108 protein-coding genes and 3 tRNA genes (2 of these 111 running past the window's edge) are annotated in these 112,518 nt (G+C 60.0%); 41 read left to right on the top strand and 70 right to left on the bottom strand.

What is annotated here, in order from left to right; translation table 11 throughout:
- From ACQZ5N_RS01685 to ACQZ5N_RS01675, 3 genes are all read left to right on the top strand, one after another.
- A protein-coding gene (locus ACQZ5N_RS01685; protein WP_448731888.1) for a YcjX family protein crosses the window boundary here: on the top strand, positions 1–980 show its 3' portion. Its footprint begins 499 nt before the window's first position; only the last 980 of its 1,479 coding nucleotides appear in the window; its start codon lies beyond the left edge, outside the window; its stop codon occupies positions 978–980.
- A complete protein-coding gene (locus ACQZ5N_RS01680) occupies positions 977–2,056 on the top strand; it encodes a TIGR01620 family protein (protein WP_448731887.1) in 1,080 nt (359 codons plus the stop codon). Before ACQZ5N_RS01685 ends, ACQZ5N_RS01680 begins: the two co-directional genes overlap by 4 nt.
- Positions 2,057–2,185: 129 nt before the next feature.
- A complete protein-coding gene (locus ACQZ5N_RS01675; RefSeq protein ID WP_003521427.1) occupies positions 2,186–2,746 on the top strand; it encodes a hypothetical protein in 561 nt (186 codons plus the stop codon).
- 14 nt (positions 2,747–2,760) lie between these two features.
- Here ACQZ5N_RS01675 and folK read toward each other — a convergent pair whose 3' ends face one another.
- The 3 genes from folK to folP form a co-directional block, all read right to left on the bottom strand.
- Entirely contained in the window at positions 2,761–3,276 is a 516-nt protein-coding gene (gene folK, locus ACQZ5N_RS01670) for a 2-amino-4-hydroxy-6-hydroxymethyldihydropteridine diphosphokinase (protein WP_448732098.1), read from the bottom strand.
- Between the two features lie 4 nt (positions 3,277–3,280).
- Positions 3,281–3,646, bottom strand: coding sequence for a dihydroneopterin aldolase (gene folB, locus ACQZ5N_RS01665; RefSeq protein ID WP_003502532.1), 366 nt, complete (start codon positions 3,644–3,646; stop codon positions 3,281–3,283).
- A gap of 78 nt (positions 3,647–3,724) precedes the next feature.
- On the bottom strand, positions 3,725–4,510 hold the full coding sequence (gene folP / locus ACQZ5N_RS01660) for a dihydropteroate synthase (protein ID WP_448731886.1): 786 nt from the start codon (positions 4,508–4,510) through the stop codon (positions 3,725–3,727).
- Positions 4,511–4,689: 179 nt separating this feature from the next.
- Here folP and ACQZ5N_RS01655 point away from each other — a divergent pair, with 179 nt between their 5' ends.
- Positions 4,690–5,316 (top strand): DUF922 domain-containing Zn-dependent protease, encoded by a 627-nt coding sequence (locus ACQZ5N_RS01655; protein WP_448731885.1) that lies wholly within the window; start codon positions 4,690–4,692, stop codon positions 5,314–5,316.
- A 310-nt stretch (positions 5,317–5,626) separates the two neighbouring features.
- Here ACQZ5N_RS01655 and ACQZ5N_RS01650 read toward each other — a convergent pair whose 3' ends face one another.
- A complete protein-coding gene (locus tag ACQZ5N_RS01650) occupies positions 5,627–5,947 on the bottom strand; it encodes a 2Fe-2S iron-sulfur cluster-binding protein (RefSeq protein ID WP_059752764.1) in 321 nt (106 codons plus the stop codon).
- Positions 5,948–6,077: 130 nt separating this feature from the next.
- Positions 6,078–6,446: an Hpt domain-containing protein gene (locus tag ACQZ5N_RS01645; RefSeq protein ID WP_448731884.1), complete on the bottom strand. Its 369-nt coding sequence runs from the start codon at positions 6,444–6,446 to the stop codon at positions 6,078–6,080.
- Between the two features lie 479 nt (positions 6,447–6,925).
- On the opposite strand from ACQZ5N_RS01645, the gene ACQZ5N_RS01640 reads away from it, so the two are divergent.
- The gene (locus ACQZ5N_RS01640; protein WP_448731883.1) at positions 6,926–13,276 is read left to right on the top strand and encodes an apolipoprotein A-IV repeat region-like domain-containing protein; all 6,351 of its coding nucleotides are present in this window, start codon (positions 6,926–6,928) and stop codon (positions 13,274–13,276) included.
- 113 nt (positions 13,277–13,389) lie between these two features.
- On the opposite strand, the gene ACQZ5N_RS01635 is transcribed toward ACQZ5N_RS01640, so the two are convergent.
- A complete protein-coding gene (locus tag ACQZ5N_RS01635) occupies positions 13,390–14,307 on the bottom strand; it encodes a PhzF family phenazine biosynthesis protein (RefSeq protein WP_448731882.1) in 918 nt (305 codons plus the stop codon).
- 303 nt (positions 14,308–14,610) lie between these two features.
- Here ACQZ5N_RS01635 and ACQZ5N_RS01630 point away from each other — a divergent pair, with 303 nt between their 5' ends.
- Positions 14,611–15,384 carry an NAD kinase gene (locus ACQZ5N_RS01630; RefSeq protein WP_020810264.1) on the top strand — a complete coding sequence of 258 codons (774 nt, stop codon included), beginning with the start codon at positions 14,611–14,613 and terminating at the stop codon, positions 15,382–15,384.
- Positions 15,385–15,405: 21 nt separating this feature from the next.
- Complete coding sequence (locus tag ACQZ5N_RS01625; RefSeq protein WP_448731881.1) at positions 15,406–15,906, top strand: hypothetical protein; 501 nt, start codon at positions 15,406–15,408, stop codon at positions 15,904–15,906.
- 27 nt (positions 15,907–15,933) lie between these two features.
- Here the strand turns inward: ACQZ5N_RS01625 and ACQZ5N_RS01620 are convergent, their stop codons facing one another.
- From ACQZ5N_RS01620 to ACQZ5N_RS01605, 4 genes are all read right to left on the bottom strand, one after another.
- Positions 15,934–16,404 (bottom strand): cysteine hydrolase family protein, encoded by a 471-nt coding sequence (locus tag ACQZ5N_RS01620; protein WP_448731880.1) that lies wholly within the window; start codon positions 16,402–16,404, stop codon positions 15,934–15,936.
- A 75-nt stretch (positions 16,405–16,479) separates the two neighbouring features.
- Positions 16,480–17,611, bottom strand: a protein-coding gene (gene prfB / locus ACQZ5N_RS01615) for a peptide chain release factor 2 (protein WP_174056705.1) whose coding sequence is annotated in 2 segments (ribosomal slippage) — positions 16,480–17,541 and positions 17,543–17,611 — 1,131 coding nt in all. Because the reading frame shifts where the segments join, the coding sequence is not laid out codon by codon here.
- Positions 17,612–17,709: 98 nt separating this feature from the next.
- Positions 17,710–20,157: a penicillin-binding protein 1A gene (locus tag ACQZ5N_RS01610; protein ID WP_080852171.1), complete on the bottom strand. Its 2,448-nt coding sequence runs from the start codon at positions 20,155–20,157 to the stop codon at positions 17,710–17,712.
- A 328-nt stretch (positions 20,158–20,485) separates the two neighbouring features.
- Positions 20,486–21,745 (bottom strand): N-acetylmuramoyl-L-alanine amidase, encoded by a 1,260-nt coding sequence (locus ACQZ5N_RS01605; RefSeq protein WP_080817139.1) that lies wholly within the window; start codon positions 21,743–21,745, stop codon positions 20,486–20,488.
- 645 nt (positions 21,746–22,390) lie between these two features.
- On the opposite strand from ACQZ5N_RS01605, the gene ACQZ5N_RS01600 reads away from it, so the two are divergent.
- Positions 22,391–25,285: an Rne/Rng family ribonuclease gene (locus tag ACQZ5N_RS01600; RefSeq protein ID WP_448731879.1), complete on the top strand. Its 2,895-nt coding sequence runs from the start codon at positions 22,391–22,393 to the stop codon at positions 25,283–25,285.
- A 149-nt stretch (positions 25,286–25,434) separates the two neighbouring features.
- Here ACQZ5N_RS01600 and ACQZ5N_RS01595 read toward each other — a convergent pair whose 3' ends face one another.
- The 3 genes from ACQZ5N_RS01595 to ACQZ5N_RS01585 all read right to left on the bottom strand — a co-directional run bounded on the left by ACQZ5N_RS01595 (position 25,435) and on the right by ACQZ5N_RS01585 (position 26,954).
- Positions 25,435–26,139, bottom strand: a complete 705-nt coding sequence (locus ACQZ5N_RS01595; protein WP_448731878.1) for an SDR family oxidoreductase — start codon at positions 26,137–26,139, stop codon at positions 25,435–25,437.
- Positions 26,140–26,265: 126 nt separating this feature from the next.
- Positions 26,266–26,631, bottom strand: coding sequence for an antibiotic biosynthesis monooxygenase family protein (locus ACQZ5N_RS01590; protein ID WP_448731877.1), 366 nt, complete (start codon positions 26,629–26,631; stop codon positions 26,266–26,268).
- Positions 26,628–26,954 (bottom strand): NIPSNAP family protein, encoded by a 327-nt coding sequence (locus ACQZ5N_RS01585; RefSeq protein WP_448731876.1) that lies wholly within the window; start codon positions 26,952–26,954, stop codon positions 26,628–26,630. The genes ACQZ5N_RS01590 and ACQZ5N_RS01585 overlap by 4 nt, the downstream gene beginning before the upstream one ends.
- A 74-nt stretch (positions 26,955–27,028) precedes the next feature.
- On the opposite strand from ACQZ5N_RS01585, the gene ACQZ5N_RS01580 reads away from it, so the two are divergent.
- Positions 27,029–27,712 carry an ArsR/SmtB family transcription factor gene (locus ACQZ5N_RS01580; RefSeq protein ID WP_448731875.1) on the top strand — a complete coding sequence of 228 codons (684 nt, stop codon included), beginning with the start codon at positions 27,029–27,031 and terminating at the stop codon, positions 27,710–27,712.
- Between the two features lie 24 nt (positions 27,713–27,736).
- Here the strand turns inward: ACQZ5N_RS01580 and ACQZ5N_RS01575 are convergent, their stop codons facing one another.
- Positions 27,737–28,894, bottom strand: coding sequence for a pyridoxal phosphate-dependent aminotransferase (locus ACQZ5N_RS01575; RefSeq protein ID WP_448732097.1), 1,158 nt, complete (start codon positions 28,892–28,894; stop codon positions 27,737–27,739).
- A gap of 173 nt (positions 28,895–29,067) precedes the next feature.
- Between ACQZ5N_RS01575 and ACQZ5N_RS01570 the strand changes: the two genes are divergently transcribed.
- From ACQZ5N_RS01570 to ACQZ5N_RS01545, 6 genes are all read left to right on the top strand, one after another.
- A complete protein-coding gene (locus ACQZ5N_RS01570; RefSeq protein ID WP_003521455.1) occupies positions 29,068–29,835 on the top strand; it encodes a DsbA family protein in 768 nt (255 codons plus the stop codon).
- A gap of 125 nt (positions 29,836–29,960) precedes the next feature.
- Positions 29,961–30,398 carry a type II 3-dehydroquinate dehydratase gene (gene aroQ / locus ACQZ5N_RS01565; protein ID WP_065653953.1) on the top strand — a complete coding sequence of 146 codons (438 nt, stop codon included), beginning with the start codon at positions 29,961–29,963 and terminating at the stop codon, positions 30,396–30,398.
- Positions 30,399–30,423: 25 nt separating this feature from the next.
- Positions 30,424–30,915, top strand: coding sequence for an acetyl-CoA carboxylase biotin carboxyl carrier protein (gene accB / locus ACQZ5N_RS01560; protein ID WP_059752742.1), 492 nt, complete (start codon positions 30,424–30,426; stop codon positions 30,913–30,915).
- Positions 30,916–30,927: 12 nt separating this feature from the next.
- Positions 30,928–32,274 (top strand): acetyl-CoA carboxylase biotin carboxylase subunit, encoded by a 1,347-nt coding sequence (gene accC, locus ACQZ5N_RS01555; protein ID WP_059752741.1) that lies wholly within the window; start codon positions 30,928–30,930, stop codon positions 32,272–32,274.
- A gap of 6 nt (positions 32,275–32,280) precedes the next feature.
- Positions 32,281–32,925: a leucyl/phenylalanyl-tRNA--protein transferase gene (gene aat / locus ACQZ5N_RS01550; protein ID WP_269827795.1), complete on the top strand. Its 645-nt coding sequence runs from the start codon at positions 32,281–32,283 to the stop codon at positions 32,923–32,925.
- Between the two features lie 79 nt (positions 32,926–33,004).
- On the top strand, positions 33,005–33,448 hold the full coding sequence (locus ACQZ5N_RS01545; RefSeq protein ID WP_223215620.1) for a hypothetical protein: 444 nt from the start codon (positions 33,005–33,007) through the stop codon (positions 33,446–33,448).
- A 17-nt stretch (positions 33,449–33,465) separates the two neighbouring features.
- Here ACQZ5N_RS01545 and ACQZ5N_RS01540 read toward each other — a convergent pair whose 3' ends face one another.
- From ACQZ5N_RS01540 to gatB, 5 genes are all read right to left on the bottom strand, one after another.
- Entirely contained in the window at positions 33,466–33,903 is a 438-nt protein-coding gene (locus tag ACQZ5N_RS01540; RefSeq protein WP_065653957.1) for a DUF2155 domain-containing protein, read from the bottom strand.
- Between the two features lie 132 nt (positions 33,904–34,035).
- Positions 34,036–34,434 (bottom strand): NADH:ubiquinone oxidoreductase subunit NDUFA12, encoded by a 399-nt coding sequence (locus ACQZ5N_RS01535; RefSeq protein WP_003521463.1) that lies wholly within the window; start codon positions 34,432–34,434, stop codon positions 34,036–34,038.
- A 109-nt stretch (positions 34,435–34,543) separates the two neighbouring features.
- Positions 34,544–35,017: an N-acetyltransferase family protein gene (locus ACQZ5N_RS01530; protein WP_448731874.1), complete on the bottom strand. Its 474-nt coding sequence runs from the start codon at positions 35,015–35,017 to the stop codon at positions 34,544–34,546.
- The gene (locus tag ACQZ5N_RS01525) at positions 35,014–35,511 is read right to left on the bottom strand and encodes a GNAT family N-acetyltransferase (RefSeq protein ID WP_003521465.1); all 498 of its coding nucleotides are present in this window, start codon (positions 35,509–35,511) and stop codon (positions 35,014–35,016) included. The genes ACQZ5N_RS01530 and ACQZ5N_RS01525 overlap by 4 nt, the downstream gene beginning before the upstream one ends.
- Positions 35,512–35,717: 206 nt before the next feature.
- Positions 35,718–37,223, bottom strand: a complete 1,506-nt coding sequence (gene gatB / locus ACQZ5N_RS01520; protein ID WP_080853179.1) for an Asp-tRNA(Asn)/Glu-tRNA(Gln) amidotransferase subunit GatB — start codon at positions 37,221–37,223, stop codon at positions 35,718–35,720.
- Between the two features lie 151 nt (positions 37,224–37,374).
- Between gatB and ACQZ5N_RS01515 the strand changes: the two genes are divergently transcribed.
- On the top strand, positions 37,375–37,707 hold the full coding sequence (locus tag ACQZ5N_RS01515) for a DUF1294 domain-containing protein (protein ID WP_448731873.1): 333 nt from the start codon (positions 37,375–37,377) through the stop codon (positions 37,705–37,707).
- Here ACQZ5N_RS01515 and ACQZ5N_RS01510 read toward each other — a convergent pair.
- Positions 37,689–38,198: an N-acetyltransferase family protein gene (locus tag ACQZ5N_RS01510; RefSeq protein ID WP_448731872.1), complete on the bottom strand. Its 510-nt coding sequence runs from the start codon at positions 38,196–38,198 to the stop codon at positions 37,689–37,691. The genes ACQZ5N_RS01515 and ACQZ5N_RS01510 overlap by 19 nt on opposite strands.
- Positions 38,199–38,473: 275 nt before the next feature.
- Here ACQZ5N_RS01510 and ACQZ5N_RS01505 point away from each other — a divergent pair, with 275 nt between their 5' ends.
- The gene (locus tag ACQZ5N_RS01505) at positions 38,474–38,731 is read left to right on the top strand and encodes a YjhX family toxin (RefSeq protein ID WP_003521470.1); all 258 of its coding nucleotides are present in this window, start codon (positions 38,474–38,476) and stop codon (positions 38,729–38,731) included.
- A gap of 58 nt (positions 38,732–38,789) precedes the next feature.
- Here ACQZ5N_RS01505 and gatA read toward each other — a convergent pair whose 3' ends face one another.
- The 3 genes from gatA to ACQZ5N_RS01490 form a co-directional block, all read right to left on the bottom strand.
- Entirely contained in the window at positions 38,790–40,271 is a 1,482-nt protein-coding gene (gene gatA / locus ACQZ5N_RS01500) for an Asp-tRNA(Asn)/Glu-tRNA(Gln) amidotransferase subunit GatA (protein WP_448731871.1), read from the bottom strand.
- A 54-nt stretch (positions 40,272–40,325) separates the two neighbouring features.
- Entirely contained in the window at positions 40,326–40,613 is a 288-nt protein-coding gene (gene gatC, locus ACQZ5N_RS01495) for an Asp-tRNA(Asn)/Glu-tRNA(Gln) amidotransferase subunit GatC (protein ID WP_003521472.1), read from the bottom strand.
- 125 nt (positions 40,614–40,738) lie between these two features.
- The gene (locus tag ACQZ5N_RS01490) at positions 40,739–41,443 is read right to left on the bottom strand and encodes a metal-dependent hydrolase (RefSeq protein WP_080852189.1); all 705 of its coding nucleotides are present in this window, start codon (positions 41,441–41,443) and stop codon (positions 40,739–40,741) included.
- 84 nt (positions 41,444–41,527) lie between these two features.
- Between ACQZ5N_RS01490 and ACQZ5N_RS01485 the strand changes: the two genes are divergently transcribed.
- Positions 41,528–41,830: an alkylphosphonate utilization protein gene (locus tag ACQZ5N_RS01485; protein WP_003521474.1), complete on the top strand. Its 303-nt coding sequence runs from the start codon at positions 41,528–41,530 to the stop codon at positions 41,828–41,830.
- Between the two features lie 14 nt (positions 41,831–41,844).
- Positions 41,845–42,324, top strand: coding sequence for a Holliday junction resolvase RuvX (ruvX, locus tag ACQZ5N_RS01480; RefSeq protein WP_003521476.1), 480 nt, complete (start codon positions 41,845–41,847; stop codon positions 42,322–42,324).
- Here the strand turns inward: ruvX and ACQZ5N_RS01475 are convergent.
- The 7 genes from ACQZ5N_RS01475 to ACQZ5N_RS01445 form a co-directional block, all read right to left on the bottom strand.
- Entirely contained in the window at positions 42,276–42,593 is a 318-nt protein-coding gene (locus ACQZ5N_RS01475) for a DUF6105 family protein (protein ID WP_020808937.1), read from the bottom strand. The two genes, ruvX and ACQZ5N_RS01475, sit on opposite strands and share 49 nt — an antisense overlap.
- Positions 42,590–42,721: a hypothetical protein gene (locus ACQZ5N_RS01470; protein WP_448732106.1), complete on the bottom strand. Its 132-nt coding sequence runs from the start codon at positions 42,719–42,721 to the stop codon at positions 42,590–42,592. Before ACQZ5N_RS01470 ends, ACQZ5N_RS01475 begins: the two co-directional genes overlap by 4 nt.
- Positions 42,722–42,999: 278 nt before the next feature.
- Positions 43,000–43,644, bottom strand: a complete 645-nt coding sequence (locus tag ACQZ5N_RS01465; RefSeq protein ID WP_003521480.1) for a TetR/AcrR family transcriptional regulator — start codon at positions 43,642–43,644, stop codon at positions 43,000–43,002.
- A 120-nt stretch (positions 43,645–43,764) separates the two neighbouring features.
- Entirely contained in the window at positions 43,765–44,139 is a 375-nt protein-coding gene (locus tag ACQZ5N_RS01460; protein WP_448731870.1) for a type II toxin-antitoxin system RelE/ParE family toxin, read from the bottom strand.
- A complete protein-coding gene (locus ACQZ5N_RS01455; protein ID WP_448731869.1) occupies positions 44,136–44,432 on the bottom strand; it encodes a type II toxin-antitoxin system ParD family antitoxin in 297 nt (98 codons plus the stop codon). The genes ACQZ5N_RS01460 and ACQZ5N_RS01455 overlap by 4 nt, the downstream gene beginning before the upstream one ends.
- A gap of 165 nt (positions 44,433–44,597) precedes the next feature.
- Positions 44,598–45,209, bottom strand: coding sequence for a GNAT family N-acetyltransferase (locus tag ACQZ5N_RS01450; protein ID WP_142844893.1), 612 nt, complete (start codon positions 45,207–45,209; stop codon positions 44,598–44,600).
- 137 nt (positions 45,210–45,346) lie between these two features.
- The gene (locus ACQZ5N_RS01445) at positions 45,347–46,999 is read right to left on the bottom strand and encodes an acyl-CoA dehydrogenase family protein (protein WP_020808932.1); all 1,653 of its coding nucleotides are present in this window, start codon (positions 46,997–46,999) and stop codon (positions 45,347–45,349) included.
- Between the two features lie 324 nt (positions 47,000–47,323).
- Here ACQZ5N_RS01445 and ACQZ5N_RS01440 point away from each other — a divergent pair, with 324 nt between their 5' ends.
- From ACQZ5N_RS01440 to dprA, 5 genes are all read left to right on the top strand, one after another.
- Positions 47,324–47,755 carry a nuclear transport factor 2 family protein gene (locus ACQZ5N_RS01440; RefSeq protein ID WP_269830839.1) on the top strand — a complete coding sequence of 144 codons (432 nt, stop codon included), beginning with the start codon at positions 47,324–47,326 and terminating at the stop codon, positions 47,753–47,755.
- A gap of 238 nt (positions 47,756–47,993) precedes the next feature.
- Positions 47,994–48,935 carry an aspartate carbamoyltransferase catalytic subunit gene (locus ACQZ5N_RS01435; RefSeq protein WP_003521487.1) on the top strand — a complete coding sequence of 314 codons (942 nt, stop codon included), beginning with the start codon at positions 47,994–47,996 and terminating at the stop codon, positions 48,933–48,935.
- On the top strand, positions 48,932–50,224 hold the full coding sequence (locus ACQZ5N_RS01430) for a dihydroorotase (protein ID WP_448731868.1): 1,293 nt from the start codon (positions 48,932–48,934) through the stop codon (positions 50,222–50,224). Before ACQZ5N_RS01435 ends, ACQZ5N_RS01430 begins: the two co-directional genes overlap by 4 nt.
- Before the next feature lie 48 nt (positions 50,225–50,272).
- Positions 50,273–50,890, top strand: coding sequence for a glycerol-3-phosphate 1-O-acyltransferase PlsY (gene plsY / locus ACQZ5N_RS01425; RefSeq protein ID WP_020808929.1), 618 nt, complete (start codon positions 50,273–50,275; stop codon positions 50,888–50,890).
- A gap of 20 nt (positions 50,891–50,910) precedes the next feature.
- A complete protein-coding gene (gene dprA / locus ACQZ5N_RS01420) occupies positions 50,911–52,053 on the top strand; it encodes a DNA-processing protein DprA (RefSeq protein ID WP_448731867.1) in 1,143 nt (380 codons plus the stop codon).
- On the opposite strand, the gene ACQZ5N_RS01415 is transcribed toward dprA, so the two are convergent.
- The gene (locus ACQZ5N_RS01415) at positions 52,006–52,239 is read right to left on the bottom strand and encodes a hypothetical protein (protein ID WP_003521491.1); all 234 of its coding nucleotides are present in this window, start codon (positions 52,237–52,239) and stop codon (positions 52,006–52,008) included. The two genes, dprA and ACQZ5N_RS01415, sit on opposite strands and share 48 nt — an antisense overlap.
- A gap of 258 nt (positions 52,240–52,497) precedes the next feature.
- Between ACQZ5N_RS01415 and topA the strand changes: the two genes are divergently transcribed.
- The 6 genes from topA (at position 52,498) to rpmG (ending at position 60,151) form a co-directional block, all read left to right on the top strand.
- Positions 52,498–55,182, top strand: a complete 2,685-nt coding sequence (gene topA, locus ACQZ5N_RS01410) for a type I DNA topoisomerase (protein ID WP_448731866.1) — start codon at positions 52,498–52,500, stop codon at positions 55,180–55,182.
- Positions 55,179–57,533 carry a ribonuclease R gene (gene rnr / locus ACQZ5N_RS01405; RefSeq protein ID WP_448731865.1) on the top strand — a complete coding sequence of 785 codons (2,355 nt, stop codon included), beginning with the start codon at positions 55,179–55,181 and terminating at the stop codon, positions 57,531–57,533. Before topA ends, rnr begins: the two co-directional genes overlap by 4 nt.
- Positions 57,534–57,577: 44 nt before the next feature.
- Positions 57,578–58,021: a DUF983 domain-containing protein gene (locus ACQZ5N_RS01400; RefSeq protein ID WP_020808926.1), complete on the top strand. Its 444-nt coding sequence runs from the start codon at positions 57,578–57,580 to the stop codon at positions 58,019–58,021.
- A gap of 62 nt (positions 58,022–58,083) precedes the next feature.
- Entirely contained in the window at positions 58,084–58,710 is a 627-nt protein-coding gene (locus ACQZ5N_RS01395; RefSeq protein WP_003521495.1) for an NUDIX hydrolase, read from the top strand.
- Between the two features lie 17 nt (positions 58,711–58,727).
- Positions 58,728–59,894, top strand: a complete 1,167-nt coding sequence (locus ACQZ5N_RS01390; RefSeq protein ID WP_162144073.1) for an MFS transporter — start codon at positions 58,728–58,730, stop codon at positions 59,892–59,894.
- An 89-nt stretch (positions 59,895–59,983) separates the two neighbouring features.
- Positions 59,984–60,151 (top strand): 50S ribosomal protein L33, encoded by a 168-nt coding sequence (rpmG, locus tag ACQZ5N_RS01385; RefSeq protein ID WP_003496403.1) that lies wholly within the window; start codon positions 59,984–59,986, stop codon positions 60,149–60,151.
- An 893-nt stretch (positions 60,152–61,044) separates the two neighbouring features.
- Here the strand turns inward: rpmG and ACQZ5N_RS01380 are convergent.
- Both ACQZ5N_RS01380 and ACQZ5N_RS01375 read right to left on the bottom strand, forming a co-directional pair.
- The gene (locus ACQZ5N_RS01380) at positions 61,045–62,415 is read right to left on the bottom strand and encodes a PleD family two-component system response regulator (RefSeq protein ID WP_020810655.1); all 1,371 of its coding nucleotides are present in this window, start codon (positions 62,413–62,415) and stop codon (positions 61,045–61,047) included.
- 18 nt (positions 62,416–62,433) lie between these two features.
- A complete protein-coding gene (locus ACQZ5N_RS01375; RefSeq protein WP_003521498.1) occupies positions 62,434–62,805 on the bottom strand; it encodes a response regulator in 372 nt (123 codons plus the stop codon).
- Between the two features lie 131 nt (positions 62,806–62,936).
- Between ACQZ5N_RS01375 and ACQZ5N_RS01370 the strand changes: the two genes are divergently transcribed.
- Positions 62,937–63,245, top strand: a complete 309-nt coding sequence (locus ACQZ5N_RS01370; RefSeq protein ID WP_003521499.1) for a DUF3572 domain-containing protein — start codon at positions 62,937–62,939, stop codon at positions 63,243–63,245.
- Positions 63,246–63,266: 21 nt separating this feature from the next.
- Here the strand turns inward: ACQZ5N_RS01370 and ACQZ5N_RS01365 are convergent, their stop codons facing one another.
- Both ACQZ5N_RS01365 and ACQZ5N_RS01360 read right to left on the bottom strand, forming a co-directional pair.
- The gene (locus ACQZ5N_RS01365; RefSeq protein WP_448731864.1) at positions 63,267–63,527 is read right to left on the bottom strand and encodes a BrnA antitoxin family protein; all 261 of its coding nucleotides are present in this window, start codon (positions 63,525–63,527) and stop codon (positions 63,267–63,269) included.
- Complete coding sequence (locus ACQZ5N_RS01360) at positions 63,493–63,780, bottom strand: BrnT family toxin (protein ID WP_448731863.1); 288 nt, start codon at positions 63,778–63,780, stop codon at positions 63,493–63,495. The genes ACQZ5N_RS01365 and ACQZ5N_RS01360 overlap by 35 nt, the downstream gene beginning before the upstream one ends.
- Positions 63,781–63,959: 179 nt before the next feature.
- Here ACQZ5N_RS01360 and ACQZ5N_RS01355 point away from each other — a divergent pair, with 179 nt between their 5' ends.
- Together ACQZ5N_RS01355 and ACQZ5N_RS01350 are read left to right on the top strand one after the other, a co-directional pair.
- Positions 63,960–65,243 (top strand): DNA polymerase IV, encoded by a 1,284-nt coding sequence (locus ACQZ5N_RS01355; protein ID WP_448731862.1) that lies wholly within the window; start codon positions 63,960–63,962, stop codon positions 65,241–65,243.
- A 169-nt stretch (positions 65,244–65,412) separates the two neighbouring features.
- Entirely contained in the window at positions 65,413–66,651 is a 1,239-nt protein-coding gene (locus ACQZ5N_RS01350; protein ID WP_448731861.1) for a L,D-transpeptidase family protein, read from the top strand.
- Between the two features lie 22 nt (positions 66,652–66,673).
- On the opposite strand, the gene dnaE is transcribed toward ACQZ5N_RS01350, so the two are convergent.
- From dnaE to ACQZ5N_RS01225, 25 genes are all read right to left on the bottom strand, one after another.
- Positions 66,674–70,174, bottom strand: coding sequence for a DNA polymerase III subunit alpha (gene dnaE, locus ACQZ5N_RS01345; protein ID WP_035262828.1), 3,501 nt, complete (start codon positions 70,172–70,174; stop codon positions 66,674–66,676).
- A 538-nt stretch (positions 70,175–70,712) separates the two neighbouring features.
- Positions 70,713–71,396, bottom strand: coding sequence for an ABC transporter ATP-binding protein (locus tag ACQZ5N_RS01340; protein ID WP_003521506.1), 684 nt, complete (start codon positions 71,394–71,396; stop codon positions 70,713–70,715).
- Between the two features lie 15 nt (positions 71,397–71,411).
- Complete coding sequence (locus ACQZ5N_RS01335) at positions 71,412–72,719, bottom strand: lipoprotein-releasing ABC transporter permease subunit (protein WP_003521507.1); 1,308 nt, start codon at positions 72,717–72,719, stop codon at positions 71,412–71,414.
- 124 nt (positions 72,720–72,843) lie between these two features.
- Positions 72,844–74,166 (bottom strand): proline--tRNA ligase, encoded by a 1,323-nt coding sequence (gene proS / locus ACQZ5N_RS01330; protein ID WP_448731860.1) that lies wholly within the window; start codon positions 74,164–74,166, stop codon positions 72,844–72,846.
- A gap of 655 nt (positions 74,167–74,821) precedes the next feature.
- On the bottom strand, positions 74,822–75,127 hold the full coding sequence (locus ACQZ5N_RS01325) for a DUF1467 family protein (RefSeq protein WP_448731859.1): 306 nt from the start codon (positions 75,125–75,127) through the stop codon (positions 74,822–74,824).
- A gap of 133 nt (positions 75,128–75,260) precedes the next feature.
- The gene (locus tag ACQZ5N_RS01320) at positions 75,261–76,928 is read right to left on the bottom strand and encodes a ribonuclease J (protein WP_448731858.1); all 1,668 of its coding nucleotides are present in this window, start codon (positions 76,926–76,928) and stop codon (positions 75,261–75,263) included.
- Between the two features lie 203 nt (positions 76,929–77,131).
- Positions 77,132–77,872 carry a biotin--[acetyl-CoA-carboxylase] ligase gene (locus ACQZ5N_RS01315; protein WP_035262833.1) on the bottom strand — a complete coding sequence of 247 codons (741 nt, stop codon included), beginning with the start codon at positions 77,870–77,872 and terminating at the stop codon, positions 77,132–77,134.
- 26 nt (positions 77,873–77,898) lie between these two features.
- Complete coding sequence (nuoN, locus tag ACQZ5N_RS01310; protein WP_003521512.1) at positions 77,899–79,341, bottom strand: NADH-quinone oxidoreductase subunit NuoN; 1,443 nt, start codon at positions 79,339–79,341, stop codon at positions 77,899–77,901.
- An 18-nt stretch (positions 79,342–79,359) separates the two neighbouring features.
- Positions 79,360–80,871, bottom strand: coding sequence for an NADH-quinone oxidoreductase subunit M (locus ACQZ5N_RS01305; RefSeq protein ID WP_059762564.1), 1,512 nt, complete (start codon positions 80,869–80,871; stop codon positions 79,360–79,362).
- Positions 80,871–82,868 (bottom strand): NADH-quinone oxidoreductase subunit L, encoded by a 1,998-nt coding sequence (gene nuoL / locus ACQZ5N_RS01300; RefSeq protein WP_035261474.1) that lies wholly within the window; start codon positions 82,866–82,868, stop codon positions 80,871–80,873. The genes ACQZ5N_RS01305 and nuoL overlap by 1 nt, the downstream gene beginning before the upstream one ends.
- A gap of 7 nt (positions 82,869–82,875) precedes the next feature.
- Positions 82,876–83,184, bottom strand: coding sequence for an NADH-quinone oxidoreductase subunit NuoK (gene nuoK, locus ACQZ5N_RS01295; RefSeq protein WP_448731857.1), 309 nt, complete (start codon positions 83,182–83,184; stop codon positions 82,876–82,878).
- A 28-nt stretch (positions 83,185–83,212) separates the two neighbouring features.
- On the bottom strand, positions 83,213–83,827 hold the full coding sequence (locus ACQZ5N_RS01290; protein ID WP_003521517.1) for an NADH-quinone oxidoreductase subunit J: 615 nt from the start codon (positions 83,825–83,827) through the stop codon (positions 83,213–83,215).
- Positions 83,828–83,963: 136 nt separating this feature from the next.
- Positions 83,964–84,455 carry an NADH-quinone oxidoreductase subunit NuoI gene (nuoI, locus tag ACQZ5N_RS01285; protein WP_003496449.1) on the bottom strand — a complete coding sequence of 164 codons (492 nt, stop codon included), beginning with the start codon at positions 84,453–84,455 and terminating at the stop codon, positions 83,964–83,966.
- Positions 84,456–84,491: 36 nt separating this feature from the next.
- Positions 84,492–85,538, bottom strand: a complete 1,047-nt coding sequence (nuoH, locus tag ACQZ5N_RS01280) for an NADH-quinone oxidoreductase subunit NuoH (protein WP_003521518.1) — start codon at positions 85,536–85,538, stop codon at positions 84,492–84,494.
- A 13-nt stretch (positions 85,539–85,551) separates the two neighbouring features.
- Positions 85,552–87,633, bottom strand: a complete 2,082-nt coding sequence (gene nuoG, locus ACQZ5N_RS01275) for an NADH-quinone oxidoreductase subunit NuoG (protein WP_448731856.1) — start codon at positions 87,631–87,633, stop codon at positions 85,552–85,554.
- 149 nt (positions 87,634–87,782) lie between these two features.
- The gene (gene nuoF / locus ACQZ5N_RS01270) at positions 87,783–89,087 is read right to left on the bottom strand and encodes an NADH-quinone oxidoreductase subunit NuoF (RefSeq protein WP_020012329.1); all 1,305 of its coding nucleotides are present in this window, start codon (positions 89,085–89,087) and stop codon (positions 87,783–87,785) included.
- A 10-nt stretch (positions 89,088–89,097) separates the two neighbouring features.
- Entirely contained in the window at positions 89,098–90,195 is a 1,098-nt protein-coding gene (locus ACQZ5N_RS01265; RefSeq protein ID WP_448731855.1) for an NADH-quinone oxidoreductase subunit E, read from the bottom strand.
- Positions 90,196–90,211: 16 nt separating this feature from the next.
- Positions 90,212–90,472: a hypothetical protein gene (locus ACQZ5N_RS01260; RefSeq protein ID WP_003521522.1), complete on the bottom strand. Its 261-nt coding sequence runs from the start codon at positions 90,470–90,472 to the stop codon at positions 90,212–90,214.
- Positions 90,472–91,662, bottom strand: coding sequence for an NADH-quinone oxidoreductase subunit D (locus ACQZ5N_RS01255; protein ID WP_003496461.1), 1,191 nt, complete (start codon positions 91,660–91,662; stop codon positions 90,472–90,474). The genes ACQZ5N_RS01260 and ACQZ5N_RS01255 overlap by 1 nt, the downstream gene beginning before the upstream one ends.
- Position 91,663: 1 nt before the next feature.
- Complete coding sequence (locus ACQZ5N_RS01250) at positions 91,664–92,092, bottom strand: GFA family protein (RefSeq protein WP_059752670.1); 429 nt, start codon at positions 92,090–92,092, stop codon at positions 91,664–91,666.
- Positions 92,089–92,691, bottom strand: coding sequence for an NADH-quinone oxidoreductase subunit C (locus tag ACQZ5N_RS01245; RefSeq protein ID WP_020810740.1), 603 nt, complete (start codon positions 92,689–92,691; stop codon positions 92,089–92,091). The genes ACQZ5N_RS01250 and ACQZ5N_RS01245 overlap by 4 nt, the downstream gene beginning before the upstream one ends.
- Before the next feature lie 20 nt (positions 92,692–92,711).
- Complete coding sequence (locus tag ACQZ5N_RS01240) at positions 92,712–93,296, bottom strand: NuoB/complex I 20 kDa subunit family protein (RefSeq protein WP_003521524.1); 585 nt, start codon at positions 93,294–93,296, stop codon at positions 92,712–92,714.
- A complete protein-coding gene (locus ACQZ5N_RS01235) occupies positions 93,287–93,652 on the bottom strand; it encodes an NADH-quinone oxidoreductase subunit A (protein WP_035259670.1) in 366 nt (121 codons plus the stop codon). Before ACQZ5N_RS01235 ends, ACQZ5N_RS01240 begins: the two co-directional genes overlap by 10 nt.
- Positions 93,653–94,088: 436 nt before the next feature.
- A tRNA-Asp gene (locus ACQZ5N_RS01230) sits at positions 94,089–94,165 on the bottom strand.
- A 39-nt stretch (positions 94,166–94,204) separates the two neighbouring features.
- A tRNA-Asp gene (locus tag ACQZ5N_RS01225) sits at positions 94,205–94,281 on the bottom strand.
- 445 nt (positions 94,282–94,726) lie between these two features.
- Here ACQZ5N_RS01225 and ACQZ5N_RS01220 point away from each other — a divergent pair.
- Positions 94,727–94,802: transfer RNA gene (locus ACQZ5N_RS01220), tRNA-Val, on the top strand.
- 319 nt (positions 94,803–95,121) lie between these two features.
- A complete protein-coding gene (locus tag ACQZ5N_RS01215; protein ID WP_003521525.1) occupies positions 95,122–95,259 on the top strand; it encodes a hypothetical protein in 138 nt (45 codons plus the stop codon).
- 206 nt (positions 95,260–95,465) lie between these two features.
- On the opposite strand, the gene ACQZ5N_RS01210 is transcribed toward ACQZ5N_RS01215, so the two are convergent.
- From ACQZ5N_RS01210 to clpP, 5 genes are all read right to left on the bottom strand, one after another.
- Positions 95,466–97,664 carry an esterase-like activity of phytase family protein gene (locus ACQZ5N_RS01210; protein ID WP_196377714.1) on the bottom strand — a complete coding sequence of 733 codons (2,199 nt, stop codon included), beginning with the start codon at positions 97,662–97,664 and terminating at the stop codon, positions 95,466–95,468.
- A gap of 353 nt (positions 97,665–98,017) precedes the next feature.
- Positions 98,018–98,293, bottom strand: a complete 276-nt coding sequence (gene hupB / locus ACQZ5N_RS01205; protein WP_006312721.1) for a DNA-binding protein HupB — start codon at positions 98,291–98,293, stop codon at positions 98,018–98,020.
- 288 nt (positions 98,294–98,581) lie between these two features.
- Complete coding sequence (gene lon / locus ACQZ5N_RS01200) at positions 98,582–100,999, bottom strand: endopeptidase La (protein WP_059752644.1); 2,418 nt, start codon at positions 100,997–100,999, stop codon at positions 98,582–98,584.
- Positions 101,000–101,414: 415 nt separating this feature from the next.
- Positions 101,415–102,692 carry an ATP-dependent Clp protease ATP-binding subunit ClpX gene (clpX, locus tag ACQZ5N_RS01195; RefSeq protein WP_059752638.1) on the bottom strand — a complete coding sequence of 426 codons (1,278 nt, stop codon included), beginning with the start codon at positions 102,690–102,692 and terminating at the stop codon, positions 101,415–101,417.
- Between the two features lie 293 nt (positions 102,693–102,985).
- On the bottom strand, positions 102,986–103,618 hold the full coding sequence (gene clpP, locus ACQZ5N_RS01190) for an ATP-dependent Clp endopeptidase proteolytic subunit ClpP (RefSeq protein WP_003521529.1): 633 nt from the start codon (positions 103,616–103,618) through the stop codon (positions 102,986–102,988).
- A 452-nt stretch (positions 103,619–104,070) separates the two neighbouring features.
- On the opposite strand from clpP, the gene ACQZ5N_RS01185 reads away from it, so the two are divergent.
- From ACQZ5N_RS01185 to ACQZ5N_RS01170, 4 genes are all read left to right on the top strand, one after another.
- Positions 104,071–105,318: a diguanylate cyclase gene (locus ACQZ5N_RS01185; RefSeq protein WP_448731854.1), complete on the top strand. Its 1,248-nt coding sequence runs from the start codon at positions 104,071–104,073 to the stop codon at positions 105,316–105,318.
- A gap of 82 nt (positions 105,319–105,400) precedes the next feature.
- On the top strand, positions 105,401–106,654 hold the full coding sequence (locus ACQZ5N_RS01180) for a cytochrome P450 (RefSeq protein ID WP_448731853.1): 1,254 nt from the start codon (positions 105,401–105,403) through the stop codon (positions 106,652–106,654).
- Positions 106,655–106,719: 65 nt separating this feature from the next.
- A complete protein-coding gene (locus tag ACQZ5N_RS01175; protein ID WP_142779070.1) occupies positions 106,720–106,971 on the top strand; it encodes a hypothetical protein in 252 nt (83 codons plus the stop codon).
- The gene (locus ACQZ5N_RS01170) at positions 106,968–107,354 is read left to right on the top strand and encodes a type II toxin-antitoxin system VapC family toxin (RefSeq protein WP_059752628.1); all 387 of its coding nucleotides are present in this window, start codon (positions 106,968–106,970) and stop codon (positions 107,352–107,354) included. Before ACQZ5N_RS01175 ends, ACQZ5N_RS01170 begins: the two co-directional genes overlap by 4 nt.
- A gap of 7 nt (positions 107,355–107,361) precedes the next feature.
- Here the strand turns inward: ACQZ5N_RS01170 and ACQZ5N_RS01165 are convergent, their stop codons facing one another.
- The 3 genes from ACQZ5N_RS01165 to ACQZ5N_RS01155 form a co-directional block, all read right to left on the bottom strand.
- Entirely contained in the window at positions 107,362–107,703 is a 342-nt protein-coding gene (locus ACQZ5N_RS01165; protein ID WP_448731852.1) for a cupin domain-containing protein, read from the bottom strand.
- Between the two features lie 114 nt (positions 107,704–107,817).
- Positions 107,818–108,318: a hypothetical protein gene (locus ACQZ5N_RS01160; RefSeq protein WP_448731851.1), complete on the bottom strand. Its 501-nt coding sequence runs from the start codon at positions 108,316–108,318 to the stop codon at positions 107,818–107,820.
- A gap of 153 nt (positions 108,319–108,471) precedes the next feature.
- Complete coding sequence (locus ACQZ5N_RS01155) at positions 108,472–108,936, bottom strand: hypothetical protein (RefSeq protein ID WP_448731850.1); 465 nt, start codon at positions 108,934–108,936, stop codon at positions 108,472–108,474.
- A 169-nt stretch (positions 108,937–109,105) separates the two neighbouring features.
- Between ACQZ5N_RS01155 and ACQZ5N_RS01150 the strand changes: the two genes are divergently transcribed.
- Positions 109,106–109,561: a MarR family winged helix-turn-helix transcriptional regulator gene (locus ACQZ5N_RS01150; RefSeq protein WP_448731849.1), complete on the top strand. Its 456-nt coding sequence runs from the start codon at positions 109,106–109,108 to the stop codon at positions 109,559–109,561.
- Positions 109,562–109,713: 152 nt separating this feature from the next.
- On the opposite strand, the gene ACQZ5N_RS01145 is transcribed toward ACQZ5N_RS01150, so the two are convergent.
- Together ACQZ5N_RS01145 and ACQZ5N_RS01140 are read right to left on the bottom strand one after the other, a co-directional pair.
- A complete protein-coding gene (locus ACQZ5N_RS01145) occupies positions 109,714–110,997 on the bottom strand; it encodes an O-acetylhomoserine aminocarboxypropyltransferase (RefSeq protein ID WP_448731848.1) in 1,284 nt (427 codons plus the stop codon).
- Positions 110,998–111,071: 74 nt separating this feature from the next.
- Positions 111,072–111,506, bottom strand: coding sequence for a CoA-binding protein (locus ACQZ5N_RS01140; protein WP_262535139.1), 435 nt, complete (start codon positions 111,504–111,506; stop codon positions 111,072–111,074).
- Between the two features lie 906 nt (positions 111,507–112,412).
- On the opposite strand from ACQZ5N_RS01140, the gene ACQZ5N_RS01135 reads away from it, so the two are divergent.
- On the top strand, positions 112,413–112,518 hold the 5' end (the start) of the coding sequence (locus ACQZ5N_RS01135; protein WP_080856254.1) for an EamA family transporter. Its footprint extends 731 nt past the window's final position; only the first 106 of its 837 coding nucleotides appear in the window; it begins with the start codon at positions 112,413–112,415; its stop codon lies off the right edge, out of view.

Below are 112,518 nucleotides of genomic sequence, written 5' to 3'. Positions count from 1 at the left end.
GAAGCGGCATCCGCGCCGAACTGGCGCAGGAATGGCTGGCGATCGCCTCTTCGCTCGACATCAACGCACCGGCCGACGAGATGACGGCCCGACGTTTGGCCGAAAGTTTCGCAGCCTATCTGAAGGCCTGCAAATCCGATGAAAGATCGCTTTCCACCCTGCCGCCCGGCCGTTTCCTGATGCCCGGCGATCTGGAAGGATCGCCCGCGCTGACCTTCGCGCCGCTTCCCGGCCTGACGGATGAGAAAGCGCCGAAAGGCTCGCTGCGCGCCATGATGGAACGGCGCTATGACGCCTACAAGTCGATTGTGGTCAAACCCTTCTTCCGCGAGCATTTCGCCCGTCTCGACCGGCAGATCGTTCTGATCGACACGCTGCAGGCGGTCAATCGCGGCCCTGAAGCCGTGCAGGATCTGGAGCGGGCGCTGGGCGATGTGCTTGCCTGTTTCCGCCCCGGCACCAACAGTCTGCTGTCGTCACTGATCGGCCGGCGTATCGACAAGGTGCTGATCGCCGCCACCAAGGCCGATCATCTGCATCACGAAAGCCACGACCGGCTGGAGCGCCTGACCCGCCGTCTGGTGGACCGCGCCATCACCACCATCGGCATGAATGGCGCCGGCATCGAGGTCATGGCGCTCGCTTCCGTGCGCGCTACCAGAGAGGCAAGCGTGCGACAGGACGGCCAGGAGCTGCCCGTTATCGTCGGCACGCCCATGGCCGGTGAAACCATCAATGGCGAGACCTTCGACGGCAATCGCAAGACCGCGATCTTTCCCGGCGATCTGCCTGAAGATCCCGAGCCGCTTTTCCGCAGTATCGACAGGGATGGTGACAAGGCGTCGCTGCCGGACGTTAATGTCGTGCGCTTCCGCCCGCCGAACATAGACGAGCCGGGCAGCGGCGGAATCAGGCTTTCCGTTCCCCATATCAGGCTCGACCGCGCCATGCAGTTCCTGTTCGGAGACAAGCTCGCATGAAGCTTCCCACACAAAACAATCCGCAGGCGCGCCGCCCGGCCGCTTTCACGCTCGAAACAGAAGAGACGGCACGACCGTCCGCCGCACAGAAACGCGCGCCGCGCAGCTTCGACACCGAGATTTCGCTGACGCCCGACGAGGACGATCCGTTTCTGGCGCCTGAGGAGATCGATGCCGCCGCCTTGCCGGTGGCGTCTCCGAAGAAAAGCCGCTTCTCCTTCGGCAAGCTTGCGCTCGGCGCGCTTGGCGTCTTGTTCTCGCTCGCCTTCGGGCTCTGGGCGGATCAGCTCATCCGCAACCTGTTCTCCCGTTCCGACTGGCTGGGTTACACGGCCACTACCGCTCTTATTGTAGCGCTTTTCTCCGTTCTCGTTCTCGTCGGCCGGGAAGTCTTCGGCATCATGCGGCTTAACGCCGTGCAATCCTTGAAGGCCGATGCCGAGACGGCGAGCCTCGACAAGAGCCCGAAACCCGCACGCGCCATCGTCACCCGCCTGAATGCCGTTCTCTCCCACCGGGCCGAAACGGCCAAGGGGCGTGCGGCGCTGAAGGAAACGGAAAACGATGTGATCGACGGCCCGCATCTGATCGAGCTTGCCGAACGTGAGTTGCTCGTTCCGCTCGACCGGCAGGCCCGCGCCCTCATTCTCAATTCTTCCAAACGCGTCTCCGTCGTCACCGCCGTCAGCCCGCGCGCGGTGGTCGATCTCGCTTATGTGCTGTTTGAAGTGACGCGGCTGGTGCGCGCCATGGCGGAGCTTTATGGCGGCCGTCCCGGCACACTCGGTATGCTGAAGCTCCTGCGCGATGTCGTCGCCCATCTTGCCGTCACAGGCTCGATCGCCGTTGGCGACGGGCTCGCCCAGCAGGTTCTCGGCCACGGTCTTGCCTCGAAACTCTCGGCGCGACTCGGCGAAGGTGTCATCAACGGCCTGATGACGGCGCGAATCGGCATTGCCGCGATGGATCTGTGCCGTCCGCTGCCGTTCAGGGCGGTGAAGCGGCCAGGGATCGGCGATTTCATGTCCGACCTCACACCCGATTTAAGCGGTGGAAAAACCGGTGAAAAAGCCTGATTGCTCGGGCCTGGGCGGTTCAAAAGGTTACGAACGACGCCGCAAATGAGAGCGAAATAAACCAAGCATTAACCATTCCGCCGGTAGATTGCAGCCTATCGAACAGGCATCTTCGCCGGGGAAAGTATCATGTATTCGCGCTTCTTTTCGCTTGTGGGCGGGCTTGCCGCCATATTGTCCGTCAGCGGCGGTTTCGGCATGTCTGACGTCCATGCCGCATCGCGCGATCGCGACGACGTGTTCTTCCGCTCCGTGGCCGGTGTCTGGAAAGGCCCGGGCGAAATCGTCGCCGGCAAATACAAGGGCACGAAGTTCACCTGCGATCTGACGGGCGAGCCGCTCGACGACAAGCAGACCGGCATCAAGCTTGGCGGCACCTGCCGCGTCGGCGTCTTCAGCCAGCCCATGTCTGCCGTCATCAGCCAGAAGGGCAACTCTTACGAGGGCAAATTCCTCGACGGCGCCGAAGGCAAGGGACTGGACATCACCTCCGGACAGGTCAGCGGCGACAAGGTCGTCGTCGGCATCAACCGCGCTAAGCTCAACGGTGCGATGGTCGCCCGCGTCTCGAACGACAATTCGATGAACATCACCATTTCGGTCAAGGTCGCCGACCAGATGATCCCGGTCATCGGCGTGACGCTGGCGCGCGATATCGACCAGCTCGCCGTCGGTTCGATCAAGCCGTAAAAGCCATACTCTTCTCAGCCATCGCCAAGCGGGAGTGTCCACCACTCCCGTTTTTCGTTTGCGCTGACAATGCCGGTCTTGTCCGCCTGCTGAAGCCATTCCCGCACGGGCTTGCCCTTTACCTCAAGGTCGGGCGCGATATCGGCAAGCGGCATCATCACGAAAGCGCGCTCCGTCATGCGGGGATGCGGCACCTCGATGCTTTCCGTGACGATAGCTTCATTCCCATAGGTCAGCACATCGATATCGATGGTGCGCGGACCCCAGCGCTCCGCGCGCACCCGCTTCATGCCCTTTTCGATGTCGAGGCATAATTGCAGCAGCGCGGGCGCTGAAAGCGAGGTTTCGACCAAGGCGCAGCAATTGAAGAAATCCGCCTGATCCGTCTTGCCCCAGGGCGGCGTGCGGTAAAGGCCGGAAACGGCCAGCAGGCGGCAATCGTGACGCGCATCGAGTTCGCGCAGCGCCCTTGCCATGGCGGCGGCAGGATCGCCGATATTGCCGCCGAGCCCCAAAGCGGCGACGGTCATCTTTTCAGGCACGATGTTCAACGCTCACCTGCGCATAATCGAGAATGCCGGGAACCGGCGCCGAAGGTTTGCGTACCGTGATCCTGAGCCAGACGATCTGCGGATAACGGGCGCGAAGCGCCTTGGCGATGTCGTTCGCCAGCGCCTCGATGAGATAACGGCGCTGGCCGACGACGATTTTTTCGATGACGGCGAAAGCCACGCCATAATCGACGGTGTTTTCGATATCGTCGGTCTCCAGCGCATCACCCGCCTCGACTTCCATCTCGGCATCGACGAAAAAGCGCTGGCCCAGCACCTCCTCCTGCTCGAGAAGGCCATGACGGGCGAAAAAAGAACAGTTTTTCAGGATAATGGTATAGCGGCTCATCGCATCGCCTCCATGGCAGGACTGTTTCGCCAGAAAGCCGCGCCACCTTCGGGACACGGCATTCGGGCACTCGTTGATCTACGCATCGGCCTTTGCCGACGTTTTGGCAAGAACCGCATCGGCAATTGCCAGCGCATCGCGGGTTGCGGCGACATTGTGCACGCGAAAAATCGAAGCGCCGGCAAGCCTCAGGATCGCGGTGGTCACAGCCGTTCCGATATCGCGTTCATGGGCCGCATCCCGGCCCGTCAGCGACCCGATGAAACGCTTGCGCGACGTACCGGCCAGAACCGGCAGGCCAAAAGCGGCAAGTTCGCCGAAACGCGCCATCAGCGCGACATTTTCGCTCTCGTCCTTGGCGAAACCGAAACCGGGATCGAGCACGATGGCGTCGCGGGCAATACCCGCATCCTCGGCGATCTCCAGCGAGCGATTGAGGAATTCGAACTGGTCGGCGATGACATCGCCAAGCTTCTGCCGGTCGCGGCCGGTATGCATGATGCACACGCCGGCGCGGGTGGCGGCGACCACACCGGCCATCTCCGGGTCTTTCTGCAGGCCGAAGACGTCATTGACGATATGTGCGCCCGCCCCGACCGCCAGCCGCGCTGTCGAGGCGCGATAGGTATCGACGGAAATCAGCACATCCGTCTCGCGGCGCAATTTTTCGATGACGGGAAGCACCCGGTCCTGTTCCTCGGCTTCCGTTACTGCGGCCGCACCCGGCCGGGTGGATTCGCCACCGATATCGATGATGTCAGCACCCTCCTCCACACAGGTCAGCGCATGGGAAAAAGCCGCATCGACGGCAAGATAACGGCCGCCATCGGAAAAGGAATCGGGCGTTGCATTGACAATGGCCATAATACGGCCACGCCCATCAAGTTTCAGGGAGCGGCCATGGGCCGCTTGCCACGCGTTGCTGCCGGCTGTTATCACGTAACACGCGCCTTTCGGGAATAACGGAGTGTTATGCCAATTCTTATAAGTTCCGCTCCGCCTATGCAGCAAACCTTTTTCAAGTTCAACCGGAAGGCCGGGTCATGACCAAATCATCACGTGCTCTTTGCACCGCTCTTGCGGGTGCATTGGCCCTTTCCGTGCCCGGATCGGCTTTTTCCGAAACCATCGTCCGCAAGACCTATTCCTATTTTTCGATCAGCGGCAAGACCGCCGCCGACCTCGACCAGCAGCTTTCCAGGCACGGCCCGCTGACGCGCAATACCGGCGCGCGCCATCCCGGCGCCACCGAAATCAAATTCGGCGGCGAGCTCACCTATGTCGAAAAAAACGGCCTTTGCAGCGTCGGAACGGCCAAAGTGGTGCTGAATACCCGCATTCTCCTGCCGCAATGGAAAAACCGCCGCCGCACCACGGCGGAACTGGCCTTCATCTGGGATACGCTGCTTGCCGATATCAAGCGCCACGAGGAGCGCCACGCGGAAATCGCCCGCACCCATGCCCGCTCGCTTGAAAGACAGCTGACGTCGCTTCGCCCGCAGAAAAGCTGCGAGACGCTGCAGGAAAAGGTCGGCAAGATCACCCAGACGGTGATGGACGAACACGACCGCGATCAGTTGCGCTTCGATGTGGTGGAATCGAAAAATTTCGATGCCCGCATGACACGGCTTTTGAAGAACCGGCTCGAGCAGGGCCAGAACCGCCGCTGACGGTCGCTGGACGTACCTCCCCCAAATCCAAACGAACAACACGGGACATGACGTAACGTCATGTCCGATATCACCCGTGAATTCTCGTCATGGTGCGGCCGGCAAGACTCATTGTAGCTTGTTCATACGGTTTGAAATGGTTGCGGCCCACGGCGGGTCCGGCGGTTGCAACCGTCTCCGGTTCTCCCGGTGCGCACTTGAGGGCTCGCAGGTGTTTCCTCCCTCGCCTGCATGCTGCGTACCCGCCTCGCCCCGCTCCCCGCTACCAGGTGAGCGGGGCTTTTTCTGCGTTTAGCAATGACGAAAGATTTCAGCCCTGACGTTCGGGAACATGAACGACGAGACCATCGAGCTCGTCGTTCATCTTGATCTGACAGGAAAGACGCGAGGTGGGGCGCACGTCAAAAGCAAAATCCAGCATGTCCTCTTCCATCGGTTCCGGTCCGCCGACGCGCTCCGACCAGGCGTCGTCGACATAGACATGACAGGTCGCACAGGCACAGGCGCCGCCGCATTCCGCATCGATGCCGGGAATGGAGTTGCGCACCGCATTCTCCATGACGGTGGAGCCATTGCTCACGTCGAGTTCATGGGGCGTGCCGTCAAAGGCAACGATGGTCAGTTTTGTCATGCCGGAAATCCAAAATGTGATCTAAGAACTGTTCTAAACACATAGAAAGGCCGGTCCGCCTTGGCAACCCGCTTCAAGGGCGCGCAGGCGCAACCGGCCTTGCAAAATGACAAATTTGATGTGTTAAGCCTCAGCGGCAGAGCTTGAGGATGAAATTTTCGGCCTCGACGATGGTTGCCGCGAGTTTTGCGATCGCCGCGCTGTCATTGCCCTTGTCTTCCACCACGGCTGCGGCCGCAGAAACGGCCGAGGCGCCGACGGCCTGCGCAGCCCCCTTCAAACGATGGGCCGTCGCCATGACGGCCTTGTCGTCAGCGCCTGCCATTTCATGTAGGGCGGCGCGGGCGTTGCGGCTGAAGAGTTGCAGCACCTCGATCTCCAGATCCTTGTCGCCCATCGTCTGCCGGGCGAGATGATCGAAATCGATCGGTTTTTTACCGGCGGCGGGGGCACCGCCGCAATTGTCGGGAGCTTCGAAAGCAATACTGACCGCTGCCATGGCTGAAATTCCTGTCTCGCCGTTTCCTGTTTCGTGTCACATCTGTGTCGTATTCACGCATCCGGGCCGCTGCTATCGGCTTAAATTACGGCGTGACGCGGGCGAAAATCTTCTGCTATGGTTAATTTATGTTAAACTTATGCGAAACAAGGCGTTCAGCGTGAAACTCAGGTTTAAAAACTGTTAAAAAGCCGACACTTCGCCACCGCCGCAAATCCGCATTAATTGTTTCGAACACCTAAATGTGTCACTACGGTACTGCCGTTCCCAGGAGGCTTAAGCTCAAGCTTTGTTATTGCGGCACAGTGATGTAATTTCGCCCGAAAGCTGGACCACCAGCAATTCGGGATTTGGTAAATGGCGGAATTGTTCTCTCTTCAAGGGATAATGTTCCGCTGGCATGATGGCGGCAGTCCGCTTGCGGAACGCAAGTGGTCAACGGCATGAAGCCGGGCGTATGTGTAACGAGGCGTAACCGCATGGCGAATAACAAGATCAGCGACTCTGTCGACGAGACTGCATTTCAGGCGTTGGAAGACGCCCTGCAGCTTGGTGCTTTCGAAGAAAAGCCGGAGACGCGGAAAACTGCAGCGCCGAAGCAGCCGGAGGCCAGATTGAAGGAAGCAAGCAGACAGACCCCTGCTCCCGAGGCCGCCCGCGCGCCCGCCGAACAGACGCCCAGATCACCCAATCTCGAAGCGGCCAATGACGGCTCCAAGCGCAGCCCGGCCATGATCCTGAAATCGCTGGAAGGCGGCTCCATCGGCGGCGCGCTGCGCAACGCCACGATCATGTCGGCCATCTGGGCGCTCGGCGGTCTTGGCATCGCACATCTTCTTTATGGCAACGCGCTGTGGAACATCGCCTCGCTGGCCGATCTCACCGCGATCCCCGGCCTGATGGCGATCGTCGTCGGCATCCTCGTTCCCATCATGCTGTTCTTCGCCTTTGCGATCATGATGGCGCGCGCTCGCGATCTGCGCAACGCCGCCCGCTCCATGGCCGAAGTCGCCCTTCGCCTTGCCGAGCCGGAAACGGTCGCGTCCGACCGCATCATGTCCGTCGGCCAGGCGGTTCGCCGTGAAGTCTCGGCCATGAATGACGGTATCGAGCGCACAATCGCCCGCGCGACGGAACTCGAGACCCTCGTGCATTCCGAGGTCAACGCGCTTGAGCGCAGCTATGCCGACAACGAACTGCGCGTGCGCAGCCTCGTGCAGGAACTGACCGCCGAGCGTGACGCCATCGTCAATCATGCCGAGCGTATCCGCTCCTCCATCGTCGGCGCGCAGGAACAGATCAAGGAAGAGCTTTCCATCGTCGGTGAAGAGCTTTCGATGCGGATCGCCACGACCGGCGAGGCTTTCGCCTCGATGATCGACACCCGCTCGGCCGCGCTTTTGGAAAAATCGCGCGCCTCGACCGAAGCGATGGGCAGCCTGATCGCCGCCAAGACCGAAAACCTGCTTCAGGCGCTGAATTCCTCCGGCGCGACGCTGTCCAACGAATTCGACATGCGCCTGCACAACCTCACCTCGACGCTGGATGAGCGCGGTGAAGTCCTGCTCGAGCGTTTCGCGATCCATGCATCGACGCTGGATAGCGGTGCGGAAAGCCTCAACAGCGCGCTTGAAGAGCGCACCCGCCAGCTCAACGAAACGCTGTCCACGCGCACGCTCGAACTCAACCGCAATATCGACCGCGGCCAGCAGATCATCGGCGGTTCGCTGGATACCGTTCTCGACAAGCTGTCCACGACGCTTGAGGAAAAGGGTTTCTCCTTCCGCCAGAGCCTGCAGAGCACGGCGGACGATGCGATCATGGATCTCGATCTTCGCTCCGGCCTCTACGAAGAGCGGATGCAGGCGACGGTCGGCCAGGTCAACTCTGCCTTCGACGAGCATGTCGCGCAGTTCGCCAGCGCCTTCGACCAGCGCGCCGGCAGCCTCGACAGCAAGCTGATGGAAAGCCTCGCCCGGATCAACGAGACCGTTGCCGGCGGCTCCGAAGCGCTCGACACCATGCTGAGCGCCGGTCTGGAGCGCATCGGCACCACCATGACCGATCAATCGCTGGCGCTCGCAACCGCGCTCGGCACGGGTCAGGAAATGCTGGAAAGCGCCCTTGAAAGCCGGACGCAGGCCTTCAGCGACGCAATTGGCCAGCGTACCGCCGAAATCACCGATGCCTTCACCAGTTCGCACGAGAAGATCGACGCCGTGCTGGCGGAACGCAGCAATGCCCTGTTCGGCGCACTTTCGGCCAGCCAGAACCGTTTCGACGAAGCGCTCGCCAGCCGTTCGATGGCGATTACCGGCTCCGTCTCCGGCACGGCCGAACGTCTCGCCGCCATGCTCGACGAACGCGCAGCCGCGATCAACAACGTCGTCGCCGATGTCGAGCGCCGTCTTGCCGAAACGCTCGAAACCCGGGCGGCGGCCATCACCGGCGCGGTTTCCGGCATCGAGGACCGCATTTCCGACACGCTGGAAAGCCGCACGGCTGCCCTGCATGACGTCGTCTCCGGTGCGGAGAGCCGTATCGCCGATACGCTTGACGGCCGCACGGCCGCGCTTTCCAGCGCCATTTCCGGCGTCGAGGAACGTATTGCCGACACGATGGACAGCCGCACGCTGTCGCTCGACATGACCTTTGCCAATGTCGAGGAAAGACTTTCCGAGACGCTCGACAACCGCACCTCTGCCCTCACCGGCATCGTCGCAAGTGCTGAGGAAAAGATTGCCGGCGCGCTCGACAGCCGCACGGCCACCTTCGGAGACGTGGTCGCTGGTGCTGAAACCCGTATCGCGGAAACGCTGGATGGCCGCACCGCAGCCCTCAACGCCGTTGTCTCCGGTGCGGAAGAACGCATTGCCGATGCGCTCGACAGCCGTACCATGGCGCTCGACATGGCATTCTCCGGCGCCGAAGAAAAAATCGCCGAAGCGCTCGACACCCGCACCGCAGCCCTTGGCGAACTGGTGGCCGGCGCCGAGACCCGTATTGCCGGGGCGCTCGACAGCCGAACCGAGTCGCTGAAGACCGTCGTTTCCGGCGCGGAAGAGCGGATCACCGATGTGCTCGACAGCCGCACCATGGCGCTCGATATGAGCTTCTCTGGTGTCGAGGAAAAGATCGCCGATATTCTCGACGGTCGCACCACAGCGCTGCAGAATGCCGTTTCCGGCGTCGAAGATCGCATTGCCGGCGCGCTCGACAGCCGTACTGCGGCACTCTCGGGCATCGTCTCCGGTGCGGAGGAGCGCATCGCAGACGCGCTCGACAGCCGCACCATGGCGCTCGACATGGCGATTTCCGGCGTCGAGGACCGTATTGCCGAGGCCATGGATGCCAGAGCATCGTCGCTTTCGCTTGCCGCAGCCGGCGTCGGCCAGCGCCTCGAAGCCACCGCATTCACGCTTGAAAACGCGCTTGCCAGCGGCCATGAGCGGCTCGAAACCATGCTCGGTTCGCAGGCTGAACGCATTGCCGGATCGCTGGAGCGCAATAGCGGCCTGATCGAGCAGAGCGTCTCGGGTGCGGCCAACCGCATCGAAAGCGTCGTTGAAGACGGCAGCACCCGTTTTGCCCAGACGGTGGAAGAAGGCGTGTCCCGCCTCGAAAGCAATCTGTCGCAATCGCATGAGGATATTCGCACCGCGCTCGATCAGCGCCAGGCGGATCTTGCCGCGACGCTCAGCTCCGCCACGACCCAGATGGGCGACATGCTCTCCGAACAGGCGATGATGATCGGCACAACCGTTGCGTCCAGCGCCAGCATGCTCGAACTGTCTCTCGAAACCCAGCAGGAAACGCTGCAGAAGGCAATCGACGGCAGCGCGCAGACGCTGGAAGAGCGCCTGCGCAATAGCGCCGGCGACATCGCCGTCAAGATCGGCGAGGCTGCCCGCGAAATCGGCGGTGCGACGGATGCCCTGTCTTCGAAAATCGAGACCTCCATCGGCAATGTCACCACCCGTCTCGACGAGACCGGCGCCCGTATCGAGACCTCGCTCGATACGCTGCAGGCACGCGTCGGCGGCGATCTGGCCAATGTAAACACCTCTATCGAAGATGCCGGCCGCCGCTTCGCCGAAGCGCTGGAAGACAAGACGGCCGTGTTCGCCCGAGCCAGCGACGAGGCGGCCGAGCGTATCACGGGCATTCTGGACGAACAGACCACGCGTGTCGCGGACACGTTCGAAAACCGTACCAGCCGTCTGGCGGAGACCTTCGATAACGGCACGGCCCGCATCGATGAACGCCTCGGCACCATGGACCGGGCGTTGACCATCGGTCTTGAAAACGTCAACCGCACCATTGAAGGCAAGGCGAGCGATCTCGCCGTCAGCCTGCGCGGCGCGGTCACCTCCGCTACCCAGAGCATCGGCGAAGAAGCCGTGCGCTCCACCTCCCTTCTCGCCAAGTCGGGTTCGGAATTCGCCGAACAGGTGCAGGCGCAAAACGAGGCCTTCACCAAGGCCATCGAGGAACGCTCCGGCGAGATTGTCAACCGCATTTCGGATGCGCAGACCCGTCTCTCCGGTCAGGCCGCCGCCGTGGCCCAGACCTTCTCCGAGGCGGGCAACATCATCGTCAACAAGGTTGCCGAGGCTGAAGCCGTCGTCCGCTCTCAGGTCGGCGTTATCTCCGAGACGCTCACAGGTGTCGAATCCGCCCTCGACGCGCGCGGCGAATCCATTCGCTCGGCGCTGGACAACCGCACGCGGGAACTCAACTCGATGCTGGCCAGCCGCTCCGCCGAGCTTTCGCGCCTGATCGAAGAGAAAGCCAAGCCTGTCGTCGACGAATATGCCACCATCGGCCGCGAAGCTGCCGAAAAGATCGTTTCTGCAGCCCAGCAGAGCGCAGACCTTCTGTCGCAGAGCAACAGCGGCATGGTCGGCATGGTGGAACAGGCGATCAACGACTACGCCGCTGCCGGAACGGATGCGGCAAGCAAGCTCGTCGCGGCCACCCGCCAGAGCACCGACATGCTGTCGGAGACGCATACGGCCATGGCGGACGCCGTCGAACAGGGCATCGACAAATATGCCCGCGCCGGCAGCGATGCGGCCAACAAGCTGGTCGCCGCCACCCGCCAGAGCACGGATATGCTGTCGCAGACCCATAACAGCATGGCGGAAATCGTCGAACAGTCGGCAACCAACTTCAACTCCGCTGTCGAGCGCGCCGCACAGGGCTTCGGCGCGGCAGACGAGGCATTGAACGCCTCGGCGACCCGCTTCTCCGAATCCGCCTCGCAGGCCGCCGACATGGTGTCCAGCTCCAGCCGTCTGCTCGAAGGAAAGATCGACCGCCTGTCGAATATTTCCGGCCAGACGCTGGCGCAGGTTGCCGGCATCGTCGGCCGTTTCGAGGAACATTCGAAGGTGCTGAGCCAAGCTTCCGAGCTCCTCAATGCCGCACAGTCGAGCCTCGTCGGCACGCTGGAGGAGCGCCAGGACGCGCTGCGCAGCCTGTCCGTCGGCCTCGTCAAGCGTTCCGAGGAAATCGAAAGCGCCATGCGCAACGTCATCGGCGTGGTGGAAACCACGCTCAACGAGGCTGAGGAGCGTTCGCAGAACGTCGCCGGCAATCTGCGCGACAATCTGCAGGCCTCCTTCTCCGATATCGGCCGTTCGCTCGATGAGACCGAACAGCGCGCCCGCTCGGCGGCACAGACCATGCGGGGCGCCCTGCTGTCGGCCGGTCAGGATGCCAGCCGCTCGATTGAAAGCACGCTGTCCGACGCGCAGAAATATTCCGACGAGCTGGTCAACCGCCTGCGTGGCGGTGTCGAATCCTCGCTTTCGGAAGTCGACAATCTTCTCGGCAGCGCCTCGGAAAAATCGAACGCCGCCGCAGCCAGCCTCAAGGAGACGCTGCGTCAGGCCGTGGAAGAAGCCGTCAGCCGCTTCGCCGGCGCGACGGACGAAATCCGCCGCTCGAGCCACGATATCCGCCGCGAACTGGATGCGACCCGTGCGGAACTGAAGCGCGGCGCCTTCGACCTGCCGGAAGAAGCCAAGGAAAGCGCTGCCGCCATGCGTCGCGCCGTTTCCGAACAGATCAAGGCCCTGCAGGATATTTCCCAGCTCGTTGGTCGTTCGACCCACCAGATGGAAGTCTCCGAACCGGTTGCCCGCGCCATCGCCGCAACCCAGCCGGCAGCCGAGCGCCGTGTCGAGACGCGTCCGCAGCCGGCAGCTCCGGCTCCGGTTCAGCAGCGCCCGGCCCAGCCGCAGCCTGCTCCCGCACCGGCGGCATTGCGCGGCACCCTGCCGCTTGAGAACCGTCAGGTCGAGAACCGTCAGGCGCCTGCCCCGGCCCAGCCGGGTGCTCCGGCCGGACGCCGCGAAGAAGGCGGCGGCTGGATCAGCGATTTGCTGCGCGGTGCATCGCAGGAAACGCCAGCGGCGTCCGCACCACGCGCCGGCGCGGAACAGCAGCCGACCCGTGCGGCCGACACCCGCAATCCGCGTCACATGGTGGAATCGCTGAACTCGCTCTCGGTCGACATCGCCCGCGCCATCGATCACGACGCCTCCGTGGAGCTGTGGCGGCGCTACCAGCGCGGCGAGCGCGACGTCTTCACCCGTCGCCTCTACACGCTGAAGGGTCAGACGACCTTCGACGAAATCAAGCGCAAATATGAGCGGGAAGCGGAATTCCGCACCGCCGTGGACCGCTACATCACCGATTTCGAGAAGCTGCTTGCCGACGTGGCCCGCACCGACCGCGACCGGACCGTGACACAGTCCTACCTCACCTCCGATACCGGCAAGGTCTATACGATGCTTGCCCATGCGGCGGGCCGGTTCAATTGAGCCGATTGACGCTGAAATGACAAAACCCCGGTCAAGACCGGGGTTTTTCTTTTGGCTCTGCTCGCAATTTCATCGCTCTTCGACGACATCGAACCGAGCGGGTGACGCTGAAATCAAATCTCGAACGTGCCCGAGGCAACGCGCACAGCGTGGCCGCCGATGCGGGCGCGGGCGATTTCGCCGTCCTTGATGTCCATACGCAAATGGATATGGGACGGTCGCTCCATCTCCACGCCCTGCTCGATGAGCAGCGGATAATGGCCGTCAGTCAGGCCGTCGAAATGGTGGATGGCGCCGGAAAGGGCGGCGGCGGCGGAACCGGTGGCCGGGTCTTCTGAAATGCCCATATCCGGAGAGAACATGCGGGCGTGGAACTTCGCCGCGTGATTGATGCCGCCGCGACAGTAGATATAGGCCGCCGCCAGACGTCCTTCGACCAGCGGCGCGGTGCGCAGCCACAGATTGGCGTCGAAATCCATGTCCCTGATGGCGGCGATATTGTGCAGCGGTACGATGAGGAACGGTACCCCGGCCGTCCAGATCGACGGTACATGGTTTTCAAAGCCGAGATGCGCCTCGCTGACGCCCAATGCATCGGCAAGCGCGGTGTGATCGAGCGGCAGCTCGACGCGGGACGATTTGCGCGGCAGGTCGAATTCCGCGAAGCTGACCGCGCCGGCACGCATCTTCACCGCGCAACGCACCGGACCCACCTGCTCTTCCAGCACGCAGACCATATCGATATCGTCATCGCCCTCACCGCGATTTCGCTCGGCGATGGCCACCGCCGCGCCGACTGTCGGATGGCCTGCGAAGGGCAATTCACCCGATGGTGTGAAGATGCGCAGCGAAGCCGCATGGGCCGGATTGCTGGACCGGTTGACGAAAACCGTCTCGGAGAGGTTCATTTCCCGCGCGATCGCCTGCATCGTGGCCTGGGGAAGATCATCGGCGTCATACATGACCGCCAGCGGGTTTCCCGCCATTTTCGTCTCGGTAAAGACATCGTAGATATCGTAGTTCAGCGCCACATCCGTCTCCTGCCACTCGTCATTCCGACTGCCTTGGCAAACTGCATCAGGCCGTCCCGCATCGCAACCCTTGTCGGCGGGCGCAAATCAAGAAGCTGTGGACCGGAGCGGTGCGGTCCGCCGCCAGGGAACGCCTGCGTCTTCGAAAGGCCTTGTCGCCAGCGGCCGTCTTCATGTACCAAGGGTGCGTCTGGCGGCTTGTTATCGACCTCCCTGTCGAGGTTTAAAGATTTCGAGCCGCTTCAACGGGTTACAGCGCCTTGCGTGGACGGTTTCCGGTCTGCGCGTTGTCGAGGGAAGCGGATGTCGCATTCTACCTATTCACTGTCCTTCGTCGCCTCGGCAACCGAGGAGGCGCAGACGGCGCTGAAAGAGCTGAAAGGCATTTACGGCGATACGCCGTTCGAAGAGGCGGAAGTGATCGTCGCGCTCGGCGGCGACGGCTTCATGCTGCAGATTCTCAACGAAACGATGAATTCCGGCAAGCGGGTCTATGGCATGAACCGGGGGTCCGTCGGCTTCCTGATGAATGACTACCGGGTGGACGGCCTGCTGGAGCGCATCGCGGTGGCGAGCGGCAATGATTTCCATCCCCTGCGCATGACGACGACGGATTCCGACGGCGACGAATTTACGGCACTTGCCATGAACGAGGTCAGCCTGTTTCGCCAGTCGCATCAGGCCGCCAAGCTTCGTGTGGAGGTGGACGGCAAGGTACGGCTGGAAGAATTGATCTGCGACGGCATGATGGTGGCAACCCCGGCAGGGTCGACAGCCTACAATTTCTCCGCCCATGGACCCATCCTGCCGCTGGAATCGCCGCTGCTTGCGCTCACCCCGGTCAGCGCTTTCCGGCCGCGACGCTGGCGCGGCGCGCTTTTGCCGAATAAGGTAACGGTCGATATTCATGTTCTCGAACGCGACAAGCGCCCTGTGAATGCGGTGGCCGACCACACCGAAGTGAAATCCGTTCGTCACGTTCGGATTGCACAATCGCAGGACAGGACGGCCAGAATTCTCTCGGATCCGGATCGTTCATGGTCGGACCGGGTTCTCGCCGAACAGTTCAACAATTGACGCCCACAATCGACAATGGCCATGCAACTGACAAGACCTATCCTCGCTGCCTTTCTTTTCGCCGTCGCCGCGCTTCCCGCGCGGGCGCAGACGGAAGCGATTGACGCGCTGCCGGTTTCGGCGATCTTCGTCGTCAGCAGCGGCATGTGGGAAGATCGCAATCTTGAGCCGGTGAAAGGCCCCGACGGGCAGTTGCGGCCGCCGCCTGCCTCGCCCACGCGCGGCTATTACAAGGTCATCGCCATCCGCCAGGGCGACGGCACGGCGAAAATCTACCTGCAACGCATCGTCTTTACCGCCGACGGACCGAATCTCCTGGAAAATATAGAGCTGGAAGAATTCAGCCAGATGAAATCCTATGTCACGGATATTCGTCCCGAAAGCTCGAATGGCGCACCCGCCTCGCCCGGCCTGTTCGTGACCGTCTACCTGAAGACGGACCCGATAGCCAAGGAAGCGGAAAGCTGGACGATCCTGATCGACGAGCTGGGCGAGATGAAGATCGAGAAAGCGTCCAACTGATCGGCCCGATGCGCGGGTCAGGCAAGGTTACGCTTGCAGTGCCTCCGGTCCGGCAAGAACCGCACCGAAATGATGTTTCCACAATCTCGCCCCGAGTTCACCACTGCGGTCGAGACTGGAGCCCACCGTAAGCCACGGCAACAGCGTAGGATGCAACCCCGCATCGAAGAGGGCAAAACCGGCGGCCAGCACGCAGGTATCGGCCTGAATGCCGCAGACCAGCACCCTGTCGAGTTTCAGCGACAGAAGATGGTCGATGACCTCCCGGGGTGGCGCATAACCGTGTTTGATGAATATGCGATCTGCCGCAACAAGCGACTCGTCGTCCCTGCCCGGTTTCCAGCCGAGTTGCCGCTCAAAGGGCGTCACGCTTTCGTCATGGCGCTCGACGGTGGCGATGCTGTGCATTGTCAGGGCGAGAGCGGATATTTCCGCCACCAGCGCAGCCGGCGGATTGAAGCTTGGCTGGACGTCGACGATATAAAGCGCCTGATTCATGCTTGTCCTCCAACGAAAAACCCCTCGCAATGGGTTTGCGAGGGGTAATCTTTTTCAATCGACGCACTTGGCGCGTCAGTCGATATCCGCAACTTCCACATCCGCGCCGCCGCTTATGCGATGCGCGAGGGCCGCTTCCATGAACTCGTTCAGATCGCCGTCCAGCACGTTGCCGGGTGCGGTGCTTTCCACGCCGGTGCGCAGATCCTTGACCAGCTGGTAAGGCTGCAGAACGTAGGAACGGATCTGGTGACCCCAGCCGATATCGGTCTTGGATGCGGCCTGGGCGTTTGCCGCCTCTTCCCGCTTCTGCAGCTCCACCTCGTAGAGGCGGGCGCGCAGCATGTCCCACGCCTTGGCGCGGTTCTTGTGCTGGGAACGCTCCTGCTGGCAGGCAACGGCAATACCGGTCGGAATATGCGTGATACGCACGGCCGAGTCGGTGGTGTTGACGTGCTGGCCGCCTGCGCCGGACGAACGATAGGTATCGATGCGGCAATCGCTCTCGTTGATGTCGATCTGGATCGAATCGTCGACCACCGGGTAAACCCAGACGGAAGAGAACGATGTGTGGCGACGCGCATTGCTGTCATAGGGCGAAATACGAACGAGGCGATGCACGCCCGATTCCGTCTTCAGCCAGCCGAAGGCATTATGGCCCTTGACGAGGATCGTCGCGGACTTGATGCCGGCTTCTTCGCCGTCGTGAACTTCGAGCACCTCGACCTTGAAACCTTCGCGGTCGGCCCAGCGGGTATACATGCGCAGAAGCATGTTCGCCCAGTCCTGGCTTTCGGTGCCGCCGGCGCCGGAATGCACTTCGAGATAGGTATCGTTGGTATCGGCTTCGCCTGACAGCATGGCTTCCACCTGACGGCGGTTCGCCTCGCTCTTCAGCGCCTTCAATGCGTCTTCGGCGTCCTTGACGATCTCGTCATCGCCTTCCATCTCGCCGAGTTCGATCAGCTCGATATTGTCCTTGAGCTGCTGCTCGAGCGCCTTGACGCCATTGATGCTGTCATCCAGCTGCTGGCGTTCGCGCATCAGCTTCTGGGCTTCAGCGGCATCGTTCCAGAGGGTCGGGTCCTCTGCCTTGTTATTCAACCAGTCCAGTCGTCTTATCGCCTGGTCCCAGTCAAAGATGCCTCCTCAGCAGGCTTATGGCCTGCTTGATTTCGTCGACTACGTTCACGATTTCATTGCGCATTTCGCTGGTTCTTCACCTTCATTGAAACTCGTTGCTCAAATAAATGCGGGGGGCGCGGATGTAAAGACCCGCGCCCCCGCCAAACGTCAGGACTGATATCAATAAAGACCGCCGCCACCGCCAGTGATGGCCTGCTGCGCCTGCGGCGAGGTCTTCAGAATGTCTTCCTGCGACATATATCCGTCATCGCCGATGACAGAGAAGGTGGAAGCAGGACCCGTGCCGGGCTTGAAGGCTTCCATGATGGTGTCGGGCTCGCCCTCGACCGCCGCCATGCCGGTCTTGCGGTTGACGGCGACGAAGTTCATGCCGCTCGGTACAATGAACTTGCTCGGCTCCATGTGCTTGGCCGCATCGGAGATGAACTCGCCGAAGATCGGCGCCGACAGCGAGCCACCGGTGCCGCCACGGCCGAGCGGTGCAGGCGAATCGAAGCCGATATAGAGGCCGGCGACCATGTCCGGCGTGTAACCGACGAACCAGGCATCCTTTTCATCGTTGGTCGTGCCCGTCTTGCCGGCAACCGGCAGATCGACCTTGATTTTGCCCGCCGCCGTGCCGCGCTGCACGACGCCTTCCAGCATCGAGGTCGTCTGATAGGCGGTCATCGGGTCGAGAACCTGTTCGCGATTGTCGACGATGACAGGCTCATCCTGGTTCTGCCAGCTCGTCGCGTTGCAGCCCTCGCAGGCGCGCTCCTCATGCCGGAAGATCGTCTTGCCGTAGCGGTCCTGAATACGGTCGATCAGTGTCGGCTTGATCTGCTTGCCGCCATTGGCGATGACCGAATAGGCCGAGACCATGCGCATCACGGTGGTTTCACCCGAACCGAGCGACATGGACAGAAGCGGCGGCATCTTATCGTAGATGCCGAAGCGTTCGGCATATTCCGCGACCAGATTCATGCCCATGTCCTGCGCCAGACGCACCGTCATGAGGTTACGGGATTTCTCGATACCGAGACGCAGGGTCGACGGGCCGGCGGAACCGCCGCCGTAATTCTGCGGCTTCCAGACCTGATTGCCGGAAACGACCTCAATCGGCGCATCGAGAATGACCGACGCCGGCGTGTAGCCGTTATCGAGCGCCGCCGCGTAGATGAACGGCTTGAAGGAAGAGCCCGGCTGGCGCATCGCCTGCGTCGAGCGGTTGAATTCCGACTGCGCATAGGAGAAACCGCCGACCATGGCCAGAACACGGCCGGTATGCGGGTCCATCACCACCATACCGCCCTGCACTTTCGGCGGCTGGCGCAGGCGGTATTCATTGCCGGAATTGGAAAGCGGCTGTGCATAGATCACATCGCCTGCCGCCACGACACCGACCGGCGACTTGGCGGTCGCCTTCTTGCCGGTCGCATCGCGGAAAGCCCAGCGCATGTTTTCAGCGGAGATATGGCCGCGCGTGCGCTTGTCGCCATCTTCCGTTTCCGTGTCCGGCTGCACGCCGATATCGACGCCATCGGCAGCGACGGCGAGGACCACAGCGACCTTCCATTCCGGAACGTCGCGCAGGCCCTTGACCTTGGCGAGCGCCGCCGTCCAGTCACCCGCCGTCTCGATCTTTTCGACGGGTCCGCGGAAACCGCGACGCTCATCATATTGCACCAGACCGTCCTGAAGCGCCTTGCGTGCTTCCATCTGGATCTGCGGATCGAAAGAGGTGCGGACCGAGAGCCCGCCTTCGAGAAGCGCTTCTTCGCCGTATTTCTCGACGATCTGGCGGCGGACTTCTTCGGCGAAATAATCGGACGCGAAGATATGCGCGCCACCGCGACGCAGATTGACGCCAAGCGGCTGCTTTTTGGCGTCCGTGGCGTCGGCGACCGTGATGTAGCCGTTTTCGGCCATGCGGTCGATCACCCAGTCACGACGCTCAAGAGCCGCCTTTTCGCGACGGATGGGATGGTAATTGGCCGGACCCTTCGGCAGCGATGCGAGATAGGCGGTTTCCGCGATCGTCAGTTCCGTCACCGATTTGTTGAAATAGGTGAGCGCCGCGCCGGCAATGCCGTAGGAATTCAGGCCGAAGAAAATCTCGTTGAGATAGAGCTCGAGAATCTTGTCCTTGGAATAGGTCTGCTCGATGCGGAAGGAGAGAATGGCTTCCTTGAGCTTGCGGTCGATGGTCTGGTCGTTGGTCAGAAGGAAGTTCTTCGCCACCTGCTGGGTGATGGTGGAGGCGCCGACCGGACGGCGGCCGGAGCCGAGATTCTGGATATTGACGAGAATGGCGCGGCCAAGGCCGAAGACATCCACACCCGGATGGTTGTAGAAATTCTTGTCTTCCGCCGAAAGGAAAGCAGCCTTCACGCGGTCGGGAATAGCCTGGATCGGCAGGAACAGGCGTTTTTCATGCGCATATTCCGCCATCAGCGCACCGTTGCCGGCATGGACGCGGGTCGTCACCGGCGGCTCATAGGTGCTCAAAACTGCGTAATCCGGCAGGTCCTTCGTCACGCCGTGCAAATAAATCGCACCGGCGGCGGCGGCGCACAGGAAGAGCACGCTGGCCAAGCCGAAAAAATATCCAATCAGTCTGATCATACCAAGCTACCGATAATTCGAATCGTAACCATCAACGCCCGACGATTTACGGGCGCATCCTTGCATATCGCGTGCCGTTTTGCACACCATACCTTCGATGACAAGCCGGATACGGCAGCATTCGCTGATATGTTACCGGGCGGCAGGCCCGCAATCGCGCTGCGGACGCTTTGCGGATCGCCACCGAATCCGCTTTCCGAGTAACGCGGCGAATGTGAGTAAAATAGGGCTTCGCCTTCGTAATCGTCCGCAAGACCCAAGAATTGAACAGCTTTTCGGCGGTCAATGGCAGCGCGGCAACAGCATTGCCGCTCCGCCGGCTGCCCTCTCAGCCGCCATTTGCCATGGCCTTGGCGCGGTATCGCCCAACGGCGGTTGCCAGCGTATCGGCCACCTTCTTGCGCCATTCCCCATCGAGAAGCAGCTTTTCGTCTTCCGGATTGGAGAGGAAACCGAGTTCCAGCAGCACCGACGGCACATCATGGGCGCGCAGCACCATGAAACCGGCGTAACGGTGCGGATTGTTGATGAGCCCCACCTGCCCCTCAAATGAGGAGACGATGTTTTCAGCCAGCGTCACCGAAAAGGCCTGCGTTTCACGGCGGGTGAAATCGAGAAGAATATCGGCCACTTCCGGCGGCTCGCTGGAGGCGGCGACGCCCGCGATCTGATCGGACTTGTTTTCGCGCTCCGCCAGTTCCTGCGCCTGCCGGTCCGATGCCCGGTCCGACAATGTATAGACGGTCGCGCCGCGGATGCCCTTTTGCTTCAACGTATCCGCATGAAGAGAGATAAAGAGGTTGGCATTATTCTGGCGGGCGATGGTCACCCGTTCCGACAAGGCGAGAAAGGTATCGGAATCGCGCGTCAGGAAAGCCTTGATACCGGGTTCGCGGTTCAGCCGCTCGGCAAGTTCCTTGGCGAAAGTCAGCGTGATGACCTTTTCCTCGGTGCCGGTAGTGCCGCCGGTGGCGCCGGCATCAATGCCGCCATGGCCGGCATCGACCGCGATGACGAATTCCGCTGGCCGCGACGTCTTGTCATCCGGCGTGATCGCGGCAGTCGTCACCGGAGCCGGCGCCTGCCACTGCTGATCCTTCACCAGTTCCGCGAACTTGCCCTTGGTGGTGATTTCCGTATCGAGCACGAAATGGAAAGATTGGCCGTTATCGGTCTTTTTGGTTTCGGCAACCGCCACCTGAACCGGCTTTTTCGCCGTCAGCACGATGCGGGCGCTGTTCTGCCCCATACTGCCGAAACGGATATCCGAAAAAAGACCGGTCGGCTTCAGGTCGGATGCGGGAAAGCTGAAATTCACCGCCGGAAAGTCCACAACTATGCGGGCGGGCGAATCGAGATAGTGCACGTCGAATTCCGGCTCTTCGGCGAAGTCGAGAACGATGCGCGTGCGCGCCTCATCGCCGATGATCCGCGCCTGATGGACGACGAGCGGCTCCACCGCATGGGCTGCCGGCGCGGCGGAAACAGAGGCGGCGACGGAAAATGCCAGAGCCGCCGCAAGCCGCGCGATTCGCGCGCCAAGCCGCCCTCTCCCACCGAATATCGCTGCGTTGCGCGTGAAATTCATGGTCTTCAAGAAATTCCGTATTTCAGTCATTTTCGATAAACGGCGAGGAAAAACGCCGGCAACAGTGCCGTTTCGACCACGCCGTACGATAGTTTGCGCGTTTGCGCCCCACAATCGCAGGCCTTGGTGAACCAATTGTTAACCCGGAAATTCCACCAATAATATGGCATATTTAGCCAGCCTATTGCTATTATGACAGAGAAAACATACAACACGGATGAGGGTTAAAAGTGTTGACGGGATAGATGCCCGCCGGCTGCCAATCGAAAAAGACGCTGGCGCTGCAAATCGGGCAATCATCTGCCGTCGTTACATTTATCCTGAAACTCGATCAATTCCGGCCGTGGCCGGAGACCTACCCGGTGGCGCTGCCACCGCCGCTCTGAGGAGAGCAAATTCATCGGACCTCAAGGGGTCTATATATTATTGTCGTTCCGCCTGGCCAATGATGTCGCAGCAGTTTTCACATGAACCGGATACCAGGAGCAGGCCAAGCGCCTCGCCGTCGGTCCGGATGCTGCCAGTTTACAGACGCCCGGCAGGAGACTTCATTTCCGGCACATCCTTGCACTCATATGAAAGGCTCGTCCGTGTGGCGGGCCTGTTCTCGTATAAAACAAGGCTGCGCCGAGGAGCACAGCTTACATGGCAGACAAAATGCTTATCGACGCCTCCCACGAAGAGGAGACACGCGTAGTCGTTGTCCGTGGGAACCGGATCGAAGAATTCGATTTCGAATCGGAGCACAAAAAACAGATCCGCGGCAATATCTACCTTGCCAAGGTCACGCGGGTTGAACCCTCGCTTCAGGCGGCCTTCGTCGATTACGGTGGAAACCGCCACGGCTTTCTCGCTTTTGCGGAAATCCATCCGGACTACTACCAGATTCCGCTCGCCGACCGTCAGGCCCTCCTGAAAGCGGAAGCCGAGGATCATCGCCGCAGCGACGATTTCGAATCCGCTGATGCACCCGAGCCCGGCGCCCCCATGATTGACCTTTCGCAGGTGGATCAGCCGGATGTCGGCATTGTTTCCGCCAGCGAAACCACTGAAACGGTCGTCGTGGAAGAAACCGCGACCGTCGCGGAAGAGGTTTCCGGGGAAGCGGCCGTCGAGGCCGTAGCCGAAGAAGCGCCCGCCGAGGAAGAAAAGCCGAAGAAGCGCACCCGTCGCCCCCGCGCCAAGAAGAAGACGGCGGAAGAAGAAGCCGCAGCGGCCGAGGCCGCCGAAGCGTCTTCCGAAGACGACGGCAGCGCCGGCGGCGAAATGGCCGCCATGGTCGATACCGACACGATTTCCGAGGAAGTCGAGGGTCTTCGCCGCGGCAATGACGATGATGACGACGACGATGACGATCACCACGAAAAGGAAGTGATCGAATCCGTCGGCGCCGAAGACGCCATGGAAGAGGTTCCGGACCGCGTCGCCCGCAAGCCGCGCAAGCAGTACCGCATTCAGGAAGTCATCAAGCGCCGCCAGATCCTTCTGGTGCAGGTGGCCAAGGAAGAGCGCGGCAACAAGGGCGCTGCGCTGACCACTTACCTGTCGCTCGCTGGCCGTTATTCCGTTCTGATGCCGAATACGGCGCGTGGCGGCGGTATTTCCCGCAAGATCACCCAGCCAGCCGACCGCAAGCGCCTGAAGGAAATCGCGCGCGATCTGGAAGTGCCGCAGGGCATGGGCGTTATCCTGCGCACCGCCGGCGCCAACCGCACCCGCGTCGAAATCAAGCGTGACTTCGAATATCTGATGCGCCTGTGGGAAAATGTCCGCACGCTGACGCTGAATTCCACGGCCCCCTGCCTCGTTTACGAGGAAGGCTCGCTCATCAAGCGTTCGATCCGCGATCTCTACAACAAGGATATCGGCGAGATCATCGTTTCGGGCGAAGACGGCTACCGTGAAGCCAAAGACTTCATGAAGATGCTGATGCCGAGCCACGCCAAGGTGGTTCAGCCTTACCGCGACATTCACCCGATCTTCTCACGCTCCGGCATCGAAGCCCAGCTCGACCGGATGCTGCAGCCGCAGGTGACGCTGAAGTCCGGCGGTTATCTCATCATCAACCAGACGGAAGCGCTGGTTTCCATCGACGTCAACTCCGGCCGTTCGACCCGCGAGCATTCCATCGAGGAAACCGCGCTGACGACGAACCTCGAGGCGGCGGAAGAAGTGGCGCGCCAGCTGCGCCTGCGCGACCTTGCCGGTCTTGTCGTCATCGACTTCATCGACATGGAAGAAAAGCGCAACAACCGCGCTGTCGAGAAGAAGCTCAAGGATTGCCTGAAGAACGACCGCGCCCGCATTCAGGTCGGCCGTATCTCGCATTTCGGCCTGCTGGAAATGTCGCGCCAGCGCATCCGCGCTTCGGTGCTGGAATCGACCACGCAGGTCTGCCAGCATTGCGGCGGCACGGGCCATGTTCGCTCGGAATCCTCCATCGCGCTGCATGTGCTGCGCGGCATCGAGGAATATCTGCTGCGGAACACCACGCATAACATCACGGTGCGCAGCACGCCTGAAACGGCGCTCTACCTGCTCAACCACAAGCGCGGCACGATTGTCGATTATGAAGGCCGCTTCGGCGTGTCGATCATCATCGCCGCCGATTCCGGCGTCGGTGCGCAACATTTCGCCATCGATCGCGGTGAAGCCGTCGAAAATCCGGTGAAGATCGAAAGCCTCATCCAGATGCTGCCGAACTTCGTGGAAGAGGAAGACGATTTCGTCGCCGAGGTGGAAGAGGACGAAGACGAGGAAGAAATCGTCAAGGCCCAGACCTCCGAGCCACGCCAGCAGCAGCAGGGCGACAATGGCGAGGAAGGCAAGCGCAAGCGCAAGCGCCGCCGCCGCCGTCGCGGCAAGGGCGGTCAGGGCGAGCAGAACGGCGCGCTCGACGCCCAGTCCGGCGATGGAGAAGGCGATGATGCCGAAGGTGACGACGATGGCGTCGAAACCGATGAAGCCGATGCTGAAACCGAAAACGGTGCAGCGGAAGCGGTAACCTCCGAAGAGGACGGCAAGCGCAAGCGCCGCCGTCGCGGCAAGCGCGGCGGACGTCGCAACCGTGCGGAAGACGAGGCTCTCGATGCCGCCGGCTCGGAAGCCGAAGGTGAAAGCGAAGAGGCTTCCGCCGAAGCATCCGTAACCGAAGAGCCGACCGCCGCCGAGGTGGTGGAAGGTGCGGTTGCCGAGGTTGCGGAAGAGGACGTGCCGAAAAAGCCGCGCCGCACCCGCAAGGCAAAGGCCAAGACTGAAACCGAGGAAGCGCCGAAGGCCGAAGCCGTTGAAACGGTGGAGCCGGTGATCGTCGAGGAAACCGTCGTGGACGTCGCGATTGAAGAAGTGGGTGAGGCTTCGGCCGATCTGGCTTCGGAAGCGGAAACCCCGGCCACGGAAGAAAAGGTCCGCGCGAACCGGGGCAGCAATGTCTCGAGCTCGGAGCCGGTGGTCACCTCTTCCGGTTCCTCCACCCCCGCCGATGGCGATGAGCCCAAGCCCCGCAAGGGCGGCTGGTGGCAGCGCAAAGGCTTCTTCTGAGAGAAGCCACATCCTGAATAAAAGACGCCCGCAACGATGTTGCGGGCGTTTTCTTTTATCGGCTCAAAGAACGGGCGTTTTTTTGCGCCGCTGACATTTTCTCATCCCTGTGCTTGTCACAGGGATGAGAAGTGGGAAAGGCCAACCCGTCAAACAGACCGCGTCAGCCCGCCATCAACGCGGATATTCTGACCGGTAATATACCCGGCCCCCTCAGAGGCAAGGAATGCCACAGTGGCGGCGATTTCCTCGCTCTTGCCGTAACGCTGCATCGGCACGCTCTCGCGGCGTTCCTCCGTCGCCGGCAGACTGTCGATCCAGCCGGGCAGGACGTTGTTCATGCGCACATTGTCGGCCGCATAGGTATCGGCGAAAATCTTGGTGTAGGAGGCAAGGCCAGCGCGGAACACGGCGGATGTCGGGAACATGCTGCTCGGTTCGAAAGCCCAGGCGGTCGAGATGTTGACGATGGCGCCCATCTTCTGTTTCACCATGACGGGCGCGACGATCCGCGTTGGGCGGACGACGTTCATCAGATAGACATCGAGGCCGGTGTGCCATTGCTCGTCGGTAATATCGAGAATGGAGGCGCGCGGGCCATGGCCGGCGCTGTTGACTAGCACATCGATACGGCCGAATTTTTCGAGCGTCAAATCCGTGAGTCGCTGGAGATCGTCATTGGACTGGTTGGAGCCGGTGACGCCGATGCCGCCCAGCTCCTGCGCCAGCGCCTCTCCCTTGCCGGAAGAGGACAGGATCGCGAGTTTGTAGCCATCCGCGGCCAGACGTTTCGCCACGGCTGCCCCCATGCCGCTGCCGCCTGCCGTTACAATCGCTACTTTTTCTGCCGACATCGCTTTTCTCCTTGTCCAATCCTAAGGGTGTCCCGCACCACATTGGCCCATCTATAACGGGTTTCAAAGGCGAGTTCGAACCAGAAAGCCTTGCAGCGGCATGCAGAAAAACTGATGCTGGAAATATCAGCCTAGGCCATTTCCCTCTCCCGGATGGGCTTTCCGGCTGTCGGCTGGCGCTTCCTCCCGCTCCTCGAGGCCATAATCGCGGATCACCTGCGCGATACGCAGCCGGAAATCGGAAAAAACACCGGACCGGCCCAGCGACTGCGCGGCGCGATGCGGCAGGGTGTTGCGCCATGCCCTCACCGCCTCCTCATCCCGGAAAAAGGACAGAGACAGCATCTTGTCCGGATTGCCGATGCTTTGAAACCGTTCGACGGACAGGAAGCCGTCGATGGTTTCCAGCTCAGCGCGCAGGCCTGCCGCGATGTCGAGATAATGCTGCTTCTCGCCTTCAGCCGGCCAGACCTCGAAGATGACGGCGATCATTGTCCGCCTCCGGCATGCGGAGTGGAAGCGAGACGCAGGAAAAGCCGGTCCTCGCGGCGGATGAACTGTTCGCGGCGGGCGAATTCGTAATTTTCCCGCCCCGCAGGATCGGCGGCGAGCCGTGCCCTGTAGGCTTCGTAAGCGGCAAGACTTTCGATGTTGTAGACACCGTAGGCAATGGTGCTCGATCCCTCCTTCGGCGCATAATAACCGATCAGATCGGCCCCGCAGCGCGGTATCGCCTCACCCCATGTGCGGGCATATCGCTCAAAAGCATCGACCTTGAAAGGATCGATCTCGTAGCGGATGAAACAGGTCAGCATCGTTTGTCTCCTCGTGTTTTGCCTTTCTCTTTTACGCCATTGCTTTGCATCAATGCTTCGGCTACCATCGAAGCATGAAAGACGGACCCCTGATCGCCAATGTCGCCGCGCTGATCGGCGACCCTGCCCGCGCCAACATCCTGACAGCGCTGATGGACGGACGCGCGCTGACCGCAAGCGAGCTTGCCGAAGCCGCCGGCGTGACCCTGCAGACCGCCAGCGGGCATCTGTCGAAGCTCTCCGAGGCGCAACTCCTGAAAGCGGAAAAACAGGGGCGTCACCGCTATTTCCGTCTTTCCGACGAGGATGTGGCGCATGTTCTGGAAGCGTTGATGGGTCTTGCCCAGCGCACGGGTGCAGTCCGCGTCCGCACCGGACCGAAGGACAAGGCGCTGCGGGAAGCGCGCATCTGCTACGATCATCTGGCCGGGGAAAGTGGCGTGGCGCTGCTTGCCGCCATCACCGCAAAAGGGCTCGTGACGTTAGGTGATTATCCTGCCCTAACGGAGAGCGGACGCGACTTCTTCTCGAACTTCGGCATAGACCTTTCGCCGCTCGAGAAGGCCCGTCGCCCGGTCTGCCTGCATTGCCTGGACTGGAGCGAACGCCGCCATCATCTCGGCGGCGGGCTTGGCGCATCGCTTCTCGAAGCCATGCAGCAGCGCGACTGGCTGCGGCGCGGAAACGGCCGTGTGCTGACCTTCACTGCAAAGGGCGAAAAGGCGTTCAACAGCACCTTCGGCTGCACGCCCGCCTGATTTCCCTAATCGGATGATCCCAACTTACTTCAGCCAGCCGGCAATACGTCCAACTGCCTCGGCGATATCCGACACGGAACCCGCATAGGAAATGCGCAGCGCCCTGTGGCCTTCCTCGGGGTCGAAATCCATGCCGGGCGTCGCCGCCACATCGATTTCCGCCAGCATGCGCTTGGCGAAATCCATGCTGTCGTTGGAAAAACGGCTGGTATCGACATAGGCGTAAAAAGCGCCATCCATGGGGGATGCCAGCGGCAGGCCGATCTCCGGCAGACGCGCCATCAGAAAATCGCGGTTGGTGCGATAGCTTTCCCGGTAAACATCCAGTTCCTCCGCAGCCGAAAAGGCCGCCGTCGCCGCCAGCTGTGACAGCTCGGGCGGTGAAATATAAAGGCTCTGCGCCAGGCATTCGACCGGCCTGATCAGATTTTCGGGCAGGACCATCCAGCCGATGCGCCAGCCGGTCATGCAATAATATTTGGAGAATGAGTTGATGATCACGGCATTGTCGGTGATTTCGAGCGCGCTCGTCTCTTCGCCGACAAAGGTAAGGCCGTGATAGATCTCATCGGAAATGAAAGCCATGTCGCGGCTTTCGCAATAGCTTGCCAGCCGCTTCAGCGCCTCGCGGCCGGTAACCGTGCCGGTCGGATTGGCCGGGCTTGCCAGAAGCACGCCCTTCAGCTTGCAGCCGGCTTTCGTTTCCGCCCGTTCGAGACTTGCCGGCGTCAGCGTATAACCGGTTTCGGCGGTGACCGGCACTTCCACGACATTGAGGCCGAGCGCCTTCAGAATATTGCGATAGGCCGGATAGCCGGGTCTTGCGATGGCAACATGGTCGCCCGCATCGAAAAGGCTGAGGAAAGCGAGATTAAAGGCGGCAGATGAGCCCGTGGTCACGGCGATGCGGGCCGGATCGATGGCGACCTGATGGCGCAGCCGATAATGGCCGGCGATCGCCTCCCGCAGCTCACGCAGGCCGAGCGCGTCGGTATAGCCGATCCGCCCATGCTTCAGCGCCGCCTCAGCCGCCGCAAGCGAGGCTTTCGGTGCCGGATGCGAGGGCTGGCCGACCGCCATGGAAATGACGGGGCGGCCCGCCTGCCTGCGCCGATTCGCTTCCGCCAGAATATCCATGGCGTGAAAGGGTTCGACTGCGCTCCGCTTCGACATCGTAATCAAGGGCATGCTCTTTCCTGAACCGTATTTCAGAGACTTGCCGCAGAATCACAATCTTCACAATCATGCGATCATAATGCGGACAAGTATTTTTGCCGTATGGCATTTGGCTTAAAGTAAGGTAATTGCCTTCATCAGATTTCAAGAGGCTCCGGCCGCACAGAATGAGGACCGATATGGCGCATTTTCTCCGTTCCACCCTTCTCGCCAGCGTGACGGCCCTTTCGACGGTATTCGCCTCCCTGCCCGCCCATGCGCTCGACGAGCAGCAGAAGAAGGAAATGGGCGAGTTCATCAAGCAATATCTGATCGAGAACCCGGAAATCATGCTCGAGGTTCAGGATGCGCTTGAGCGCAAGCAATATGCGGCGCGCAACGCCAAGGCGGCGGAAGCCGTCGCCGACAACAAGAAGGCCATCTTCGAATCGAAATTCGATCTGGCGCTCGGCAACCCGGATGGTGACGTCACGCTGGTCGAGTTCTTCGATTACAATTGCGGTTATTGCAAACGCGCCATGGGCGACATGGACAATATTCTGAAGAGCGACAAGAAGGTGCGTGTCGTCCTCAAGGAATTCCCGATCCTCGGACCGGAATCGGTTGCGGCCCACCGTGTCTCCAATGCCGTGAAGCTGCTTGCGCCGGCCAAGTATCCCGAATTCCAGCGCACCCTGCTCGGCGGCCGCGGACGGGCGAATGAGGACAGCGCCATGGAAGTCGCGACCTCGCTCGGCCTCAAGGAAGCCGACATCCGCAAATCGATGGCGGAGAACCCCAATGACGAGCAGGTGCAGGAGACTTACAAGCTGGCAACCAGCCTCGGCATCACCGGAACGCCGTCCTATATCGTCGGCGACGAGGCGGTTTTCGGTGCGGTCGGCGCCGACCCGCTGAAGGAAAAAATCGCCAATATGCGCAGCTGTGGAAAAGCCACCTGCTCCTGATTGCTAAAAAAGCCACTGCATTCCCTGTGAGATGCCTGCCAAGTGGCCGGTTTAGGGCTTGCGGGGGCTTTTCCTTGACGGCTGCGCAGTCTATAGGTGTCGCTGATTTTCTTATGGAAACGTGAATGAGCAACATCATCATCGTCATCAACGGCCCCAATCTCAACATGCTGGGAAAAAGGGAACCGGGTATCTATGGTGGCAAGACGCTGAAGGACATCGAGAATGATTGCCTTCAAGCCGGTGCCGATCTCGGTTTCGCAGTGGAATTCCGCCAGTCCAACCACGAAGGCGTGCTGGTGGACTGGTTGCAGGAGGCGGGCGAGCGGGCGGTAGGCGTCGTCATCAATCCCGGCGCCTACAGCCACACATCCATCGCGTTGCATGACGCCATTCGCGCGATTTCCACGCCCGTCGTGGAAGTGCACATTTCCAACATCCACGCCCGCGAAGAGTTCCGTCACAAATCGATGGTATCACCCGCGGCAAAGGGCATGGTCTGCGGTTTCGGACCATATGGATACATCATGGCGCTTCACGCGCTGAAAAACATCACGGCATAAAAAGAAACAAAGAATAGGGTTTGTCATGTCTGAAAAGAAACAGGGTATCGACAAGGAACTGATCCGCGAACTCGCGAATATCCTCAACGATACCGACCTTTCGGAAATCGAAGTGGAGCAGGACGACCTGCGCATCCGCGTTTCCCGCGCCGCCCCCGCCGCCACGGTCTATGCCGCAGCGCCTGCTGCTTATGCGCCCGCACCGGCAGCAGCCCCCGTTGCTGCACCGGCCGCAGCCGCGCCGGCCGCCCCTGCGGCCTCCGCAGCGCCTGCCCGCAACCCGGCCAACACCGTGTCGTCGCCGATGGTCGGTACGGTCTATCTGTCGCCTGCCCCGGGCGCACGTCCCTTCATCGAAGTGGGTGCAACCGTCAAGGAAGGCCAGACCATCCTCATCGTCGAAGCCATGAAGACCATGAACCAGATCCCGGCTCCCAAGTCCGGCAAGGTCGTGGAAATCGTCGTCAACGACGCTCAGCCCGTGGAGTATGGCGAAGCCCTCGTGGTCATCGAATAAAGGCGGTTCAGCATGGTTTCGAAGATCCTCATAGCCAACCGCGGCGAGATCGCGCTACGCGTCCTGCGCGCCGCCAAGGAGCTTGGCATTCCGACGGTGGCCGTGCATTCCACGGCCGACGCGGACGCCATGCATGTGCGCCTTGCCGACGAAAGCGTGTGCATCGGCCCGCCGCCCTCGCGTGACAGCTACCTCAACATCCATCAGATCGTTGCGGCCTGCGAAATCACCGGTGCGGACGCCGTTCACCCCGGTTACGGCTTCCTGTCGGAAAACGCCAAGTTCGCCGATATTCTCGACGCGCACGGCATCACCTTCATCGGGCCGACCGCCGAACATATCCGCATCATGGGCGACAAGATCACCGCCAAGCAGACGGCGCAGGAACTCGGCATTCCCGTGGTTCCCGGTTCCGATGGCGAAGTGAAGCCTGAAAACGCGCTCGAAATCGCCCGGACGATCGGCTTCCCGGTCCTCATCAAGGCGACGGCGGGCGGCGGCGGTCGCGGCATGAAGGTGGCGAAGACCGAAGCCGATCTGGAAGAGGCCGTTGCGACGGCCCGTTCCGAAGCGGCGGCGGCCTTCGGCAACGACGCCGTCTACATGGAAAAGTACCTCGGTAAACCGCGCCATATCGAAGTGCAGGTTTTCGGCGATGGCGAAGGCAATGCCGTTCACCTCGGCGAACGCGATTGCTCGTTGCAGCGCCGGCACCAGAAGGTGCTGGAAGAAGCCAATTCGCCGGCTCTGACCGTCGAACAGCGCATGAAGATCGGCGAGATCTGCGCGAGCGCCATGCGCAAGCTGAAATATCGCGGCGCCGGCACCATCGAGTTCCTCTATGAAAACGGCGAGTTCTATTTCATCGAAATGAACACCCGTCTGCAGGTGGAGCATCCGGTGACGGAAGCCATCACCGGCATGGATCTCGTGCAGGAACAGATCAGGGTCGCTTCCGGTCAGGGCCTGTCGGTCACGCAGGCGGATATCGAATTCCATGGCCATGCCATCGAATGCCGTATCAATGCCGAAGACCCGCGCACCTTCGTTCCCTCGCCGGGCACGCTGACCTATTTCCATACGCCGGGCGGCCTTGGCGTGCGCGTCGATTCAGGCGCCTATCAGGGCTACAAAATCCCGCCCTATTACGACAGCATGATCGGCAAGCTGATCGTTCACGGTCGCGACCGTGACGAGTGCATTCGCCGCCTGCGTCGGGCGCTGGATGAGTTCGTCGTCGACGGCATCAAGACCACGCTGCCGCTTTTCCAGGACCTCCTCCAGAACGAGGATATACTGAACGGCGATTACGACATTCACTGGCTGGAAAAATATCTGGCCGGTGACGCGTCTCACTAAGACGATATGGTTGGGCGGCGCAGCAGAAATAACGGCATAACGGTCGATATCCTGCTGCGCGCCTATTCCGCCGGCCTGTTCCCAATGGCCGATTCGGCTGACGATCCCGAGCTTTTCTGGGTCGAGCCGGAAATTCGGGGAATCATCCCGCTCAATGGTTTTCACGTTTCCAAAAGCCTCGCCAAGGCGATGCGCAGGAAGCCGTTCGAGATTCGCTTCAACACCGCCTTCGAAGCGGTGATGGCCGGATGTGCGGCGGAAGCGCCGGACAGGCCAAGCACCTGGATCAACGCCACCATCCGCAGGCTCTATACCGAGTTGCACCAGATCGGCCACGCCCATAGTGTCGAGGCGTGGGAGGGCGAGGAACTTGTCGGCGGGCTCTACGGCGTCTCGCTGGGCGCCGCCTTCTTCGGCGAGAGCATGTTTTCCCGCCGCACCAATGCATCGAAGATTTGCCTCGTGCATCTGGTCGAGCGTTTGCGGCAGCAGGGATTTACGCTGCTCGACACGCAATTTACGACCGAACATCTGAAGACATTCGGGGCAATCGATATTCCAAAGTCGGAATATGCCACGATACTTGAAGCGGCTGTCGACAGGCCGGATGTGCCCTTCGAAAAATTTTCTGCGCAAGAAAATCCACGCTGAAAACAACCTGAGATTTTGCTTGCAACCCTCAAAAACATGACTTATCCGATCATGATATATGGTTCACCGGGGGATTGTCATGCGCTGGATTGCGGCCTTGTTATTGATGTTGACGCCGGCGGCGAATGTCACCGCTGCCGAACAGCGCCCGAACCCGCAGGCCGCCTGGCGAAGCGAAATTTCCCGAGCCTTGACGGGCGTAACCGGCCGCCCGGAATTCAAGGTCGTGCGGACGAACAAGAAGCAGGTGCTCCTTGTTACTTTCCGCGTTGACCCGGCGGGAAAGATGCAGGCTGTTCAGGTCAAAAACATAAGGGATAGCACCTATCAGACAAGAACGGCCGTGAAGAGGGCGTTTTCTGAAATTAGGTTCCCCTCACCTCCCGCCGGCGATCAGCCCAACAAGTTCACCGTTCCGATCGTGATCGAGCCCGAACTAACGCGGGAGGAAATGATCGAACAACTGGAAAGCAAAAGCAAAGCCCTGGCCGATTTGGCCGAGAAGCTCAGACGCCAGAAATAGGCGCGGTCGTGGGTTAATTACTTGCTTGCCGTAGAGGGAGCGGGAACTTCCGAGTCCTGCTTGCAGCCCGTCAGCCACACGTCGTAAATCGGGTGTTCAACGGCGTTCAGGCCTGGGCTGTCGGCGAACATCCAGCCCGTGAAAATCCGCTTGATCTTGCGGTCGAGGGTGATTTCATCCACCTCGATGAAGGCATCGATCTTCTGCGCTTCCGTCTGGTCGCGGGAATAGCAGACTTTCGGCGTCACCTGAAGCGCGCCGAACTGCACGGTCTCATCGATATAAACATCGAAGGAAGTGATGCGGCCGGTGATCTTGTCGATGCCGGAAAACACCGCCACGCGGTTTTCGAGACGGGCAGCAGAAACGGGCGAAATGAGGATGACAGCAGAGACCGCTGCGAACAGCGAGACTGTCAGCGCACGCAAAGAACGATCCCGCGTGAATTTCCTCATACGATATGTCTCCAAATATTTGCCTGTGTCGAACCGCCGACCGGATCAACGCCTAAGGGCGGAATGTGGCAAAAACCGGTGAGGCCGGATGCAAGCGCGGTGTTTTGCACAACACCGCGCATCGCAAGATGCTTAGTTGCCGGGGGTCCAGGCGTCGTAGTCGCCGGTCACGCGCGGGCGCTCGCCGGCCACGGCCAACGATCCCTGCGGACGATAGGCCTTGGACGAACCGGTGAGGTTCGGCTGGTGCGGCTTCTGCCAGTCGCGCGCAACGTAGCTTTCCTGGCTCGGCGGCACGTCGGTGCGGTAATGCATCCAGCCATGCCAGCCGGGCGGAATGGCCGACGCTTCGGCATAACCATTGTAGATCACCCAGCGGCGCGGCATGCCCCAGGAGGTGGTGCCGCCTTCGTAATAGGTGTTGCCCAACTCGTCCTGTCCTACCTTCTTGCCGAAACGCCAGGTATGAAACCGTGTTCCGATCGTCTGGCCGTTCCACCAGGTGAAGATTTGCGTCAGGAGAGTCTTCATTCTACGTTCCTCGGGCTTGAATGCGCCGCAGCGATTTTCCGTGCACGGCACAAGACATGCTTATGCCGCCCCTCACGGCAATTGTCCAGCATTTCGAGATATATCCGCGCTATTTCAGCTTCATCCTGAAGCCTAAATGCCGCTTCTCGAAACCTAGCCGCTCATAGAAGCGGTGAGCGTCCAGCCGGGCCATGTTGGACGTCAGCTGCGCGGCGTTCAGGCCCTGACGGCGGGCTTCTTCCAGGCAATGATTGATCATTACCGCGCCGATGCCGCGACCGCGCATGTCGGCACGGGTCTGCACCGCCTCGATCACCATGGACTTTGCCCCTCGACCGACGAGCTTGGTCAAAATCGCCATCTGGAAGGTGCCGACCACCTCGCCATCCAGTTCCGCCACATAGAGCGTTTCGCTCGGCGACGCTTCGATGGCGCGGAAAGCGGCAAGATAATCCGGCTGCGCTGATTCTTCCGCCGTATCGCCGTGGCCGCCGATCTCGTCGGCGGCAAAAATGGCGGCGAGTGCGGGAAGATCGTCTTCGCGCGCCGTGCGGATGATCAGCTTCTGCAATGTCTCACTCATCGGGTCAGGCTCTTTTCCATAACGATGCCGGGCAGACCCTCGATGCCCGCCATGCGCTCGATTCGGTCCACCTCGACAAATCCGACGCCTTCATAAAAGGCGATTGCGACAGTATTTTTAGGTTCGACTTCCAGCCGCATGATTTCCGCATCCGGAAAGCAGGTTTCGAGTTCGGCGAAGAGATCGCGGCCGATGCCCTGCCGCTGGAGGTCGGGCGCGACATAGAGCTGGTGCAGCAGGGCCGTTTTCGCCATTTTTGTGGACATGGAGCCATAGGCCATGCCGCCGATCCGCTTGCCGTCGTCAGCCACCAGAAACTCTCCGCCCTTTTTCTCGATGCGATCCTTCATGGCCTGCGGCGAATGCCATGCAAGGATCAGCTGGTTCACCTTGTCCACGCCATAGATCGCATCATAGGTCGCGTGCCACGTCGTGGCGAGCAGGGTGCGCACCGGCTCGATGTCACGCAGGCTTGCCGTGCGGATGAAGAACATGATTTGGCTCCGTCTTGAAACAGAAATGCCGGGCGTTGATCCCGGCAGAAGTGATGTCAGTCCCTCGTACCCGACGTCATCCTCGGGCCTGTCCCGAGGATCTGAGCACGTTGGACCTTGTGGGTCGTTAGATCCTCGGGACAAGCCCGAGGATGACGGATGAGAGCTTTCTGCCTCGATACCTATGAGCACGAGGCAGCGTCCGCTTACTCTTCCTCGATACCGAGCTTGGCCTTCACCAGCGCCTGCACCGCCTGCGGGTTGGCCTTGCCGCCCGTCGCTTTCATGACCTGACCGACGAACCAGCCGGCAAGCGTTGGCTTTGCCTTCACCTTCTCGACCTGATCCGGGTTGGCGGCGATGATCTCGTCCACGGCCTTTTCGATGGCGCCGGTATCGGTCACCTGCTTCATGCCGCGGGCTTCCACGATTTCCGCCGGGTTGCCGCCCTCGTTCCAGACGATTTCGAACAGGTCCTTGGCGATCTTGCCGGAAATGGTCTCGGCCTTGATGAGATCGATGATGCCACCGAGCTGCTCGGGCGAAACCGGCGTCGTCTCGATATCCTTGCCGAACTTGTTGAGCGCGCCGAGCAGGTCGTTGATGACCCAGTTGGCGGCAGCCTTCGCATCGCGACCGGCGGCGACGGCCTCGTAATAATCGGCAATCGCCTTTTCCGAAACGAGGATCGAGGCGTCATAGACCGACAGGCCAAGATCGGCCACGAAACGGGCCTTCTTGTCGTCAGGCAGTTCCGGCAGATCGACCTTCAGCGCTTCGACGAAGGCATCGTCGAATTCGAGCGGCAAGAGGTCCGGATCGGGGAAATAACGATAGTCATGCGCATCTTCCTTGGAGCGCATGGACCGCGTCTCGCCCTTGCCAGGATCGAACAGACGGGTTTCCTGATCGATGACGCCGCCATCTTCCAGAATTGCGACCTGGCGGCGCGCCTCATATTCGATGGCCTGACCGACGAAGCGGATGGAGTTGACGTTCTTGATTTCGCAGCGCGTGCCGAAACCTTCGCCCGGACGGCGCACGGAAACGTTGACGTCGGCGCGCATCGAGCCTTCATCCATGTTGCCGTCGCAGGTGCCGAGGTAACGCACGATGGAACGCAGCTTGGTGAGATAGGCCTTGGCCTCATCCGACGAACGCATGTCCGGCTTGGAGACGATTTCCATCAGCGCCACGCCCGAACGGTTCAAATCCACGAAGGACATGGTCGGGTGCTGGTCATGCATGGACTTGCCGGCGTCCTGCTCCAGATGCAGACGCTCGATGCCGATCTCGATATCTTCGAAATTGCCCTGACGGTCCGGGCCGAGCGAAATGGTGATGGTGCCCTCACCGACGATCGGGTCCTTGAACTGCGAAATCTGGTAGCCCTGCGGCAGGTCCGGATAGAAGTAGTTCTTGCGGTCGAAGATCGAGCGATGGTTGATCTTCGCCTTCAGGCCAAGACCGGTGCGCACCGCCTGTTTGACGCATTCCTCGTTGATGACGGGCAGCATGCCGGGCATGGCGGCATCCACCAGCGACACGTTGGAATTCGGCGCGTTGCCGAAGGTGGTCGATGCACCGGAAAACAGCTTGGAATTGGAGAGAACCTGCGCATGCACCTCCATGCCGATCACGATTTCCCAATCGCCGGTGGCGCCGGGAATGAAGCGTTTCGGGTCGGGGGTGCGCACGTCTACAAGGGTCATCTGAAGCTCACGATATACGGGTTCTTTGGCCTTGGTGGGTAGAACAAATGGAGCGCGGGCGCAAGACATCTTGCACCCTCTCACGCCAGGCCCGGGATTTTCGCCGAAACAGGATACGCGTTTTTTACGCTTCCCGGTTTCAATTCACGTCATGGTGACTGTCGCTCTCTGTTTCATAACCTATATCGCCTTCAATCTTTTCGTCTTTCTTGCCTATTGGTGGGACAAGGAAGCGGCGAGGAATGGCGCATGGCGCATCCGGGAAAGCACGCTGTTATCGCTTGCGCTCATCGGCGGCAGCCTGGGCGCAATCTCGGCACAACGGCTGCTGCGGCATAAAACGCGCAAGGAACCGTTCCGCAGCATCCTGATATCGATTGTGATATTGCAGATAGGCCTTGCCGCATCGCTCGCCATCATGCCGGACTGGCCGATGCGGCTGGTGGAGGCTCTGCAAACTCTGTCTCAGAAAGCTGGCCCATAAAGACCGCTCTCGACCTCGGCCAATTGCTTCTGCAGGCCTACCGATTGCACTTCGCGGTCGAGCTTCGGCGCATAGGAGACGGAGAGCCAGCGGACGCTATAGCCATGGTGGCGGAAAAAGGCGATGGCTGGCTCATTCTGGGCATGGGTTTCAAGCCGAATGGTCTCGAAATCCCTATCCTCAATCAGCCTTTCGACATCGCCCAACAAGTGGCTGCCGACACCTCTGCGCTGAAAATCAGGATCGATCCAGAAATCGGAAATCGTCTCGTCAAAGTGCTCTCGCGCCGCCCATCCGGCAACCGAGCCGCCAAACTCCGCCACCCTGATCGCCAGCCATGACGAGCGGGTAAAATTGGAAAAGGCACTGGCCGCATTGTCGTAAAGGGTCGGGGTGATGCCGAGAGCCGCGGTTGCCTGTCGCCATGCCCTGAGGCCGATGGCCGCCAGAACCTCCGCTTCCTGCTCATGCGCATTGCGAATGACGATCAAGCCGCGCCCTCCATGGCCGTTGAAATTAAACCATTGCCGGCGCGATTCGACCAGCGTGGTTTTCTCGCGCCTGGCGGGACTTGACCGCCTCGGCTTTGCCCGCTACCCAAAACGAGCAAGAACGGAGTTTTTATGTTCGCTCAATCGGAGTCCCGGTAAAGGCCCTGCCCGCAAGTTTATTGCGCGCCGGGCCATGCTGAAACCGAGCCGGATGCCTTAACGGCACCCGGATTTGCTTTCACGCGTCTATACGACGCCGACCGGACTTCAAAAAAATGGACATTTCCCGCGCCGAACAGCGCATTCTTCACCTGCTCGCCCAGGGCGGCAGAATTGAACTCGTTCGAGACGACGCCCACAAAATCGAAAAACTCGCGCTCTACACGCGTGACGGCTGGATTTTCAGCGGCCTCGATCTGCTCACCTTCCGTAAGCTGAAACGGAAGAGAGCCATCGCCTCCTCGGGCGGCAAGCCCTACCGCATCACGACGCGCGGGCTGGAACTCGTGCGGGGTGAGCTGGACAATCGATGAAAAACAAACGGGCGGCATTTGATGCCGCCCGTTCGTGTAGAGAGCTTGGTGAATCCGCTCACCACCACTTGGCGGGGGTGAACTTGCCGGCTGCCTGCTCGATGGCATGCGCCGTCTTGAACAGCGTTTCTTCCTCGAAAGGCTTGCCGATGAGCTGAAGGCCTAGCGGCAGGCCCTTGCCGTCGAGGCCGGCCGGAACCGAGAGGCCCGGAAGACCGGCCATGTTGACGGTGATGGTGAAAACGTCCTGCAGGTACATTTTCACCGGATCGGAGGCGAGTTCCTCGTCACCGACTGCAAAGGCGGAAGACGGTGTGATGGGGGCGAGAATGGCGTCGACGCCTTCGTGGAAGACGTTTTCGAAATCGCGCTTGATCAGCGTGCGGACCTTCTGCGCCTTCAGGTAATAGGCGTCGTAATAACCGGCGGACAGCACATAGGTGCCGACCATGATGCGGCGCTGCACTTCCTTGCCGAAACCGGCGGCGCGGCTCTTTTCGTACATGTCGGCAATGTCCTTGCCGTCGACGCGCAGGCCATAACGGACGCCGTCATAACGGGCAAGGTTGGACGAGGCTTCCGCCGGTGCGACGATGTAATAGGCAGGCAGCGCGTATTTGGTGTGCGGCAGCGAGATATCGACCACCTCGGCACCGGCATCGCGCAGCCACTCGACGCCCTTGGCCCAGAGCTTTTCGATTTCTTCCGGCATGCCATCGACGCGATACTCCTTCGGAATACCGATCTTCAGGCCCTTGAGCGACTGACCGATGGCCTTTTCGTAATCCGGCACCGGCAGGTCGACGGAGGTGGTGTCCTTGGCGTCGACGCTTGCCATGGTCTTCAGCAGGATCGCGGCATCGCGCACGTCACGGGCAATCGGGCCTGCCTGATCGAGCGAAGAGGCATAAGCGACGATGCCGAAGCGCGAGCAGCGGCCATAGGTGGGCTTGATGCCGACGGTGCCGGTGAAGGCCGCCGGCTGGCGGATGGAGCCGCCGGTATCGGTCGCGGTGGCGCCGGCGCAGAGATGCGCGGCCACGGCTGCGGCCGAACCGCCGGAAGAACCGCCGGGCACCAGCTTCTGGTCGGAGCCATTGGCGCGCCACGGGTTGATCGCCGGGCCGTACCACGAGCTTTCATTGGACGAGCCCATGGCGAATTCGTCCATGTTGAGCTTGCCGAGCATGACGGCGCCCTGATCCCAGAGGTTCTGGGTGACGGTGGATTCATATTTCGGCCTGAAGCCGTCGAGAACATGCGAACATGCCTGGGTGTGCACGTCACGGGTGGCGAACAGGTCCTTAACGCCGAGCGGAACGCCTTCCAGCTCGCCAGCCTTGCCGGCGGCGATGCGGTCGTCGGAGGCTTTTGCCATGTCGCGCGCCTTTTCAGGCGTCGTCGCGACATAGGCGTTCAGCGCGCCGTTGGCCGCATCGATGGCGGAGAGATAGGCGTCGGTCAGCTCGAGGGCGGAAAATTCTTTGGCCTTCAGCTTTTCGCGGGCTTCGGCAATGGTCAGGCTCGTCAGGTCGGTCATGGTCGGCAACGGCTTTCGAAATCTTGGAAAAATCGGGCGGCAGAGACGTTCGGCTTATTCGACCACTTTCGGGACCATGAAGAAGTCCCGGTCGGTCGCAGGCGCATTGGCGACAATGTCTTCCGCCTTGTTGCCGTCGGTCACCACGTCGGCGCGTTTTTTCATGTCCACCGGGGTCACCGAGGTCATCGGCTCGACGCCGTCGACGTTCACTTCCGAAAGCTGCTCCACGAAACCGAGTATGCCGTTCAGCTGGCCGAGCATATTCTGTGCTTCTTCTTCGCTGACTGCGATACGGGCAAGGCGCGCAACGCGCTTTACGGTGGCGAGATCGACGGACATGGTTCTACTCCGGTCAGAATTTTCCTACCCGCTATAATCACCATGTCCGCCATTCGCAACGGTAGAAAGCATGTCGTGTAAAAGAGTGACGCGGTTTTACGCTCACGACATGCACGGGCAAAATGTCAGAAGGACAGCGTATCGCCGGCCTTTGGCGTGTGGACGCGCGCTTGCGCCCCTTCCATGCCGGCCACGAACTTCTCCGGCGTCTGGTCGATGATCGGGAAGGAACCGTAATGGCAGGGAATGACATTGCCGAAATTGAAGAAGCGCTGGCAGGCGAGCGCTGCGACGGCTCCGCCCATGGTGAAGCGGTCACCGATCGGCACGAGGCCGATATCCGGCTGATGCAGTTCATTGATGAGTTTCATGTCGGAAAAGATGTCGGTATCGCCCATGTGATAGACGGCCGGGCCGTCTTCGAAATGCAGCATCAGACCGTTGGCATTGCCGAGCGAATGGGAAACACCGTCTTCGGTGATCTGGGCGGAGGAATGCAGCGCATTGGTGAAGGTGACGGAAAAACCGTCGAAATGCACCGTGCCGCCGGTATTGCCCATATCGACCTTCGCGACGCCCTTGGCGGAAAGCCAGGCGGCGAGATCGGCATTGGCAAGAACCGTCGCGCCGGTTTCGCGGGCAAGCTGCACGGTATCGCCGACATGGTCGCCATGGCCGTGGGTCAGGAGAATATGGGTGATGCCTTCGGCTGCCGACTTTCCATCCTGTCCGGCAAAACCGGGGTTACCGGTGAAGAACGGATCGATGAGGATCTTCGCGCTGCCGTTTTCGAGGCGGAAGGCGGAATGGCCGAGCCAGGTGATTTTCATGGGAAGTTCTCCTTTGTATTGCCGGTATATTATGACATAGGACGGCCTGAACAACCGCACTACCAATATTTAAGAGAGGCGACCATGGCCGCAAATGATGACGAGTACGTGTATGACGAGGCGACCGGTGAATGGCGACCGGCCTCCGAACTGGCTGCAGAAGCGGCGCGTGCGAATGAAGTGCGCGATGCGGCGGGCAATGTGCTGGCGGATGGCGATTCCGTCACCCTCATCAAGGATTTGAAGGTCAAGGGCACCAGCACGGTCATCAAGCAGGGCACCGTCATCAAGTCGATCCGCCTGACCGATAATCCGGAAGAGATCGATTGCAAACATGATGCGGTGAAGGGTCTGGTGCTGCGCACCGAATTCGTCCGCAAACGATAAAGGCAACACGTGACATGGCAACACTCACCATTGAGGAACTGGCGCAGGCGCTTCAGCCGGGACAGGCGATTGCCGGCCTCGACCTTGGCACGAAGACGATCGGGCTTGCCATGTCGGACCTGTCACGGCGTTTCGCAACGCCGCGCCCCGTCATCAAACGGGTGAAATTCACGCAGGATGCGGAAGTGCTGCTGGCCTTCGCCGAAAAGGAAAAAGTTTTCGCCTTCATCATCGGCCTGCCGATGAACATGGATGGTTCGGCCGGTCCCCGCGTGCAGGCAACACGCGCCTTCGTGCGCACCATGGGCGAAAAAACCGCCCTGCCCTTTATTTTCTGGGACGAGCGACTTTCGACGGTCGCGGCCGAGCGCGCACTTCTGGAGATGGATGTCTCACGCGCCAAGCGGGCCGAACGCATCGATTCGGCCGCCGCAAGCTTCATTCTTCAGGGCGCGCTGGACAGGCTTTCCGCACTCACCCGCGCGGCTGACTGACGGCCCTGCCACCAAGCCGCAATCTGCTTTCTCTTGCGGAAGGCGAGAATCGCAAAAACGATCAGGCTGTCGACGGCGATGGCGCGCGCCACCAGCGGCGGCAGGCTTTCCGGTGGCAGGCCGAGAATATTGCCGTAAATCTGGAACACCAGATCATGGGTCTGGCGTGTGAGCATGTAGAAGCCGAAGCTCATGTCGTAATAAGAAAGCCAGTACCAGCTGCCAAGTAGCGCGACGGGACCTGCCCAGAGGATCAGAAACCACTTCATGCCGCCTGCCCCCGCACAAACATCGTATCGGGAACGCCGGCAAGCACCGCCCAGCGCACCACGGCCATAAGGCAGAGGTTCAGCGCCGGCACGTCGATATCCAACGGCAGCATCACAAAAAACGTCATCATGACGCCTAAAGCTGTCCAGCGGCTCACTTGCGGCTCCCTTATGCGCAGTCATTGCGCATGGTTAACATTTCGTTAATCCACACTGGACCGACAGCCATGGCGAGGCAAACGAAAGCTGTCATTATGGTTAACGACGGGCGGCCGGCATGTGGAAAAGAACGTGATCGCGTGAACGGCCGGATGCGCCGGGCGGTTGCCGGCCCGGCGAAAACATGACTGATTTTTCTTTAATGCGCAGGCCCGAGCGCGACTGCCTTCCGCCTGCGGAAACCGGTTCAGCCGTAAACGCCGCGCACCAGCCTTTTGACGGCAGTGGCGATCTTGTCCCAGTCCCGGTCCGATTTGAGCGGCACGCCAGCGAACTGACCGCTGGTGGCAGCGGAAATGACGAGGTGCTGAATGGCGGCGAACAGTACGGCATTGACCGCCGCTGTATCCACCCCCTTCGGCGCCGCCAGCGAACCGCGCATACGCTCCAGCCACTTGCCCAGCGATTTGGCGCGGGCTTCGGCCAGTTGCCGCACCTGCGGTGAACCGTCAGACACTTCCCAGGCGATGATCTTGCAGACGAGAGGATCGCTGCGCAGCGCATCCATGAAATAAAGCGCCAGCTTTTCCATGAGGTCGCCATAGGTCAAAAGGAACATGCCGCCGGTATCTTCCGGAATGCGATCCTTCACCCAGGAACCGAGGTCCTCGCCGATCGCCTCGATCAGGCCATCGAGGCCGCCGAAATAACGGTAGATGAGCTGCTTGTCGCAGCCGGCGCGGCGGGCAACGGCATTGATGCCAAAACCCTGAAATCCCTCTTCGGCAAGCAGCGACCGCGCCGCATTAAAAATCGCCTTCTCGGTCTGAGCGCGATCCTTGATGCGCTTTTCCGGTCTGTCGGCTGAAATCGCCTCTGCGGTCGCCAGCATGATTCCCTACCCGTTTTCTGAAAGGCCTTCCTCAACGGGTTAACAAAGCATGAAGGGAAGAACAACGTGGCGGAGAGGATGGACGGAAGGTTCTTGTGGATGAAGGGTACGCCATGCCGTTCAGGCGCTGACATCTCCATAGTCAACCGGGAGATGCCGCTCGATTTCCATGGAATCATGAAGAATGCGACCGATGCCCACCAAATCGGGATTCAACACGCGATACAGCAACAGATGCCTCGGATATTTAACCAGGCCGGTTTCACTTCTCGCCCTCTCCCGGCTGTAACGGAGATGGTAGCTGCGCACATCGTCTGCCACTTCCGGGCGGAGACTTGTTCCGGAACGAAACGGATCCCGCGCAACATCACGCAGCGCCGTGACAAGCAATTTTTCGTAGCATTTTCTCGCTGCGGCCCCAAATGTCGCGTGGGTCCATCCAAGAATTTCAATAATGTCCGATTGCGCGGCTTCGGACAGACGATACTTCGTCATGCCTTATCAGATTTGGCAAGGCGCACTTCAGCGTCGCGCCCGAGAGCGGAAATGAAGTCGTCGAGATCATCATCCGCCACATCCGTAAAACGGCCTTGATCAAGGTCGGCGAAGCCCTGTTGCGCCGCCACCCTCAAGGCTTCCAATCTGGTCACCTCAAGGCGCTCGCGCCTTTCGATCAATCGTAAGCCCTCGCGTAGCACTTCGCTGGCATTTTGATAGCGGCCAGATTTGACGAGTTCGTCTATGATCTTTTCGTGATGCTGTGTCAGAACGACGTTACGCGTTGGCATCGGAGCCTCCACCAGACACTAGAATTTTTCCGCTTTTCTTCGAATCGCGAAAACACTCTAACTCTTTATTTTAGCGCATTTCCGGACGGAAAACCGGGGTCCACTTTTCCTGGAAATGCTCTAGCGACGTCCGACAATACCATCGATTGGCATAATCTGCCAATATTACTCCAACGCCATGCCGAACCACACGCTGCCCGGCGTTTCGTGGCTTTCGAGGCGTTTGAAGCCACGGGTTTCCCAGAAGCGCATGCCCGCATGGTTGCGTTCGCTGGCGCCGAGGTGGATGCCGTAGACGTTGTTCTGTCTCGCCATATCGAGCCAGCGCGACAGGAGCCGGGTGCCGCCGCCCTTGCCCTGGGTGCGCGGCAAGAGGTTCATGTGGATATGGGCCGGAAACGGATCGGTGAGCCAGGCGGGTGTGCGGCGCGGATGGTGGATGAACTGGGCGCGGCGCTGGTCGGCGTCCCATGTCTGCTGGTCGCCGCCGGGATCGGGGTAAAGGCTGCGCAGATGCGGCCACCATTCCCGCTCCAGCCGTTCTTCGTGCACCGCCGTATCGAGTGCGCCGACGATATAACCGCACACACCTTCCTCATCCTCCGCCACGAAAACGGCATCGGGCCAGAGATGCAGATAGGGCACGGAATAGATGTGCCCGACCATGCGGCCATCATTGTAAAGGGCGGTGGCGTCCTGCCCGGCATCGCCAGTGGCGAGGCTTATGGCGTAGAGCGCGTCTTCATCCTCGGAACGGGCGGAACGGAAGGTCAGCATTGGCAGCCGCCTTCCCTTGTCGCGCATCGATGCGCGAAAGTGTCACGACAGATCAGAACACGCTTTACGCCATTGCTGTTTTTCAAATCCGAGACCCCTCCCGCCGGGACTGCAAAACCTTCATCCGCATGCATCGGTCAAGATGCAGGCGGATAAAGAAGATCGATTATATAATTCGGATCGAAGCGGGAATCGAGCATGCCGTAAGTATGCCGCCAGCCGCCCGCCAGACGGGTCTCGAGGAAGGCATCGGCGATCTTGCCGGCGCCGAGACGGCAAAGCTCGGCGGCAGCGGCCGCAAGCGCGAACTGCTCGACCAGCAGGCGGGCCGCTCCCTCGTCACGTTCGGCAAGGGCGATTGCAGCGCGCAGCACGTCGGTGGTCTTTTTGCCGGCTGCACCCAGATCACGCTCCAGCGTCTGGAAGACGAGATCGAACAGATCCTTGCCACGCTGGAGAACCCGCAGCACATCCAGCGCCATGACGTTGCCGGAGCCTTCCCAGATGGCGTTGACGGGGGCTTCGCGATAGTGGCGGGCAATCGGCCGCTCTTCCACGTAACCGTTGCCGCCAAGGCACTCCATGGCCTCATAGATAAGCGCCGGCGCGATCTTGCAGCACCAGTATTTCACGATGGGCGTCATCACCCGCGCATAGGCGGCCTCGGCCGGATTGTTGCGGGCGGCGTCGAATGCCGTCGCCAGCCGGAAGGAGAGCGCAGTGGCCGCCGCCACATCCAGCGCCATGTCGGCGAGAACGCGCGTCATGATCGGTTGCGTGACCAGCATCTTGCCGAAAACCGAACGGCCACGGGCATAGTGCACGGCTTCGGCAAGCGAGGCGCGCATCATGCCGGCGGAGGCAAGCGCGCAATCGAGCCGCGTCAGTGTCACCATGTCGAGAATAGTGCGGATGCCGCTGCCGGGATCGCCCAGCAGATAACCGAAGGCATCGGTGAATTCGACTTCGGCGGATGCGTTGGAGCGGTTGCCGAGCTTGTCCTTGAGGCGCTGGAAATGCAGGCCGTTCTTTGAGCCATCCTCCAGATAACGCGGCACGAGGAAGCAGCCCATGCCGTCGCCCATCTGGGCGAGCATGACGAAACCGTCGCTCATCGGCGCGGAGAGGAACCATTTGTGGCCGGACAGGCGATAGATGCCCTCGCCCACCCGCTCCGCCGTGGTGCGGTTGGCGCGCACATCCGTGCCGCCCTGCTTTTCCGTCATGCCCATGCCGATGGTGACGGCGGTTTTCTGCAGGGCCGGTTTCTGCGAGGAATCATATTTGCGCGAGAGAATCTTCGGCGCCCATTCCTTCTGCACGCGCGGCGAAGCCATGATGGCCGCGACGGAGGCGCTGGTCATGGTCAGCGGGCAAAGATGCCCGGCCTCGAGTTGCGAGGTCAGGTAGAATTTCGTGGCGCGGGCCTTGTGCTCATTGCCGCGCGTATCGGGAGAATTTTCCCAGACGCTGGAATGCAGGCCTGACGACATGGAACGGCGCATCAGCGCATGCCAGGCGGGGTGGAATTCCACCTGATCCAGACGCTCGCCACGCGGGCCGTGGGTATGCAGTTGCGGCACGCCCTGATTGGCCATGCGCGCCAGTTCCTGCGCCTCATGCGACGTGACATAGCGGCCGAGCTGGTCGAACTCGTCCCTTAGATTGCGCGACAGGCCGGAAGTGAGGTCGACGATCAGCGGATCGGAACGATAGGCGTTGATACCGGACCAGAGGCTTGGCTGGTTCAGTTCGGCGAGCGTTTCTTCTGTCCGGGAATTCTGGGTCATCCGCTGCTTCTAGCTGTTTTGTACTGGCGTTGCATAGTGGGGTGATATTGCATAATTCCACCCGCAGGAAGCGATTGAGACGATTAAACCGCCGCTTTCAGCATTTTTCGGGAGTGATCCTGATTTAGGTATCCGGCCCGCAGAATGCCAAACACGTTTCCGGCAAGATCAACGACAGTCCCCAAAAAAGCCGCGCAGAAGTTGCGGCAACGACCGGCGGGCATGTGGATAAACGCATTCTCCATAATCTGCGGCCTGACGTGGAACCTGCGGCAGGCTTTTTCGGTTGGCGACTTTGCTGAACGGCTGCACAGGGAGGAGACCATGGAGGCCAGCGTAAGAAAGCTCTTCGAGCGATATGAGCGATTTTTCAACAAGTCCCTCAAGGGTGACATGGATATGGAGGAGGTCGCCTCCCTCTACGCCTCCGACTTCATCGCCGCCTCCCCCGCCGGGGTGATGACCGGAAAGAACGATGACCACTTGAAGCAGGTCATGATGAAGGGTTACGAGCGCTACCGGACGATCGGAACAAAGGAGATGCGGATACGCGACATCCGTATCTCGCCCATCGATGAACACCATTGCCTTGCCCATGTTGCCTGGACGGCGACCTTTGATCGCAAGCGGCAACCGGATGTCGCAATCGATTTCGATGTTCATTACTTCGTCCAGAGGCTGGACGGAGCGCCGAAAGTTTTCGGCTGGGCGTCAGGCGACGAACAGGCGCTTTTGAAGGAGCACGGCATCGTCTGATGCCTGCGCCTTCCATCGTCAGGCCGTTTGTCCTCGAGGGTTGGGGAAACATCGCCATGTTTTCATTTCAGGAGTTGCGGGCGCTTGCCCCGCGACCATGCAGTCTCTATAGAGCGCAGGACCGAATTCCGCCGCACTCCTGAGGCGTGTTCACAGCGAATGGGAGCGCGCGGATCAGCATTCGGGCGTTCCGGGCATTTTCACGGGAAAATGCGGCGCCCGTCAGGAGGCAAACCGCATGGTCTTCTTCCCCCATCGCCATCTCCTCGGCATCAAGGGGCTTTCCCATCAGGATATCACCCTGCTTCTCGACAAGGCCGACGAGGCGGTGAAAATCAGCCGCCAGCGCGAGAAAAAGACCTCGACGCTTCGGGGCCTGACGCAGATCAACCTGTTCTTCGAAGCCTCGACGCGCACGCAATCCTCCTTCGAGCTTGCCGGAAAGCGTCTCGGCGCAGACGTGATGAACATGTCGGTCGGCAATTCCTCGGTGAAGAAGGGCGAAACGCTGATCGATACGGCGATGACGCTGAACGCCATGCGCCCGGATGTGCTGGTCGTGCGCCATTCCTCCGCCGGTGCGGCAGCCCTTCTCGCGCAAAAGGTCGCCTGCTCCGTCGTCAATGCCGGCGACGGCCAGCATGAGCACCCGACGCAGGCGCTGCTCGACGCACTGACCATTCGCCGCGCCAAGGGCGAACTGTCCGGCATCACGGTGGCAATCTGCGGCGACGTGCTGCATTCGCGCGTTGCCCGCTCCAATATCATCCTGCTCAACCAGATGGGTGCGCGCGTTCGCGTCGTCGCGCCAGCCACGCTGCTGCCCTCCGGTATCCGCGACATGAGCGTCGAAGTCTTCCACGACATGAAGGAAGGGCTGAAGAACGCCGATGTGGTGATGATGCTGCGCCTGCAGCGCGAGCGCATGTCCGGCTCCTTCGTGCCTTCTGTGCGCGAATATTTCCATTATTACGGCCTCGATGCCGAAAAGCTGAAGGCGGCGAAGGAAGATGCGCTGGTCATGCATCCCGGCCCGATGAACCGCGGCGTGGAAATCGCCTCCGACGTGGCCGACGGTCCGCAGAGCGTGATCGAAAGCCAGGTGGAAATGGGGGTTGCCGTGCGCATGGCGGTCATGGAAACCCTGCTTGTCTCGCAAAATCAGGGTGAGCGCGTATGAGTGCCGTTACCGTTCTCAACAATCTCCGCATCGTCGATCCGTCCCGTAACCTCGACGAGACCGGCAGCATCGTTATCGGTGCCGACGGCACCATTCTCGCGGCCGGCAAGGACGCGCATAATCAGGGCGCTCCCGAAGGGGCGACCGTTCGCGACTGCAAGGGTCTGCTGGCCGTTCCCGGTCTGGTGGACGCCCGTGTTTTCGTTGGCGAACCCGGCGCAGAGCACCGCGAAACCATTGAATCCGCCTCGCGCGCGGCAGCGGCCGGCGGTGTCACCAGCATCATCGTGATGCCCGATACCGATCCCGTCATCGATGACATCGCACTGGTCGAATATGTGAAGAAGACGGCACGCGACAAGGCGCTCGTCAATGTGCATCCCGCAGCAGCACTCACCAAGGGTCTGAACGGCGAGGAAATGACCGAATTCGGCATGCTGAAGGAAGCCGGCGCCGTGGCCTTCACCAATGGCCGCAAGGCGCTTTCCGATACGCTGGTGCTGCGCCGCGCCATGACCTATGCGCGCGAACTGGGCGCAGTAATCGCGCTCGAGACGCGCGACAAATATATCGGCGGCGGCGACATGAACGAGGGGCTTTTCGCGAGCTGGCTCGGGCTGTCGGGTGTTCCGAAGGAAGCCGAGATCATTCCGCTGGAGCGCGACCTGCGCATCGCCGGGCTGACGCAGGCGATCTACCACGCCGCCAAGATTTCCGTGCCCGAATCGGCAGAGGCGATCCGCGTTGCGCGGCAGCGGGGCGTAAAGGCCACCTGCGGCATCTCGATCAACCACCTCACGCTCAACGAGAACGATATCGGCGAATACCGCACCTTCTTCAAGCTTTCGCCGCCGCTGCGCGCCGAAGACGACCGCAAGGCCATGGTGGAAGCACTGAAGGACGGTACGATCGATATCATCGTCTCCTCGCACGACCCGCAGGATGTCGACACCAAGCGCCTGCCATTTTCGGATGCGGCGAGCGGCGCGGTCGGGCTCGAAACCCTGCTGGCGGCGGCGCTGCGCCTGCACCACAACGGCGAAGTTCCGCTGATGCGGCTGATCGATGCGCTCTCCACCCGCCCGGCGAAGATTTTCGGACTGGATGCCGGAACGCTGAAGGCGGGTGCGAAGGCCGATATCACGCTGATCGACCTCGACGAGCCGTGGCTCGTGGCAAAGGAGCAGCTGGTCTCGAAATCCAAGAACACCCCGTTCGAGGATGCCCGTTTCAGCGGCCGCGCGGTTGCCACTTATGTGGCTGGCAAAGCCGTTCATTCCTTGGCATAAGATCACCAACAGAGATCACGCGGCCAGCGCGACAGAGGGGACGTTTGAATGAGTGCTTTGACTGACTGGCAGACGGCGCCTGCCCTTCTCGCGCTTTCGGCGCTGATCGGCTATCTGTTCGGTTCTATTCCCTTCGGCCTCATTCTTACCCGCATGGCGGGGCTGGGCGACGTGCGCAAGATCGGCTCCGGCAATATCGGCGCGACCAATGTGCTGCGCACCGGCAACAAGAAGCTCGCCGCCGCAACGCTGCTGCTGGACGCGCTGAAGGGCACGGCGGCGGTGCTGGTCGCCAATGCACTCTGGGGTTACGAAGCGTCGCTGGTCGCCGGTTTCTTCGCCTTTCTGGGTCACCTGTTTCCGGTGTGGCTCGGCTTCAAGGGCGGCAAGGGTGTGGCGACCTATATCGGCGTGCTCTTGGGTGCCGCACCGCTGATGATGCTGGCCTTTGCGCTCATCTGGCTCGCAACCGCCTTCATCACCCGCTACTCGTCGCTGTCGGCGCTTTTGGCCATGCTGGTCATTCCCGTGGCCCTCTGGGTGCTCGGACCTGAAAAGACGGCGCTGCTGGTGACGCTGCTGAGTGCGATTTCATGGTGGAAGCACCGCGAGAATATCGCGCGCCTGCTGGCGGGCACTGAAAGCAGGATCGGGCAAAAGGGCTGAGACCCATTTAAGGATATGCCATGCCGCATGAGGAAACGACACGGCAGGGCATAGAGCTTTCCGCGCGGCAACGGGTTGCGTGGCTGAGGCTCATCCGCAGCGACAATATCGGTCCCGTCACCTTTCGCGAACTCATCAATCATTTCGGCAGCGCCGAAAAGGCGCTCGATGCCCTGCCCGAGCTTTCGCGGCGCGGCGGCTCGTCGCGCAGTCCGCGCATCGCCACGCAGGCGGAGGCGGAAGGCGAGATCGAAACGGCCGAAAAATTCGGCGCGCGTTTCGTCGGCATCGGCGAGCCGGATTACCCGCCTGCCCTGCGGCAGCTAGATGGCGCGCCGCCGCTGATCGCCATGAAAGGATCGGCAGCGACCGCGACAAGACCAAGCATCGGCATCGTCGGCTCCCGCAACGCCTCCATCAACGGCGCGAAATTCGCCGCCATGCTGGCGCGCGATTGCGGCCGCGCCGGCTATACCATCGCCTCGGGGCTGGCGCGCGGCATCGATGCGGCCGCACACCGGGCAAGCCTTGCAACCGGCACGGTCGCCATGCTGGCCGGCGGTCTCGACCGCCCCTATCCGCAGGAAAATTTCGGGCTTTTGCAGGAGATATACGATCAGGGCGGCGCGACGATCAGCGAAATGCCCTTTGGCTGGGAACCGCGCGCCCGCGATTTTCCCCGCCGCAACCGATTGATCGCCGGCGTCTCCCTCGGTGTCGTCATCGTCGAGGCGGCGGAACGCTCCGGTTCGCTGATAACGGCAAGGCTTGCCGGAGAAGCGGGGCGGCTGGTTTTTGCCGTGCCCGGCTCCCCGCTCGATGCACGCTGCGAGGGCACCAACCGGCTGATCAAGGAAGGCGCGATGCTGACCACGGGCGCGGCCGATATTCTGGAAGCGCTGCGGCCGCTGATGGAGCCGCAATTGCCCTATGAACGCAAGATCGAGGAACCGAGATCCGACACCGAGATGTCACCACCAGGGGACGACGAGCGCAGCATCATCGCCGCCGCTCTCGGTCCCTCGCCCGTGGAAACGGACGATATCATCCGTCACACAGGTTTTTCCGCTGCAACCGTTCATCTGGTGCTGCTGGAGCTTGATATTGCCGGACGACTAAACCGGCATGCCGGGGGGCGTGTGTCGCTCTTCATCGCGGATTGACAGCTTGCGCCGTCCGCTCTGGATATCGCCGACTTCGACATAGGCCATCTCGATCAGATAACACAGCATGTCGGCCCCCTCACGGCTTGCGACCTGCCGCAGTTCCGCGAGCATCTGGCGAATGTAAGCCAAGTTCTCTCTGGTCCCTTCATTATCGGCATTATTGTTTGTTGCGTTGGGGACCATATATCTATCCTGCAAAATTTGCCTGAAACGAAGAGCAATAAGTCGATTCAAATGATGTTGCCCATCATAACCAATTTACCAAAGATTGCAATACAACAATAGATTATCCATAGGTTGCAATCACCTTGAAGCGATAAAATCGGCCTTGCCTCTTGACCCGCGCGCATTACCTGTCCATGTCGAAATATAAAGAAGGCGAATTGCGGCATTGCGCCGTGACCCGGCCACGTTAACGGACCAGTTCCAGAGAAAAACAATATGAATGTCGTCGTCGTAGAATCTCCTGCCAAAGCCAAGACGATCAACAAGTATCTTGGCTCGGGCTACAAGGTTCTTGCATCCTTTGGCCACGTCAGAGACCTTCCTGCCAAGGACGGATCGGTGCTGCCCGACCAGGATTTCGAAATGTCCTGGGAGGTCGACAGCGCATCCGCCAAGCGCATGAAGGATATTGCCGATGCGGTAAAATCCTCCGACGGCCTCATTCTCGCAACCGACCCGGATCGCGAAGGCGAGGCCATTTCCTGGCACGTTCTCGATCTTTTGAAGAAGAAGCGCGTCCTCGGCGACAAGCCGGTGAAGCGCGTGGTCTTCAACGCCATCACCAAAAAGGCCGTGCTGGACGCCATGGCGAACCCGCGCGACATCGATGTGCCGCTGGTCGACGCCTATCTCGCCCGCCGCGCGCTGGATTATCTCGTCGGCTTCAATCTATCGCCCGTGCTGTGGCGCAAGCTGCCCGGCGCGCGTTCCGCCGGTCGCGTTCAGTCGGTTGCGCTGCGTCTCGTCTGCGACCGCGAATCCGAGATCGAGCGTTTCGTCTCCGAAGAATACTGGAACATTAGCGCGCTCCTGAAGACACCGCGCGGTGACGAGTTCGAAGCCAAGCTGGTTTCGGCCGATGGCAAGCGCCTGCAAAGCCGCTCGATCAAGACCGGAGACGATGCGAACCGACTGAAGGCGCTGCTCGAAGGCGCGAGCTATGTGGTCGAAAGCGTCGAGGCGAAACCCGTCAAGCGCAATCCCGGCCCGCCCTTCACCACTTCGACGCTGCAGCAGGCGGCCTCCTCGCGCATGGGCTTTTCCGCCTCGCGCACCATGCAGGTGGCGCAGAAGCTTTACGAAGGCATCGACATCGGCGGCGAGACCGTCGGTCTGATCACCTATATGCGTACCGACGGCGTACAGATGGCCCCGGAAGCGATCGATGCCGCCCGCCGCGCCATTGGCGAGCAGTTCGGTGGCCGTTACGTGCCGGAAAAGGCGCGTTTCTATTCCACCAAGGCCAAGAACGCCCAGGAAGCGCACGAAGCGATCCGCCCGACCGATTTCAACCGCACGCCGGATCAGGTGAAGCGTTACCTCGATCCCGATCAGCTGCGTCTTTATGACCTGATCTGGAAGCGCGGTATAGCGAGCCAGATGGCCTCGGCGGAAATCGAGCGGACCACGGTGGAAATCCTTGCCAGCAATGGCAGCGAAAAGGCAGGCCTGCGCGCCGTCGGTTCTGTCATCCGCTTCGACGGTTTCATCGCCGCCTATACCGACCAGAAGGAAGATGGCGAACAGAGCGACGACGGTGACGACGAAGGCCGTCTGCCGCCGATCAACGAGCGCGAGAACCTCGCCAAGCAGAAGATCAACGCCAGCCAGCACTTCACCGAACCGCCGCCGCGTTATTCGGAAGCCTCGCTGATCAAGAAGATGGAAGAGCTCGGCATCGGCCGTCCTTCCACCTATGCGGCGACGCTGAAGACGCTGAGCGACCGTGAATATATCGTCGTCGACAAGCGCAAGCTGATCCCGCATTCGCGCGGCCGGCTGGTGACGGCTTTCCTCGAAAGCTTCTTCACCAAGTACGTCGAATACGACTTCACCGCCGCGCTTGAAGAAAAGCTCGACCGGATTTCCGCCGGCGAACTGGACTGGAAGCAGGTGCTGCGCGATTTCTGGAAGGATTTCTTCGCCCAGATCGAAGACACCAAGGAATTGCGTGTCACCAACGTTCTGGATGCGCTGAACGAGGTTCTGGCGCCGCTGGTCTTCCCCAAGCGCGAGGACGGTTCCGATCCGCGCATCTGTCAGGTTTGCGGCACCGGCAATCTTTCGCTGAAGCTCGGCAAATATGGCGCTTTCGTCGGTTGCTCCAACTATCCGGAATGCAACTACACCCGCCAGCTGACCTCGGACGGTTCGGAAGCCGAAGCTGCCGCATCGAACGAGCCGAAGGCGCTGGGTGCCGATCCGATGACCGGCGAGGAGCTGACGCTGCGCTCCGGCCGTTTCGGGCCCTATATCCAGCGCGGTGACGGCAAGGAGGCCAAGCGCTCCTCGCTGCCCAAGGGCTGGAAGCCTGAAGATATCGACCACGAAAAGGCGCTGGCGCTCATCAACCTGCCGCGCGATATCGGCAAGCATCCGGAAACCGGCAAGATGATATCGGCCGGCCTCGGCCGTTACGGGCCGTTCCTTTTGCATGACGGTTCCTATGCGAACCTCGAAAGCATCGAGGACGTATTCTCTATCGGCCTCAACCGCGCCGTGACCGTGATTGCCGAAAAGCAGAGCAAGGGACCGGGTCGCGGGCGCAGCGGCACGCCGGCCGCGCTGAAGGAGCTGGGCGATCACCCCGATGGCGGCTCGATCACCGTTCGCGACGGGCGTTACGGCGCTTACGTCAACTGGGGCAAGGTCAACGCCACCATTCCGAAGGGTCAGGACCCGGCTTCGGTAACGCTGGACGAGGCGCTGGTGCTGATCGCCGAGCGCATCGCCAAGACCGGCACCGGCGGCAAGCCTGCCAAGGGCAGGAAGACGACTGCCAAGAAGGCCGATGGTGACGCCGCAGCTAAGCCGAAGGCGACCAAGGCCAAGGCGGCAACGAAGAGCAAGACGGCCGCCAAGCCGAAGGCAGCGGCCAAACCCAAGAAGGCAGCAGAGTGAGCAAAGCGCCGCGTCAGAGACAGGGTTCCGCCAGCGACGGTTTCGGACGCACCGGGCGCGGCAAGCGGGTCAGTGAAGGTGAAGGCATCATCCATGGCGAGGTACCTCCCCGCAACGTGCTGCTGAAATTCATCGCCGACCATCCGCAACAGGCATCCAAGCGGGAAATCGCCAAGGCTTTCGGGCTGAAAGGCGAGAACCGCGTCGTTCTCAAAGCGCTGCTGAAAGAGCTTGAAGCCGACGGCATGGTGCAGAAGAGCCGCAAGTCGCTGACGCGGCCGGGCGGCCTGCCGCCGGTCACGGTTCTCGATATCACCACCCGCGACAAGGACGGCGAATTGATCGGCCGGCCGGCAGAATGGCCGGAGGATCAGGGCGCGGCACCGGCCGTGCTCATCCGCCAGTCATCGCAGGATCGCGGCAAGAAGGCCCCGGCGGCGGGTCTTGGCGACCGCATTCTGGCGAAAATCTTCCCCTCCAAGGAAAGCTCCGGCCCGGCCTATACGGCCCGTGTCGTGAAGCTGATCGACCGCCGTCAGAACGCGCTGCTCGGCGTGTTCAAGGAGACGGCGGGCGGCGGCGGACGGCTGATGCCGATCAACCGGCGCGGCGAAGAAATGGTCATCGACCCCGATGGCGTCGGCGATGCAAAAGACGGCGATCTGATCGAGGTGGAAACCTCGCGCAACAGCGGCCGTTACGGGCTGACGCGCGCCAAGGTGCTGTCGGTCATCGGCTCCGTTGCCTCGGAAAAGGCGATCTCGATGATCGCGATCCATTCCCACGGCATTCCGCACATCTTCCCCTCGAACGTTCTTGCCGACGCGGATGCCGCCAAGGCGGCCAGCATGTCGCACCGCGAGGACTGGCGCGACCTGCCGCTCATCACCATCGATCCGGCCGACGCCAAGGACCATGACGATGCGGTCTATGCCGAACCCGACACCTCGCCCGACAATCCTGACGGTGTCATCGTCACCGTCGCCATTGCCGATGTCTCCTGGTATGTGCGTTCCGGTTCGCCGCTGGACCGCGAAGCGCTGAAACGCGGCAACTCCGTCTATTTCCCCGACCGCGTCGTACCGATGCTGCCGGAGCGGATTTCCAACGATCTCTGCTCGCTGAAGGAAGGCGTCGACCGCCCTGCCCTTGCCGTGCGCATGACCTTCTCGAAGGAAGGCCGCAAGGCGGGCCACACTTTCCATCGCATCATGATGAAGAGTGCAGCCAAGCTCTCTTACCAGCAGGCGCAGGCCGCGATTGATGGGCGGCCCGACGACAAGACCGGTCCATTGTTGGAACCGATCCTGAAGCCGCTGTGGCATGCCTATGCCGTGATGAAGCGCGGCCGCGACCGTCGCCAGCCGCTGGAACTCGACATGCCGGAGCGCAAGATCCTGCTTCGGCCTGACGGGACGGTGGACAAGGTCGTCATTCCTGAACGCCTCGACGCGCATAAGCTGATCGAGGAAATGATGATCCAGGCGAATGTCGCCGCCGCCGAGACGCTGGAAAAGAAGAAGCAGCCGCTGGTCTATCGCGTCCATGATGCGCCCACGCTTTCCAAGCAGGAAGTGCTGCGCGAATTCCTCGGCACCATCGGCATTTCCATGGCCAAGGGTGCGGCGATGCGTGCCAATTCCTTCAACGGCATTCTGGCCCGCGCGCTCGATACGCCGCACCAGATCATGGTCAACGAGATGGTGCTGCGCAGCCAGAGCCAGGCGATCTACAGCCCGGAGAATATCGGCCATTTCGGCCTCAACCTGATGAAATATGCACATTTCACCTCGCCGATCCGCCGTTATGCCGACCTCATCGTGCATCGCGCGCTGGTGGGGTCGCTTGGCCTCGGCGAAGGCGGTATCACCCCGCAGGAAGAGGCGACGCTAGACGATATCGCCGCCGAAATCTCGACCTTTGAGCGCCGCGCCATGGCTGCCGAACGCGACACCATCAACCGGCTGATCGCGCATCATCTGTCTGAACGGGTGGGCGAAGAATTCGAGGGCCGTGTTTCCGGTGTCACCAAGGCGGGACTTTTTGTCGCGCTTCCGCAATTTGGCGCGGACGGCTTCGTTCCTATATCTACACTCGGAACCGACTATTTCCTTTACGATGAGGCCCATCAGGCCCTGACAGGAGAGAAGACGGGCCTCGGATACCAGCTTGGCGACACGGTTCAGGTGCGGCTTGCGGAAGCGGTGCCTTTGGCAGGCGCGCTTCGTTTCGATATGCTGAGCCCGGGGCGCAAGATGCCGGTCGGCTCGCGGTCGTTCCACAAGGCAGGCCGGCGGACATCGCGTCCTGCCGCAAAGCCCGGGACGCGGCCGCCCAGAAGGCGACGATAACAAGGCCGCTTCAGGCGGTTGAAAAACGGGAGAAGGACTTAAGGATGAGTGCACATCAGGGCTCGGAAACAGTCACCTTCGGAGACGATAGCGCGGAACGGCCGCTTGGCCGCTCAATCATGCGGGGAATGGCCAATCGCTGTCCTGCGTGCGGCAGCGGACGCCTGTTCCGGGCCTTTCTGAAGCCGGTGGACGCCTGTGCCGCCTGCGGCGAAGAAATGCACCACCACCGGTCCGATGACCTGCCGCCCTATATTTCCATCGTCATCATCGGCCATATCGCCGTCGGCGGTTTCATGATGACCGATATGGTGTTTTCCGTTCCCATGTGGGTGCATTTCGCCATCTGGGTGCCGATCACCGTTCTCGCCGCGCTTTTGACGCTGCAACCCATCAAGGGCGGCGTCATTGGCCTGCAATGGGCGCTGAAGATGCACGGCTTCGACCGAAAACAGCAAAAAGCGCAGATCGACGGCTCGTCTCACTGACGGCGGGCGGGACCTTGCAGGTGACTCAGCTTCTCCGGCGTGCCGAAACGGCGAGCGCGCCCATGCGGCCGCGCGACGCCGCCTCCATCATTCTGTTCGACCGTTCCGGCTCGCAGCTCAGGGTGCTGATGGGCCAGCGCAGCAGCGCCCATGTCTTCATGCCCGGCGCCTATGTGTTTCCCGGCGGCAAACGCGATCCGCGCGACCATGCGCTGCCCTTTTCCGGCGATCTGCATCCCGCCGTCCTCCACAGCCTCACCGCCTCCGCAGCGCGGCGGCTGAGCGCTGCCGGCGCGAGAGCTCTGGCGCTTGCCGCCGCGCGCGAGCTTTTCGAGGAAACCGGCGTGGATCTCGGCTTGAGCACCAGGGGTCCCGATCTTTCCCGTTTCCGATATGTGGCCCGCGCCATCACACCACCCGGCAATGTGCGGCGCTACGACACGCGATTCTTCTGCTGTTATGCCGACGAATTGCGGCTGGATACCCGGCTAACCCGTGATTCCGACGAGTTGCACAATGTGCAATGGCTTGACATGACAGACCTTTCCGGTCTGAACATGCCGAAAATCACGCGCACGGTTCTCGAAGATGTCACAAAACTCATGATAGGTGATCCCTCATTGCCCTTTGAAAGCCCCGCGCGGCTCTATGTCACGCGCCACGGCCGGTTCATTCGAGACTTTGTATAAAGGCCGTCATGTCACAAATGAAATGCGAAGAAGCGGACGCCATTCACTGGCCCTCACTGATCGCCGCCATTTCCGCCATCAGCGCGGTCGGTGTCGCCATCGGCCTTGGCCTTCCGCTCCTGTCGATCATCCTTGAGAAGCGCGGCATCTCTTCCACCATGATCGGGGTGAATTCGGCCATGGCCGGCGTCGCGGCGATGATGGCGGCCCCCGTGACCACCAAGATCGCCCATGATTTCGGCGTGGCGCGAACCATGCTATTCGCAGTCGTCGTTTCGGCGCTGAGCGCGCTCGGTTTTTATTTCGCCGAAGCCTTCTGGATGTGGTTTCCGCTGCGAATCGTTTTCCACGGCGCCACCACCACGCTTTTCATTCTCTCCGAATACTGGATCAACATGACCGCGCCGCCCAGGAAGCGGGGCATGGTTCTCGGCATCTATGCCACCGGCCTTGCGGTCGGCTTCGCGGTCGGTCCGCTGCTGTTTTCCGTGGTCGGCAGCGAAGGCATATTGCCGTTTCTGGTCGGCGCGGCGATCATCCTGCTCGCCGCGATCCCGATCTTCATGGCGCGCGGCGAAAGCCCGGAGCTGGACGAACGGCCCAACCACCATTTCGTCCGTTATGTCTGGCTGGTGCCCATGGCGTCCGCGGCTGCCTTCGTCTTCGGTTCGGTGCAGGCTGGCGGCCTTTCGCTGTTTCCGATCTATGCGACGCGGGAAGGCTTCAACGAATCGCAGGCGGCACTTCTCCTCACCGTGATGGGCATCGGCAATATGGTCTTCCAGATACCGATCGGCCTGCTTTCGGACCGGATGAAAGACCGGAGGACGATGCTGGGGCTGATGGCATTTGCCGGCGTCTGCGGCACGCTGGCGCTGCCTTTCCTGGTGGAAAGCTGGCTTCTGGTGGCGGCCCTGCTGCTGTTCTGGGGCGGGCTGGTCTCGGGCATGTATACTGTCGGCCTCACCCATCTCGGATCGCGCCTGAAGGGCGCCGATCTGGTCGCCGCCAATGCCGCCTTCATCTTCTGTTACGCCATGGGCACGATTGCGGGGCCGCAGGCCGTGGGCATTTCCATGGACCTTGCCGGAACCGACGGCTTTGCCTGGTCGCTGGCGGTATTTTTCGGGCTTTACGTGGTGCTTTATATCGTCCGTTTTGTTTTCCGGGCAAAACAGGCTTGACTTTTCAGGCGCGATACGTAGTTTCGCGCCAGATTTAGCCGAGGTGAGAAGCGCCTGCGGCTTCTCTTTTGTTTAAAGGCAGGACGACCATGGCGAAAGCTACAACAATCAAGATCAAGCTGCTGTCGACAGCCGACACCGGTACCTTCTACGTCACCACCAAGAACAGCCGTACGTTCACGGACAAGATGACGAAGACGAAGTACGACCCGGTTGTACGCAAGCACGTTGAATTCAAGGAAACCAAGATCAAGTAATTTCTTGATCGGTCTCCGACAAAAGCGCGCCCAACGGGCGCGTTTTTTGTTTGTGCCGAGGGAAGAGGCTGCCACCAGCCTTGTCGCGCCCAGAGGCTTTCCAGACGGCCAATAAGGCCACCTCCCCGCTGCCCCGGAAATTGCCGCCGTCACTGGCAAAGCGCGCGAGTAGCCATGGGTAAGTCCGACCATATGGTCTGACGCCCCACCCGCCGCCGCAATCATTCAGATGCTTAGAAAAAGTATCCCAGGGGCCACGCATCCGCCCCTGCCCCGTATCACGACCTCGCACATGACGTGAACGAAGACGACCGCACAAGCCGCTACGCTGCGACACGCGCACCACGAACAGGTAATTTTCGGGAAGAAGGCGGTCGGCCAACGATGCGATTACGGCACGAGGAACCGATTCGTACATCGTCAGCCGACCGACCCCACGATTCAGGAGATGCGGCGGACCTGAGCATCATGGGGCATTCAAACTACGCAATACCAGCCCCTGACGAGCGAAATCGCGACGGCTAAAGCCGCTATCATTCATCATCACAAGACGGATAAACCGCCGGAAGAACTGTTACTCTCAATAGGGAGTGTGCGCAGAAGTAAAATAAAAATCAACAAATTCTTAAGCCAGAGATACATCACCTGGGAAACATGGTTAAGTATACAAAGCTGGCACACTATAGTTGCCGGAGAGATTGAATTCAACGTATTTTTCAACTTGAACTCTATTTATATCGCCAATCTGCATCTTTTCATTGCAAAGCGATAAAATACATCCAAGGTCAATGGCTTGCAGTCTCGCGACGCCCGCCCCGTATTCCCGAATAACTATTTCGCCGGGATATGACGGAGAGATTGCGCAATATTTTTAGTTAATCCGCCGCTGACGCTCAGGCAGCGGCAGCAACGACGCGGTTGCGACCGGCGTGTTTCGCCTCGTAAAGCGCCTTGTCGGCCTGCTTCAGGATTTCGTCCGGAGCGCCGAAGGCCCCGCTGCTGGTGGCGATGCCGAGGGAGGCGGTAATGCTCAGTTCACGGTCGATGGAACGAACATAAAAAGGCTTATCCTCGACTATCGCCCGCAGGCGCTCGGCGACGCTTGCCGCAAGCTCCATCGGCGTATCGGGCATGACGACGACGAATTCCTCCCCGCCATAACGGCAGGCGAGATCCGCGCCGCGCACAGTGCTGCGGATGCGCGCTGCAAATTCCCGCAGCACCTCATCGCCGACATCGTGGCCATAGGTATCGTTGACCAGCTTGAAGCGGTCGATATCGGTCATGCAGATGGAGATCGGACGGCCGCGAACAGCAGCACGGTCGAAGAGTATCTTCAGGTGGTTGTCGAGGTAACGGCGATTGTTGAGGCCGGTCAGCCCGTCGACAATGGCGAGTTCCATCGTGTGCTGGAGATTGAGCCGCAGATGCTCGTTGTAGCGCTTGCGCCTGATCTGCGTCAGCGAGCGCGCGACGAGTTCGTTCGGATCGATCGGGCGGAGAATGTAATCATTCACGCCAAGATCGAGCGCCCGCGCCACCATATCGTCCGCCCCCTGCTCCGCCACCAGAAGCAGCGGCAGGAAGCGGGTGCGTTCCAGCGAGCGAAGCTGTGAGCACAGCCGCAGCGGATCGTAATTCTCGAAATTGGAATTGACGATGACGAGCTCGAACGGATTGCCCGCGGCCTTGAGCAAGGCCGCCTGCGGCTCGGTGACGGCATCGACCTCGGCAACCGGCTTCAGCGCCCGCACGATACGTTCCTGCGAGCTGGCGCGGCCATCCGCAACCAGCACGCGGCCGGGCGTCTGCATCAGGCCATCGCTGCGCAGCATCTCCTCGATGCCGATCTGCCGTGCGGTTTCAGCGCGCAGCCGCAATTCGTCGCTGACGGCCTTGAGGCGCACGAGGCTTTTGACACGGGCGATGAGTTGAAGGTCGTTGACCGGCTTGGTGAGAAAATCGTCTGCGCCGGCCTTGAGGCCGCGCACGCGGTCTGACGGCTGATCGAGCGCCGTGACCATCACCACCGGAATATGTGCGGTATTCGGATTGGCCTTCAACCTTTCGCAGACCTCAAAACCATCCATGCCCGGCATCATGATATCGAGCAGGATGATATCGACCTGCTCTTCGTCGCAGATCGCCAGCGCCTTGAAACCATCCTCGGCGGTGACGACATCGAAATATTCCGCCAGAAGGCGGGCTTCGAGAAGCTTCACATTGGCCGGAATATCGTCAACAACCAGAACTCTCGCCGTCATAACCGTTCCCCAGTCGCCTCACGCATCGCCCAGATAAGTCTTGATGACTTCGATGAACTTCGGAACGGAAATCGGCTTCGATACATAGGCCTCGCATCCGCCCTGGCGAATCCGTTCCTCGTCGCCCTTCATGGCAAAAGCCGTGACCGCGATGACCGGAATGACATGCAGCTCGTCATCTTCCTTCAGCCACTTCGTCACCTCCAGCCCCGAGACTTCCGGAAGCTGGATATCCATGAGGATGAGGTCCGGGCGGTGTTTGCGGGCGAGATCGAGCGCTTCCATGCCGTTGCGCGTCTGGATGGTCGTATAACCGGACGCCTCGATCAGGTCGCGAAAGAGCTTCATGTTCAGCTCGTTGTCTTCGACTATCATGACCTGCTTGGGCATGGTGAGCAGTCCCCGTTTCGCTTTGAAACCTTCATCCAGACATATAAGTTGCCAGAGAACCGATTCCATCGTCCATTTGTTGCGCAAGGCTAGAGGGATTTGGTTTCAAAATAGGTAACTTCGGGGAAGAAATGCTGCGCGATACGAAAAACAAAGGCAATGCCGGCCAGGATCCGCAAGAAACGGCAGCCGCCATACTTGGCTGGCTGGCAAACGAACCGGAAATGCTGGCGCGTTTTCTGGCGCTGAGCGGATTGCAGGCCAATATGCTGCGCCAGGCCGTCAACGATCCCGGCTTTCTTGCCGGCCTCACCGATTTTCTGATGAGCCATGAACCGGACCTCATGGCGTTTTGCGCCGCGACCGATACTTCCCCCGAAACAGTGGCGGCCGCCTGGCATCACTTTTCCGGGCCGGGGCTGGATTCAGGCGTGTATTGACGGGTCGCCAGCCGGAGGCGGTCAGCGTTTCAGCAATGTGCGGGCATAGGATTCCAGCACCGCATTCATGCGTGTCTGGTATCCCTTGCCGGTGGATTTATAAGCCTCGACGACGGACTTCTTGACCCTCAGCGTGATCTGCTGCGTCCCTTCCGGCTCCACGAGTTTTGCGTTCGCCCAGAAGCGCTCATCCAGTTCGGGGATATCGCTGTAGTTAATCTTCTCGTCAGGAAGGGCTGCCAGTTCTTCAAGACTCAGTTCTTTTTCGTATTTCTTCGTCATAACGTTTCCTTTCGCGGCGGTTTGCCGGCCGGGCGGAGATGATTCGGGTTTTACCGGCACGATCGGTATGGATGACCGCCAGAAATACTATTCCTTCGATCTGCCCTATGCTGTGATAGCGCGTCTCTCCATAGGAAGCGCGCTCATCGACCCATGAAAGAACCGCACCCTCGAAGATTCGAATCGCCGTCTGAAATCCGACGCCATGCTTTCGGATGTTGGACCGGTTTTTCTCTTCATCCCATTCGAACATGCGTAAAAAATCATCTACAATTGTAACTACAAATATGGGTGAAGATCAAATATTTCTCTACGATATGCAAGTTTTCCCATGTACCGGGGTTTTCATATCCGGGCTTTGTCGCGAACGCCCCTTGAGCCGTTCCCACGGCCGGAGTATGGTCGGCAACGTTCTGGTTTTGTTTTCGCCCCATGTCCACGTCACAACCCTATGATCCCGGTTTTTGCCGCGACTGTCTGGCCGGCCAGCCAGAAGGGCTGAGGCGTTGCCGCGCCTGTGGCAGCCCGCGCCTTGTTTATCATGCCGAACTCTACGATCTGAGCATCGCCCATATCGACTGCGACGCTTTTTATGCCTCCGTTGAAAAACGGGACAATCCGGAACTGGCCGACAAGCCTGTGATCGTTGGCGGCGGCAAGCGCGGGGTGGTTTCCACCGCCTGTTATATCGCCCGCATTCACGGCGTGCGTTCCGCCATGCCCATGTTCAAGGCGCTGGAAGCCTGTCCTGACGCCATCGTCATCAAGCCGGATATGGAAAAATACAGCCGTGTCGGACGCGAAATCCGGGCGATGATGCAGGAATTGACGCCGCTCGTGCAGCCGCTTTCCATAGACGAGGCGTTTCTCGATCTTTCCGGCACCGAGAAGCTGCATCACGATCCACCGGCCCGTGTGCTGGCGAAATTCGCCCGGCGCGTGGAAAAGGAAGTAGGCGTGACCGTTTCCGCCGGGCTTTCCTACTGCAAGTTTCTCGCCAAGGTCGCGTCCGACCTGCAAAAGCCGCGCGGCTTTTCAGTGATCGGCGAAGCGGAGGCGCTGTCCTTTCTGGCGGCACGGCCGGTGACGACCATCTGGGGCGTGGGCAAGGCCTTTGCGGCGACGCTGGAGGCGGACGGTATCCGCATGATCGCGCAGTTGCAGGAAATGGAGGAAAGCGAGCTGATGCGCCGCTATGGCGTGATGGGACAACGCCTCTTCCGGCTTTCGCGCGGCATTGACGAGCGGCATGTGCACAATAACGACCCCGTCAAAAGCGTCTCTTCCGAAACCACCTTCTTCAACGATATTTCCCGCCATGAGGATCTGGTGCCGATCCTGCGCTCGCTTTCCGAAAAGGTTGCCTGGCGGCTGAAAAAGAGCGGCATTGCCGGCCAGACGGTGGTGCTGAAGATGAAGACGGCAGACTTCAAGCTTCGCACCCGCAACCGCAAACTGGACGACCCCACGCAGCTTGCCGACCGGATTTTTCGCACCGGCCTTTCGCTGCTGGAAAAGGAAACGGACGGCACCAGGTTTCGCCTCATCGGTATCGGCGTCAGCGATCTGCGCGATGCGGGTCTGGCCGATCCGCCCGATCTCGTCGACAAGCAGGCGGGGCGCCGGGCTGCGGCGGAAGCGGCGATGGACAAGCTGCGCGACAAGTTCGGCAAGGGCAGCGTCGAGACGGGCTATACGTTCGGGACGCGCAAATAACAGTTGCGGGGTTGTGCGACAGGTCGCGCAATCCTGTCCTGGCCGCCTCGCGACGGATATATTTTAGATTTTACACAAATTAGTGATGTTGCGGATGATCGGTCCTTAAACTTCATTAAACTTCGCATGATTGAGTGAGGCAAGTTTTGTACATGTGGTGTATTGCGTCATGTCCCTCCGCCTCCGTCTTATGGCCGGCATGCTGTCGGCCAGCATTCTTGCCTTTCCGGCGCTTGCCGCTGACAGCAGGTCCCTGCAGATACTGGTATCGAAAAGCGACCAGTCGCTCGCACTTTATGAGAACGGCGAAATCGTAGCCACCTCGAAAGTCTCCACCGGCAAGGCCGGACATGAGACACCGAGCGGCATCTTCTCGATTCTGGAAAAGCGCAAATACCACGAGTCGAATATCTACTCGGCCGCGCCCATGCCCTTCATGCAGCGGCTGACATGGTCCGGCATCGCGCTGCACGAAGGCAAGGTGCCGAACTATCCGGCCTCGCATGGCTGCGTGCGCCTGCCGTCCAAATTCGCCAAGTCTCTCTTCGGAGATACCAAAACCGGCGTGCATGTCATCATCACCGACCGGCCGGTCTCGCTGCGCTTTGTGCAGCATCCGGCGCTGTTTCAGCCGCGTGACGATGCCGACGACGGCAAGCTGCTTCTTTCGGATGTGGAATTGCGCCCGGCGACTTTCGATGCGGCTTTGGGGACGGTCGAGGTTGCCGTCAATGAAAAGACCCAGGCCCTCAAGCCGGCGGCGAAGACCAGGGAGCCATCGCCCCTGCGCATTCTCATCACCCGGCGCGGCGAGCGGGAAAAGGTGATGGATATTCAGACCGTTCTGACCCACCTCGGCTTCGATGCCGGTTCAGCCGATGGTTATGCCGGGGAGATGACGATCAGCGCCGTCAATGGTTTCAAGCGCTGGAAGGGGCTGAAAACCACCGGCCCGCTCCTGACCGACGCCTTCGTGACGGCGCTTTATGCCTCCGCCGGTGAAGACCACCCGCCGACCGGCCAGATCATGGTGCGGCAGGATTTCAAGCCGCTGTTCGAAGCAGCCATCGACATCAAGGACCCGGAAGTCGCGCTCGGAACCCATTTCTTCGAAGCCGTGTCCGTGGATCGAGCCGCCGGAACCGCCGAATGGAACGGCGTGACGCTGGAAAACCATCTGCCGGCGGCGGCCCGCAAGCGGCTCGGCATCTCCGTTACCGAAGCGCCGGGCGGTTTCGATCAATTGAGCGCCGTACTCGGCCGCCTCGAAATTCCGACGGAAATACGCAGCCGGATCGAGCAGGAGCTTTCAAGCGGCAGCTCGATCACCGTTTCCGATATCAGTCACCAGCTGGAGACAGGCACTGGAACGGACTTTATCACCGTGACCAAAGAAGGGCCGGTATGAGCGGCGGGTGAGGCCTCAAGCCTCACACCAGTTCCACATCCACGACACCGGGTGCGGACCGCAGCGCAGCGGCGATTTCCGGCGAGATGCGATATTTCTCCGTCAACTCCACCTCGATCTCGCGGCTACCCTCATCCTTGATGACGATGAAATAGACCGAGCCATCGCCTTTCGTATTGAGGTGGCGGGCCACCGTTTTCAGCGGGCCGGAATCGCGCACATAAACACGCAACGCCTTCTGCATCTGCACGGATTTCTCTTCCAGCGACTGCGCCGTCTGGATACGCAGACCGATGCCTTCCGGACGCTCTTCCGCCTGCACGGTGATGACCAGCGATTTACCGACCTCGAGCAGATCGCGGAACTGGCCGAGCCCTTCGGAAAACAGCACCGCCTCATATTGGCCCGACGCGTCCGAGAAGGTGACGATGCCCATCTTGTTGCCGGTGCGGGTCTTGCGCTCCTGCTTGCCGGTCACTGTGCCGGCCAGACGCCCGGCAGTCGCGCCCTGTTTCACCGCGGCGGAAAAATCTGCGAAATTCTGCACCCGCAGCTTTTCCAGCACGGGGCGGTAGGTATCGAGCGGATGGGCGGTGAGGTAAAAACCGAGCACCTGATACTCGCGCAGCAGCTTTTCGGAGGCAAGCCACGGCTGGAAGGCGGGAAGGATGAGCTTTTCCGGGCCGCTTCCACCACCGGAGCCAAACATGTCCGATTGTCCAATGGTGCGGTTGTTCTGCGCCATCTGCGCATAACCGATGATGCGGTCCAGCCCGCCGATCAATTCGGCGCGGTCGCGGCCGAAACAATCGAAAGCGCCCGCATTGATCAGGCTTTCCAGTACACGCCGGTTGATCTGCTTGGGATCGATGCGCAGGCAGAAATCCTCAAGGCTCGTGAACGGCTTGCCGTCGCGTACCTGGACGATGTGTTCCACCGCCCCCTCGCCCACGCCCTTGATGGCGGCGAGCGAATAATAGATGCGGTTCTCGCCCGTCTCGAATTGCCGGAACGACGTCTGCACCGAAGGTGCGACGACCTCGATACCAAGGCGGCCGGCATCCTGGCGGAAATCGTTGAGCTTTTCCGTGTTCGCCATATCGAGAGTCATGGAGGCCGCCAGGAACTCCACCGGATAATGCGCCTTCATATAGGCGGTCTGGTAGGACACGATGGCGTAGGCGGCGGCGTGGCTCTTGTTGAAGCCGTAATTGGCGAATTTCGCGAGAAGGTCGAAGATGGTGTTGGCCTGCGGCTTCGAGACGCCGTTCTCGATGGCGCCGTCGACGAAACGCTCGCGCTGCTTGTCCATCTCCTCCTTGATCTTCTTGCCCATGGCGCGGCGCAGAAGATCGGCTTCGCCGAGCGAATAACCGGAGAGGACCTGGGCGATCTGCATCACCTGTTCCTGATAAACGATAACGCCCTGCGTTTCCTTGAGCAGATGGTCGATGGTCGGATGGATCGATTCCAGCTCCTCCTCGCCATGTTTGCGGGCATTATAGACCGGGATGTTTTCCATCGGGCCGGGGCGATAAAGCGCCACCAGCGCGATGATGTCCTCGATGCAGTCCGGGCGCATGCCGATCAGCGCCTTGCGCATGCCGGCACTTTCCACCTGGAACACGCCGATGGTTTCGCCGCGCGAGAGCATCTCGTAGGTTTTGGCGTCATCCAGCGGAATCGCCGCGAGATCGACCTTGATGCCGCGCTTGGCAACGAAATCGACGGCGACCTTCAGCACCGTCAGCGTCTTCAGGCCGAGGAAGTCGAATTTGACGAGGCCGGCGCTTTCCACCCATTTCATGTTGAACTGGGTGACCGGCATATCCGAGCGCGGATCGCGATACATCGGCACCAGCTTCGACAGCGGGCGATCACCGATGACGATACCGGCGGCGTGGGTGGAAGCGTGGCGGTAAAGCCCCTCGATCTTCTGGGCGATATCCAGGAGGCGAGCGACGACCGGCTCCTTGTCCGCCTCTTCCTGCAGGCGCGGCTCTTCCTCGATCGCTTTCGAGAGGGGTGTCGGGTTGGCCGGGTTGTTGGGCACCAGCTTGCAGATCTTGTCCACCTGCCCATAGGGCATTTCCAGCACGCGGCCGACGTCGCGCAAGGCCGCGCGCGCCTGCAGCGAACCGAAGGTGATGATCTGCGCCACCTGCTCGCGGCCATATTTGGCCTGCACGTAACGGATCACCTCTTCGCGACGATCCTGACAAAAGTCGATATCGAAGTCGGGCATCGAAACGCGTTCGGGATTGAGGAAGCGTTCGAACAGCAGCGAGAAGCGCAGAGGATCGACGTCGGTAATCGTCAGCGCATAAGCGACAAGCGAGCCCGCACCCGAACCACGGCCCGGCCCGACCGGAATATCGTGCTGCTTGGCCCATTTGATGAAGTCGGCAACGATCAGGAAGTAGCCGGGGAACTTCATGCGCGAGATGACGCCGAGTTCAAAATCCAGCCTGTCGCGATAATCCTGCTCGGTATAGCCAGCCGCCATGCCGAGCGCCGCCAGCCGCTGATCCAGCCCCTCCACCGCCTGCCGGCGAAGTTCTTCGGCTTCGGCGTGTTCCGCCGCCTCCGGGTCGTCGCTGGCGCCGGTGAAACGCGGCAGGATCGGCCCGCGCTTCTTCAGCACATAGGAGCAGCGCAGCGCGATCTCGACGGTGTTTTCCAGCGCCTCGGGAAGATCGGCAAACAGCGCCGCCATTTCCTGTCGACTTTTGAGGTAATGATCGGGCGTGAGCCGGAACCGGCTGTCATCGGAGACGATGGCGTTATGCGCCACCGCCATCAGTGCATCATGCGCCTCATAGTCGGCCTTGGAAGGGAAAAACGCTTCGTTGGTGGCAACCAGCGGAATATCATGGTCATAAGCAAGGCCAATCATGCGCCGCTCATGGGAACGGTCATAACCGGACTGGCGCTGCAATTCGATATAAAGCCTATCACCGAAGAGTGACTTCAGCGTCAGCAGCCGTTCCTTCGCCTGGGCAGCGTGACCTTCCTTCAAGGCCATATCCACCGGACCGCCGGAGGCGCCTGTCAGCGCGATCAGGCCGGCATTGGAGGCTTCCTCCAGCCATGCACGGGTAATATGCACGGAATGGCCGCTGCCCTCGCCTTCCAGATAGGCGCGGCTGACGATATCCACCAACCGCTCGTAACCTTCGGCATTGGCGGCAAGGAGCACTATGGCGGGAAGTTTCTGAAGGTGGCTGTTATGGTTGCGGCGGTCCTCCGCCGCATCCTGCATGTCGATCGACAGCTGGCAGCCGATGATGGGCTGCAAACCTTCGTCGCGCGCCTTTTCGGAAAATTCCAGCGCGACAAAGAGGTTGTTGGTATCTGTAATGGCAATGGCAGGCTGGCCATCGGCGACGGCCTTGGACATGATTTTCTTGAGGGGCAAGGCCCCCTCAAGCAGGGAATAGGCGGAATGAACCCGCAAATGGACGAAACCGGGAGTTTTCAGCGTTTCGCCAGAGGTCTCTCCACGCACAACCGCATCGCCCATATCATCATCCTGTCATTCTGAATCGAGGGGGCGATTTTCCGATTTCCGGCGCTCAAAGTCCACCGCTTTACGGCGTCCATACAGGTTTCTGCGCCGGCGTGCCCTTCACAGGGCGGTGAGGATCACCGAAAAGCTGGCTACGAAGACAGCGATGGAGGCAAAAGCGGCAACGTCACGGATGAAATCAGTCATTGGTCTCTCCTTACTCGTTATGTTCCAACTTTGTTCTCATTTTGTTCGATTGTCAACAGGGTTTTGCTGATATTCCCCTTGCTAATGCCGCAGAATCGCCTTCGGTTCCCGCATGGAGAACAACAAGCCACTGACTCCAAAACGAAAAAACCCGGAGGTAAAAACACCACCGGGTTCGGAAAAAATTCAAATTTGGAGAACAGGCGTTCTCTGGAGTGCACCGAACGGACCGACTCGCCAGCTTGATGCAATCCGTCGTGGAGCCGTCATTCACCCCAATTGCGGAGCGATCATTTCGAGTGCTATGGAAAGATTGACGCACGAGGGTCTTGCCTCGCGCATCAGTTCAGAAATCGACGATCTTGCCGTCGGCCAGCGTCACACGCCGGTCCATGCGGGCGGCGAGTTCATGATTGTGGGTGGCGATCAGCGCCGCAAGGCCGGATTGGCGTACCAGCGCCTCCAGCGCGTCGAAAACATAATGCGCTGTTTCCGGATCGAGATTACCGGTCGGCTCATCGGCGAGCAACAGTAGCGGCGCGTTGGCGACGGCGCGGGCGATGGCGACACGCTGTTGTTCACCGCCGGAGAGTTCTGCCGGGCGGTGCTCACCGCGATGCCCCACGCGCATATAGTCGAGCAGCGCGCTGGCGCGCTTGTGGGCTTCGGCCTGTGTCAGACCGGCGATGAGCTGCGGCATCATCACATTTTCCACGGCCGAGAATTCCGGCAGGAGATGATGGAACTGGTAGACAAAACCGATATCGCTGCGGCGGATCGCGGTTCGCGTTTCATCCGGCAGGTCATTGCAGGGTGCACCGTTGATATAGACCTCGCCGGCATCTGGATGTTCGAGAAGTCCCGCCAGATGCAGCAGCGTGGATTTGCCGGTGCCCGAAGGAGCGACCAGCGCCACCATCTCGCCGCTCTTCAATTCGAAATCAGCCTTGCGCAGAATGGAAAGCGACGTCTCGCCCTGACCATAGGTTCTCTCGACGCCAGTAAGCCGCAGCACTGTTTTTTTTGCCATATTGCGAAGCGGTCCTTATTCGTAACGCAGGGCCTGCACCGGATCGAGCTTGGAAGCCCGCCATGCTGGAAAGATCGTTGCCAGGAAAGAGAGCGTCAGCGCCATGATGACAACGGAAATGGTCTCGCTGATATCCATTTCGGCCGGAAGCTGGCTCAGGAAATAAAGCTGCGGGTCAAACAGCACCGTGCCGGATATCCAGGAGAAGAACTGCCGAATGGATTCCACATTGAGGCAGACGATGACGCCGAGCGCCACGCCGGCAAAGGTGCCGACCATGCCGATGGCCGCCCCGGTCATGAAGAAGATGCGCATCACGGAGCCGGAGCTTGCGCCCATGGTGCGCAGAATGGCGATATCGCTGCCCTTGTCCTTCACCAGCATGATGAGGCCGGAAATGATGTTCAGCGCCGCCACCAGAACGATGAGGGTGAGGATCATGAACATCACGTTTCTTTCCACCTGCAGGGCGGAGAAGAAGGTCTGGTTCCGCTGTCTCCAGTCGGTGATATAAATCTGCCGTTCGGCGGCCTGCTCCACCAGCGGGCGGATTCCGTCGACATCGTCGGGGCGGCTGACATAAAGCTCGATGGATTGCACGAGGCCTTCGGCATTGAAATAAAGCTGGGCTTCGGACAGCGGCATATAGATCATCGAGGCGTCATATTCCGACATCCCGATCTCGAAGACCCCGGATATCTTGTAGGATTTGACACGCGGATTGACGCCCATCGGCGTCACGTCGCCTTCCGGGGAAATGAGGGTAATATCGTCGCCGGCCGTTACGCCGAGCTGGGCGGCGAGCCTTGAGCCGACGAGAACGCCATCTCCGGCCATGAAGCCAACCAGATCGCCGGTCTTGATGTTGGTGGCGACTTCCTTGACCTTGTCGATATCCTCCTGGCGCACGCCGCGCACCAGCGCACCGGAACCCGCACCGCCGCGGCCGGAGGCGAGCGTCTGGCCTTCCACCAGCGGAAGGGCCATGGTGACGCCGGGAACGGCGGCAAACTTCTTCGCCAGCTCATCATAATTATTGAAGGGCTGGTCGATAGGCTGCACGATCATATGGCCGTTAATGCCGAGAATGCGCGAAATGAGCTCGGTGCGGAACCCGTTCATCACCGCCATGACGATGATGAGCGTCGCCACGCCCAGCATGATGCCGACGAAGGAGAAACCGGCGATGACGGAAATGAACGCTTCCTTGCGCCGCGACCGCAGATAACGCCAGGCCACCATGCGTTCAAAAGCGGAAAACGGCCGGGCAGTCTTTGCCCCGGCGGAAACAGCCGCACCCTTGTCAGCCTCGGCTTGTGCCATGTCGTCTCCCTGATCTCAAACTGCAAGGCCGGTCTTTTCCGAAAACCGGCCCAAATTTCTGCGGCATCTGCGTTACGAAACCGGAGCGGACTTCGGGTGAAGCCGCTCCGTCTCCCACTCGCTCTTAGCCGAGCACCCTGTTCATCGCCGCCTCGATCGTCACGGTCTCCCGCTCGCCGGTCTTGCGATCCTTCACTTCGACTTCACCATTCGCGACCGAACGCGGGCCGACGATGATCTGCAGCGGCACGCCGATCAGGTCGGCGGTGGCGAATTTCTGGCCCGCACGGTCGTCCGTGTCGTCGTAAAGAACATCCTTGCCGGCGTTGGAGAGCGAGTAATACAGCTTTTCGCAAGCCGCATCACAGGCAGCATCGCCAGCCTTCATGTTGATGATCACGACATCGAAGGGAGCGACCGAGGCCGGCCAGATGATTCCGTTCTCATCATGCGATGCTTCAATGATGGCGGGAACAAGGCGTGTCGGCCCGATACCATAGGAACCCATGTGGACAGGGTGTTCCTTGCCATCCTTACCCTGCACTTTCGCGCCCATCGGCTCGGAATATTTGGTGCCGAAATAGAAGATGTGGCCGACTTCGATACCGCGCGCAGAAAGGCGCTCGCCATCGGGAATGGCGTTATAAGCGGCTTCGTCATGCATTTCGGACGTGGCGGCATAATCGGCCGTCCACTCGTCGAATACGCCCTGCAGGGCTGCGACATCGTCGAAATCGGTGTTTTCGGCGGGAATGGCGCGGTCGAGGAAGCTCTTGTGGCAGAAGACTTCGGATTCGCCGGTATCGGCCAGAATGATGAATTCATGGCTGTGATTGCCGCCAATCGGGCCGGTATCGGCACGCATCGGAATGGCGCGCAGGCCAAGGCGCTCGAACGTGCGCAGGTAAGCCACGAACATCTTGTTATAGGAATGGATCGCGTCTTCCTTGGTCAGGTCGAAGGAATAGGCATCCTTCATCAGGAACTCACGCGAACGCATGGTGCCGAAACGCGGACGCACCTCGTCGCGGAACTTGAGCTGGATATGGTAGAGGTTCAGCGGCAGGTTCTTGTAGGACTTCACATAGGAACGGAAGATGTCGGTAATCATCTCCTCATTGGTGGGGCCGTAGAGCATCTGGCGGTCCTGACGGTCCTTGATGCGCAGCATTTCCTTGCCGTAGTCATCGTAACGGCCGCTTTCCTGCCAGATCTCGGCCGATTGCAGCGTCGGCATCAGAAGCTCGATGGCGCCCGAGCGATCCTGCTCCTGGCGGATGATCTTGTTCACCTTGTCCAGCACGCGCTTGCCGAGCGGCAGCCAGGAATAGATGCCAGCCGATTGCTGCCGGATCATGCCGGCGCGCAGCATGAGGCGGTGGGAGACGATCTCCGCTTCCTTGGGGTTTTCCTTCAGGATGGGCATGAAATAACGGCTGAGACGCATGACGGCTTCCATTGATGCGGACGACAGCGCGCAAAGGCGCGGGAATCGCCCCGAATAGAGGGATATTGGCGCCGGATATAGCCGTTTCCGGCCAAGATGAAAACCCGCCATGAAAAGAGCGTTAAAGGCGATTTTGCGGTATTTTCGCGATAGCTAATTCGCGTCAAAACGCTTTGATCGGAATATTATTCTTGATCCGGTGCGACAAATTGCACCACGGAGAATTTTTTGCCGACTGTAACAAATATGCAAAAAATGAGATGACAAGCATGGGGGTTTGAGCTAGCTTTAGCTTACAAAAGAGGCAAGAAGTTTAAATTCTTGTCATTTTCGCGGTCAGTCTTGGGAGGATCAGATCTTAGGCGCGCTCGTTCGCAGCCCCGGCAACGGTTACAGATCACGCGAAACCTGGAAAACAAGGCTGAAAGGCCTTGTTTTTTTTTGCTTCCATGCAAATAACCCCGCCCCGCCGCTATATTCCGGTAAAATTATGGCGGTGAATCAGGCACTGAGCACGTTCTTGCTGTGTGCACGAGAGATATGACATCCATATGACAGAATCCCGGTCATATCCGCCGGAAACTGCCGCGACCATGGGCTCACCGCCAGTCTGAGTGCGCAGATGCGCGCGAACGGCGATCACCTGCGCAGCTTTTCAATCGAAAACGGGAATAATTCTCGGCAGGTCATCGAGGCTGACACCGAACCACCAGGTTCCGCCGTACCACAGCCCACAGATCAGGGCCGAGATCACGGTCGTCCACAAAACGATCCGCCCGCCCTTGAACCTTGATGGCGCACTGGCGACCGTGCCCAGCGCCACATCGCCCTCCTCATCCTGAGTGCGCAGGCCAATTGGCAGCACGATGAAAAGCACCGTCCACCAGACGATGAAATAAACGGCGAAGGCCGAAAGAAGCGGCATGTGATGCTCCTGCACAATGGGCTTCTTGTAACGCATTCATCCGCGGATCGGAATCACTTCTCCGCAAGAAACCCTAAAAGAAAAACAGAAGGGCCGCGCTTTGCGGCACGGCCCTGAAATCATCGGGAAAGAGACAGACGCCCCGGCCGATTGCCGGTAAGCTCCCGGCTCAGACCTTGGTTACAAAAACCGTCACGATCGGCTTCTTGCCCCAGCTCTGGTTGGCGGCGGCGCGCACGGCGCGGCGCACCGCTTCGCGCAGCAAATCCAGATCCTTGCGGCGGGCGCGCGGAATGCTTTCGACGGCGCCGAGCACGGCGTCATAAAGCGTGTCTTCCATCGCCTCGTCCTCGTCATCGAATTCCGGCAGACCGAAGGGCACCACATCGGGATCGCCGAGGAAATCGTAACGGCTATCCAGCACGACATTGACAGCCACATGGCCGGCGAAGGACAGCTTGCGGCGGTTGCTGATGCCCATCTCGTCCATATCGCCGACGAGATTGCCATCCTTGAAGACGCGGCCATGCGGCACGTCGTCGATGACTTCCGCAGGACCCGGCGCAAGGCGCAGAACATTGCCGTTGCGCACCTTCGGCACCTGCGAGATGCCGGCCTGTTCGGCCAGTTCCTTCTGCGCCACCAGATGCGCCGCCTCGCCATGGACGGGCACGACGATCTGCGGCTTCGTCCATTCGTACATCTTTAGAAGTTCATTGCGGCGCGGATGGCCGGAGACATGCACCAGCGCCTCATTGTCGGTGACGATATGGACGCCCTGCTCGATGAGGCCGTTCTTGATGTCTATGATCGCCTTCTCATTGCCGGGGATGGCGCGCGATGAGAACACCACCGTATCGCCGGAAGCCAGCGCCACATTGCGCATCTCGTCACGCGAAAGCTTGGCGAGTGCGGCGCGCGGCTCGCCCTGCGAACCGGTCAGGATCAGCACCACCCGGTCGCGCGGAATATAGCCATATTCGTCTTCGGCGAGGAACGGCTTGATGCCTTCCATGATGCCGAGATCCTGCGAGACGTTGACGACGCGCTTCAGCGACGAGCCGAGCAGCAGCACCTCGCGGCCGGCTGCTTCCGCGGCCTGCGCAATCGAGCGGATGCGACCGACATTGGAGGAGAAGGTGGTGACGGCCACACGACCCTCGGCATTTTCGATGATCTGCCGCAGGCCTTCGGAAACCTCGTGTTCCGAGGGCGACACGCCATCGCGCACCGAATTGGTGCTGTCGCACATCAGCGCCAGCACGCCCTCTTCGCCGATGGCGCGGAAGCGGGCCTCATCCGTCAACGGACCGAGCGACGGGGCTTCGTCGATTTTCCAGTCACCGGTGTGGATGACATTGCCGAGCGGCGTGCGGATGACCAACGACATCGGCTCCGGAATGGAGTGGTTGACGCCGACAGCCTCGATTTCGAACGGACCGACATTGATGCGGTCGCCCGCCTTGAAGATCGTCACCGGAATTTCGGCGCGCGTGCCCTCATAGGCGCGCTTGGCTTCCAGCATGCCGGCGGTGAAGGGCGAGGCATAGACCGGCACATTGAGGCCGGGCCACAGATCGTTCAGCGCGCCGTAATGGTCCTCATGGGCGTGGGTGATGATGATGCCCTTGAGGTTCTTTTTCTGCTCGACGATATAGCTGATGTCGGGCAGCACCAGATCGACGCCCGGCAGATCCGGGCCGGCGAAGGTCACGCCGCAATCCACCATGATCCATTGGCGCTTGCTTTCCGGCCCGTAGCCGTAAAGCGCCAGATTCATGCCGATTTCACCCACGCCGCCAAGCGGCACAAAGACCAGTTCGTCCTGTTTAGCCATTATTTTTCTTATCCATTCACGAAAGCACGCAGGCGACGGCAATTGGCCGCGCCCGCCGCGCTCTTAAGCATCGGACCTGTTGAACCATCTGATCGACCGGGCCGATGCGGAACCGGTTTGTCACCCTGCTTTTCATGAGCCGCAGGAAAGCTCCAACCCGTCGAAAGCGGTTCGGCGCGGGCCTTCGGGTCGCGCCGTTCACCTCATCCGAAAAACACGTCGCCGGCGGCAATCGAGCGCCTTGCGCCCTCATCCTCATCCAGCAGCAGATAACCATTATCATCAATCCCGACGAAACGCCCGCCAATCGAACGGTCCGGAAAATTGACGGTGATATGTTCGCCGATACCGCAGGCGGCGGCACGCCAGCCAGCCATGATGCCGGCAACGCCCCTGCCCTCGTCCCAATCCCCCAGCACCTCCGCCGTCTCGCGGAAAAGATGGGCGAACAATTCGTCGGGCGAGCAGGACGCCCCATGTTCGGAGAGCATGGTGACGGGATAAAGCGGATTTTCCGGCTTATGGGCGATATTGATGCCGATGCCGATGACGATGGCGCGTCGGCCATCCGGCAGCAGCTCCGCCTCCATCAGAATGCCGCAGGTCTTGCGGCGTCCGATCAGAACGTCGTTCGGCCATTTGATTTCGAGCGGCTCACCACCCGTCGGCAGCACCGCGCGGATGGCGCGATAAACAGCCAGCGCGAAGGCAAGCGGCAGAGACCCTATGCGATCCATCGGAGCGGGATCGATCAGAAGAAGCGAGGCGTAAAGATTGCCGGGTTCGGAAACCCATGGACGGCCGCGACGGCCGCGTCCGCCAGTCTGGCGGATGGCGGTGATCCACAGATTGCCGCCATCGCCCGCCCTTGCCTGGGCGAAACATTCCAGATTGGTCGATGGCGTTTCCGCCATCGCCTCGTGCCGGAAGTCATCGATGGACATCCGGCCCGTATGCTTGTGCGTGCTGCTCAAAAGAAGGTCTTCGCCGCAACGGTCACCGCGTTGCCGAGTGCACCGCCGAAGACGATGAAGGCGACAACGAACAGGCCGGAAAGCGCGTAAACGACCTTGAGTTCGCCGGCGGGACGCTCGAATTTGTCCTTGGCTTCATCGAACCACATGACCTTGACGACGCGGATATAATAATAGGCGCCGACAACCGAGCCGATCACACCGATGATGGCGAGCGGATAGAGCTTCGCCTCGATGGCTGCAAGGAAGACGTAATACTTGCCGAAGAAGCCGGCGAGCGGCGGGATACCGGCAAGCGAGAACATCAGGATCGTCAGCACAACCGCCATGAAGGGGTTGGAGGACGAAAGACCGGCCAGATCTTCGACAGTCTCGACATTGCCGATTTCCTTGCGGCGCATGGAGAGAATGCAGGCGAAGGTGCCGAGCGTCATGACCATGTAAACGGTCATGTAGAGAATGACGCCAGCCACACCGGCTTCGGTGCCCGCAGCGAGACCGACCAGCGCATAACCCATGTGACCGATGGAGGAATAAGCCATCAGGCGCTTGATGTTCTTCTGGCCGATTGCGGCAAAGGAGCCGAGCAGCATGGAGGCGATGGAGATGAACACAACGATCTGCTGCCAGTCGGCGAAGACCGGCTGGAACGCCTCGATGACGATGCGAACGAGGATCGCCATGGCGCCGATCTTCGGCGCAGCCGACAGGAACGCCGTTACCGGGGTCGGCGCACCTTCATAAACGTCCGGCGTCCACATGTGGAACGGCACGGCCGAAATCTTGAAGGCGAGACCGGCGAGAACGAAGACCAGGCCGAAGACCAGACCGAGCGAACGGGTTTCCGAGGCCAGAACCTGGGCGATTTCGGTGAAGCCGGTATTGCCGGTGAAGCCGTAGACCAGCGACATGCCATAAAGCAGCATGCCGGAAGACAGCGCGCCGAGCACGAAATACTTCAGGCCCGCTTCCGTGGAGCGCAGGCTTTCACGGTTGATGGCGCAGACGACATAGAGCGCCAGCGACTGCAATTCCAGCGCCATGTAGAGCGAGATCAGGTTGTTGGCCGAGATCATCAGCAGGATGCCGAGGGTCGCAAGAACCAGCAGTACCGGATATTCGAAACGGCCGATGGGTTCGAAACGTCCCTGACCGACGGCGAGGATCATGGCGGTGATGGAGCCGATCAGCGCCAGTACCTTCATGAAGTTGCCGAAGGCATCGGCGATATAGACACCGCCGAAGGCCACGCCCGAAGCGGGGGCAAAGATGATCCAGAGACCGACGACGAGCAGGAGGGCAACGGCAAGGCCGGTGACCGTCGTTGTCGACTTGTCGCCCGAGAAGACGCCAATCATGAGCAGCGCCAGCGCGCCGACCGCAAGGATCAGCTCGGGCGTCGCAATGTGCAGACTGGCAAAAAGGATTTCAGCGGTCATGTCCAACGGGTCCTGTCGTCAATTCATAGAGAGCGCAACATTTTGCGCCGCCTGCAATGCAGCCGTATAGTTGTTTACCAGAAGATCGACCGATGCGGCTGTCGCATCGAACACCGGCGCCGGATAGACGCCGAAGAAGATCGTCAGCACAACCAGCGGATAAAGGATGACCTTTTCGCGGGTCGACAGATCGAGCATCGACTTCAGGCTTTCCTTCTCCAGCGCACCGAAGATCACGCGGCGGTAAAGCCACAGCGCATAAGCGGCCGAGAGGATGACGCCGGTTGCCGCAAACAGCGCGACCAGCGTGTTGGCGCGGAAGACGCCGATCAGCGTCAGAAATTCACCGACAAAGCCGGAAGTGCCGGGCAGACCGACATTGGCCATGGTGAAGATCATGAAGGCGACGGCATATTTCGGCATGTTGTTGACGAGGCCACCATAGGCCGCGATCTCGCGGGTATGCAGGCGGTCGTAGACAACGCCGACGCAAAGGAAGAGCGCGCCCGAGACGATGCCGTGCGACAGCATCTGGAAGATTGCGCCCTGCACGCCCTGAACGTTGGCGGCGAAGATGCCCATGGTCACGTAACCCATGTGGGCGACGGAAGAATAGGCGATCAGCTTCTTGATGTCGTCCTGCATCATCGCGACCAGCGAGGTGTAGATGATGGCGAGAACCGACAGCGTGAAAACGAAGGGAGCGAAATAATCAGACGCCAAGGGGAACATCGACAGGGAGAAGCGGATGAAACCGTAACCGCCGAGCTTCAGCATGACGCCAGCAAGGATGACGGAGCCTGCGGTCGGCGCCTGAACGTGGGCATCCGGCAGCCAGGTGTGTACCGGCCACATCGGCATCTTGACCGAGAAGGCCGCGAAACAGGCAAGCCAGAGCCAGGTCTGCATGCCGGCCGGGAAGCCGTATTTCAACAGTTCCGTCATGTCGGTCGTGCCGGCCTGCCAGTACATGGCCATGATGGCGAGCATAGTCAGAACCGAGCCGAGCAGCGTGTAGAGGAAGAACTTGTAAGATGCGTAAACGCGATCCTTTCCGCCCCAGACGCCGATGATGATGAACATCGGGATCAGCGTCGCTTCGAAGAAGACGTAGAAGAGAACCGTATCCAGCGCCACGAAGACGCCGACCATGACGACTTCCAAGAGCAGGAAGGCGATCATGTATTCCTTGACGCGCTTCTCGATCGAATCCCAGCTTGCCAGCACGCAGAAGGGCATGAGGAAGGTGGTGAGGATGACGAACAGCATGGAGATGCCGTCGACGCCCAGATGATAGGCGGCGATGTTGCCGAACCAGGCGTGTTTTTCCACCATCTGGAAACCGGGGTTCGAATTGTCGAAACCGATCCAGACGAACAGCGACACCAGGAAGGTGAAAACGGTCGTCAGCAGCGAGACGTTGAGAATGTTGCGGCGACCATAGGGGCCGTTCTCATTCGTCAGAAGCAGGAGCACCACGCCGACGAGCGGCAGAAAGGTGACCGTTGAAAGAATAGGCCAATCGGTCATCAGAGGGCACTCCCGAGCATCATCCAGGTGACAAGCGCCGCGATGCCGATCAGCATCGCAAAGGCATAATGATAGAGGTAACCGGATTGCAGGCGGACCATGCGGTTGGTCACGTCAACCACACGCGCTGCAATGCCGTTCGGTCCATAGTGGTCGATGACGGCGACGTCGCCCTTCTTCCACAGGAAGCGGCCGAGCGCCTTTGCGGAACGAACGAAGAGGAAGTCGTAGAGTTCGTCGAAGTACCACTTGTTCAAGAGGAACTGGTAGAGGCCACGATGGGTCTCGGCCAGACGCTTCGGCGTCTCCGGCGACTTGATGTACATGTACCAGGCGGTCACGAAACCAAGCGCCATGGCGAAGAACGGGCTCCACTTCACCCACAGCGGCACGTGGTGGAATTCCTCGAGGATCTCGTTTTCCGGAAGCGTGAACAGAGCGCCCTTCCAGAATTCGGCATATTCATGACCGAAGAAATAACCTTCGAAGGCCACACCGGCGAAGATCGCACCGACGGTGAGGATGAAGAGCGGGATCAGCATGACCATCGGCGATTCATGCACATGGTGCATGACGTCGGCCGAAGCGCGCGGCTTGCCGAAGAAGGTCATGAAGGCCAGACGCCAGGAGTAGAAGCTGGTGAACAGGGCCGCGATGACCAGCAGCGTGAAGGCGACGCCGGAGAGAACCGAATGGGACGCGTAAGCGGATTCGATGATGACGTCCTTCGAGAAGAAGCCGGCAAAACCGATCATCGTGCCCGGAATACCAACGCCGGTCAGCGCCAGCGTGCCGACGGTCATGGTCCAGAAGGTGATGGGGATATGCTTGCGCAGGCCACCCATGTAACGCATGTCCTGCTCGCCATCGACGGCATGGATGACCGAGCCGGCGCACAAGAACAGCAGGGCCTTGAAGAAGGCGTGCGTGAAGAGGTGGAACACGGCAGCGCCATAAGCGCCGACGCCGAGCGCCACGAACATGTAACCGAGCTGCGAGCAGGTCGAATAGGCGATGACGCGCTTGATGTCGTTCTGCACGAGGCCGACGGTTGCCGCGAAGAAGGCGGTGATCGCGCCGATCAGCGTCACGACGGTGAGCGCATCATGAGACAGTTCGAACAGCGGCGACATGCGGGCGACGAGGAAGACGCCGGCGGTGACCATGGTTGCGGCGTGAATGAGGGCAGACACCGGGGTCGGGCCTTCCATCGCGTCCGGCAGCCAGGTGTGCAGCAGGAACTGCGCCGATTTACCCATCGCGCCCATGAAGAGCAGCAGGCACACGCCCGTCATCGCATTGGCCTTGTCCAGCTGCATGCCGAACAGGTTGATGACGGTTTCCGAGGAGGCAGCGCCTTCAGCCGGCAGATAGGTCGCAGCGGCAGCGAAGATCGTTTCGAAATTGATCGAGCCGAACAGCACGAACACGCCGCCAATGCCGAGAATGAAGCCGAAGTCACCGACGCGGTTGACGATGAAGGCCTTCATGGCGGCAGCCGATGCGGACGGCTTCTTGAACCAGAAGCCGATCAGCAGATAGGACGCCAGACCCACGCCTTCCCAGCCGAAGAACATCTGCAGCAGGTTGTCGGAGGTCACCAGCATCAGCATGGCGAAGGTGAAGAGCGACAGATAGGCGAAGAAACGCGGACGATGCGGATCGTGGTGCATGTATCCGATCGAATAGAGATGCACCAACGTCGAAACCGTGTTGACGACGACGAACATGACGGCCGTCAGCGTGTCGATGCGGAAGGCCCATTCGACGTCGATGCCGCCGGACTGGATCCAGCGCAAAACAGTAACCTTGATTACCTCGCCCGGCTCGCCATGGGCGAGCGCGACGGTGAAGAACACGATCCACGACAGGATGGCGACCACGATCATCAGACCGGTGGTGACATATTCCGAAGCCTTGGCGCCGATGGAGCGGCCGAACAGGCCGGCGATCAGGAAGCCGATCAGTGGAAGAAAGACGATAGCCTTGTAGATCATAGCCTTATCAGCCCTTCATCATATTGACGTCTTCGACGGCGATCGATCCGCGGTTGCGGTAGAAGACAACGAGTATTGCAAGACCGATGGCCGCTTCAGCGGCTGCGACGGTCAGAATGAACAAAGCGAAGACCTGGCCGACGACATCGTTCAGGAAGGCCGAGAAGGCCACCATGTTGATGTTGACCGCAAGCAGGATGAGTTCGATCGACATGAGGATGACGATGACGTTCTTCCGGTTGAGGAAGATGCCGAAGACGCCGATCGTGAAGAGGATCGCGCTGACCGTCAGGTAGTGGGAAAGACCGATTTCCATGTTCTGTTTCCTTGGATCCGTTCGCGCCTCAGATGCCCTGGCCCGGCTTGACCTTGACCGTGGTAACGGCGGTCTTCGGGTCGCGGCCGACCTGCGTGGAGATATCCTGCCGCTTGATGTCGGTGCGATGACGCAGCGTCAGCACGATGGCGCCGATCATGGCCACCAGCAGCACGAGGCCGGCGAGCTGGAAGAAGTAGACGTAATTTGTATAGAGCACGTCGCCGAGTGCGGCCGTATTGGTGCGTTCGGTGACAGGCGGGATCGGCATGGTGATGGACTTGGCCGCAATCGGGTTCAGCATGCTGCCGCCGACCACGACGATCAGTTCCGCCGCCAGGATGACACCGATCAGCGCGCCGACCGGGGCATATTGCAGCACGCCCGAGCGAAGCTCTGCAAAATCCACATCCAGCATCATGACGACGAAGAGGAAGAGCACCGCCACGGCGCCGACATAAACCACCAGCAGGATCATGCCGAGGAACTCGGCGCCCGTCAGCAGGAACAGCGCGGCTGCGTTGAAGAAGGTCAAAATCAGAAACAGCACCGAATGAACAGGGTTCTTCGATGCGATGACCATGAACGCAGACGCCACGGCGACGAAAGCGAATATATAAAAGAATACAGCGTGCAGACCCATGTTGGTGCCTTCTTGTCCTCATCGGGCAAAGATGGCTCGAAGGCCCCTCACCCGTTTCGTCCCCGCCGGCGAAAACCGCGCAGGCATTTTACTTTTCATCGCTCTCCGGGGTTTCCCCCGGAAAGACGGTTGCGCCTTAACGGTAAGGCGCATCCAGTGCGAGGTTGCGTGCGATTTCACGCTCCCAGCGGTCGCCATTGTCGAGAAGCTTCTGCTTGTCGAAATAAAGCTCCTCGCGGGTTTCCGTCGCGAATTCGAAGTTCGGGCCTTCGACGATGGCATCCACCGGGCAGGCTTCCTGGCAGAAACCGCAATAGATGCACTTCACCATGTCGATATCGTAACGCACCGTGCGGCGGGTGCCGTCATTGCGGCGCGGGCCGGCTTCGATGGTGATCGCCTGAGCGGGACAGATCGCTTCACACAGCTTGCAGGCGATGCAGCGCTCTTCACCGTTCGGATAACGGCGCAGCGCGTGCTCGCCACGGAAACGCGGAGAGACCGGGCCCTTTTCGAAAGGATAGTTTACCGTCGCCTTCTGCTTGAAGAAGTGGCGCATCGTGAGCAGGATCGCGCCCACGAACTCCTTGAGGAACAGTGAATTGACGGCTTGGGAGAGGCTTGCCATCTCAGTCTCCAGATTTCTGAGCGAGGAGTACGGACATCAACCGGCCCACCCCGTCAGCTTCAATACGAATGCAACAATAACGACCATGGCGAGCGACAGCGGCAGGAACACCTTCCAGCCGAGACGCATGAGCTGGTCATAACGGTAACGCGGAACGAAAGCCTTGGTCAGCGCGATCATGAAGAAGACCATGCAGCCCTTCAGCGCGAACCAGACAATGCCCGGAACCCAGTTCAGGAACCACACATCCACGATCGGCAGCCAGCCGCCCATGAACAGGATCGTCGTCAGGCAGCAGATCAGCACGATCGCAGCATATTCGCCGAGCATGAACATCATGTAAGGCGTGGAGCCATATTCGACCATGTGACCGGCGACCAGTTCCGATTCCGCTTCCGGAAGGTCGAAGGGCGGACGGTTGGTTTCGGCAAGGCCCGAAATGAAGAACACGATGAACATCGGGAACAACGACAGCCAGTGCCAGTCGAGGAACGAGGCCGGCAGGCCGAGCATGGTGCCGAGGCCGGTCTTCTGGGCAAGCACGATGTCCGTCAGGTTCAACGAACCGACGCAGAGCAGAACGGTGACGATGACGAGGCCGATCGACACTTCGTAAGACACCATCTGCGCGGCAGAACGCAGCGCGCCGAGGAACGGGTACTTCGAGTTCGAAGCCCAGCCGCCCATGATGATGCCGTAAACTTCAAGCGAGGAAATCGCGAAGATATAGAGGATGCCGACATTGATATTGGCGACGACCCAGCCCTCATTGAAGGGAATGACGGCATAGGTGGCGAGAGCCAGCGTCACGGCGACCAGCGGCGCCAGAAGGAAAACGGCCTTATTGGCGCCGGCCGGAATGACAGGCTCCTTCAGAATGAACTTCAACAGGTCGGCGAAGGACTGGAAGAGACCGAAGGGACCAACGACGTTCGGACCGCGGCGCAGCTGTACCGCCGCCCAGACCTTGCGGTCGGCAAGCAGCAGGAACGCGATGGACACCAGAAGGCAAACGAGAAGCAGCAGGGACTGGCCGACCATGATCAGCGCGGGCCAGACGTAGCTCCAGAAAAACTGTTCCATAAATCCCCTACCCTTACTCTGCCGCAGCCTGGAAATTGTTGCGGGCCAATGCGGAACACTCGGCCATGACGGCGGATGCGCGCGCAATCGGGTTCGTCAAATAAAAGTCTTTAACCGGCGAGGCAAACGCCGACTTGTTGAGCGAGCCGGTCTTGGCAGCCAGCGCTTCGATATCCGTGGCCTTGCCGGCGACGATCTCGTCTGTTTCCGCAAGATGCGGATGCGCGACATAGAGCTGGCCGCGGAGCGCCGACAGCGAATCGAACGGCAGCTTCTTGCCGAGAACATCGGAAAGCGCACGCAGGATCGCCCAGTCTTCGCGGGCTTCGCCCGGTGCGAAACCGGCGCGGTTGCCCACCTGCACGCGGCCTTCGGTGTTGACCCAGATACCGGATTTTTCGGTATAGGCCGCACCCGGAAGGATGACGTCGGCGTTCATCGCGCCCTGATCGCCATGGCTGCCGATATAGACGGTGAACTTGGCGCCCTTGTTCGACAGGTCGAGTTCATCGGCGCCGAGCAGGAAGAGAACGTCCATGGACGCAACCATTTCAGCGGCGGCAACACCGCCCTCGCCCGGCACGAAGCCGATATCGAGACCGCCAACGCGGGCAGCGGCGGTGTGCAGGACGGAGAAGCCGTTCCACTCTTCATTGACAGCGCCGACCGAAACGGCAAGCTTTGCAGCAGCGGCGAGCACGGCTGCGCCATCGGCACGCGCCAGCGCACCCTGACCGATGATGATTAGCGGGTTCTTGGCGGATTTCAGCTTGTCGAGGAAGCTGTGCGAGCCATTGGCCAGATCGGACAGCGTTTCAGCGCCGGAACCGAGATATTCGTAGTTGTAGCGCAGTTCGCCGGCTTCACCGATCACGCCGATCGGGAAACCGCCGCGACGCCAGCGCTTGCGGATGCGGGCGTTGAGCACGGCCGCTTCGTAACGCGGATTGGAACCAACGATCAGCAGGGCGTCGGCCTGTTCGATACCTTCGATGGTGGAGTTGAACAGGTAGCTTGCACGGCCGAGCGACGGATCGAGTGCAGCGCCATCCTGACGGCAATCGACATTGGCCGAACCGAGCGACGCCAGAAGCGACTTCAGCGCGAACATTTCTTCAACGGAGGCCAGATCGCCGGCAATCGCGCCGATCTTTTGGCCGTTGGTCGCGGCAACCGCCTGCTTGATCGCACCGAAGGCTTCACCCCAGCTCGCGGGCTGCAGACGGCCATCCTTGCGGACGTAAGGGCGGTCGAGGCGCTGTGTCTTCAGGCCATCCCAGATGAAGCGGCTCTTGTCGGAAATCCACTCTTCGTTGATCGCCTCGTTGACGCGCGGCATGACGCGCATGACTTCGCGGCCACGGGTGTCGACGCGGATGGCCGAACCGAGCGAGTCCATCACGTCGATGGTTTCGGTCTTGTTCAGTTCCCACGGACGGGCGGTGAAGGCGAAAGGCTTGGAGGTGAGCGCGCCGACCGGGCAGAGATCAACGACGTTGCCCTGCAGCTCCGAGGTCATCGCCTGCTCGAGATAGGTGGTGATTTCTGCATCTTCGCCGCGGCCGATGAGGCCAAGTTCGGCAATGCCGGCCACTTCCGTGGTGAAACGGACGCAGCGCGTGCAGTGGATGCAGCGGTTCATCACCGTCTTGACGAGCGGACCGATATATTTGTCTTCAACCGCGCGCTTGTTTTCCGCATAACGCGAACCGGCAATACCGAAGGCCATGGCCTGGTCCTGCAGGTCGCATTCGCCGCCCTGGTCGCAGATCGGGCAATCCAGCGGGTGGTTGATGAGCAGGAATTCCATCACGCCTTCGCGGGCCTTCTTGACCATCGGCGTGTTGGTGAAGATTTCCGGCAATTCGCCGTTGGGGCCGCCGCGAACGTCGCGAACGCCCATGGCGCAGGAAGCGGCAGGCTTGGGCGGTCCGCCCTTCACCTCGATGAGACACATGCGGCAGTTACCCGCGACCGACAAGCGCTCATGAAAACAAAAGCGCGGAACTTCGGCACCAGCCTCCTCGCACGCCTGCAACAGCGTGAAATGATCCGGAACCTCGATCTCTTTACCGTCAACCTTGAGCTTTGCCATGGTCCTACTTACGTCCTGTTGCCTGTTCGTCCCATGTCTCACACGGTCCGCAACAAATCCTTAATCACGCCCGGCACTCGTATCGTCTGCCAGACGCTTCATGGTGTCGCGAGGCCGGAAAACTCCGGCTCCGCCTGAAGCCTTAATGCTTATTCAGCGGCTTCCAGAACAGCGCCATCATCCATGGCCCTGTAGGTATATTGGTCGATGCGCTTTTCGATCTCCGGACGGAAATTGCGGATCAGCGCCTGTACCGGCCATGCGGCGGCGTCGCCAAGCGCACAGATGGTGTGGCCTTCGATCTGCTTCGTCACTTCGAAAAGCATGTCGATTTCGCGCTTCTGGGCATTGCCCTTGACCATGCGCTCCAGCACGCGCCACATCCAGCCCGTGCCTTCGCGGCACGGCGTGCACTGGCCGCAGCTTTCGTGCTTGAAGAAAGCCGCGATGCGGGCGATCGCCTTGATGACGTCGGTGGACTTGTCCATGACGATCATGCCGCCGGTGCCGAAGGAAGACTTCACTTCGCGCATGCCGTCAAAGTCCATGATGGCGTCCTTCATGTCCTCACCGCGAACGATGGGGCAGGATGCGCCGCCGGGGATGACGCCGAGCAGATTGTCCCAACCACCGCGAATGCCACCGCAATGGTGTTCGATCAGCTCGCGGAAGGAGAGGCCCAGCGCATCTTCGAAGGTGCAAGGACGCTCGACATGGCCTGACACCATGAACAGCTTGGTGCCGACATTGTTCGGACGGCCGATGGACGAGAACCAAGCGGCGCCACGGCGCAGGATGGTCGGCGCAACGGCGATGGATTCGACGTTATTGACGGTCGTCGGGCAGCCGTAAAGGCCCATATTGGCCGGGAACGGCGGCTTCAGGCGCGGCTGGCCCTTCTTGCCTTCGAGGCTTTCGAGCAGAGCCGTCTCTTCGCCGCAGATATAGGCACCCGCGCCGTGATGGACGTAGATGTCGAAATCCCAGCCGTTCTTGTTGTTCTTGCCGAGCAGGCCGGCATCGTAACACTCGTCGATGGCCGCCTGCAGCGCCTCACGCTCGCGCATATATTCGCCGCGCACGTAGATATAGGCGGTATGCGCGCCCATGGCGAAACCGGCGATCACGCAGCCTTCGATCAACGTATGCGGATCGTTGCGCAGGATCTCGCGGTCCTTGCAGGTGCCGGGCTCGGATTCGTCGGCATTGACGACGAGGTAATGCGGGCGGCCGTCATTTTCCTTCGGCATGAAGGACCACTTGAGACCCGTCGGGAAGCCTGCGCCGCCGCGACCGCGAAGGCCTGACGCCTTCATCTCGTTGATGATCCAGTCACGGCCCTTTTCGATGATCTGCTTGGTGCCGTCCCAATGGCCGCGCGCTCTCACGCCCTTCAGGGACTTGTCCTTGAGGCCGTAGAGATTGGTAAAGATGCGATCCTGATCTTTTAACATGCTTCACCTCTTACCGCGGCTTCTTGCCGAAGACCTTGATATACTCGGCTTCGCCACCCTTGGCGAGCGCCTCGGCCTGCTTGATCCACTCGTCGCGTTCGATGCGGCCCTTGAAATTCAGATAACCGTCGACCCAGTCGCATTCGGCCTTCTTCCAGCCGGCAATCTGCGCATAGGTAAAGATGCCGAGCTCGTGCAGCGTGCCTTCGATCTTCGGGCCGACGCCGGAAATGAGCTTCAGGTCGTCGGGCGTTGCGGGCTTTTCGATGCCTGCCGGACGATCCTTGGAATCGAGCGACGGCTTCGCAGAGCCCGAAGCTTCCTTTTCGGCGGTCTTCACATTCGCTTCAGCAGCCTTCGGCGCGGTCGCCGGCGTCTTCAGCTTCGGATCGGTTTCCGGGGCGTCCGTCTTCGGCTTGGCGGCGTTGGACGGCGGAACCGGTGCGGCGTCCGCGGCCACTTCGGCCGGCTTGTCGAGATTGGAGCGATCCGGCTTGATCTCTTCCGTCAGCGTCGTCAGGCCGCCGACCGGAACCGACTGGTGACGGTCGATCTGCGGGCCGGTCTTGACGGTGTCGCCCTTGCCTACCTCGAACGTATCGATGATCTCTTCCAGACGCTCGGGCGTCAGGTCCTCATAGGCGTCCTTGAAGATGATGACCATCGGCGCGTTGACGCAGGCGCCCTGACATTCCACTTCTTCCCAGGAGAGTGTGCCGCTCTCATTGGTGTGCAGCGGATCGTGGTGGATTTTCTTGCGGCAGACATCCATCAGCGCTTCCGAGCCGCGCAGCATGCAGGGCGTGGTGCCGCAAACCTGAACGTGGGCGCGCGTGCCGACCGGCTTCAGCTGGAACTGGGTATAGAAGGTCGCCACTTCCATGACGCGGATATAGGCCATATCCAGCATGTCGGCGATTTTTTCGATGGCGGCGCGGGTAACCCAGCCGTCCTGCTCCTGCGCACGCATGAGCAGCGGGATGACCGCCGATTGCTGGCGTCCCTCGGGATATTTCTTGATCGTCTTTTCAGCCCATGCGGTATTTTCCGCATTGAAGGCAAACGCCACGGGCTGGAACTGATCTTCGGCTAGTCGACGAACGGACATACTTCCTCACGCCTTTTCAGTTTAACGTCTCACAACGCGATCTCGCCACCGTGACGAATTCGCAGGCGTAAGCCGCCTTGTCTTTCTGCATGAACACGATGAACTTGCTGCCATTGGGAACCGAGGCCTTGATCTCGTATCCCGACGACAGAAGCTGCTTGATGGTCGAAGAGCCGCCGCTCGACAGCGATATACCGCCCTCGTCCGTCGCCGTCTGGGCGAGAGCGGGGGCAGACATCGCAGCGAGAAAAGCCGGTATGGCCAGCGGCAGACGCATCAGCGGTCGACCTCCCCGAACACGATGTCGAGGGAGCCGAGCACGGCTGTAACGTCAGCAAGCTGATGGCCCTTGCACAGGAAATCCATGGCCTGCAGGTGTGCGTAACCCGGCGCGCGAATCTTGCAGCGATAGGGCTTGTTCGAACCGTCTGCGACCACGTAAACGCCGAACTCGCCCTTCGGCGCTTCGACGGCGGCGTAAACTTCGCCGGCCGGAACGTGGTAACCTTCGGTATAAAGCTTGAAATGGTGGATCAGCGCTTCCATCGAACGCTTCATCTCGCCGCGCTTCGGCGGAACCACCTTGCCGTCCAGCGAGGAGACCGGGCCGATGCGGTGCTTGCCGGACAGAAGATCGACGCACTGCTTCATGATCTTTACGGATTCGCGCATTTCCTGCATGCGGATCAGGTAACGATCATAGCAGTCGCCGTTCTTGCCGACGGGAATGTCGAATTCAAGATCGGAATAGCACTCATAGGGCTGCGCGCGGCGCAAATCCCAGGCAGCGCCCGAGCCGCGCACCATCACGCCCGTGAAACCCCAAGCGAAGGCGTCTTCAAGCGAAACGACGCCGATATCGACGTTACGCTGCTTGTAGATGCGGTTATCGGTCAAAAGGCCTTCGATATTGTCGAGAACGGTCAGGAACGGGTCGCACCACTTGCCGATATCATCGACCAGTTCCGGCGGCAGGTCCTGATGCACGCCGCCCGGACGGACATAGGCCGAGTGCATGCGGGCGCCGCAGGCGCGCTCATAGAACACCATCAGCTTTTCGCGCTCTTCGAAGCCCCAGACCGGCGGCGTCATCGCGCCGACGTCCATGGCCTGCGTCGTGACGTTCATGATGTGCGACAGGATACGGCCGATTTCCGAATAGAGAACGCGGATCAACTGGCCGCGCATCGGGATTTCGAGACCGAGCAGCTTTTCGACGGCGAGCGCGAAAGCGTGTTCCTGGTTCATCGGCGCGACGTAGTCGAGACGGTCGAAATAGGGAACGGCCTGCAGATAGGTCTTGGTCTCGATCAGCTTTTCGGTGCCGCGATGCAGGAGACCGATATGCGGATCGACGCGCTCGACGATTTCGCCGTCCAGTTCCAGAACCAGGCGCAGCACGCCGTGCGCGGACGGATGTTCCGGACCGAAGTTGATCGTGAAATTGCGGACGTTATGCTCAGTCATTCTAGTGCTCCGCCGAGGTGATCATGGCGATGAATTCGGGGCCGGTCATGTTCTGCGTGGTTTCAGCGAAAGAGTAGCTCGAGGGCTTCTCATCCGTGAAAATCTGCGACGCGAACTTGAAACTGGAAGGGTTATCGAAAGCCTGCAGCGAAACGGCGAAATGCTTGCCGTCCTTCGAGCGCCACATCAGCGTGCTGCCGCAGTTCTTGCAGAAGCAGCGCTCACCCCATTCCGACGAGGAATAGACGCCGAGGTTCTCTTCGTTTTCGACGGAGATATCAGCGCATTCGACAGCCAGAAACGCACCGCCGGACCAGCGGCGGCACATGGAGCAATGGCAAACGCCGAATTCGCGGGCACCGATGACGGCATTGAGGCCGACGGCGCCGCAAAGACATTGCGCATGCTCTGTCGCGGGGGCTTGGCTCATTGCTTGGCCTTTTCGTCGCCCGGGAGAACATATTCGGTTCCTTCCCACGGGGAGAGGAAATCGAAGTTGCGGAATTCCTGCTTCAGTTCGACCGGTTCATAAAGAACCCGTTTCAGCACGTCATCGTAACGCACTTCCACAAAGCCGGTAACCGGAAAATCCTTGCGCAGCGGATGGCCTTCGAAACCGTAATCCGTGAGGATGCGGCGGAGATCCTTATGGCCTTCGAACGGAATGCCATACATGTCCCAGGCTTCGCGCTCGAACCATTCCGCGCCCATGTAAACGGGGGTCGAAGACGGTACGCCCTCGTCTTCCGCCACCTGCAGCTTGACGCGAACGCGCAGGTTCTGGCGCGGCGACAACAGGTGATAGACGACATCGAAACGCTTTTCGCGCTGCGGCCAGTCGACGCCGCAAATATCGATGATGTTGACGAAACCGCACTGCACGTCGTCACGCAGGAAGGTCAAAAGCGCGATCACGCTTTCAGGCGTCGTGTTCAGCGTCAGCTCGCCATAGGCGATATCGGCCGACACCACGAGGGAACCGCGCGCTTCCTTAACGTAAGCAGCAAGATCGTTGAGAGCTTCGCTCATTCTTAATCCGTCCTTTGCCCTTAGCGCTCGATCGTACCGGTACGACGAATCTTCTTCTGCAGCAGAAGCACGCCGTAAAGCAGCGCCTCCGCCGTGGGGGGACAGCCCGGAACGTAGATATCCACCGGCACGACGCGGTCGCAGCCGCGCACCACGGCGTAGGAATAGTGGTAATAGCCGCCGCCATTGGCGCAGGAGCCCATGGAGATGACGTAACGCGGCTCAGGCATCTGGTCATAGACCTTGCGCAGAGCCGGCGCCATCTTGTTGGTCAGCGTGCCGGCGACGATCATCACGTCGGACTGGCGCGGTGAGGCGCGCGGTGCGACGCCGAAGCGCTCCATGTCATAACGCGGACCGGACGCCTGCATCAGGCCTTCGACGGCGCAGCAGGCGAGACCGAACTGCATCCACATCAGCGAGCCGGTACGCGCCCAGGTGATCAGCTCGTCGGTCGAGGTAACGAGAAAGCCCTTGTCGGCCAGCTCGTCATTGATTTCCGTGAAGTAGGCGTCGTTGCTGCCAACCGGCTTGCCGGTCGAGGGATCGATGATCCCCTTCGGCTGCGGCGCAACGAGCGTGGTGTTGTTCTGGCTCATGCCCATTCCAGCGCTCCCTTCTTCCACTCATAGATAAAGCCGATGGTGAGAACGATGAGGAACACCATCATCGACCAGAAACCGAACCAGCCCATCTCGCCGAAAGACACCGCCCATGGGAACAGGAAGGCGACTTCCAGATCGAATATAATGAACAGAATCGATACCAGATAAAAGCGGATATCGAACTTCATGCGGGCGTCGTCGAAGGCGTTGAAACCGCACTCGAAAGCGGAGAGCTTTTCCGGGTCCGGCGCCTTGTAGGCGACAGCGAAAGGCGCAATGAGAAGCGCCAGGCCGATGACGAGAGCGATACCGATGAAGATTGCGATCGGAATGTAGGAACTGAGGAGTTCAGTCATGGTCTCTTCCCTGCCCGGCCGGGTGCCGGACCTGCCTTTGTGACCCGAAGTCTCAAAGAGCGCACAAATATGTTGCAACGCCAAAGTCGTTAGCGCAGCCGCGCTCTCTCTGCAAGAGTTTAGGCACCATTTCAAGACACCTGCCGCATTGATTGGCAACAATATTGCCGGAATTGACGCAAATTTGGGCCACAATTCCGGCCTAAGCCCCTCAAATACAATAATAATCGATTGAACGACGCAACCGCAAAAAAGTCACACGAATTTTACGTCCGGATGGCGGTGAAGTGACGATATTCGGGAATCGAAACTTGACTAAAAAATGCAGGAAAAATCGCGTTTAAAAAGCCCGGAATCAGGTGCCGGAATCGTCAATAGGCGAGCGCGCAAACCGCGCGTCGATCTGTTTTTGAGGAGACATTTCAGGACAAAGAAATGGCGCGAGTGACGGGGCTCGAACCCGCGACCTCCGGCGTGACAGGCCGGCACTCTAACCGACTGAGCTACACCCGCGCACCACAGACATTCATCTGCGTTTTCCGAGGGACAGGATGGCGCGAGTGACGGGGCTCGAACCCGCGACCTCCGGCGTGACAGGCCGGCACTCTAACCGACTGAGCTACACCCGCATCTCCTGACGACAGGAACCAGTCCTGCCGCTCGAACCAGCCTCGGCTGTTCGATGAGCGGCTAACTACGGCGTTCGTGCGGGGGTGTCAAGCAGGTTTCACGACAAAAGAATAAGCTTCTTCATTTTGATCGGGAAAAACCGGAAGGCCTTGGAACGCGATTGCGGCAAACGCCCTGTTTTGTGGGCTTTTCCCAACGAAAACAAAAAACTTGTCCACAGCCGCAGGCTTCCGTAACGGGATTTCCACATGGTCATCAAGGCGTCCTCGGGTCTTGTCTCAGGTAAAAAGCCCGCAGTTCCCGGCTTTTTGCCCCCGCCCCCCGGCGACGGAAAATTCTCTCAGCAAAAAAAACAAAAAAACTTCACAAAAGCCCTTGCGGTTTTTTTCCGATCCGAATACATCACGGCCACCGACGCGGCGGACATGATCCGAGACACGCGAAGGGCGATTAGCTCAGTTGGTAGAGCGCCTCGTTTACACCGAGGATGTCGGGAGTTCGAGTCTCTCATCGCCCACCATTTTCCCAGAAGATTTAAATATCACCCGTCAAACCGAGATCCTTCGTGTTTGCTTTCGCGATGCGATAAGCCCTCGAGTATTCGGAATTATCGCCCCCTGCCCTTACTGCGGTCGGTAAAGCGTCGTCATGATTCCCAACCGCTGGAATCGCTTTTCTCCAGTTACACCATGCCAAATCGGCACTGCTGTTCCATATTCCGACAGCTTGACCACCCCCTGTATCAGCCCGCAACATACCGGAAAATAAGGAAGATTCAGACTTTCTAAAGAGATTTCAGGCATTGTTTGCGCACCGTTTCATGATGAACGGTTGAACTGATGGATGAAACCATGTCGATCGACGCGTTTGTAACACTCGCGCTTATTGCGCTGCCTGTTTATATTTTTTTCCGCTGGGTCCAGCAGGACTCGGAAAAACAAGATACTCCCAAAAGCAAGAATTCCCTGGGGCGGTGATCCGTTACGATCGATCCGCAGCATTTTCCCGGATGGCCTCCGGACGAAATCCTCCACAATCCGATATCGAAGCGGCAATGCCGATTTTAACGGCTTGCATCGTCAGGCATCGTGCAAGCTCGGGAAACCCGGCCAAGGAGGCCCTCGCCGTACAAAAAAGCCGGGCATAGCCCGGCTTTTCTCATTTGCGGCGCCAATCGGCTCGATCAGTTGATCGCCTTCATATTGACGGTGAAAAACAGCGTTTCGCCGGAAGAATCGTCCACGCCGTCATTGTCGGTCACGGCATAGGCCGTTCCCGCCTTGTCAAAGGCGAAGCCTTCCAGCTTGTCGACGACATAACCGTTGGTCTGGGCCTTGAGGTCGGGCAGGAAGTCATGGGCTTCCTGCTTGGCCACCAGCGGCAGTTCGCCGCCGATCTTGCCCGGCTTCAGGTCCGCGATCGCAACACGGTAGAGCTTCTTGATCTTGGCCTTGTCGCCGATCTGGTTGTCGCGCTCGACGATATAGACATAGTCGCCCTGCGCGGCGATTTCGGAGAGGCCGACCCAGCCTGCCTCGGTCTTGTCGAGCGGGTAACGCACGGCGCCCCATTCCTTGGACTTCGGATTGTAGGAGACGAGCTTGACGAAGCCCTTCTCGTCCGTGCCCCACTCACGCTGTACGGCCATCCACAGCGTCGCGTCGTCGCCCTTGCCGATCATCGTTACGCCTTCGAAACCGAAGCGGGTGTCGCCGGCGAGAAGTTCCTTCGGCAATGCGATCTCAGCCTTGATCTCGCCCTTGGCGTTGACGTTATAGAGCGCGTGCGGAACGAGCTTGGCGCTGTCGCCTTCAGAAGCCAGCCAGAAACCGCCCTTGCCGTCCAGCGTGATGCCTTCGATGTCGAGCTTCTGGGCGGCGATGCCGTCACGCTTGACGCGCAGGACGCTGGTGATGGTAGCGGGCTTTTTCGTCGCATCGATGGTGAAGATCGACGGCTGGTTGCCATAGACCGAGTCGGAGACGGCATAAAGAATGCCGGGCTTTTCGGCATCGCCGACCAGACCCGAAAGAGCGCCCCAGCCGATCGGTGCACCATCGACGGTGGCGGAAACGAGCTGCGGATAGGCTGCTTCACCTTCACCGCGTTCATAGAGCATGACATGCGAGCGGACGCCGCCGTCTTCGATCAGATCGACCTCATTGGCCGTGGCAAGGAGGTTACGCGACGGGATGGCGACAGCGCCTTCCGGCGAAACGCCTGAAGGCAGGAGCTGCGTCAGTTCCGGTTCCTTGCCGGTGTCCTTGTAGACAGCGACGACAGAGGCACGTTCGGACAGCACGAAGAAATATTTCTGGTCGCCGAAAGTCGCCGCTTCCAGACCTTCAGGCTCGATGCCCTTGGCCTTGGAGCGCTTTTCCGGATAGTGGCCGATGGCCGCAACCGCGTGTTCGAGCGAGGAGCCGGATTCATAGACGAGCTTGCCGGTCTTGTCGAAGATGGTGAAGCCACGCGAACCGCCCTGCCAGTCGCCCTCATTGGCGATGACGATACGGTCATTGTCCAGCCACTTCACGGCGTCCGGCTCGCGCTTGCGGCCTTCCTGCTTGTCGGTGAACTTCAACTGGCCATCGGTCTTCGTATCGATGCCTTCAAGATCGACCTTGCCGGCGGAGAAATGCGTCTTCACCGTGCCGGTCTTGCCGTCGAGAATGACGATATGATTGTTTTCCTGAAGCGTCAGCGCGATCTCGCCATTGGCGTTGATCGACACGAATTCCGGCTCCGGATCCTCTGGGGAAATTTCGGCAAGGCCGGTGAGTTCGATCTTCTTCAGGGTCGCGCAATCGGCAACGCCGTCCTTCAGGCCGACAGTCACCAGATAACCGGCTGGCATCTGCGGCAGGGCGCCTTCGTTCACCTCTTCATCGCGCTCGTTTTCAATGGCGATGGCGGCGAAGGTCTTGTCCGGGGAAACGGCGACGGAATCGGGCTGGCCGCCGAGATCACAGCTTGCTTCGATCTTCTTGGTAGCAATATCGACCGTCACCAGCTTGCCGGACGGCTTGGCGCGATTTTCCGACGTATTGACGCCGGCCAGGACCTTGACACCTGCGACGGCAACGGAGGTCGGCTCGCCCTCGAGCAGCAGCGCGCCGCCGGCCTTGGGAGCCTTGGCGTCGGTGATGTCGATGAAACCGATGCCGCCAAGCGGGCTGTCCGAATAGATCAGCGTCTTGCCGTCTTCGCTGGCGGTAATGATTTCAGCCGAGGTGACGGACTTGGCGTCCTTGTCCGCGGGAAGGTTTTTCGCCACCGGGAAAGATGCGATGCGGTTGAAAACCGGCTCGGCAGCGGCCGGGATGGCTGCGGACGTAAGCAGCGCAGCGGTCAAAGCCATTTGAGAAAATCGGAACGCCATTTTAATCCCCCTTGGGTCCAGAAATACCCCAAGGCTTCTGCGTTACAGACATGACAGTGGCATGACACTTCCTGACCGCTGAATCAAAAAGCCCGGCCTAGAAGGCCGGGCTTTCGTGTTTATGCCCACATTCCGCGTAGAAAAACGCCGTGTGTCCGGATGGAAGCTACACAGGCGCTTCCCTGCTTTCATTCACATCTTGACCGGGAAAACCCGGCCTGTCCGAAAAGAGCTTTTCGAAACACCGCCCGCTTTTGGCGGCGATGTGACGGCGTCAGGGCGTCAAAACATGTTTCCTCGTGAACCTGAAAAGCCGCCCGCCCGCCGCCGGGCGTTGCGGCTTTCCGGAAACCTTACGAGTTGACGGCATCCTTCAGGCCCTTGCCTGCGGAAAACTTCGGTACGTTGCGAGCCGGGATATCGACTTCAGCACCCGTGGAAGGGTTACGGCCCTTGGAGGCTTCACGACGGCTGACGGAGAAGCTGCCGAAGCCGGCCAGGCGAATGTCGCCACCGTTCTTCAGTTCGCCCTGTACAGTTTCGAATACAGCATCAACAGCGGAAGCAGCATCTGCCTTCGTGAGACCAGCCTTTTCGGCAACAGCAGAGACGAGCTCGTTCTTGTTCATGTTTCCACCCCTTTCAATGGTTTGAAACGACTCAAATTAAGCCGGCGCAGAATACGTTCGCATCCGCGCGCAGCAACCCAAAAGCGCTGGAATCGCCTGAAAAACAAGGGGTCTGCGTTTTTTTTCACAAAAAAGGCCGACATTTCTGCCGGCCTTCCACATATTCGTGCCAAATTCGCATCACTTGTGCGCAGCTTTACGCCACATGCGCCTTCAGACACCTAACACATTGAATCTATGCAGCAGCCGTCGCGAAAGGCGATTCCCGCCCCTCGCGACGATGCATTATCAATGCGCGATGGTCTGGCTGCCGTCGTCGACGCCTTCGACGGTTGCGATCACCGGCGTCTCGATGCTGCCGTCCCACTCGATGGGCTCCGGCTGGCGGATAAGGGCGTGCTTGATGACCTCGCCCATGCGCGACACCGGGATGATTTCCATCTCGTTCTTCACATTGTCCGGAATCTCCGCCAGGTCCTTGGCGTTTTCTTCCGGGATCAGCACCTTCTTGATGCCACCGCGAAGGGCCGCAAGCAGCTTTTCCTTCAAGCCGCCGATCGGCAGCACGCGACCACGAAGCGTGATCTCGCCCGTCATCGCCACATCCTTCGAGACCGGGATGCCGGTCATGATGGAGACGATGGCGGTGGCCATGGCAACACCGGCGGACGGTCCGTCCTTCGGGGTTGCCCCTTCCGGAACGTGCACGTGGATGTCGCTCTTGTCGAAGCGCGGCGGCTCGATGCCGAAGTCCACGGCGCGCGAACGGACATAGGATGCCGCCGCCGAAATGGATTCCTTCATCACTTCCTTGAGGTTGCCGGTAACCGTCATGCGGCCCTTGCCCGGCATCATCACGCCTTCGATGGTGAGCAACTCACCGCCAACTTCCGTCCAGGCAAGACCCGTGACGACGCCGACCTGATCCTCGCGCTCGGCCTCGCCATGGCGGAACCGCGGAACGCCCAGATAATCCGGCACGTTGGCAGCGGTGACCTCCACGGACTTGACCTTGCCCTTGATGATCTCGGTGACAGCCTTGCGCGCCAGCTTCATCAGCTCGCGTTCGAAGCTGCGCACACCGGCTTCACGGGTATACTGCTGGATGACGACCATCAGGGCATCATCGGTAACCGAGAACTCTTCCGGACGCAGGGCATGTTCCTTGATCGCCTTCGGCAACAGGTGACGCTTGGCGATTTCGCGCTTTTCGTCTTCCGTGTAACCGGCGATGCGGATCACTTCCATGCGGTCCATCAGGGGACCCGGAATGTTCAGCGTGTTGGCCGTGGTCACGAACATCACGTCGGACAGGTCGTATTCCACTTCAAGGTAATGGTCCATGAAGGTGGAGTTCTGTTCCGGATCGAGCACCTCGAGCAGGGCCGACGACGGATCGCCACGGAAATCCATACCCATCTTGTCGATTTCATCGAGCAGGAAGAGCGGGTTCGCCTTCTTGGCCTTCTTCATCGACTGGACGATCTTGCCCGGCATGGAGCCGATATAGGTACGGCGGTGACCGCGGATTTCCGCCTCGTCACGCACGCCGCCAAGCGCCATACGCACATATTCGCGGCCGGTCGCCTTGGCGATCGACTTGGCGAGCGAGGTCTTGCCGACGCCGGGAGGGCCGACGAGGCACAGGATGGGTCCGCGGATCTTCGAGGCGCGCGCCTGTACGGCGAGATACTCGACGATGCGTTCCTTGACCTTGTCGAGACCGAAATGATCCTGATCGAGGATTTTCTCGGCGGCGTTGAGGTCGGCCTTGATCTTCGACTTCTTGCCCCAGGGCAGACCGAGCAGCCAGTCCAGATAGTTGCGCACGACGGTCGCTTCCGCGGACATCGGGCTCATCTGGCGAAGCTTCTTCATTTCCGCCTCGGCCTTTTCCTTGGCCTCCTTGGAAAGCTTGGTCTTGGCGATGCGCTCTTCCAGTTCGGCCATCTCGTCACGGCCGTCCTCGCCGTCGCCGAGTTCCTTCTGGATCGCCTTCATCTGTTCGTTCAGGTAATATTCACGCTGCGTCTTCTCCATCTGGCGCTTGACGCGCGAGCGGATGCGCTTTTCGACCTGGAGCACGGAAATTTCGCCTTCCATGAAGCCGAGCGCCTTTTCAAGCCGCTGCTTCACGCTGACGGTTTCCAGCATTTCCTGCTTTTCAGTGATCTTGATCGACAGGTGCGAAGCGACCGTATCGGCCAGTTTCGAATAATCGTCGATCTGGCCGGCAGCGCCGACAACCTCGGGCGAAATCTTCTTGTTGAGCTTCACATAGCTCTCGAATTCAGACACGACCGAACGCGACAGCGCCTCGATCTCGACCGGATCTTCGGCAGGCTCCTGCAACGGCGTCGCAGTGGCTTCATAGAAGTCTTCACGGCCGGTGTAGCTGTCGATCTGGGCGCGGCCCTTGCCTTCCACCAGCACCTTCACGGTGCCGTCGGGAAGCTTCAGAAGCTGCAGGACATTGGCGACCGTGCCGACCTTGTGGATGGCCTCCGGGGCCGGATCGTCATCGCTGGCGTTGATCTGGGTGACAAGCATGATCTGCTTGTCCGAACCCATGACTTCCTCGAGCGCACGGATGGATTTTTCCCGCCCGACGAACAGGGGAACGATCATATGCGGGAAAACGACAATGTCGCGCAGGGGAAGTACCGGATAGGTACCGCCAGATGCCGCAGACGTGATGTTCGTCATATCATTTCCTTTCCATGGTCCCTTTCGGGACACTTTGCCGGACAGCTTGGGGCATCCGGCACATTCATTTCTCGAGACTGAAAGTGGAGTTTCGAAACACCGATTTCAAGTCGCCGGAACAGACGGTCCCGCTAAGCCGCAAGACCGTGAAATTCAACAAAACCCAGCGCCGGCTAGTACTCCCGACATTTCCGGTTATCCCGAAGGACATGGGAACCGGGTCGCCGACGGGAATTCACATTTCCGTCATATCGCGCTGCAAATCAGTTGTAAGACTTTATCAGCAAAGCGCAATCCGCTCCAAACGCAAAATCGGGCTTCGCCAAGTTAGGCGCAAGTTTCACACCCGGCGACAACAGAAAAGGCCCGCACGGAGGCGGGCCTTCTAACTTCATCGAAGCACCGGACCGGCCGATCAGGCCGAAACGTTGGTCTTTTCTTCCTGACGGTCCGCATAGATGTAGAGCGGACGCGCAAGGCCGCTGACGACCTCGTCGGAAATGACCACTTCGCGCACGCCTTCAAGCGTCGGCAGTTCGAACATGGTATCCAGAAGGATTTTTTCCATGATCGAGCGCAGGCCGCGGGCGCCGGTCTTGCGGGTGATCGCCTTGCGGGCGATTTCGCGCAGCGCGTCCTCGTGGAAGGTCAGCTCCACATCTTCCATCTCGAACAGGCGCTGATACTGCTTGACCAGCGCGTTCTTCGGCTCGGACAGGATCTGGATCAGCGCATCCTCGTCGAGGTCTTCCAGCGTGGCGAGAACCGGCAGACGGCCGATGAATTCCGGGATGAGACCGAACTTCACCAGATCTTCAGGCTCCAGCTCGCGCAGAACCTCGCCGACGCGGCGATCGTCTTCCGCCTTGACGGTCGCACCGAAGCCGATCGAGGTCTTTTCACCACGGGCCGAGATGATCTTGTCGAGGCCGGCAAATGCGCCGCCGCAGATGAACAGGATGTTGGTCGTATCCACCTGCAGGAATTCCTGCTGCGGATGCTTGCGGCCGCCCTGCGGCGGAACGGAAGCGACCGTGCCTTCCATGATCTTCAGAAGCGCCTGCTGAACACCCTCGCCCGACACGTCGCGCGTGATGGACGGGTTGTCCGACTTGCGGGAAATCTTGTCGACTTCGTCGATATAGACGATGCCGCGCTGGGCGCGCTCGACATTGTAATCCGCAGCCTGCAACAGCTTCAGGATGATGTTTTCCACGTCCTCGCCGACATAACCGGCTTCGGTCAGCGTCGTTGCATCCGCCATGGTAAAGGGAACGTCGATGATGCGGGCGAGCGTCTGGGCAAGATAGGTCTTGCCGCAGCCCGTCGGGCCGACGAGCATGATGTTCGACTTCGCAAGCTCGACATCGCCATTCTTGGAGGCGTGCGCGAGGCGCTTGTAGTGGTTGTGAACGGCAACAGACAGGATCTTCTTCGCCTGCTTCTGGCCGATGACGTATTCGTCGAGGATCTTGATGATATCCTGCGGGGTAGGAACACCCTCGCGCGACTTCACCATCGACGTCTTGTTCTCCTCGCGGATGATGTCCATGCACAATTCGACGCATTCATCGCAGATGAATACCGTCGGTCCGGCAATGAGTTTCCGGACTTCGTGCTGGCTCTTGCCGCAGAATGAACAATAGAGTGTATTCTTAGAGTCGCCGCCGTTGCTGCCGCTGACTTTGCTCATATCTCTTTCCTTCCAGCACGCCGCAGGTCCGCCAAACGGATCGCGGTCAACTTACCGCCCGCCGATACGGCAGCCCTTGGGGTGCATCGCCGTATCCGCCTCGTTTCCCGGGGTACTAACCGGTATCAGATACATGAGCTGACAACCGGCTGCAACGAATTCCCCATCAAACCAAAGGCCACGTCATAAAAATTCAACATAGCCTTTATATATACTAATATCGCTTTCTGTTGCGGTTGAAAGCCCCGAAATTACTTTTGCGGGTTCAAACAAACGTCAAAAAGCGGCGCGCCTCAATTCGCGGCGGCGCCTTCGATTTCCTGGCGCGAGGTCAGGATCTTGTCGATCACGCCCCAGTCCTTCGCCTCGTCTGCATCCATGAAGTGGTCGCGATCAAGGGTTTTTTCAACCTCTTCGAGCGTACGGCCGGTGTGCTTCACGTAGACTTCATTGAGGCGACGCTTCATCTTGATGATGTCGCGGGCGTGGCGCTCGATGTCCGATGCCTGTCCCTGGAAACCGCCGGAAGGCTGGTGCACCATGATGCGGGCGTTCGGGGTTGCAAAGCGCATTCCCTTTTCACCGGCGGCAAGAAGCAGCGAACCCATGGATGCAGCCTGACCGACGCAGAGCGTGGACACCGCAGGACGGATGAACTGCATCGTATCGTAGATCGCCATGCCGGCGGTCACGACGCCACCTGGCGAATTGATGTAGAGTGCGATTTCCTTCTTCGGGTTTTCAGCCTCGAGGAAAAGCAGCTGCGCGCAGACGAGCGAAGCCATCTGGTCTTCCACCGGGCCGGTGAGGAAAATGATGCGCTCCTTGAGAAGACGGGAAAATATGTCGTAGGAGCGTTCGCCGCGATTGGTCTGCTCAACGACCATCGGCACCAGAGCCATGGCGGTATCAACTGGATTTTTCATGTCCGTCCTTTGTCAAACTCTGCCCTTCGCGAAAAACCGCTCCGGAATCACTTCTAACCTTCATACTCCCTACATAGAGTGTCCCTGCCCCGTACTTCAAGACACGAAGCCGCATATCCTTAACGGCTCAACAGCGTTTGCAGGCCTTTCGGGCCGAGGTTGACAGGGCTTTCGGACCGGGCGGCGCCAGCCGGGCCTCTTTCCCTCGCTGCCACCATTTTTTTACTATGGCAGGCGACGACGGCAAAAATCGCCCGCCATGCACAGATATAACTTCTCACCGGCAAGAACTCGTTAGTATTTGCTGCCGATACTGGCCAGCGAATTTCCGGTTCCCGTTGGGGAATGGGCCCATCCGGGCGAAATGGCAGCTCAACAATTCCAGCGGGCATAACGCACCTCGTGCGAGAGAGCCCGCTTTTACCGCATGATGGCGCAGATAGGATTTTGCAATGCTGGATGCAAAGACGAGCACGCTACTGTGGGCGGCGGAGACGCTCACCCTTGCCGTGCTTTTGGGAACGCTGTGGCTGCACCGCCCTTCCCGCCGGCATAATCTCTATTTCGCGGCCGGTTTCCTCACCACGGGCATCGGCACGATAATGGTGGCGCTTCGCGGGGATATTTCCAGTTTTCTGTCCATCCAGGTCGGCAATACGCTGGCACTTTCCGCCTTCGGTTTCTGGCTTGCGGGCCTGCTGTGCTTCGAACAGCGGAAAATCGGCGGCTGGGTCGCCATTCCGGCTCTGCTGTGGATCGCCGGAATGTTCCTGCCGCCCGTGCGTGAAAACATGGTGGCCCGCATCCTGCTTTATCATGCCAGTGCGGCCACCGGTTATTTCATGCTCGCCGGCGTCCTTCTGGCCAGCAAGGCGCGCGCCTCACGCAGCCGCCGGGTTCTGGCCGCGATCCTGGTCCTGCAGGCTTTTGCCGGGGCGTTCGTCGCATCCATCGTCATCCCGGCCAATGCCGCGGCCCCCAACGCCATTCCGCTGACATCCGCGCTTGCCTTTTCCGGCATGCTCGGCTTCACGGCCATCATCATGATCAGCGCCAAGATCATCATGGAAGACACGGAGATTCGTCTCCACCGGCTGGCCATGACCGATCATCTGACCGGCGTTCTCAACCGTCGCGGTCTGCTGGAGGAGTTCGAGCGTATCAAGAAAAGGTCGCCGGCCTCCAGCCGTTACGTGGCGCTGGTGCTGTTCGATATCGATCATTTCAAGAAGATCAACGACAGATACGGCCACCAGTCCGGCGATGCGGTACTCGTTCATTTCTGTCATATCGCGCAGCGCGCAATCGGCGATCGCGGCCTTTTCGTCAGGATGGGAGGCGAGGAATTCGCGCTGGTTGCCGAAGTGGAAAGCCCTTCCAGCACGGCGACGCTTGCGGAAGCCATCCGCAGCAATCTGCGCCTTTCGAAGATCAGTTCGCGCGGTGAAGCCATCGAGGTGACCACCAGCGTCGGCATATCCGAAGCCATGATCAAGGATGCCGATCTCAATACGATGATGACGGAAGCCGACCGCGCGCTCTATGCCGCCAAAAAGGCCGGGCGCAACCGGACCGTCATCCACGTCAATTCGGCCAATGTCGTCGTGCCCGCCTCGGACCGCGACGAAAATCCGATGGATAACAATGCCGACCGCCAGGTCGCGGCGCTGAACCGGATATCCGCCATCGCCAGCCGATGACGATGCAACCACCCAGTGACAGACATAGAATATCCGGAGGGGATTTCCCTCCCTTCCCAAAGCGCCGCGCGCGGAATAGACCATGGGCATGACAGCGACATTTCCCTTTCTCAAAATCGATCCCGCCACCCGCCGCGTTTCCCTTGATGCCCGCGACCCGGCTTTCTACAACGATCCGAACCCGGTCTATGCGGCCCTGCACGCTGAATGTCCCACCTTCTACTGGGAAGAACAGCGGCAATGGTTTTTCACCGGATACGACCATGTGAGCGCGCTTTTGCGCGACCGCCGCTTCGGACGGCAGATCCTGCATGTGGCAAGCCGCGAAGAGATCGGCCTGGCGGAGCCGCTCGAACATGTGAAGCATTTCGATGCCGCCGAGCAGCATTCGCTTCTGGAGCTCGAGCCGCCGGAGCATACGCGGCTGCGCACGCTCATCAACCGCGCCTTCGTGTCGCGGCATGTCGACAAGATGAAGCCGGAAATCGAGGAACTCTCCAACCGTCTGATCGACGCCTTCGAAGCAAATGGCGAGACGGAACTGCTCTCTTCCTATGCCGACATCATCCCGGTGACGATGATCGCCCGCATGATCGGCATTCCCGAGGAAATGGGGCCGCAGCTTCTGAAATGGTCGCATGCCTATGTCGGCATGTATATGTTCAAGCGCACGCCGGAAGACGAGCTGCTGGCCGACAGGGCCGCGCATGAATTTTCAGACTATGTGCGCAGCGTGATCGCGGAGCGGCGAGCGGAGCCGAAGGACGATCTGCTGAGCCACATGATCCACACGGAACATAAGGGCCAGTATCTGACCGACGACGAGCTCGTCTCCACCACCATCGTGCTGCTGAATGCCGGGCACGAGGCGACCGTGCACCAGATCGGCAATTCCGTGCGCATCATTCTGGAAAGCGGCATCTCCCCCGAGACGCTGTTTAACGACGATGCCGCCACGGAACGGACGGTGGAAGAAACCCTGCGCATCTGCGCGCCGGTTCATATTTTCCAGCGCTGGGTTCTGGAACCCGTCGAAATCGACGGCATCGCGTTCAAGCGCGGCGACAAGGTCAGCCTCATCCTCGCCGCCGCCAATCTCGATCCGGCAAAATTTTCCGATCCGCTAACCTTCCGGCCGGACCGCAACGAGGGCGCCAACGTCTCCTTCGGCGCCGGCATCCATTTCTGCATCGGCGCGCCGCTGGCGAGGCTGGAGCTCAATCTTGCCCTGCCGCTGCTTTTCAAACGCCTGCCGGGCCTGAAGATCGCCGAGCGGCCGAGGATCAAGGATGTCTATCATTTCCATGGTCTGGAGCGGCTCGATCTGGCGTGGTGAAGTAGTTTTTTTATCATCCCCGATGCGCTATGGTATTTTCGTCCAATAGTGATGAGGCAAATGCCTTGGCAACCAAGTCGAAGAAAAAAACGGATATGACGCCGCCCCCTCCGGTCGTTTTTACCGAACTGGAGGCGCATCTTGAGAGACTATCGCGTCAATTGGATGCGGTGGGTCTTTCGGAGAGTAAATCGGGCTCTGTTCCACACGAAAAACGCCGACGCGTTCCGGGCCGTTTTAAGGGCGTGCTCGTGGTAGGGCCTGAGTTCTTCGAACCGCTGACGGAAGACGAACTTAAAGAGTTCGCGACCGAATGAAATATCTACTGGATACCCATGCACTGCTTTGGTGGCTGAATGACCATGACCGGCTTTCGCCGGATGCGCGCGAAATCATCAGCGACCCCAATAATGACCTCTATGTGAGCGCGGCTTCAGCATGGGAAATTGCCACGAAATTTGCACGAGGTCGTTTGCCCGGTGCGTCGCTCATACTTCCCGATTTTGCGGGTGTGATTGAACAGGAGGGCTTTCTCGAACTTCCCATCAACAGCGCTCATATGGTTCGAAGCGCCATGCTGCCGGGCGAACACCGCGATCCGTTCGATCGAATTCTTGCGGCTCAATCTATTTTGGAAAACATGGCATTGATATCTATCGACGAGAAAATTCCATCGCTCGGCGTCATGACACGCTGGTAGCGCGCCATCAGAGCCGGATGACATAATCCTTGCGTGTCGTTTCCACCACCTCCCAGGTGCCCGTAAAGCCCGGACGCAGGATAACGCGGTCGCCCGGCCTCAGATCGCGCGGCGCACCGCCGTCTTCGGTCAGGATGGAGTGGCCTTCGAGAATGTTGAAATATTCCCACTCGTCATAGACCACCCGCCATTTGCCGGGCGTGGACTGCCAGATGCCGGCATAGATGCCGCCGGGCGCTTCTTCGAGATTCCATGTGGTGAATTTGGGATCGCCGGAAATCAGTCTTTCCGGCGCTGGCGCACCGTATTCCAGCTCTGCGACATCATCGAAGGACAGAAAATTCGTCATGACGTCCCCTGTCCATCAAATATGGTTGGCCATATAGCTTTGCTCAATTGTGAGCGCTTCGTCAAATAGTCTTGGGTGTGCCGGTTGGGCGTTGCCGCTGAGGAAACGAGACGCCTACTCCATCTTCGTCCAGCCGAAAACCAGCCAGGTGTATTTCGATTTCTTGTCGGGTTCGGCGGTGTACGTCATCTGTATATCGCCATCCTTCGCGTAAATATCGAGCCGGGGCGCGGTATCCAGCTTCAGCCACAGCGAACTCTTGTCAAAGGACCAGGTGCCGCACCAGACGCATGAACCTGAGGGATCGCCGGGTTGATGGAAATTGTAACGACCGTCCGCCGTGATCTCCAGATAATCAAACGCGGAATAAAATGTCGTCACCGTCTCCTGGAAGAGTGTCGCATCCGCTTCCTGCTGGGCGGTGGGCTCAGTCTTCATGTCGCGCGGCGGGCGGCTGGTCGCGCCGGTGAGCTTCCATTTTCCGACAAAATCCTGCTGCGTCGGGAAATATTCCGCCTCTGCTTTTGCCGGCGAAACCGAAGCTACGACCGGTATATCAGCCGTACCCGCGACCCCGATTGTAAGGAGAAGGGTGACAATACGGAGCATTTTCATATGGCGTATCTTTCGCGATGGGACTGCAGGGGCCTGTTCTAGGCGGATTCGGCGCTTTGAGTAAGATGGTCGCGGATGAAGGGAAGCAGCGCACCGTTCAACCTGGCACCGAGGTTTTCTCCACAGACCGGTGGAAACTGGCAGCGTAAGACCTCAGTTTCCCGCTGATTTCGCGAGCGCGATGAACAGGAGGATCACCGCAAGAAACTCGATGGGAAGTCGCCAGCGGCTCAATCGGACCCATCTGGCCGCAGCATTGGAAGCGGCCGTTGCGTCACCGGCCAATCCCGTCTCAAACCGAAGCGCCATTGGGATGAAATATGCAAAGGACCAGATCCGCGCGACAAGATGCGCGGCGAGTGCGGACCATATCCAGACGCGAATTGCAGGATGAGCCCATGTCAGCCAGACAGCGAGGAGCAAGGCCACCTCAAACAGCCCGTGAGCGGGACCCCAGAAAAGCTTTCGGTCGATCCCGCCCCGTTCAGGCTGGATCAGCATCGGCTGCGAAGGCCACACCTTATCGACAAGAAGCGTCTCGTAGATGCCGCCACCCAGCCCGACGCTCCCAAGAACAGCGGCGACGACAATCGCGTAGAAAACTAGCGGATCGAACATCTCTCACCTCTTCCAGAAAACGCCCTGACGCCTGCGAGAGCATGTTCGGCCAGCACGCATTTTCCACTTTTCGACGCTCCCAGGCGTAAGCGGCACATTTAACGCTGGCGAAATCACATCCGGCCGATTATCTTGATAACTATCATTTCTTAATTATTGAGATATTCAAATGTCAAGAGATATCCTGGATCGCCGGTTGACCGACGTACTTCGCCAGGCCAGCGCGCAATCATTGCTCATCAGCCAATCCATCGCGGCAAAAGCTCGGATGAACACCACCGATCTGGAGTGTCTGGACATCCTTCAGATGCAGGGCCAGGCAAGTGCGGGTGAACTTGCGAGATCGACCGGCCTGACGACCGGAGCGGTGACGGCGCTACTCGACCGGCTGGAGAAGGCCGGCTTCATAAGACGTTTGCCCGACCCTGAGGATCGTCGGCGCGTGCTGGCGGCGCCTCATCCCGAAAAAATGCGGGAATTGTTTCAGATGTATGCGCCCCTTCAGGAAAAGATGGAGGCGCTCTATGGGGAATATGATGAAGAGCAATTGCAGCTCATCATTGGCTTCATGGAAAAATCATGTGCCATTTCGAAGGACTTCATTGGCACTTTGCAGAAGAAATAAGCTGAATGCAGCCGAGCGAGTGCACCTCGCCGCAACACGCAAATCCGCTGCCGCCGAAAGCACCCTGTTTCCATGGTTTTCCGGCGGCCGCTCAATCACACTAAAATATGCTTGGGTGTCACGCGGGCACCAAACTCGCGTGAGCCACCACATCAGACCTTGGCGAGCGATTGTTCGAGATCGGCGATGATGTCCTTGACGTCCTCGATGCCGACCGACAGGCGAACCACATCCGGGCCGGCGCCGGCGGACGTCTGCTGTTCCGGTGTCAGCTGCGCATGGGTGGTGGAGGCCGGGTGGATGACGAGAGAGCGCGTGTCGCCGATATTGGCGAGATGGGAGAAGAGCTGCAGCCCCTCCACCAGCGCCTTGCCGGCCGCATAACCGCCCTTGACGCCGAAGGTGAAGACGGAGCCCGCCCCCTTTGGCGAATAATGCTGCTGGATAGCGTGGTTGTCGCTGTCTTCCAGCCCCGCATAATGCACCCAGCCGACCTTGGGATGCGCCTTCAGCCATTTCGCGACGGCGAGCGCATTGTCGGAATGGCGCTGAACGCGCAGCGGCAGCGTCTCGATGCCGGTCAGGATGAGGAAGGCATTGAAGGGCGAGATCGCCGGGCCGAGGTCACGCAAGCCCAGCACACGGCAGGCGATGGCGAAGGCGAAATTGCCGAAGGTCTGGTGCAGCACGACGCCGGAATATTCCGGCCGGGGCTGTGACAGCGCCGGATATCGGTCCGTCGCGGACCAGTCGAAGGTTCCGCCGTCAACGATGATGCCGCCCATGGAGTTGCCGTGGCCTCCGAGGAATTTCGTCAGCGAATGCAGCACGATATCCGCGCCATGTTCCAGCGGCCGCAGCAGATAGGGGCTTGCCATGGTATTGTCGACGATCAGCGGCAGGCCATGCCGGTGGGCGACCTCGGCGATTGCGGCGATATCCACGAAAGTACCGCCCGGATTGGCAAGGCTTTCGATGAAGACGGCACGGGTGCGCTCATCGATCTGCGCCTCGAAGCTGGCGGGATCGGTGGCGTCGGCCCAACGGACCTGCCAGTCGAAGCCCTTGAAGGCATGGCCGAACTGGTTGATCGAGCCGCCATAGAGCTGGCGGGCGGCGACGAAATTGTCGCCGGATTGCAGCAGCGTATGGAACACCAGCAATTGCGCGGCATGGCCGGATGCGACGGCAAGCGCGGCCGTGCCACCCTCAAGTGCTGCCACGCGCTCTTCCAGAACCGCCTGGGTGGGGTTCATGATGCGGGTGTAGATATTGCCGAACTCTTTCAGTCCGAACAGGGCGGCGGCGTGATCGGCGTCGCGGAAAGCATAGGCCGTGGTCTGATAAATGGGTGTGGCACGCGCGCCGGTGGTCGGATCGGGTTGCGCGCCCGCATGAACGGCCAGCGTCGAAAACCCGGGATTGCTGCTCGGCATGATGTTTCCTCCAATTGGAATTTCGGAGGGATCATAATGCCTTGCCGCCAAATGATAAGTCCGATCCGTACCAACTATCGCACAATATTGAGACGCGGATACTCAATTGCAGGACAACGATCCATCACGACTTCCATACCGTAGGCTTCCGCCTTGGCGGCGGCATTGTCATCGCGAACGGAAAGCTGGCCCCAGATTACCGATGGCCGCTCCGGCAGCAATATCGCCTCCTCTACGATTGCCGACAAATATTCCGGCGCCCGGAAAACGTCGATCATGTCCACCCGCTCGGGAATATCGGCGAGTCTGGCATAGACCTTCTGCCCCAATATCTCCTTGCCTGCCTGGCCAGGATTGACCGGAAACACACGATAACCCCTGGACAGCAGGAAGCGCATCACGCCGTGGCTCGGCCTGTCCGGGTTGGGCGAAGCACCGAGCAGGGCGATGGTTTTGACATCGGTCAGAATTTTTCTGAGGTAGTCGGGCTCGTAACTATCATGCTGCATGTCAACTTATCCCTTCTGGAGCGTCGCATGGTTTGAAGAATACCAATACAGCTGTGCCATTCGAAAGCGCCGCGAGCATAGCGTCTCCTGCATAATTCCACCGACACATTCCTGACGCTACCGGTTGCGTCCGCCCTTCCATCTAGGAAGGTTCTTCGCTGTCTTGAACCCCTGCCCGGCTGAAAAATTGCCGCTACGCAGACAATCCCGTCGCGCAGTGGCACGTTTTCGCCCACGCAAAATGATTTCACCAAACGCCGGAATGCCGGTTGTACTGACTATTTTTGTCCAGTTTTCAAAATGACGCGAATTGCCGCAAATAAGGGCCAAAACAACATTAGCGTGCAATTCATGCGCTCTTCGTCTCCTGTTTGTTTTCATTCCGTTCACAGGAAAATTAGAGATTTCTAATTTTCATAAAGTTATTCTGTAAATCAATCTATATACAAATCTACAACGTTACAGTTGCCCATTCGTGAAAGACATGAAATTTCTTTTCATGCACGCCTTCGCCAGATTGATACACCTTGCGCCCGAAGCGCCATGGCGCACTGGGCGCTAATATTTGACAAATTTGGTAGTATTTTTAGCGAAAATTCGCCGTGAGGCGAAACCATAAGCTGTGCGTCGGACGCTCATGCCTCCATCTGACGGATGAAATCATGAGCAGAACGTCATATCGCCTCAGCGCAAAATCATTCCCCGGCGCCATGACATGCACAAAGCATAAATTTTACGCGCGTTGCAGTATCCGCTGCGATCATAGGCCGTTTGCGGGCGGTTTCCCGAGCGCAAAACGCGTGCTCGAACAATCGGGAAAGGCTTGCTGCCCGTACTGAAAATCGATTCCGGTTTTCAAGCCGATGCTGTAGGTTGCCCAAAGTAGCCCGCGAGCGAGTCTCTATTGTGACATTTGACATTCTTCTTCTGGTGCTCCTGGGCGCGATGCTGCATGCCGGATGGAATGCGCTGGTCAAGGCCGGATCCGACAAATCGCTGGACGCCTCGCTGA

This window comes from Agrobacterium sp. 22-221-1, assembly GCF_053522445.1.
The sequence above is the reverse complement of the archived record's forward strand: the minus strand, read 5'-3'. Positions and strand labels throughout refer to the sequence as shown.

Coding starts and splice junctions, on each gene's coding strand:
- ACQZ5N_RS01620 (WP_448731880.1), bottom strand. CDS start 16,404: ATGAATCAGGCGCTTTATATCGTCGACGTCCAGCCAAGCTTCAATCCG.
- ACQZ5N_RS01645 (WP_448731884.1), bottom strand. CDS start 6,446: ATGGCAGCGGTCAGTATTGCTTTCGAAGCTCCCGACAATTGCGGCGGT.
- gatA (WP_448731871.1), bottom strand. CDS start 40,271: ATGACCGACCTGACGAGCCTGACCATTGCCGAAGCCCGCGAAAAGCTG.
- ACQZ5N_RS01535 (WP_003521463.1), bottom strand. CDS start 34,434: ATGAAGACTCTCCTGACGCAAATCTTCACCTGGTGGAACGGCCAGACG.
- ACQZ5N_RS01630 (WP_020810264.1), top strand. CDS start 14,611: ATGTCGCATTCTACCTATTCACTGTCCTTCGTCGCCTCGGCAACCGAG.
- ACQZ5N_RS01610 (WP_080852171.1), bottom strand. CDS start 20,157: ATGATCAGACTGATTGGATATTTTTTCGGCTTGGCCAGCGTGCTCTTC.
- lon (WP_059752644.1), bottom strand. CDS start 100,999: ATGACGAACATCACGTCTGCGGCATCTGGCGGTACCTATCCGGTACTT.
- aroQ (WP_065653953.1), top strand. CDS start 29,961: ATGAGCAACATCATCATCGTCATCAACGGCCCCAATCTCAACATGCTG.
- ACQZ5N_RS01440 (WP_269830839.1), top strand. CDS start 47,324: ATGGAGGCCAGCGTAAGAAAGCTCTTCGAGCGATATGAGCGATTTTTC.
- folP (WP_448731886.1), bottom strand. CDS start 4,510: ATGGCCATTGTCAATGCAACGCCCGATTCCTTTTCCGATGGCGGCCGT.
- ACQZ5N_RS01450 (WP_142844893.1), bottom strand. CDS start 45,209: ATGCTGACCTTCCGTTCCGCCCGTTCCGAGGATGAAGACGCGCTCTAC.
- nuoF (WP_020012329.1), bottom strand. CDS start 89,087: ATGTTAAAAGATCAGGATCGCATCTTTACCAATCTCTACGGCCTCAAG.
- ACQZ5N_RS01185 (WP_448731854.1), top strand. CDS start 104,071: ATGCTGGATGCAAAGACGAGCACGCTACTGTGGGCGGCGGAGACGCTC.
- nuoI (WP_003496449.1), bottom strand. CDS start 84,455: ATGGCAAGCCTCTCCCAAGCCGTCAATTCACTGTTCCTCAAGGAGTTC.
- ACQZ5N_RS01675 (WP_003521427.1), top strand. CDS start 2,186: ATGTATTCGCGCTTCTTTTCGCTTGTGGGCGGGCTTGCCGCCATATTG.
- ACQZ5N_RS01170 (WP_059752628.1), top strand. CDS start 106,968: ATGAAATATCTACTGGATACCCATGCACTGCTTTGGTGGCTGAATGAC.
- dnaE (WP_035262828.1), bottom strand. CDS start 70,174: ATGGGCGATGCGGTTGTGCGTGGAGAGACCTCTGGCGAAACGCTGAAA.
- ACQZ5N_RS01415 (WP_003521491.1), bottom strand. CDS start 52,239: ATGGTCCCCAACGCAACAAACAATAATGCCGATAATGAAGGGACCAGA.
- ACQZ5N_RS01150 (WP_448731849.1), top strand. CDS start 109,106: ATGTCAAGAGATATCCTGGATCGCCGGTTGACCGACGTACTTCGCCAG.
- ACQZ5N_RS01370 (WP_003521499.1), top strand. CDS start 62,937: ATGCTGCGCGATACGAAAAACAAAGGCAATGCCGGCCAGGATCCGCAA.
- ACQZ5N_RS01585 (WP_448731876.1), bottom strand. CDS start 26,954: ATGCTGACCTGTTTCATCCGCTACGAGATCGATCCTTTCAAGGTCGAT.
- ACQZ5N_RS01215 (WP_003521525.1), top strand. CDS start 95,122: ATGGATGAAACCATGTCGATCGACGCGTTTGTAACACTCGCGCTTATT.
- folB (WP_003502532.1), bottom strand. CDS start 3,646: ATGAGCCGCTATACCATTATCCTGAAAAACTGTTCTTTTTTCGCCCGT.
- ruvX (WP_003521476.1), top strand. CDS start 41,845: ATGGCAACACTCACCATTGAGGAACTGGCGCAGGCGCTTCAGCCGGGA.
- ACQZ5N_RS01260 (WP_003521522.1), bottom strand. CDS start 90,472: ATGCGTCTGCCGCTGGCCATACCGGCTTTTCTCGCTGCGATGTCTGCC.
- ACQZ5N_RS01325 (WP_448731859.1), bottom strand. CDS start 75,127: ATGCGTTACAAGAAGCCCATTGTGCAGGAGCATCACATGCCGCTTCTT.
- accB (WP_059752742.1), top strand. CDS start 30,424: ATGTCTGAAAAGAAACAGGGTATCGACAAGGAACTGATCCGCGAACTC.
- ACQZ5N_RS01340 (WP_003521506.1), bottom strand. CDS start 71,396: ATGGCAAAAAAAACAGTGCTGCGGCTTACTGGCGTCGAGAGAACCTAT.
- ACQZ5N_RS01245 (WP_020810740.1), bottom strand. CDS start 92,691: ATGAGCGAAGCTCTCAACGATCTTGCTGCTTACGTTAAGGAAGCGCGC.
- ACQZ5N_RS01505 (WP_003521470.1), top strand. CDS start 38,474: ATGGACATTTCCCGCGCCGAACAGCGCATTCTTCACCTGCTCGCCCAG.
- ACQZ5N_RS01250 (WP_059752670.1), bottom strand. CDS start 92,092: ATGAGCCAAGCCCCCGCGACAGAGCATGCGCAATGTCTTTGCGGCGCC.
- ACQZ5N_RS01355 (WP_448731862.1), top strand. CDS start 63,960: ATGTCCACGTCACAACCCTATGATCCCGGTTTTTGCCGCGACTGTCTG.
- ACQZ5N_RS01490 (WP_080852189.1), bottom strand. CDS start 41,443: ATGAAAATCACCTGGCTCGGCCATTCCGCCTTCCGCCTCGAAAACGGC.
- nuoL (WP_035261474.1), bottom strand. CDS start 82,868: ATGATCTACAAGGCTATCGTCTTTCTTCCACTGATCGGCTTCCTGATC.
- hupB (WP_006312721.1), bottom strand. CDS start 98,293: ATGAACAAGAACGAGCTCGTCTCTGCTGTTGCCGAAAAGGCTGGTCTC.
- ACQZ5N_RS01365 (WP_448731864.1), bottom strand. CDS start 63,527: ATGACGAAGAAATACGAAAAAGAACTGAGTCTTGAAGAACTGGCAGCC.
- ACQZ5N_RS01530 (WP_448731874.1), bottom strand. CDS start 35,017: ATGAGTGAGACATTGCAGAAGCTGATCATCCGCACGGCGCGCGAAGAC.
- ACQZ5N_RS01580 (WP_448731875.1), top strand. CDS start 27,029: ATGAAAGACGGACCCCTGATCGCCAATGTCGCCGCGCTGATCGGCGAC.
- clpX (WP_059752638.1), bottom strand. CDS start 102,692: ATGAGCAAAGTCAGCGGCAGCAACGGCGGCGACTCTAAGAATACACTC.
- dprA (WP_448731867.1), top strand. CDS start 50,911: ATGCCGCATGAGGAAACGACACGGCAGGGCATAGAGCTTTCCGCGCGG.
- nuoH (WP_003521518.1), bottom strand. CDS start 85,538: ATGGAACAGTTTTTCTGGAGCTACGTCTGGCCCGCGCTGATCATGGTC.
- ACQZ5N_RS01475 (WP_020808937.1), bottom strand. CDS start 42,593: ATGAAGTGGTTTCTGATCCTCTGGGCAGGTCCCGTCGCGCTACTTGGC.
- ACQZ5N_RS01640 (WP_448731883.1), top strand. CDS start 6,926: ATGGCGAATAACAAGATCAGCGACTCTGTCGACGAGACTGCATTTCAG.
- rpmG (WP_003496403.1), top strand. CDS start 59,984: ATGGCGAAAGCTACAACAATCAAGATCAAGCTGCTGTCGACAGCCGAC.
- ACQZ5N_RS01145 (WP_448731848.1), bottom strand. CDS start 110,997: ATGCCGAGCAGCAATCCCGGGTTTTCGACGCTGGCCGTTCATGCGGGC.
- nuoK (WP_448731857.1), bottom strand. CDS start 83,184: ATGGAAATCGGTCTTTCCCACTACCTGACGGTCAGCGCGATCCTCTTC.
- ACQZ5N_RS01465 (WP_003521480.1), bottom strand. CDS start 43,644: ATGCTGGCGACCGCAGAGGCGATTTCAGCCGACAGACCGGAAAAGCGC.
- ACQZ5N_RS01430 (WP_448731868.1), top strand. CDS start 48,932: ATGAGTGCCGTTACCGTTCTCAACAATCTCCGCATCGTCGATCCGTCC.
- topA (WP_448731866.1), top strand. CDS start 52,498: ATGAATGTCGTCGTCGTAGAATCTCCTGCCAAAGCCAAGACGATCAAC.
- ACQZ5N_RS01335 (WP_003521507.1), bottom strand. CDS start 72,719: ATGGCACAAGCCGAGGCTGACAAGGGTGCGGCTGTTTCCGCCGGGGCA.
- ACQZ5N_RS01380 (WP_020810655.1), bottom strand. CDS start 62,415: ATGACGGCGAGAGTTCTGGTTGTTGACGATATTCCGGCCAATGTGAAG.
- ACQZ5N_RS01140 (WP_262535139.1), bottom strand. CDS start 111,506: ATGCAGCATGATAGTTACGAGCCCGACTACCTCAGAAAAATTCTGACC.
- ACQZ5N_RS01320 (WP_448731858.1), bottom strand. CDS start 76,928: ATGGCTAAACAGGACGAACTGGTCTTTGTGCCGCTTGGCGGCGTGGGT.
- ACQZ5N_RS01235 (WP_035259670.1), bottom strand. CDS start 93,652: ATGACTGAACTCCTCAGTTCCTACATTCCGATCGCAATCTTCATCGGT.
- ACQZ5N_RS01485 (WP_003521474.1), top strand. CDS start 41,528: ATGGCCGCAAATGATGACGAGTACGTGTATGACGAGGCGACCGGTGAA.
- ACQZ5N_RS01650 (WP_059752764.1), bottom strand. CDS start 5,947: ATGACAAAACTGACCATCGTTGCCTTTGACGGCACGCCCCATGAACTC.
- ACQZ5N_RS01180 (WP_448731853.1), top strand. CDS start 105,401: ATGGGCATGACAGCGACATTTCCCTTTCTCAAAATCGATCCCGCCACC.
- ACQZ5N_RS01455 (WP_448731869.1), bottom strand. CDS start 44,432: ATGCCAACGCGTAACGTCGTTCTGACACAGCATCACGAAAAGATCATA.
- accC (WP_059752741.1), top strand. CDS start 30,928: ATGGTTTCGAAGATCCTCATAGCCAACCGCGGCGAGATCGCGCTACGC.
- ACQZ5N_RS01255 (WP_003496461.1), bottom strand. CDS start 91,662: ATGACTGAGCATAACGTCCGCAATTTCACGATCAACTTCGGTCCGGAA.
- ACQZ5N_RS01435 (WP_003521487.1), top strand. CDS start 47,994: ATGGTCTTCTTCCCCCATCGCCATCTCCTCGGCATCAAGGGGCTTTCC.
- ACQZ5N_RS01460 (WP_448731870.1), bottom strand. CDS start 44,139: ATGACGAAGTATCGTCTGTCCGAAGCCGCGCAATCGGACATTATTGAA.
- clpP (WP_003521529.1), bottom strand. CDS start 103,618: ATGAAAAATCCAGTTGATACCGCCATGGCTCTGGTGCCGATGGTCGTT.
- ACQZ5N_RS01160 (WP_448731851.1), bottom strand. CDS start 108,318: ATGAAAATGCTCCGTATTGTCACCCTTCTCCTTACAATCGGGGTCGCG.
- ACQZ5N_RS01515 (WP_448731873.1), top strand. CDS start 37,375: ATGGTGACTGTCGCTCTCTGTTTCATAACCTATATCGCCTTCAATCTT.
- ACQZ5N_RS01290 (WP_003521517.1), bottom strand. CDS start 83,827: ATGGGTCTGCACGCTGTATTCTTTTATATATTCGCTTTCGTCGCCGTG.
- ACQZ5N_RS01655 (WP_448731885.1), top strand. CDS start 4,690: ATGACCAAATCATCACGTGCTCTTTGCACCGCTCTTGCGGGTGCATTG.
- ACQZ5N_RS01540 (WP_065653957.1), bottom strand. CDS start 33,903: ATGAGGAAATTCACGCGGGATCGTTCTTTGCGTGCGCTGACAGTCTCG.
- ACQZ5N_RS01595 (WP_448731878.1), bottom strand. CDS start 26,139: ATGTCGGCAGAAAAAGTAGCGATTGTAACGGCAGGCGGCAGCGGCATG.
- ACQZ5N_RS01605 (WP_080817139.1), bottom strand. CDS start 21,745: ATGAATTTCACGCGCAACGCAGCGATATTCGGTGGGAGAGGGCGGCTT.
- ACQZ5N_RS01400 (WP_020808926.1), top strand. CDS start 57,578: ATGAGTGCACATCAGGGCTCGGAAACAGTCACCTTCGGAGACGATAGC.
- folK (WP_448732098.1), bottom strand. CDS start 3,276: ATGACCGTCGCCGCTTTGGGGCTCGGCGGCAATATCGGCGATCCTGCC.
- gatC (WP_003521472.1), bottom strand. CDS start 40,613: ATGTCCGTCGATCTCGCCACCGTAAAGCGCGTTGCGCGCCTTGCCCGT.
- ACQZ5N_RS01210 (WP_196377714.1), bottom strand. CDS start 97,664: ATGGCGTTCCGATTTTCTCAAATGGCTTTGACCGCTGCGCTGCTTACG.
- aat (WP_269827795.1), top strand. CDS start 32,281: ATGGTTGGGCGGCGCAGCAGAAATAACGGCATAACGGTCGATATCCTG.
- ACQZ5N_RS01395 (WP_003521495.1), top strand. CDS start 58,084: ATGCGGCCGCGCGACGCCGCCTCCATCATTCTGTTCGACCGTTCCGGC.
- ACQZ5N_RS01240 (WP_003521524.1), bottom strand. CDS start 93,296: ATGGGCATGAGCCAGAACAACACCACGCTCGTTGCGCCGCAGCCGAAG.
- ACQZ5N_RS01545 (WP_223215620.1), top strand. CDS start 33,005: ATGCGCTGGATTGCGGCCTTGTTATTGATGTTGACGCCGGCGGCGAAT.
- ACQZ5N_RS01590 (WP_448731877.1), bottom strand. CDS start 26,631: ATGATCGCCGTCATCTTCGAGGTCTGGCCGGCTGAAGGCGAGAAGCAG.
- plsY (WP_020808929.1), top strand. CDS start 50,273: ATGAGTGCTTTGACTGACTGGCAGACGGCGCCTGCCCTTCTCGCGCTT.
- ACQZ5N_RS01525 (WP_003521465.1), bottom strand. CDS start 35,511: ATGTTCTTCATCCGCACGGCAAGCCTGCGTGACATCGAGCCGGTGCGC.
- ACQZ5N_RS01360 (WP_448731863.1), bottom strand. CDS start 63,780: ATGTTCGAATGGGATGAAGAGAAAAACCGGTCCAACATCCGAAAGCAT.
- ACQZ5N_RS01350 (WP_448731861.1), top strand. CDS start 65,413: ATGTCCCTCCGCCTCCGTCTTATGGCCGGCATGCTGTCGGCCAGCATT.
- ACQZ5N_RS01390 (WP_162144073.1), top strand. CDS start 58,728: ATGAAATGCGAAGAAGCGGACGCCATTCACTGGCCCTCACTGATCGCC.
- nuoG (WP_448731856.1), bottom strand. CDS start 87,633: ATGGCAAAGCTCAAGGTTGACGGTAAAGAGATCGAGGTTCCGGATCAT.
- ACQZ5N_RS01445 (WP_020808932.1), bottom strand. CDS start 46,999: ATGACCCAGAATTCCCGGACAGAAGAAACGCTCGCCGAACTGAACCAG.
- gatB (WP_080853179.1), bottom strand. CDS start 37,223: ATGACCCTTGTAGACGTGCGCACCCCCGACCCGAAACGCTTCATTCCC.
- ACQZ5N_RS01165 (WP_448731852.1), bottom strand. CDS start 107,703: ATGACGAATTTTCTGTCCTTCGATGATGTCGCAGAGCTGGAATACGGT.
- ACQZ5N_RS01625 (WP_448731881.1), top strand. CDS start 15,406: ATGCAACTGACAAGACCTATCCTCGCTGCCTTTCTTTTCGCCGTCGCC.
- ACQZ5N_RS01305 (WP_059762564.1), bottom strand. CDS start 80,871: ATGACCGATTGGCCTATTCTTTCAACGGTCACCTTTCTGCCGCTCGTC.
- ACQZ5N_RS01265 (WP_448731855.1), bottom strand. CDS start 90,195: ATGTCCGTTCGTCGACTAGCCGAAGATCAGTTCCAGCCCGTGGCGTTT.
- nuoN (WP_003521512.1), bottom strand. CDS start 79,341: ATGACCGCTGAAATCCTTTTTGCCAGTCTGCACATTGCGACGCCCGAG.
- ACQZ5N_RS01155 (WP_448731850.1), bottom strand. CDS start 108,936: ATGTTCGATCCGCTAGTTTTCTACGCGATTGTCGTCGCCGCTGTTCTT.
- ACQZ5N_RS01375 (WP_003521498.1), bottom strand. CDS start 62,805: ATGCCCAAGCAGGTCATGATAGTCGAAGACAACGAGCTGAACATGAAG.
- ACQZ5N_RS01315 (WP_035262833.1), bottom strand. CDS start 77,872: ATGTCCATCGATGACTTCCGGCACGAGGCGATGGCGGAAACGCCATCG.
- ACQZ5N_RS01570 (WP_003521455.1), top strand. CDS start 29,068: ATGGCGCATTTTCTCCGTTCCACCCTTCTCGCCAGCGTGACGGCCCTT.
- ACQZ5N_RS01680 (WP_448731887.1), top strand. CDS start 977: ATGAAGCTTCCCACACAAAACAATCCGCAGGCGCGCCGCCCGGCCGCT.
- ACQZ5N_RS01470 (WP_448732106.1), bottom strand. CDS start 42,721: ATGACGTTTTTTGTGATGCTGCCGTTGGATATCGACGTGCCGGCGCTG.
- proS (WP_448731860.1), bottom strand. CDS start 74,166: ATGCGTCTCAGCCGTTATTTCATGCCCATCCTGAAGGAAAACCCCAAG.
- ACQZ5N_RS01600 (WP_448731879.1), top strand. CDS start 22,391: ATGGCAGACAAAATGCTTATCGACGCCTCCCACGAAGAGGAGACACGC.